The 113,110-nt window shown below is 62.9% G+C and carries 108 protein-coding genes, 2 tRNA genes, 1 pseudogene and 1 riboswitch (1 of these 112 cut by a window edge); of the genes and pseudogenes, 68 read left to right on the top strand and 43 right to left on the bottom strand.

What is annotated here, in order from left to right; all coding sequences use genetic code 11:
• Nucleotides 1–225: the 3' portion of a biotin transporter BioY gene (locus DES43_RS05635; RefSeq protein ID WP_035023149.1), read on the top strand. It extends 369 nt beyond the left edge of the window; only the last 225 of its 594 coding nucleotides appear in the window; its start codon lies beyond the left edge, outside the window; its stop codon occupies nt 223–225.
• Between the two features lie 76 nt (nt 226–301).
• On the opposite strand, the gene DES43_RS05630 is transcribed toward DES43_RS05635, so the two are convergent.
• A complete protein-coding gene (locus tag DES43_RS05630) occupies nt 302–1,597 on the bottom strand; it encodes an O-antigen ligase family protein (RefSeq protein ID WP_133674842.1) in 1,296 nt (431 codons plus the stop codon).
• A gap of 384 nt (nt 1,598–1,981) precedes the next feature.
• Between DES43_RS05630 and cysD the strand changes: the two are divergent.
• The 3 genes and pseudogenes from cysD to cysQ all read left to right on the top strand — a co-directional run bounded on the left by cysD (nt 1,982) and on the right by cysQ (nt 5,619).
• A pseudogene (cysD, locus tag DES43_RS05625) lies at nt 1,982–2,887 on the top strand (sulfate adenylyltransferase subunit CysD).
• Nucleotide 2,888: 1 nt separating this feature from the next.
• Nucleotides 2,889–4,826, top strand: coding sequence for a sulfate adenylyltransferase subunit CysN (gene cysN, locus DES43_RS05620; protein ID WP_035023140.1), 1,938 nt, complete (start codon nt 2,889–2,891; stop codon nt 4,824–4,826).
• Complete coding sequence (gene cysQ / locus DES43_RS05615) at nt 4,789–5,619, top strand: 3'(2'),5'-bisphosphate nucleotidase CysQ (RefSeq protein ID WP_084496382.1); 831 nt, start codon at nt 4,789–4,791, stop codon at nt 5,617–5,619. Before cysN ends, cysQ begins: the two co-directional genes overlap by 38 nt.
• A 120-nt stretch (nt 5,620–5,739) precedes the next feature.
• Here cysQ and DES43_RS05610 read toward each other — a convergent pair whose 3' ends face one another.
• From DES43_RS05610 to DES43_RS05600, 3 genes are all read right to left on the bottom strand, one after another.
• Nucleotides 5,740–6,879, bottom strand: a complete 1,140-nt coding sequence (locus DES43_RS05610) for a DegT/DnrJ/EryC1/StrS family aminotransferase (RefSeq protein ID WP_035023134.1) — start codon at nt 6,877–6,879, stop codon at nt 5,740–5,742.
• Nucleotides 6,880–7,022: 143 nt separating this feature from the next.
• Nucleotides 7,023–7,946, bottom strand: a complete 924-nt coding sequence (locus DES43_RS05605; RefSeq protein ID WP_035023131.1) for a carbohydrate kinase family protein — start codon at nt 7,944–7,946, stop codon at nt 7,023–7,025.
• Nucleotides 7,947–7,982: 36 nt separating this feature from the next.
• Nucleotides 7,983–9,209 carry an ROK family transcriptional regulator gene (locus DES43_RS05600; protein ID WP_035023128.1) on the bottom strand — a complete coding sequence of 409 codons (1,227 nt, stop codon included), beginning with the start codon at nt 9,207–9,209 and terminating at the stop codon, nt 7,983–7,985.
• A gap of 210 nt (nt 9,210–9,419) precedes the next feature.
• Here DES43_RS05600 and DES43_RS05595 point away from each other — a divergent pair, with 210 nt between their 5' ends.
• From DES43_RS05595 to DES43_RS05580, 4 genes are all read left to right on the top strand, one after another.
• The gene (locus DES43_RS05595) at nt 9,420–10,451 is read left to right on the top strand and encodes a sugar ABC transporter substrate-binding protein (protein WP_035023490.1); all 1,032 of its coding nucleotides are present in this window, start codon (nt 9,420–9,422) and stop codon (nt 10,449–10,451) included.
• A gap of 84 nt (nt 10,452–10,535) precedes the next feature.
• Nucleotides 10,536–11,618: an ABC transporter permease gene (locus DES43_RS05590; protein ID WP_035023125.1), complete on the top strand. Its 1,083-nt coding sequence runs from the start codon at nt 10,536–10,538 to the stop codon at nt 11,616–11,618.
• Complete coding sequence (locus DES43_RS05585) at nt 11,618–12,400, top strand: ATP-binding cassette domain-containing protein (protein WP_035023122.1); 783 nt, start codon at nt 11,618–11,620, stop codon at nt 12,398–12,400. Before DES43_RS05590 ends, DES43_RS05585 begins: the two co-directional genes overlap by 1 nt.
• 116 nt (nt 12,401–12,516) lie before the next feature.
• Complete coding sequence (locus DES43_RS05580; protein ID WP_035023119.1) at nt 12,517–14,145, top strand: alpha-D-glucose phosphate-specific phosphoglucomutase; 1,629 nt, start codon at nt 12,517–12,519, stop codon at nt 14,143–14,145.
• Nucleotides 14,146–14,152: 7 nt separating this feature from the next.
• Here DES43_RS05580 and DES43_RS05575 read toward each other — a convergent pair whose 3' ends face one another.
• The 4 genes from DES43_RS05575 to DES43_RS05560 form a co-directional block, all read right to left on the bottom strand.
• Nucleotides 14,153–15,925 (bottom strand): TadG family pilus assembly protein, encoded by a 1,773-nt coding sequence (locus DES43_RS05575; RefSeq protein ID WP_245264629.1) that lies wholly within the window; start codon nt 15,923–15,925, stop codon nt 14,153–14,155.
• Nucleotides 15,925–16,371 carry a TadE/TadG family type IV pilus assembly protein gene (locus DES43_RS05570; RefSeq protein ID WP_084496381.1) on the bottom strand — a complete coding sequence of 149 codons (447 nt, stop codon included), beginning with the start codon at nt 16,369–16,371 and terminating at the stop codon, nt 15,925–15,927. The genes DES43_RS05575 and DES43_RS05570 overlap by 1 nt, the downstream gene beginning before the upstream one ends.
• A 68-nt stretch (nt 16,372–16,439) precedes the next feature.
• A complete protein-coding gene (locus DES43_RS05565; RefSeq protein ID WP_166647709.1) occupies nt 16,440–17,198 on the bottom strand; it encodes a TonB-dependent receptor domain-containing protein in 759 nt (252 codons plus the stop codon).
• Nucleotides 17,199–17,235: 37 nt separating this feature from the next.
• Complete coding sequence (locus DES43_RS05560; RefSeq protein ID WP_035023109.1) at nt 17,236–17,655, bottom strand: TonB-dependent receptor plug domain-containing protein; 420 nt, start codon at nt 17,653–17,655, stop codon at nt 17,236–17,238.
• A gap of 449 nt (nt 17,656–18,104) precedes the next feature.
• Here DES43_RS05560 and slyA point away from each other — a divergent pair, with 449 nt between their 5' ends.
• The 4 genes from slyA (at nt 18,105) to DES43_RS05540 (ending at nt 22,176) form a co-directional block, all read left to right on the top strand.
• Entirely contained in the window at nt 18,105–18,542 is a 438-nt protein-coding gene (slyA, locus tag DES43_RS05555) for a transcriptional regulator SlyA (protein ID WP_035023106.1), read from the top strand.
• Nucleotides 18,535–19,722 (top strand): HlyD family secretion protein, encoded by a 1,188-nt coding sequence (locus DES43_RS05550; protein ID WP_198027460.1) that lies wholly within the window; start codon nt 18,535–18,537, stop codon nt 19,720–19,722. Before slyA ends, DES43_RS05550 begins: the two co-directional genes overlap by 8 nt.
• The gene (locus DES43_RS05545; protein ID WP_035023104.1) at nt 19,709–21,265 is read left to right on the top strand and encodes a DHA2 family efflux MFS transporter permease subunit; all 1,557 of its coding nucleotides are present in this window, start codon (nt 19,709–19,711) and stop codon (nt 21,263–21,265) included. Before DES43_RS05550 ends, DES43_RS05545 begins: the two co-directional genes overlap by 14 nt.
• A 305-nt stretch (nt 21,266–21,570) precedes the next feature.
• A complete protein-coding gene (locus DES43_RS05540; RefSeq protein WP_035023101.1) occupies nt 21,571–22,176 on the top strand; it encodes a L,D-transpeptidase in 606 nt (201 codons plus the stop codon).
• An 8-nt stretch (nt 22,177–22,184) separates the two neighbouring features.
• Here the strand turns inward: DES43_RS05540 and DES43_RS05535 are convergent, their stop codons facing one another.
• On the bottom strand, nt 22,185–22,460 hold the full coding sequence (locus tag DES43_RS05535) for a hypothetical protein (RefSeq protein WP_035023098.1): 276 nt from the start codon (nt 22,458–22,460) through the stop codon (nt 22,185–22,187).
• 157 nt (nt 22,461–22,617) lie between these two features.
• Nucleotides 22,618–22,694 (bottom strand) — tRNA-Pro (locus DES43_RS05530).
• 185 nt (nt 22,695–22,879) lie between these two features.
• Between DES43_RS05530 and DES43_RS05525 the strand changes: the two genes are divergently transcribed.
• Nucleotides 22,880–24,400, top strand: a complete 1,521-nt coding sequence (locus DES43_RS05525) for a phosphomannomutase/phosphoglucomutase (protein WP_035023095.1) — start codon at nt 22,880–22,882, stop codon at nt 24,398–24,400.
• Nucleotides 24,401–24,408: 8 nt separating this feature from the next.
• On the top strand, nt 24,409–26,646 hold the full coding sequence (locus tag DES43_RS05520; protein WP_035023484.1) for a mannose-1-phosphate guanylyltransferase/mannose-6-phosphate isomerase: 2,238 nt from the start codon (nt 24,409–24,411) through the stop codon (nt 26,644–26,646).
• Here the strand turns inward: DES43_RS05520 and betB are convergent.
• The 4 genes from betB to betI are packed head-to-tail and all read right to left on the bottom strand — an operon-like array spanning nt 26,640 to nt 31,920.
• Nucleotides 26,640–28,103: a betaine-aldehyde dehydrogenase gene (gene betB / locus DES43_RS05515; protein WP_035023092.1), complete on the bottom strand. Its 1,464-nt coding sequence runs from the start codon at nt 28,101–28,103 to the stop codon at nt 26,640–26,642. The genes DES43_RS05520 and betB overlap by 7 nt on opposite strands.
• Nucleotides 28,104–28,148: 45 nt before the next feature.
• Nucleotides 28,149–29,801 (bottom strand): choline dehydrogenase, encoded by a 1,653-nt coding sequence (gene betA, locus DES43_RS05510; protein WP_035023089.1) that lies wholly within the window; start codon nt 29,799–29,801, stop codon nt 28,149–28,151.
• A gap of 2 nt (nt 29,802–29,803) precedes the next feature.
• Nucleotides 29,804–31,330 (bottom strand): choline-sulfatase, encoded by a 1,527-nt coding sequence (betC, locus tag DES43_RS05505; RefSeq protein WP_035023086.1) that lies wholly within the window; start codon nt 31,328–31,330, stop codon nt 29,804–29,806.
• Complete coding sequence (betI, locus tag DES43_RS05500) at nt 31,327–31,920, bottom strand: transcriptional regulator BetI (protein WP_035023083.1); 594 nt, start codon at nt 31,918–31,920, stop codon at nt 31,327–31,329. Before betI ends, betC begins: the two co-directional genes overlap by 4 nt.
• A 155-nt stretch (nt 31,921–32,075) precedes the next feature.
• Between betI and DES43_RS05495 the strand changes: the two genes are divergently transcribed.
• Together DES43_RS05495 and greA are read left to right on the top strand one after the other, a co-directional pair.
• Nucleotides 32,076–33,080, top strand: coding sequence for an asparaginase (locus DES43_RS05495; RefSeq protein WP_035023080.1), 1,005 nt, complete (start codon nt 32,076–32,078; stop codon nt 33,078–33,080).
• Between the two features lie 6 nt (nt 33,081–33,086).
• A complete protein-coding gene (greA, locus tag DES43_RS05490; protein WP_035023077.1) occupies nt 33,087–33,563 on the top strand; it encodes a transcription elongation factor GreA in 477 nt (158 codons plus the stop codon).
• Between the two features lie 248 nt (nt 33,564–33,811).
• Here greA and DES43_RS05485 read toward each other — a convergent pair whose 3' ends face one another.
• Nucleotides 33,812–35,119 (bottom strand): methylmalonyl-CoA mutase family protein, encoded by a 1,308-nt coding sequence (locus DES43_RS05485; protein ID WP_051520360.1) that lies wholly within the window; start codon nt 35,117–35,119, stop codon nt 33,812–33,814.
• A gap of 188 nt (nt 35,120–35,307) precedes the next feature.
• On the opposite strand from DES43_RS05485, the gene DES43_RS05480 reads away from it, so the two are divergent.
• Complete coding sequence (locus DES43_RS05480; protein WP_035023074.1) at nt 35,308–36,855, top strand: helicase HerA-like C-terminal domain-containing protein; 1,548 nt, start codon at nt 35,308–35,310, stop codon at nt 36,853–36,855.
• A gap of 71 nt (nt 36,856–36,926) precedes the next feature.
• Here DES43_RS05480 and DES43_RS05475 read toward each other — a convergent pair whose 3' ends face one another.
• Nucleotides 36,927–37,736, bottom strand: coding sequence for a L,D-transpeptidase (locus DES43_RS05475; protein WP_035023071.1), 810 nt, complete (start codon nt 37,734–37,736; stop codon nt 36,927–36,929).
• A gap of 308 nt (nt 37,737–38,044) precedes the next feature.
• Here DES43_RS05475 and DES43_RS05470 point away from each other — a divergent pair, with 308 nt between their 5' ends.
• The 4 genes from DES43_RS05470 to DES43_RS05455 all read left to right on the top strand — a co-directional run bounded on the left by DES43_RS05470 (nt 38,045) and on the right by DES43_RS05455 (nt 41,182).
• A complete protein-coding gene (locus tag DES43_RS05470; RefSeq protein ID WP_035023069.1) occupies nt 38,045–38,923 on the top strand; it encodes a branched-chain amino acid aminotransferase in 879 nt (292 codons plus the stop codon).
• Between the two features lie 105 nt (nt 38,924–39,028).
• Nucleotides 39,029–39,631, top strand: a complete 603-nt coding sequence (locus DES43_RS05465) for a superoxide dismutase (RefSeq protein WP_035023066.1) — start codon at nt 39,029–39,031, stop codon at nt 39,629–39,631.
• Nucleotides 39,632–39,796: 165 nt separating this feature from the next.
• Nucleotides 39,797–40,234 carry a c-type cytochrome gene (locus DES43_RS05460; protein WP_035023061.1) on the top strand — a complete coding sequence of 146 codons (438 nt, stop codon included), beginning with the start codon at nt 39,797–39,799 and terminating at the stop codon, nt 40,232–40,234.
• Nucleotides 40,235–40,243: 9 nt separating this feature from the next.
• Complete coding sequence (locus DES43_RS05455) at nt 40,244–41,182, top strand: cytochrome c (RefSeq protein WP_035023058.1); 939 nt, start codon at nt 40,244–40,246, stop codon at nt 41,180–41,182.
• A gap of 111 nt (nt 41,183–41,293) precedes the next feature.
• On the opposite strand, the gene DES43_RS05450 is transcribed toward DES43_RS05455, so the two are convergent.
• On the bottom strand, nt 41,294–43,414 hold the full coding sequence (locus tag DES43_RS05450) for a S9 family peptidase (protein WP_035023056.1): 2,121 nt from the start codon (nt 43,412–43,414) through the stop codon (nt 41,294–41,296).
• 351 nt (nt 43,415–43,765) lie between these two features.
• Between DES43_RS05450 and DES43_RS05445 the strand changes: the two genes are divergently transcribed.
• The 3 genes from DES43_RS05445 (at nt 43,766) to DES43_RS05435 (ending at nt 46,102) form a co-directional block, all read left to right on the top strand.
• The gene (locus tag DES43_RS05445) at nt 43,766–44,197 is read left to right on the top strand and encodes a Ros/MucR family transcriptional regulator (protein ID WP_035023054.1); all 432 of its coding nucleotides are present in this window, start codon (nt 43,766–43,768) and stop codon (nt 44,195–44,197) included.
• A gap of 648 nt (nt 44,198–44,845) precedes the next feature.
• Nucleotides 44,846–45,265: a helix-turn-helix domain-containing protein gene (locus DES43_RS05440; RefSeq protein ID WP_245264628.1), complete on the top strand. Its 420-nt coding sequence runs from the start codon at nt 44,846–44,848 to the stop codon at nt 45,263–45,265.
• A gap of 69 nt (nt 45,266–45,334) precedes the next feature.
• On the top strand, nt 45,335–46,102 hold the full coding sequence (locus DES43_RS05435; protein WP_245264627.1) for a DUF6456 domain-containing protein: 768 nt from the start codon (nt 45,335–45,337) through the stop codon (nt 46,100–46,102).
• Between the two features lie 10 nt (nt 46,103–46,112).
• Here the strand turns inward: DES43_RS05435 and DES43_RS05430 are convergent, their stop codons facing one another.
• Both DES43_RS05430 and DES43_RS05425 read right to left on the bottom strand, forming a co-directional pair.
• The gene (locus tag DES43_RS05430; RefSeq protein WP_035023047.1) at nt 46,113–46,538 is read right to left on the bottom strand and encodes a SufE family protein; all 426 of its coding nucleotides are present in this window, start codon (nt 46,536–46,538) and stop codon (nt 46,113–46,115) included.
• An 84-nt stretch (nt 46,539–46,622) separates the two neighbouring features.
• Nucleotides 46,623–46,949, bottom strand: a complete 327-nt coding sequence (locus DES43_RS05425; protein WP_035023041.1) for a DUF5330 domain-containing protein — start codon at nt 46,947–46,949, stop codon at nt 46,623–46,625.
• 450 nt (nt 46,950–47,399) lie between these two features.
• Between DES43_RS05425 and DES43_RS05420 the strand changes: the two genes are divergently transcribed.
• The 3 genes from DES43_RS05420 (at nt 47,400) to DES43_RS05410 (ending at nt 50,394) form a co-directional block, all read left to right on the top strand.
• Nucleotides 47,400–49,166 carry a sensor histidine kinase gene (locus DES43_RS05420; protein WP_245264626.1) on the top strand — a complete coding sequence of 589 codons (1,767 nt, stop codon included), beginning with the start codon at nt 47,400–47,402 and terminating at the stop codon, nt 49,164–49,166.
• Nucleotides 49,141–49,902 carry a peptidoglycan-binding domain-containing protein gene (locus DES43_RS05415; RefSeq protein ID WP_035023037.1) on the top strand — a complete coding sequence of 254 codons (762 nt, stop codon included), beginning with the start codon at nt 49,141–49,143 and terminating at the stop codon, nt 49,900–49,902. The genes DES43_RS05420 and DES43_RS05415 overlap by 26 nt, the downstream gene beginning before the upstream one ends.
• Before the next feature lie 147 nt (nt 49,903–50,049).
• The gene (locus DES43_RS05410; RefSeq protein ID WP_035023033.1) at nt 50,050–50,394 is read left to right on the top strand and encodes a DUF1491 family protein; all 345 of its coding nucleotides are present in this window, start codon (nt 50,050–50,052) and stop codon (nt 50,392–50,394) included.
• Nucleotides 50,395–50,397: 3 nt separating this feature from the next.
• On the opposite strand, the gene DES43_RS05405 is transcribed toward DES43_RS05410, so the two are convergent.
• Nucleotides 50,398–51,288 carry a hypothetical protein gene (locus DES43_RS05405; RefSeq protein ID WP_051520380.1) on the bottom strand — a complete coding sequence of 297 codons (891 nt, stop codon included), beginning with the start codon at nt 51,286–51,288 and terminating at the stop codon, nt 50,398–50,400.
• Between the two features lie 174 nt (nt 51,289–51,462).
• Between DES43_RS05405 and DES43_RS05400 the strand changes: the two genes are divergently transcribed.
• Nucleotides 51,463–51,648 carry a hypothetical protein gene (locus tag DES43_RS05400; RefSeq protein WP_133674840.1) on the top strand — a complete coding sequence of 62 codons (186 nt, stop codon included), beginning with the start codon at nt 51,463–51,465 and terminating at the stop codon, nt 51,646–51,648.
• Nucleotides 51,649–51,657: 9 nt separating this feature from the next.
• On the opposite strand, the gene DES43_RS05395 is transcribed toward DES43_RS05400, so the two are convergent.
• The 3 genes from DES43_RS05395 to DES43_RS05385 form a co-directional block, all read right to left on the bottom strand.
• Nucleotides 51,658–52,206, bottom strand: a complete 549-nt coding sequence (locus tag DES43_RS05395; protein ID WP_035023030.1) for a DUF1254 domain-containing protein — start codon at nt 52,204–52,206, stop codon at nt 51,658–51,660.
• Nucleotides 52,199–52,783, bottom strand: coding sequence for a DUF1214 domain-containing protein (locus DES43_RS05390; RefSeq protein ID WP_035023026.1), 585 nt, complete (start codon nt 52,781–52,783; stop codon nt 52,199–52,201). Before DES43_RS05390 ends, DES43_RS05395 begins: the two co-directional genes overlap by 8 nt.
• A 70-nt stretch (nt 52,784–52,853) precedes the next feature.
• Nucleotides 52,854–55,013 carry a transglycosylase domain-containing protein gene (locus tag DES43_RS05385; protein WP_035023021.1) on the bottom strand — a complete coding sequence of 720 codons (2,160 nt, stop codon included), beginning with the start codon at nt 55,011–55,013 and terminating at the stop codon, nt 52,854–52,856.
• A 291-nt stretch (nt 55,014–55,304) separates the two neighbouring features.
• Between DES43_RS05385 and DES43_RS05380 the strand changes: the two genes are divergently transcribed.
• From DES43_RS05380 to DES43_RS05235, 31 genes are all read left to right on the top strand, one after another.
• Nucleotides 55,305–55,796 carry a hypothetical protein gene (locus tag DES43_RS05380; RefSeq protein ID WP_035023015.1) on the top strand — a complete coding sequence of 164 codons (492 nt, stop codon included), beginning with the start codon at nt 55,305–55,307 and terminating at the stop codon, nt 55,794–55,796.
• Nucleotides 55,797–55,803: 7 nt separating this feature from the next.
• Nucleotides 55,804–57,024 (top strand): DNA-packaging protein, encoded by a 1,221-nt coding sequence (locus DES43_RS05375; RefSeq protein ID WP_051520358.1) that lies wholly within the window; start codon nt 55,804–55,806, stop codon nt 57,022–57,024.
• Between the two features lie 15 nt (nt 57,025–57,039).
• A complete protein-coding gene (locus tag DES43_RS05370; protein WP_035023008.1) occupies nt 57,040–58,227 on the top strand; it encodes a phage portal protein in 1,188 nt (395 codons plus the stop codon).
• Entirely contained in the window at nt 58,224–58,577 is a 354-nt protein-coding gene (locus DES43_RS05365; protein ID WP_051520357.1) for a DUF6107 family protein, read from the top strand. The genes DES43_RS05370 and DES43_RS05365 overlap by 4 nt, the downstream gene beginning before the upstream one ends.
• A complete protein-coding gene (locus DES43_RS05360; RefSeq protein WP_051520356.1) occupies nt 58,567–59,154 on the top strand; it encodes an HK97 family phage prohead protease in 588 nt (195 codons plus the stop codon). Before DES43_RS05365 ends, DES43_RS05360 begins: the two co-directional genes overlap by 11 nt.
• On the top strand, nt 59,151–60,407 hold the full coding sequence (locus DES43_RS05355; protein WP_035023005.1) for a phage major capsid protein: 1,257 nt from the start codon (nt 59,151–59,153) through the stop codon (nt 60,405–60,407). The genes DES43_RS05360 and DES43_RS05355 overlap by 4 nt, the downstream gene beginning before the upstream one ends.
• 91 nt (nt 60,408–60,498) lie before the next feature.
• The gene (locus DES43_RS05350) at nt 60,499–61,068 is read left to right on the top strand and encodes a head-tail connector protein (protein ID WP_035023003.1); all 570 of its coding nucleotides are present in this window, start codon (nt 60,499–60,501) and stop codon (nt 61,066–61,068) included.
• Complete coding sequence (locus tag DES43_RS05345; RefSeq protein WP_035023001.1) at nt 61,069–61,404, top strand: phage head closure protein; 336 nt, start codon at nt 61,069–61,071, stop codon at nt 61,402–61,404.
• Entirely contained in the window at nt 61,401–61,553 is a 153-nt protein-coding gene (locus DES43_RS22305; protein WP_156953441.1) for a hypothetical protein, read from the top strand. Before DES43_RS05345 ends, DES43_RS22305 begins: the two co-directional genes overlap by 4 nt.
• Nucleotides 61,534–61,941: a DUF3168 domain-containing protein gene (locus DES43_RS05340; RefSeq protein ID WP_035022998.1), complete on the top strand. Its 408-nt coding sequence runs from the start codon at nt 61,534–61,536 to the stop codon at nt 61,939–61,941. The genes DES43_RS22305 and DES43_RS05340 overlap by 20 nt, the downstream gene beginning before the upstream one ends.
• 33 nt (nt 61,942–61,974) lie before the next feature.
• Entirely contained in the window at nt 61,975–62,391 is a 417-nt protein-coding gene (locus DES43_RS05335) for a phage major tail protein, TP901-1 family (protein ID WP_035023470.1), read from the top strand.
• On the top strand, nt 62,388–62,729 hold the full coding sequence (locus DES43_RS05330) for a gene transfer agent family protein (RefSeq protein WP_035022996.1): 342 nt from the start codon (nt 62,388–62,390) through the stop codon (nt 62,727–62,729). Before DES43_RS05335 ends, DES43_RS05330 begins: the two co-directional genes overlap by 4 nt.
• Nucleotides 62,726–62,932 carry a phage tail assembly chaperone gene (locus DES43_RS05325; protein WP_035022994.1) on the top strand — a complete coding sequence of 69 codons (207 nt, stop codon included), beginning with the start codon at nt 62,726–62,728 and terminating at the stop codon, nt 62,930–62,932. The genes DES43_RS05330 and DES43_RS05325 overlap by 4 nt, the downstream gene beginning before the upstream one ends.
• A gap of 15 nt (nt 62,933–62,947) precedes the next feature.
• Nucleotides 62,948–63,511, top strand: coding sequence for a phage tail tape measure protein (locus tag DES43_RS05320; protein WP_133674839.1), 564 nt, complete (start codon nt 62,948–62,950; stop codon nt 63,509–63,511).
• Between the two features lie 8 nt (nt 63,512–63,519).
• A complete protein-coding gene (locus DES43_RS05315; RefSeq protein ID WP_035022990.1) occupies nt 63,520–64,167 on the top strand; it encodes a DUF2460 domain-containing protein in 648 nt (215 codons plus the stop codon).
• Nucleotides 64,164–65,054: a DUF2163 domain-containing protein gene (locus DES43_RS05310; RefSeq protein WP_035022988.1), complete on the top strand. Its 891-nt coding sequence runs from the start codon at nt 64,164–64,166 to the stop codon at nt 65,052–65,054. Before DES43_RS05315 ends, DES43_RS05310 begins: the two co-directional genes overlap by 4 nt.
• Complete coding sequence (locus DES43_RS05305) at nt 65,051–65,482, top strand: C40 family peptidase (RefSeq protein WP_133674838.1); 432 nt, start codon at nt 65,051–65,053, stop codon at nt 65,480–65,482. The genes DES43_RS05310 and DES43_RS05305 overlap by 4 nt, the downstream gene beginning before the upstream one ends.
• A gap of 17 nt (nt 65,483–65,499) precedes the next feature.
• Nucleotides 65,500–69,393 carry a baseplate multidomain protein megatron gene (locus DES43_RS05300; protein ID WP_035022986.1) on the top strand — a complete coding sequence of 1,298 codons (3,894 nt, stop codon included), beginning with the start codon at nt 65,500–65,502 and terminating at the stop codon, nt 69,391–69,393.
• A gap of 25 nt (nt 69,394–69,418) precedes the next feature.
• On the top strand, nt 69,419–69,625 hold the full coding sequence (locus DES43_RS05295; RefSeq protein WP_035022983.1) for a hypothetical protein: 207 nt from the start codon (nt 69,419–69,421) through the stop codon (nt 69,623–69,625).
• A gap of 121 nt (nt 69,626–69,746) precedes the next feature.
• The gene (locus tag DES43_RS05290; RefSeq protein WP_035022981.1) at nt 69,747–69,998 is read left to right on the top strand and encodes a hypothetical protein; all 252 of its coding nucleotides are present in this window, start codon (nt 69,747–69,749) and stop codon (nt 69,996–69,998) included.
• Nucleotides 69,999–70,085: 87 nt separating this feature from the next.
• Nucleotides 70,086–70,751 (top strand): response regulator transcription factor, encoded by a 666-nt coding sequence (locus DES43_RS05285; protein ID WP_035022979.1) that lies wholly within the window; start codon nt 70,086–70,088, stop codon nt 70,749–70,751.
• Between the two features lie 116 nt (nt 70,752–70,867).
• Complete coding sequence (locus DES43_RS05280; RefSeq protein ID WP_133674859.1) at nt 70,868–72,193, top strand: ATP-binding protein; 1,326 nt, start codon at nt 70,868–70,870, stop codon at nt 72,191–72,193.
• A gap of 141 nt (nt 72,194–72,334) precedes the next feature.
• Nucleotides 72,335–72,757, top strand: a complete 423-nt coding sequence (locus DES43_RS05275) for a hypothetical protein (protein WP_035023466.1) — start codon at nt 72,335–72,337, stop codon at nt 72,755–72,757.
• Between the two features lie 105 nt (nt 72,758–72,862).
• Nucleotides 72,863–73,996, top strand: coding sequence for a c-type cytochrome biogenesis protein CcmI (gene ccmI / locus DES43_RS05270; protein WP_035022973.1), 1,134 nt, complete (start codon nt 72,863–72,865; stop codon nt 73,994–73,996).
• Nucleotides 73,993–74,430 (top strand): cytochrome c maturation protein CcmE, encoded by a 438-nt coding sequence (gene ccmE / locus DES43_RS05265; protein WP_035022970.1) that lies wholly within the window; start codon nt 73,993–73,995, stop codon nt 74,428–74,430. Before ccmI ends, ccmE begins: the two co-directional genes overlap by 4 nt.
• Before the next feature lie 8 nt (nt 74,431–74,438).
• Nucleotides 74,439–76,427 carry a heme lyase CcmF/NrfE family subunit gene (locus DES43_RS05260; RefSeq protein ID WP_035022968.1) on the top strand — a complete coding sequence of 663 codons (1,989 nt, stop codon included), beginning with the start codon at nt 74,439–74,441 and terminating at the stop codon, nt 76,425–76,427.
• Nucleotides 76,424–76,900, top strand: coding sequence for a cytochrome c-type biogenesis protein (locus tag DES43_RS05255; RefSeq protein WP_035022966.1), 477 nt, complete (start codon nt 76,424–76,426; stop codon nt 76,898–76,900). Before DES43_RS05260 ends, DES43_RS05255 begins: the two co-directional genes overlap by 4 nt.
• Nucleotides 76,901–77,000: 100 nt before the next feature.
• Nucleotides 77,001–78,533, top strand: coding sequence for a Do family serine endopeptidase (locus tag DES43_RS05250; protein ID WP_051520355.1), 1,533 nt, complete (start codon nt 77,001–77,003; stop codon nt 78,531–78,533).
• An 89-nt stretch (nt 78,534–78,622) separates the two neighbouring features.
• A complete protein-coding gene (locus DES43_RS05245; RefSeq protein WP_035023462.1) occupies nt 78,623–79,297 on the top strand; it encodes a response regulator transcription factor in 675 nt (224 codons plus the stop codon).
• A 6-nt stretch (nt 79,298–79,303) separates the two neighbouring features.
• Nucleotides 79,304–80,755 (top strand): sensor histidine kinase, encoded by a 1,452-nt coding sequence (locus tag DES43_RS05240; RefSeq protein ID WP_035022965.1) that lies wholly within the window; start codon nt 79,304–79,306, stop codon nt 80,753–80,755.
• A gap of 5 nt (nt 80,756–80,760) precedes the next feature.
• Nucleotides 80,761–83,724: a bifunctional [glutamine synthetase] adenylyltransferase/[glutamine synthetase]-adenylyl-L-tyrosine phosphorylase gene (locus DES43_RS05235; protein ID WP_035022962.1), complete on the top strand. Its 2,964-nt coding sequence runs from the start codon at nt 80,761–80,763 to the stop codon at nt 83,722–83,724.
• On the opposite strand, the gene DES43_RS05230 is transcribed toward DES43_RS05235, so the two are convergent.
• Together DES43_RS05230 and pepN are read right to left on the bottom strand one after the other, a co-directional pair.
• Nucleotides 83,725–86,034 (bottom strand): PAS domain-containing sensor histidine kinase, encoded by a 2,310-nt coding sequence (locus DES43_RS05230; protein ID WP_035022959.1) that lies wholly within the window; start codon nt 86,032–86,034, stop codon nt 83,725–83,727.
• 133 nt (nt 86,035–86,167) lie between these two features.
• Entirely contained in the window at nt 86,168–88,801 is a 2,634-nt protein-coding gene (gene pepN, locus DES43_RS05225) for an aminopeptidase N (RefSeq protein WP_035022956.1), read from the bottom strand.
• 159 nt (nt 88,802–88,960) lie between these two features.
• Here pepN and DES43_RS05220 point away from each other — a divergent pair, with 159 nt between their 5' ends.
• On the top strand, nt 88,961–89,911 hold the full coding sequence (locus tag DES43_RS05220; RefSeq protein ID WP_035022954.1) for a DMT family transporter: 951 nt from the start codon (nt 88,961–88,963) through the stop codon (nt 89,909–89,911).
• Between the two features lie 16 nt (nt 89,912–89,927).
• On the opposite strand, the gene DES43_RS05215 is transcribed toward DES43_RS05220, so the two are convergent.
• Together DES43_RS05215 and DES43_RS05210 are read right to left on the bottom strand one after the other, a co-directional pair.
• Complete coding sequence (locus tag DES43_RS05215) at nt 89,928–90,782, bottom strand: uracil-DNA glycosylase (protein ID WP_035022952.1); 855 nt, start codon at nt 90,780–90,782, stop codon at nt 89,928–89,930.
• A gap of 36 nt (nt 90,783–90,818) precedes the next feature.
• Nucleotides 90,819–91,466 carry a hypothetical protein gene (locus tag DES43_RS05210; RefSeq protein WP_342585375.1) on the bottom strand — a complete coding sequence of 216 codons (648 nt, stop codon included), beginning with the start codon at nt 91,464–91,466 and terminating at the stop codon, nt 90,819–90,821.
• A gap of 253 nt (nt 91,467–91,719) precedes the next feature.
• Between DES43_RS05210 and DES43_RS05205 the strand changes: the two genes are divergently transcribed.
• Nucleotides 91,720–93,399: an electron transfer flavoprotein-ubiquinone oxidoreductase gene (locus DES43_RS05205; protein WP_035022950.1), complete on the top strand. Its 1,680-nt coding sequence runs from the start codon at nt 91,720–91,722 to the stop codon at nt 93,397–93,399.
• Nucleotides 93,400–93,432: 33 nt separating this feature from the next.
• Here the strand turns inward: DES43_RS05205 and DES43_RS05200 are convergent, their stop codons facing one another.
• Nucleotides 93,433–94,449, bottom strand: a complete 1,017-nt coding sequence (locus tag DES43_RS05200) for an endonuclease/exonuclease/phosphatase family protein (RefSeq protein WP_035022948.1) — start codon at nt 94,447–94,449, stop codon at nt 93,433–93,435.
• A gap of 131 nt (nt 94,450–94,580) precedes the next feature.
• Here DES43_RS05200 and DES43_RS05195 point away from each other — a divergent pair, with 131 nt between their 5' ends.
• Nucleotides 94,581–95,150, top strand: a complete 570-nt coding sequence (locus DES43_RS05195; protein WP_245264624.1) for a DUF922 domain-containing Zn-dependent protease — start codon at nt 94,581–94,583, stop codon at nt 95,148–95,150.
• A gap of 174 nt (nt 95,151–95,324) precedes the next feature.
• Here the strand turns inward: DES43_RS05195 and DES43_RS05190 are convergent, their stop codons facing one another.
• From DES43_RS05190 to DES43_RS22300, 3 genes are all read right to left on the bottom strand, one after another.
• Complete coding sequence (locus tag DES43_RS05190) at nt 95,325–96,824, bottom strand: AMP nucleosidase (RefSeq protein ID WP_035023457.1); 1,500 nt, start codon at nt 96,822–96,824, stop codon at nt 95,325–95,327.
• A 74-nt stretch (nt 96,825–96,898) separates the two neighbouring features.
• A complete protein-coding gene (locus tag DES43_RS05185; protein ID WP_035022942.1) occupies nt 96,899–97,093 on the bottom strand; it encodes a hypothetical protein in 195 nt (64 codons plus the stop codon).
• A 22-nt stretch (nt 97,094–97,115) separates the two neighbouring features.
• Nucleotides 97,116–97,274: a hypothetical protein gene (locus DES43_RS22300; protein ID WP_166647708.1), complete on the bottom strand. Its 159-nt coding sequence runs from the start codon at nt 97,272–97,274 to the stop codon at nt 97,116–97,118.
• Between the two features lie 177 nt (nt 97,275–97,451).
• Between DES43_RS22300 and DES43_RS05180 the strand changes: the two genes are divergently transcribed.
• The gene (locus tag DES43_RS05180; protein WP_035022939.1) at nt 97,452–98,156 is read left to right on the top strand and encodes a glutathione S-transferase family protein; all 705 of its coding nucleotides are present in this window, start codon (nt 97,452–97,454) and stop codon (nt 98,154–98,156) included.
• 55 nt (nt 98,157–98,211) lie between these two features.
• Here DES43_RS05180 and DES43_RS05175 read toward each other — a convergent pair whose 3' ends face one another.
• Nucleotides 98,212–98,553 carry a DUF2147 domain-containing protein gene (locus tag DES43_RS05175; RefSeq protein WP_051520354.1) on the bottom strand — a complete coding sequence of 114 codons (342 nt, stop codon included), beginning with the start codon at nt 98,551–98,553 and terminating at the stop codon, nt 98,212–98,214.
• A 401-nt stretch (nt 98,554–98,954) separates the two neighbouring features.
• Here DES43_RS05175 and DES43_RS05170 point away from each other — a divergent pair, with 401 nt between their 5' ends.
• On the top strand, nt 98,955–99,221 hold the full coding sequence (locus DES43_RS05170) for an SEL1-like repeat protein (RefSeq protein ID WP_035022937.1): 267 nt from the start codon (nt 98,955–98,957) through the stop codon (nt 99,219–99,221).
• 252 nt (nt 99,222–99,473) lie between these two features.
• On the opposite strand, the gene DES43_RS05165 is transcribed toward DES43_RS05170, so the two are convergent.
• The 7 genes from DES43_RS05165 to DES43_RS05135 form a co-directional block, all read right to left on the bottom strand.
• The gene (locus DES43_RS05165; protein ID WP_133674837.1) at nt 99,474–101,432 is read right to left on the bottom strand and encodes an acetyl-CoA carboxylase biotin carboxylase subunit; all 1,959 of its coding nucleotides are present in this window, start codon (nt 101,430–101,432) and stop codon (nt 99,474–99,476) included.
• 8 nt (nt 101,433–101,440) lie between these two features.
• On the bottom strand, nt 101,441–103,048 hold the full coding sequence (locus tag DES43_RS05160; RefSeq protein ID WP_035022931.1) for a carboxyl transferase domain-containing protein: 1,608 nt from the start codon (nt 103,046–103,048) through the stop codon (nt 101,441–101,443).
• Nucleotide 103,049: 1 nt separating this feature from the next.
• Complete coding sequence (locus tag DES43_RS05155; RefSeq protein WP_035022929.1) at nt 103,050–104,213, bottom strand: isovaleryl-CoA dehydrogenase; 1,164 nt, start codon at nt 104,211–104,213, stop codon at nt 103,050–103,052.
• Entirely contained in the window at nt 104,182–104,823 is a 642-nt protein-coding gene (locus DES43_RS05150) for a TetR/AcrR family transcriptional regulator (protein ID WP_035022926.1), read from the bottom strand. Before DES43_RS05150 ends, DES43_RS05155 begins: the two co-directional genes overlap by 32 nt.
• Before the next feature lie 96 nt (nt 104,824–104,919).
• Nucleotides 104,920–105,549, bottom strand: a complete 630-nt coding sequence (locus DES43_RS05145) for a hypothetical protein (protein WP_035022923.1) — start codon at nt 105,547–105,549, stop codon at nt 104,920–104,922.
• A gap of 8 nt (nt 105,550–105,557) precedes the next feature.
• Nucleotides 105,558–106,292, bottom strand: a complete 735-nt coding sequence (locus DES43_RS05140; protein ID WP_035022920.1) for a CbtA family protein — start codon at nt 106,290–106,292, stop codon at nt 105,558–105,560.
• Nucleotides 106,293–106,304: 12 nt separating this feature from the next.
• Complete coding sequence (locus DES43_RS05135; protein ID WP_035022918.1) at nt 106,305–106,514, bottom strand: CbtB domain-containing protein; 210 nt, start codon at nt 106,512–106,514, stop codon at nt 106,305–106,307.
• A 44-nt stretch (nt 106,515–106,558) separates the two neighbouring features.
• Nucleotides 106,559–106,649: riboswitch (adenosylcobalamin (AdoCbl) riboswitch) on the bottom strand.
• A gap of 55 nt (nt 106,650–106,704) precedes the next feature.
• Here DES43_RS05135 and DES43_RS05130 point away from each other — a divergent pair.
• The gene (locus DES43_RS05130; protein ID WP_084496377.1) at nt 106,705–107,259 is read left to right on the top strand and encodes a histidine phosphatase family protein; all 555 of its coding nucleotides are present in this window, start codon (nt 106,705–106,707) and stop codon (nt 107,257–107,259) included.
• Here DES43_RS05130 and DES43_RS05125 read toward each other — a convergent pair.
• Nucleotides 107,157–108,287 (bottom strand): pyridoxal phosphate-dependent aminotransferase, encoded by a 1,131-nt coding sequence (locus DES43_RS05125; protein ID WP_051520376.1) that lies wholly within the window; start codon nt 108,285–108,287, stop codon nt 107,157–107,159. The genes DES43_RS05130 and DES43_RS05125 overlap by 103 nt on opposite strands.
• A 110-nt stretch (nt 108,288–108,397) precedes the next feature.
• The gene (locus DES43_RS05120; protein WP_035022914.1) at nt 108,398–108,715 is read right to left on the bottom strand and encodes a hypothetical protein; all 318 of its coding nucleotides are present in this window, start codon (nt 108,713–108,715) and stop codon (nt 108,398–108,400) included.
• A 484-nt stretch (nt 108,716–109,199) separates the two neighbouring features.
• Here DES43_RS05120 and DES43_RS05115 point away from each other — a divergent pair.
• The 3 genes from DES43_RS05115 (at nt 109,200) to DES43_RS05105 (ending at nt 111,706) form a co-directional block, all read left to right on the top strand.
• Nucleotides 109,200–109,290 (top strand) — tRNA-Ser (locus tag DES43_RS05115).
• A gap of 409 nt (nt 109,291–109,699) precedes the next feature.
• The gene (locus DES43_RS05110; RefSeq protein WP_245514531.1) at nt 109,700–110,476 is read left to right on the top strand and encodes a protein NO VEIN domain-containing protein; all 777 of its coding nucleotides are present in this window, start codon (nt 109,700–109,702) and stop codon (nt 110,474–110,476) included.
• Nucleotides 110,477–110,626: 150 nt separating this feature from the next.
• Nucleotides 110,627–111,706, top strand: coding sequence for a tetratricopeptide repeat protein (locus DES43_RS05105; protein ID WP_035029129.1), 1,080 nt, complete (start codon nt 110,627–110,629; stop codon nt 111,704–111,706).
• 89 nt (nt 111,707–111,795) lie between these two features.
• On the opposite strand, the gene DES43_RS05100 is transcribed toward DES43_RS05105, so the two are convergent.
• Nucleotides 111,796–112,179, bottom strand: coding sequence for a hypothetical protein (locus DES43_RS05100; protein ID WP_035029126.1), 384 nt, complete (start codon nt 112,177–112,179; stop codon nt 111,796–111,798).
• Complete coding sequence (locus DES43_RS05095) at nt 112,176–113,009, bottom strand: recombinase family protein (protein WP_208110820.1); 834 nt, start codon at nt 113,007–113,009, stop codon at nt 112,176–112,178. The genes DES43_RS05100 and DES43_RS05095 overlap by 4 nt, the downstream gene beginning before the upstream one ends.
• Between the last annotated feature and the right edge of the window lie 101 nt (nt 113,010–113,110).

Here is a 113,110-nt window from a genome sequence, read left to right as displayed (position 1 = left end):
GCCGATCGTGGCCTCGACCGCAACCCCTTCAGGCTGTTCGGCGCTTTCATGGCTGCCGAGGTCGTCATGATGGCGATGGGTTTCGCATGGCTCGCCCTGCTGATCGGCGCCGACAAGGCGTGGCAGTTCGGTGTGATGCCGTTCATTGTCGGCGATCTGATCAAGGTCGCGCTGGCCGCGAGCCTCGTTCCGGCCGTCTGGTCCATCGTCGCGCGCTTCCGCTGATCGACGCAATCGCGAGAAAATCAAGCGCTCGGCACGTAAAGTGCCGGGCGTTTTTGTTGTCCGGCAAAGGAATTGTTCAGCGGGCTTGCCTCTCATCGTCCGGGATCGACGCAGCGATCAGGATCGAGAAGAATACGAAGAACGAATCCATGATGTCGTGCTTGAACATGATCTGGGTCATGCCGCACAGCGCGTAGGAGCCGCACACGATCAGCGCTGCGAACAGCCGCATCCGGTAGCTGGCATCGCGTGGCGCGCGCCATGCCAGCACGACCGGCATGCACAGGACGCCGATCATGGCGCTGAGCACGAGAACGCCGCCGTCCAGCATGAAGGTCAGAACGCTGTTATGTGCGTGGGTGAAGCCACGGATGGCATTCCCGTCGAGCATGAGGGTCGGAACCAGCGCATCCATCCGGTTCTGGATGCCGTAACCCAGGATGGGGGATTGGCGGATCGCCTCCAGCGCGGCATGCCACAATCTCACGCGTTCGCCGATGGGACCGTCGGTGTTGCCGTTGTGGAGCAGGATACCCAGTTCGCCCACGGTTTCCTGAAAGCGCGCATCCAGCGCATCCTGTATGAAGTACAGGATGACGAATGCGGCTATGAAAGCCGGAATTGTGGCCGGGCGCAGGATTACGGCGCGCAATTTCAGCGGGGCGAAAACAGCGAGCAGCAGCAAGACGGGTATGGCTGAAAGGGCGACACCCCTGGTCAGGGACATCAGGATTGCAGCCAGACCCGCCCCGATGGCGACCAGTCCCAGAAGTATGCCCGCGCGCGTGTCCGACCCGATTTTGAGCCCGCCCAATCCCATCAGGCAGAGCGACATCATGCCGAAGACGGCTTCATTGCCGGCGCCGCTAGCCGGCCGCACGTCGAAGATGGCCAACTGGACGAAGGCGATCAGGCAGGCCGCGATCGCGCCGACGGCCGCGCCGGTAATGTAAGGCGACAGATAGTCGACACCCTCGCTGGCGCGCAATCGCGGGATGATCGCCCAGGGGGCGAGGAAGGTAAGCAACCAGACAAAGGAACGTGGCGCCTGGGAGCTGTTTTCTCCGACAAGCGCCGTGAGCACGATCAGGCCCACGAAAAGAGTGCATGTCCATGCCAGCAGCCGGTCCGAACGGGTCATGCGGAACGCGAAGCGCCCGAAAGCCATGGAAACAAGCGCCCAAACGAAGAATGTAAAGAGCAGCACCGAAATGGCGCTGCCGGCCGCTGGCGGCAAGGCACCCATCAGAAAAGCGGAAATCGCGTTGTTGCGCGCGATCCCATCCTCGGGCAGCGATGCAAATGGCAAGCGAAGCCCGCTATGGGCAAAACCGAGTTTCTGCAATATCTGCACTGGTCCCGTTCCGATCACGGCGAACAACCTGTTCGCCGGCCTCTCCAAAGCGGTCCGGCCCGCCGGGAACGGGCTCCCTCTCAGACCCGGTGCCAGACCGTAGCGCCGTCTTTAGACACCGAAAATGATGCCTATTTGATGGCAGGGGATCAGGCCAGGGCCTGCTGCACGATTCTTCCCTGCATCGTCCTTCCTGTAGAAAAATCATCGCATCCTCAACATGCAATGAGTTTCCGTTACGTTGGTTATGAGCACCATGACCGCTAGAAAACGGGCGCAGACGCAGATTTCCGACGCAGGCAAAACTCAGTCCGTGGGCGGGCTCCCCAGAGCAGGCCACCATGGCGGGCCATGCGGCATCCGGAGGTCGCTTCTGGTCGGTTGAAAGGAAAGCAGGCTGACATGGCGCCGGTGCTCACCCATCTCCAGCGGCTGGAGGCGGAATCCATACACATATTCCGGGAGGTTGCTGCAAGCTTCTCGAAGCCGGTGATGCTTTATTCCGTCGGCAAGGATTCGTCCGTGCTGATGCACCTGGCTTTCAAGGCCTTTTATCCGGCCAGGCCGCCTTTCCCGTTCCTGCATGTCAATACGACATGGAAGTTCCGCGAGATGATCTCGTTCCGCGACGAGATGGCGGCGCGTCTGGGCTTCGACCTGATCGTACACGTCAACGAGGACGGGGTCCGCGATGGCATCAACCCGTTCGACCATGGTTCCAACACGCACACCCATGTCATGAAAACGGTGGCGCTGCGGCAGGCGCTGGACAAATACGGTTTCGACGCGGCCTTCGGCGGCGCGCGACGCGACGAGGAGAAGTCGCGGGCGAAGGAGCGGATATTCTCCTTTCGCAACGCAAGCCACGCCTGGGACCCGAAGAACCAGCGCCCGGAGATGTGGAACATCTACAACACGCGCATTTCGCCCGGCGAATAGATCCGCGTGTTTCCCCTCTCCAACTGGACCGAACTCGATATCTGGCAGTACATATTGCAGGAGAACATCCCAATCGTTCCCCTCTACTTCGCGAAGCGGCGTCCCGTCGTGCAGCGCGACGGCATGCTCATTCTCAAGGATGACGAGCGCATGACGCTTCTGCCCGGCGAGCAGGTGCAGGAGCGCCTGGTGCGCTTCCGTACGCTGGGCTGCTATCCGCTGACCGGTGCCATCGAATCGGGCGCCGATACGCTGGAGGCCATCGTCGGCGAGATGCTGACCGCCCGCACATCCGAGCGTCAGGGGCGGCTGATCGATCGCGACGAATCCGGTTCCATGGAAAAGAAGAAGCGCGAAGGGTATTTCTGAGATGCGGCATGTGACGCCAGACAATCTCGATGCGGTCGAGGGCGTGCGCGCCTACCTCGCCTCGCAGGAGAAGAAATCGCTTCTGCGCTTTCTGACCTGCGGTTCGGTGGACGATGGCAAATCCACGCTGATCGGACGGCTGCTGTCGGACACGCGCCAGATCTTCGAGGACCAGCTCGCGGCGCTCGAACGCGATTCACGCCGTCACGGCACGACCGGAGACGAGGTGGACTTCGCTCTGCTGGTCGACGGACTGGAGGCCGAGCGCGAACAGGGCATTACCATCGACGTTGCCTATCGCTTCTTCGCCACGCCGAAACGCAAGTTCATCGTTGCCGACACGCCCGGCCACGAGCAATACACGCGCAACATGGCGACCGGCGCCTCGACCTGCGATCTTGCCATCGTTTTGGTCGATGCCAGGCAGGGCGTGCTGCGCCAGACACGGCGCCACACGGTCATCGCCTCGCTGCTCGGCATTCGCCACATCGTACTGGCCGTCAACAAGATCGATCTGGTCGGTTTCGACCGGGACGCATTCGACCGCATCGTGGCCGAATACCGTGCTTTTGCCGCCCGGCTCGGTTTCCGCACCATAGAGGCCATTCCGATTTCGGCGCGTTATGGCGACAATGTCAGCCAGCGCTCCGCGCGTCTGGACTGGCATGAGGGACCCACGCTGGTCGAGCATCTGGAAAGGGTTGTGGTGGATGACGAGGCGGTCGAACTGCCGTTTCGACTGCCGGTGCAATATGTCAACCGTCCCGATCTCGACTTCCGTGGGTTTGCCGGCACCATAGCTTCCGGGGCGGTCGCTCCGGGTGACGAGATCGTCGTCGCCAAATCCGGAAAGCCGGCGCGGGTGAAGCGCATCGTCGCGCAAGGGGGAGATCTCGAAAGAGCCGTCGCAGGGCAGGCCGTGACGCTGGTGCTCGACCGGGAGGTCGAGGTGTCGCGCGGCAACGTGCTGGTAACTCCGGGTTCGCGCCCACAGGTTGGCGACCGGTTCTCTGCCTCGGTGGTGTGGTTCGACGAGAAGGCGCTGCGACCGGGTGCTGCCTATGTTCTGCGCACGGCGACGGACCAGGCAAGCGCCACGGTCGATGCCATCAGCCACCGGCTCAACATCAACGACTTCACGGAGGAAGAGGCACGCACGCTCGAGCTCAACGAGGTCGGCGTGGTCACGGTCTCCCTTCGCTCGCCGGTGGCTTTCGATCCGTTTGTCGAAAACCGTGCGACCGGCGCCTTCATCCTCATCGACCGCATAACCAATGCGACTGTCGGAGCGGGCATGATCCGCCACGGCATCAGGCAGGCCGACAACATTCACTGGCAGTCTCTCGATGTCAGCCGCGATGCGCGTGCGGCGATCAAGCACCAGCGCGCGGCGGTGCTGTGGTTCACGGGATTGTCCGGTTCGGGCAAGTCGACCATCGCCAACCTGCTTGAAAAGAAGCTCCACGCCGCCGGGCGGCATACATACGTCCTCGACGGGGACAATGTCCGCCATGGCCTCAACAGGGATCTCGGGTTCACCGGGGAGGATCGGGCGGAGAACATCCGGCGGGTTGCCGAAGTTGCAAGGTTGATGGCAGATGCCGGGCTCATCGTCATCGTTTCCTTCATCTCACCGTTCCGCGCCGAGCGGCAACTGGCGCGCGATCTGACGAAGAAGGGCGAGTTCGTGGAGGTGTTCGTCGACACTCCGTTCGAGGAATGCGTGCGACGCGATCCGAAAGGATTGTATGCGAAAGCGTTGAAAGGCGAGATCGACAACTTTACGGGAGTGGACTCGCCTTACGAATCGCCGGAGAACCCCGAGGTACGCCTGCAAACCCTCGGCCGCACCCCGGAAGAGATGGTTGAGGCGGTGGAACGGTGGTTGACAGAGCGTGACATTGCCCAGGACCAGTACGAAAGCGGCGGCGGAATCTGACGATACGCAAGTCCTTGCCTTGTTCGAGGCGCTCGCGCTCGCAGCAGGGCGCGAGATCATGCGTGTCTTCAAGGCCGGCTGCACAGTAGAGAGCAAGGCCGACAGTTCTCCCGTGACAGAGGCCGACAGGACGAGCGAGCGCATCATCCTGGAAGGGCTGCGCGCCAGCTTTCCCGATATCGCCTGCGTGGCTGAGGAGGAAACCTCCGCAGGCATTCGTCCGGGCGAGATCGGCCGTGAATTCTTTCTGGTCGATCCGCTGGATGGAACCAAGGAATTCGTGAACCGCCGCGCCGACTTCACCGTCAATATCGCGCTGATCCGCGACGGCGTTCCGGAAGTCGGCGTCGTCTTTGCCCCGTGCAGCGGTCGTTTTTTCTCGGGGCGGCCGGGGTTGGCGGAAACGCTGTGGGTCGGTGACAACTATACCATTTGCGCACGCCAGCGTATCGGCGCGCGTGATCCGGTCATGCCGCCCACCGTGGTGGCCAGCCGCTCGCACAATACGCCCGAGACGGAAGACTACATCGCGCGCCTCGGCATGGCCGAGATCGTTTCGGTCGGCTCGTCGCTGAAGTTCTGCCTGCTGGCTGCCGGTGAGGCGGACCTGTATCCCCGTTTCAGCCGCACCATGGAGTGGGACACCGCCGCCGGCGACGCCGTTCTTCGCGCGGCCGGGGGCATGACGCGAACCGTGGACGGCGCCCCGCTCGCCTATGGCAAGCGCAATCGCGACGGCGATGTGGATTTCTCCAATCCGTTCTTTATCGCGCGGGGGAGGGAGCCGGCCTGACGGGCCGGCTTTGCGCAGCTAGAGCGCCGTGCGTCCTTTCGGACGCACAAAGGACGCTCTAACATTTTGTTTGAGCATCGGAATAATCCGAAAACCGAGTACACTTTTCGGTCCGATGCTCTATTCCGCAGCGGCTGCCGAGTTCGAGCCGATATAGTTGCGGATCGTCTCGATGATGCGGTCCTGATCGTCTTCCGACAGATAGGGATGCATTGGCAGGCACAGGATGCGATGCGGCAGGCCCTCCGACACGGCAAGCCCGGTCGGGGTGCGAGGAAAGTTGCGATAGGCGACCTGCGCGTGCAGGGGCTTCACGTAATAGATGACCGAGGGAATGCCCTTTTCCTGCAAATGCGCCTTCAGTCGGTCGCGCTTCGGTGTTTCGATGGCGTATTGCGCCCAGGCGGAGCGGCCCTGATCGGGATTGGCCGCGGCCTTGACGATGTCGCCGAGCCCGTCGGCATAGCGTGCTGCCACCTTGCGGCGGGCGTCCATCTCTTCTTCCAGGATGGCGAGCTTCTCGATCAGGATCGCCGCCTGAAGCGTGTCGAGGCGCGAATTGATGCCGACATGGATATTGTCGTACTGGGTTTCGCCCTTGCCATGGAAGGCGAAGGAGCGCAGGCGCTCGGCAAGGTCGCCGTCGTTGGTGAACATGGCGCCGCCATCCCCGTAGCAGCCGAGGGGCTTGGCCGGGTAGAAGCTGGTTCCGGCGACATGGCCGAACGCGCCGCACATTCCGCCCTCCGCAGACCCGCCGATCGACTGGGCGGCGTCCTCGATCACAAGCAGGTTCTCGCGTTTGGCGATCTGCATGATGGCGTCATAGTCGGCGCAGAGGCCGAACAGGTCGACCGGGATGATCGCCTTCGGTTGCAGGCGCCCCTCCTTCTTGACCATCTCGATTGCCGCCTCAAGGCTGGCGATGTCGATGTTGTAGGTGTCGGGATCGACGTCGACGAAGACGGGCTCGGCCTTGGCGAGCGCTACCACCTCGGCCGTCGCGGCAAAGGTGAAGCTCGGCACGAACACGGCGTCGCCGCGCCCGATGCCGGAGGCATAGAGCGGCAGCAGCAGCGCATCGGTGCCGTTGGCACAGGCAACGACATGTTTCGTGCCCACATAGTCGGCGAGTTTCTGTTCCAGTTCCGCAACCTGCGGCCCCAGAATGTAACGGCCATCGTCAACGACGCGGTCGATGGCGGCTTTGAGCCGGTCGCGGATGCGTTCGCGCTGTGCGTTGAGATCGATGAACTGCATGATTGCTCCAATGCGGATGAGCCGTTAACAGGGCGCAAGTACCAGAGTTGACGTGCCCGGGGAAGGCGCAAGTCCCGGCGATCCATGCGGCCAGAATCACATTTCGCTGCCACAGTGCGGCTGAAATTTGATGACTTTCGAAATCAGCCGAGTTCCTGACGCCAGGGCGGGTTTGCCCCGGCGCGTGAAACGGTGACGGCGGCAGCGCGCGCCGCCATGTCGAGCGCGGTGCGCAGATGTTCGCCGGAGAGCGAGGCGATCGCAGCTTTTGTCAGCAGCTTCTGTTCGCAAAGGGATGCGAGCACCCCGGCGTTGAAAGTGTCGCCGGCACCGACCGTGTCCACCACATCGGCTGGAGGCGGTGTGACAGACACCTTGCCTGCCCGCGTATAGCCGCTCGCCCCCTTGCTGCCATGCGTCAGGATAATCAGGCCGGGGCCACGGGCCAGCCACGACCCGACGAACTCCTCCGGCGAAGCGGTTTGGCCGAACCATGCGAGATCTTCGTCCGACAGCTTGACGATATCGGCCATGGCCATCATCGCCTCGATGCGGGCGAGGTGCTTTGCACGGTCGGGTATGAAATTCGGCCTGATGTTGGGATCGAGCATCATCACCCTGTTTGCGTGCTCGCGCCGCATGAATGCTTCATACGCAGTGCCGGCGGGTTCGGAAATGAGGCTGATGGCTCCGAAAAGCATGGCCTCGACGTCGCTGCCCAAAGCGGGCAGGTCCGCCTCGGTCAGCATGCGGCCGGCTGTATTCTCGTCGTAGAACATATAGCTGGCCTGCCCGTCGTCGAGCTGCACGAAGGCGAGCGTGGTGGGACGCGGGGAAATGTGGAGATAGCGGCAGTCGACGTTGCTGGCCTCAAGCTCCTTACACAGCATCTTGCCGAACATGTCGCTGGAAATGCCGGAAAAGAAGCCGGTGCTCACGCCCAGCCGCCCGAGTGCGATGGCTGTGTTGAACACGGCACCGCCGGCATAGGGCGCGAAAGCGGTCTCGCCAACTGTGGAATGGCGCGGCAGCATGTCGATCAGGGCCTCGCCGCAGCAGAGTATCATGCGTCTTCGCTCCGTGGTGCTTTGGGGCGAGACCGCTCAGGTGCCGCGCGCGGGAATGGTGGGGCCGATCAGGAAACGCTCCGACAGCGGCAGGCTGGCCGCTCCCAGCGCACGGGCATGAACGCCGACCGTTCCCTCCCGGATGCGCGGCAGAAGCAGGCCCTCGGCATCGATTCGCCGGATGGCCTCGCGCACGGCCTCGACCAGCCGCCCCCTGACGGCAGCAGGCATCCAGCCGTCGATGACCGCGGCTTCGAAGTCGATAACGGCGGTTGACGAAGCTATGGCGTAGGCGAGCGCGGCGGCTGCATCTTCAATCCACTCGTCGACGGCAGGCCCCAGATCGCCCCATTCTTCCGGCGTGGTCCAAAGATGCGGGGCCTCGATGCCTCTTGCGTTGAGCCGTTTTTCAAGAACCGCGATGGACGCGATGTCGATGAGCTGGGTCGGCCTGTTGCCGTTGTCGGGCACCAGCATGGAGCCAAGCGCGCCGGCATTGCCGGTCGGGCCGCTGTAGAGACGACCGTCGAGCACGATGCCACCCCCGGCAAAGGCGCCGATGTAGAAATAGACGAAGTCGCGCAGCGCACCCGTCTGGCCGAATACCAGTTCGGCCCCGCAGGCGGAGGTGGCGTCGTTTTGCAGATAGACCGGAAAATCGCACAGGAGCTGGATTTCCGTGCGCATGTCGCGGTGACGCCACTCGTCCATCACTTCGCGCGGTGCGCCAGCCGTATCGGCCCAGCTCCACAGCTCGAACGGCATGGCGATGCCGAGGCCGGCAATGCGCTTGTGCTGCGATGCGGTGAGGCTGCCACGCAGCTTCTGCATGCCCGTCGAAACGAACTCCACCGTGTCGCGCGGAACAGGGTAGCGATAGGAGAGCTGGAGGGAGGCGCGCGGTGTGCCGAGGAAATCGATCAGCACCAGATCGGAACTGCGCCGGCCGATCTTGAGGCCGATGAAGAAGGCGCCGTCCGGATTGAGCGACATGGGAACCGAAGGCTGGCCGATCTTGCCGCGCTGCGGCGCCTGTTTCAGAAGAAGCCCGTCATGCTCCAGCTCCCGCATGATGACCGACACGGTTTGCGCGGAAAGGCCGGTCATGCGCGCAATATCTGACTTTGACAGGCTGCCATGCAGGCGCACGAGCGACAGCACGAGCCGCTCGTTGTGGTCGCGCATTCCACTCTGGTTGGTGCCACGGTGGAAACGGCTTTCCGCCGCCTCGGGCGAGCCATGCTTTGCAGTGCCGGTTTCCACCGTAACAGGTCTCCCGCCAAATCTCCCGTCCTTTGGCAAGAATGTTAAATCGGCGCAATGGTGTCAATAATAAATAAGAGTGATTTAATTATTGACAGCCCTCCGCAACCTGTGTTTGGTTTTGCGCTGAGGGCGCGGCTGGGAGGCAGCGTGAGCGCTCGCATCATGGCCCGGATTTTGTCCGGAGCCATAGTCATCTGGGAGGATGGAATGACGATTTCCGCGTTGAAAACCGCTCTGTTTTGCGCGACCGCTTTTGGCGTCGCCGCGCTTGCCGCGCCAGCCTCGGCTCAGGAGGTGGGCGCCTGCCTGATCACCAAGACCGACACCAATCCCTTCTTCGTCAAGATGAAGGAAGGCGCGACCGCCAAGGCGCAGGAACTGGGCATCAACCTGAAATCCTATGCTGGCAAGATCGACGGCGACAGCGAAAGCCAGGTGGCGGCCATCGAAAGCTGCATCGCCGACGGCGCCAGGGGCATCCTCATCACCGCCTCCGACACGGCCGGCATCGTGCCTTCGATCAAGAAGGCGCGCGACGCGGGCATTCTCGTCATCGCGCTGGATACGCCGCTGGAACCGGCGGATGCCGCCGACGCCACCTTCGCCACCGACAACCTGCTGGCCGGCGAACTGGTCGGCAAATGGGCGGCGGCGACGCTGGGCGAGGGCGCAAAGGATGCGAAGATCGCCTTCCTCAACCTGACGCCTTCCCAGCCCACTGTCGACGTGCTGCGCAACCAGGGCTTCATGAAGGGTTTCGGCATCGACACCAAGGACATCAACCGCATCGGTGACGAAGACGATGCGCGCATCGTCGGACACGATGTCACCAACGGCAACGAGGAAGGCGGCCGCAAGGCCATGGAGAACCTGCTCCAGAAGGACCCCTCGATAAATGTCGTCCATACCATCAACGAACCGGCGGCGGCCGGGGCCTATGAGGCGCTGAAGGCGGTCGGCATGGAAAGCAATGTGCTGATCGTCTCGGTCGACGGCGGCTGCCCCGGCGTCAAGAATGTCGAGGCGGGTGTCATCGGCGCGACCTCCCAGCAATATCCGCTGCTGATGGCTTCGCTCGGCATCGAGGCGATCAAGAAGTTCGCGGAGACCGGTGAGAAGCCGGAGGCCACGGAAGGCAAGAGCTTCGTCGACACGGGCGTGGCGCTGGTCACGGCCAGGCCGGTCGGGGGCGTCGACTCCATCGATGTCCAGAAGGGGCTGGAACTGTGCTGGGGTTGATCTGACCGTGCCTGGGCACACTATCGCGGGGCGCGCGGGAAATCCGTGCGCCTCAGGTGAAAGCGCTCCGGGGAGGAGAGCCGGATGACCGAGGCGTCGGCACGCGGCGGGCAGCCGCAGGAGTTCGAGAAGGTTCTGGCGGGCAGCGACACGGCTGTGGCGCAGTTCGAGAGCCACGACCGGACGGCGGTGGAGCGGCTCCAGCATTTCCTGCATTCGAGCCCGGCGGCGGTGCCGCTGATCGTGCTCATCGCCTCGCTGGCGGTCTTCGCCTTCGTTATCGGCTCGCGTTTCTTTTCGCCATTCTCGATGACGCTCATCCTCCAGCAGGTGGCGATCGTCGGCATCATCGGCGCGGCGCAGACCCTGGTGATCCTGACCGCCGGCATCGACCTCTCGGTCGGCGCCATCATGGTGCTGACCTCGGTGGTGATGGGCCAGTTCACCTTCCGTTACGGCCTGCCGGCGCCGGTCGCCATCCTGTGCGGCTTCGGCGTCGGTGCCGCCTGCGGCTTCCTCAACGGCTGGCTGGTTGCACAGGTCAAGCTGCCGCCCTTCATCGTCACGCTTGGCACCTGGCAGATCATCCTGGCCGCCAACTTCCTGTATTCGGCCAATGAAACCATACGCGCGCAGGACATCGAGGCGCAGGCGCCGCTTCTGCAATGGTTCGGCAACAATATCCGCATCGGCAACGCCGTCTTCACCTATGGCGTCATCGCCATGGTCGTGCTGGTTCTGGTGCTCTGGCACGTGCTCAACCACACGGCATGGGGCCGGCACGTATACGCCGTGGGCGACGACCCGGAGGCGGCGGAACTTTCGGGCGTCAACGTCAACCGCATGCTGTTGTCGGTCTATGTGCTGGCCGGGCTGATCTGCGCGCTGGCGGGCTGGGCGCTGATCGGCCGGCTGGGCTCGGTGTCGCCGACCTCCGGCCAGTTCGCCAATATCGAATCCATCACGGCGGTGGTGATCGGCGGCATATCGCTGTTCGGCGGGCGCGGTTCCATCCTCGGCATGCTGTTCGGCGCGCTGATCGTCGGCGTGTTCTCGCTGGCGCTGCGCCTGATCGGCACGGACCCGCAATGGACCTATCTGCTCATCGGCGTGCTGATCATCGCCGCCGTCACGGTGGACCAGTGGATCAGGAAGGTGGCCGGCTGATGCAAAGCGAACCTCTTCTCACGGCGCGCGGCCTGGTCAAGCGCTATGGCCGGGTGACGGCGCTCGACGCGGCCGACTTCGATCTCTATCCGGGCGAGATCCTGGCGGTGATCGGCGACAATGGCGCCGGCAAGTCCTCGCTGATCAAGGCGATCTCGGGCGCCATCACGCCCGATGAGGGGGAGATCAGGCTGGACGGCAAGCCCGTCGCCTTCCGCTCGCCCATGGAGGCGCGCGACGCCGGCATCGAGACCGTCTACCAGAATCTGGCGCTGTCGCCGGCCTTGTCGATTGCCGACAACATGTTCCTCGGCCGCGAGATCAGGCGGCCCGGCCCGCTCGGCAAATGGCTGCGCATGCTCGACCGCCCGGCAATGGAAAAACGGGCGCGGGCCATGCTTTCCGAACTTGGCCTGATGACCATCCAGAATATCGGGCAGGCGGTGGAAACGCTCTCCGGCGGCCAGCGGCAGGGCGTGGCGGTGGCGCGGGCGGCCGCCTTCGGCTCCAAGGTCGTCATCATGGACGAGCCGACGGCGGCGCTCGGCGTCAAGGAATCGCGGCGCGTGCTGGAACTGATCCTCGACGTGAAGAAGCGCGGCCTGCCCATTGTGCTGATCTCGCACAACATGCCGCATGTGTTCGAGGTGGCGGACCGCATCCACATCCACCGGCTGGGCCGGCGGCTTACCGTCATCGACCCCAGGCAATACACCATGTCGGACGCGGTGGCCTTCATGACCGGCGCCAAGCGGCCACCGGAAACTGCCGTCGCGGCCTGAATTGGGCCATCTTCACCGGCACTGTCGGAAAGCGTATCTGGATTGCGGATCGAAGTGCATGCCTGCGCGTTGATCCGCATCCGCACGCTTGTTTCCCGGAGAGGCAGACCCGACAGATGATCCGCACCGTTGCGACCACCCCGTTCGACGACCAGAAGCCGGGAACTTCCGGGCTGCGCAAGAAGGTGCCGGTGTTCCAGCAGGCGCACTATGCGGAGAATTTCATCCAGTCGATCTTCGACGCGCTCTCGGGTTTCGAGGGCAAGACGCTGGTGGTCGGCGGCGACGGCCGCTACTACAACCGCGAGGTGATCCAGAAGGTTATCGCCATGGCCGCCGCCAACGGCTTCGGCAAGCTGATGATCGGGCAGGGTGGCATCCTGTCGACACCGGCGGCCTCGCATCTCATCCGCAAATACAAGGCCCTCGGCGGCATCATTCTTTCCGCCAGCCACAATCCCGGCGGACCGAAGGAGGATTTCGGTATCAAGTACAACGCCGAAAACGGCGGTCCGGCGCCGGAAAAGATCACCGATGCGATTTATGCGCGCTCGAAGGAAATCCGCGAATACAGGATCGCGGATATCGATGAGGTGGACATCGACACGATCGGCAAGGTCGAGGTCGAAGGCATGACGGTGGAGGTCGTCGACCCGGTTCGGGACTATGCCGACATGATGGAAAGCCTGTTTGATTTCAACGCGCTGCGCAGGCTTTTTGAATCAGGTTTCCGTATGCGCTTCGACGCCATGCATGCGGTAACCGGGCCATACGCGAAGGAGATATTCGAGCGCCGCCTGGGCGCGGCCGAAGGCACCTGCCGCAATTTTCATCCGCTGCCGGATTTCGGCGGTCATCACCCCGATCCCAACCTCGTGCATGCCAGGCATCTTTACGAGGAGATGATGGGGCCGGACGCGCCCGATTTCGGTGCCGCATCGGATGGCGACGGCGACCGTAATCTCATCATTGGCAAGGGGATCTTCGTCACGCCGTCGGACTCGCTGGCGGTGCTGGCGGCCAATGCCCGGGTGGCGCCGGCTTATACGGCAGGACTGGCAGGCATCGCCCGTTCCATGCCGACCAGCGGCGCGGCCGACCGCGTGGCGCAGAAGCTCGGCATCGGCCTCTACGAGACGCCGACCGGATGGAAATTCTTCGGCAATCTGCTCGATGCCGGCATGGCGACGATCTGCGGTGAGGAAAGCGCCGGCACCGGCTCCAGCCATGTGCGCGAGAAGGATGGGCTATGGGCGGTGCTTTTGTGGCTGTCGATCCTTGCCGCGCGCGGCGAAAGCGTGAAAGAAATCGTCGAGAAACACTGGGCCGAGTTCGGCCGCAACTATTATTCGCGCCACGACTATGAAGAGGTCGAAACCGTACATGCCAACGGGCTGATCAAGGAGTTGCGCGATCGGCTGCCGGACCTGCCGGGAACGCAGGTGCGTGGCCTGACGGTGGAGACGGCCGACGACTTCGCCTATCACGATCCGGTCGACGGCTCGATCAGCGAGCATCAGGGTATCCGCATCCTGTTCGAAGGCGGGTCGCGGGTCGTGTTCCGCCTTTCGGGAACCGGCACCAGCGGCGCCACGCTGCGCGTCTATATCGAGCGCTATGAGCCCGAGTCGGCACGGCATGGGCTCGACACGCAGCAGGCGCTGGCTGGTCTGATCGCGGCGGCCGAAGAGATTGCCGGCATCCGACGCCACACCGGCCGCGGCCGGCCGAGCGTGATCACCTGAGTGAAAGTTACTGCACCAGAACGGAACGCCCGCATGTGGCCCCGGTGACGCGCACGTCGGCTTGCCCGAGACTGACGCCCAGAAGGCTGAGCAGATTGTAGAGCAGCTTGTCCACTGCCGGCGTGACAGCGCCAAGGGACAGTTTCACAGGCGTCTTGACCACGCCAAGAAGCCAGCCGATGTCGATCGGCAGTCCAAGCGGCTCGACTGAAAGGCTGAGATCGTCGATCAGGCTGGATGTGAGCGATTGCGTATAATCGCTGGTGGTGGCCGTTTTCGCGGTTTTGCTCAGAATATCGGCATGGGTGAAGGTGAGGGGGACGGGGGTTGTGTTGCCCATCCTGGCATGTGCGTAGCCCTTGATCTTGAGCAGATCGAGCTTGATGACGAACAGGATATTGAGGCTTACGTCGGCCACCGCCACGGGACGGAAAAGCAGTTTGCGGGTGAAGTCGGCGAAGCCGGAGCCATAGGCTTCCGCGATGTATACTTCGGCAATGCCGGGAGTGGCGTCGACCTTTACCTTGAGGCTTTCCGGCCGACCGGTCGGGCATTCGATCGACTTCAGCCGTGCCTCGGCATAGGCGACCTCGACATGCAGCGGCAGGTTGATCGACAGAAGATGGATGCCGCCGCCGAGGTTGGTCGCAAGAGGGCTGACGGTGGCGACGAGGCTTACGCGCGTCTGGGCCGTTCGCACGACCTTTCCCTCTTCGCCTACCGCCAGCCATGGCGAGCGCTGGGGTGGCTCGCCGATTGCGATCTTGAGTTTGAGGCCGCCGAGACCCGGCAGCGTGCCGCCCAGACTGGCGTCGACCATATGTTCGCCATTGGCGATTGCCAGGCTGGCGGTCAGCATGGAAAGCACATTGGCCATTATGTCCAGACCGGCAGGGCGCTGACCGATGCCGAGCTTGCCTACGGAGCCGAGGTCGATCAGCGCGTTGAGCGACACGAACAGACTGGCGCTGGACTGCGCACCCAGCGTTTGCAGCGCAATGCGGCTGACGTTGTCGAGACCGGGAACGTCGGCCATGGCAGACGCGATCTCCCCGACCGTGGCTTTCGCGGCCAACAGATCGGAATAGGTGCCGGCGGTGACCCCCGTGCGTATGGCTAAAGCATCGAGGAACGACAGAACGCTCACATCGGCCGATGCCAGTGCGTTGTAGTCCATGATGCTGAGGTTGACATTGCCGCCAAGCAGCGCCCCGAGCAGGGCATTTGCCAATCCGCGGTCGAGATTGAGCAGACGTGAGCCTACGGAGAAGGCGGCCTCTGTCGTGGTGCTGGCAATGGCGGTGGTGCCGATAACCGGGGCAGGCATGACGCTGCCTCCGAAATAGAGGCTGCCGATCTTGCTCAGTGAAACCTGTACGGCATTGTAAGGCTGCTTGCCGGGTTCGAAGCGACTGGAACGCTCCCTGGACGGGTCGGGCGTGTAACGGCCGCGAACGACATCGGCCACCGGGCGGTTCGGCGAGGGTTCGGTGGTGTTTCCGGGACCGCGAACCAGAACCTGACCGAGCCCGTTGTCGGCGAAAGCCGCCGCTACCGCTGCTTCCGCCTTGCTAATATTGCTCGTGGCTGCGATGGCTGCGATATCGGTTATGGCCTGCGCATGGCGACGTTCGGTATAGAGCGAGCCTTCATCGACGGCGAAGGCGGTGAGCACGATGGCGAAGGGCAGGGTGAGAGCTGTCATCACCGCGAAATTGCCCTTGCTGCTGTTCAGGAACCGCTTTCCGATGCGCTCTTTTGCGGGCTGCCCCTTGTCCATCATAGTCCTCCCAGTCTGATGGTCGATTGCCGCCTGATCGTCTTGCCCGGCATGTGGATGCCTTGGAACAGTCCCCAGATCGGCAGGCTGGATGCGTCGTAGCTGACGGAAACGACGAACTGGCTTCCGTCTGCCATGCTGTCCCGGGCCTCGACTGTCAGCCTGGCGGGATTGATGAAGGCATAGCCTGCGCCATTGCGGGCAATGAAATCCGTAGCAAGGGCATTGCGTTCGCTGGCGGAAAGGCCGCTCATCGCAATTCGTGCCGCGTCGGCGGCAAGTTGCTGCACCGAATGGCTGGCGCCGAAATAGATGCCATAGGCAATCATTCCGAGCAGCAGGATCAGGAAGATCGGTGACAGGATCGCAAACTCGACGGCGGTTGCCGCCTTGTTGCATCGGCGAAATCGACCGAAACGGTCTATATGATGCGAATCGTAGACCATGGGACAACCTATCAGAATTCATCTTTAGGATGTGTGAATCAATATATGCAACCTTAGGATGAAAAGGTTTATGGAGGGTTGCAGTCTGCGGAGCCTTGCCGATCGCCGTTGCCCGATATGTTCAAGCTTATATAACCGTGGCGATGACACCGTTCTCCGGGATGCCCGTGATGCGCTTTTTTCAGGTTTCTGCTCGTTGTCCTTGCTGGCCTGCCACTCCTGCGCGTGCCGGCTGTTACGCATGCCGCCCGCCAGTTTGTCGACGCGACGGGGAGAGCCGTAGAGGTGCGCGACAAGATCGGGCGCGTGCTTGCGGCCGGCCCGCCAGCTTCGTATCTGCTCATCAGCACGGCGTAATTGCCGCCGAGCGAAAGTTCTCCATGCACATCCCATTCGCCGGACAGCTTGAACCCGTAATAGGTCGTTTCCCCGACGTTCCGGAACCGGCTCTGGTTATCCGGATAGTTCAGCGGGACGGATTGGATGGCATCGCCGACATTGCTGTGGAAGACGGCGCCGCCGATACGGACGCGACCATCGAGAATTGTGCCCGAAGCTCCGGTCTCATAGTTCGTGGCGCTCGGGGCCGGGAACGGGGTTGGGAACATCGTTTTTGAAACGCATGCTGTCGCGTTCGAAAAGGTTGGAAACCGCGTCCTTGAGGAAATGCTGGCGTGGAATTCCGCATCGGCCGTGGGGCGCCAGATGGCGGCAGCCTGCCAGTCGAGGGCATGATTGTCGAACAGGGGATATTCCCCGAACTTTCCGCTTTCAAAATATTCAGCCCGCTTTGTGTCGTACCAGTCGTCGTTGACGCCTGCGATCAAACCTGTCGAGTCCGTTGCATGGATCTGTTCTCAGCGGTCATCGATCACGTATCCAGCACCCTGCGCTGCAGAGCGAAATGCCGGGTATCCGGTGGATCCAGCGCCTGTGAACGTCCTTGCGGGAGTGAACCGCGCGCTTCAGCGGTTGGGGGATCAGTTCCGTTCCCGTCTCGATGCCGAAGCCGTAGGCGTAATCGTTACAGTAACTGTTCTCGCCAGCGACCGCCTGCGACGTGAAAGTGCTGTCGTCGTACATGGCCAGCAGGTTGTCGGCAGACAGATAGATGCGGACGCCGTCGATCGACAAGGGCACCTGCCAACGGTCGAAACCGCGCACATAGACCATGCGCTCGTTGTGCTGGCCACAGAAGTTCGATGATTCGACGCCGGGAACGGTGCGCAATGCATCATCCAGCGTGTTGCGGTTCTGGCCGCGCACGTCTTCAGCGGAAATCACGCCTGTGAAACCGCCTGACCGCTGGTTCTTCCAGCCTGCCGATTGCCATGGACGTTGATGCGCCCCAGAACGAAAACGTCCTCATCGGCCTTTCTGGCGTGAGGCTTCTTGTCCTTTTCGTTGGGCTGCACCCCGGAAATTTCTGCGCCGGCTGGCTGCGCCGAAGCGCTCTGAGCGGACAGGATCGTTGCCAGCGCGGTTATCGTTGACCCAATCAGGATATATCATAATCGACTCTTCCCTCAAAAAATTCAAATAGATAATGATAGTTCGATACGAAATTTCATCCTTCAAAATCGAATTGTCATATCCATAAAAGTATATGGATGCCCGTGCGAGGGCAGTCGATTGGACAAGAGGATGCGGTGGATTGTCACCCGCAGGACCATTGCGGATGAATGGGCGTTTCTCTATATCGATAGCATCCTACTAAATAGGAGTGTGTTTAAATGGACGCTGGCGAGCAGTTCGCCGTCGAGCTGGCTCGTGTGAGCCGGCAATGGCGCAAACGCATAGATGAGAGGTTGCGCCATCTCGATCTTACACAGGCGCGCTGGATGGTGCTTTTGCAGCTTTCCCGCATGGGCGCGCCGGTGTCGCAGCGTGAGCTGGCGGACATTGTCGGCGTCGAGGGACCAACATTGGTGCGGGTTCTGGACAATCTCGAACGGCAGGGCCTCGTGGAGAGGCGCGCTTGCAATGCCGACAGGCGCGTCAAGCTGATCGAACTGGCTCAAGGGGCCGGGCCCGTGATCGCCGAGATCGGTCGCATTGCCGCCGGCCTGCGACAGGAATTGCTGGAAGGTGTGCCCGCCGGGGAATTGGAACGGGCGCGCGAGCTTTTGAAAATCATTGCGGATCGTTTGGAGTCTGGACCCCGTGGATAAGGTTGTGGAACTGCGCAAGGACGAAGAATTGGCCGAGGCCGGGGAGCAGGAGACCCCCACCGCTCGCCCTCCTTCCCCCCCGAAGAGAGTGCGCGGGCGCATCGGCGGCGGCAGGGCGAAGCTTGCCCTGCTGATCGTGGCGCTGGCCCTGGCGACACTGACGATATGGCCATGGCTGTCGCATCGCTGGACCCATGTTGCGATCAACGATTCCCGCATCGCCGCCAATCTCGTCACGGTTGGCAGCGAGGTCAGCGGCAGGGTGTCCTCGATCGAGGTCATTGCCGGCGACAAGGTGAAGAAGGGCGATCTTCTGGCTTCGATCGACAGCGAGAACGCAACCCTCGAACTGGCAGCGCTGGATGCGCAGATCGACGGTGTGAGCGCCCAGCAGGCGCAGCTGCGCGCGCAGCAGGATATGGTGCGCACCCAGGTGACGGCCAAGCTGGCCGCCGGGGAAGCGCAACTGACCGCGGCCGAGGCCAACCATCGCGCCAGCGAAGCCGGTCTCGTGAATGCCCGCAGCCGTTTCGAACGTGTGAACCGGCTTGCCAGCAGCAAGGTCACGTCCGAGCAGGTTCTGGAAGAGGCGCAGGCGGCGCTTTCCACCGCCACGGAGCAGGAGAAATCCGCAGCAGCCGCCATTGCCACCGCCCGGGCCAATCTGGACGTGGCAAAGGCCGAGGAAGCCCAGATCGTCGTACTTGAACGCCAGATCGCCGTTCTGGAAAGCCAGAAGGAGGCTCTGGCCGCCCAGCGCGGCCAGAAGGAAGTCGATCTGCGCAAGCGGGAGATCCGCGCCCAGTTCGACGGCGTCATCGACAGCACCTTCATCGAGGCTGGCGAATATGTCGGGCCGGGCACGCGGCTGCTCATCTATCACGACCCGGACGTGATCTGGGTCGATGCCAATGTGAAGGAGACCGATTTCGGCCGCGTGAAGCTTGGCGCGCCGGCAGCCATCACGGTCGATGCCTATCCGCAGCTCAAGGTGGATGGCAAGGTGGCGCGCATCGGGGAGGCGGCGACCAGCCAGTTCGCCCTGCTGCCGAGCCCCAATCCCAGCGGCAATTTCACCAAGATCACCCAGCGCCTGCCGATCCGCATCGAGATCGACCAGCGGGACGGGCTGTTGCGGCCGGGGATGATGGTGGAAGTGAGCATCGATGTCGTCGATTGAAGATCTTTTTGACCGCTATGGGCCGTCCTATCGGTGGCTTGCTACCGGCACGGTGATGATCGCGACAATCGCGGTCGTGCTTTCGACGACCATCGTCAACGTCGCCATCCCCGATGTCATGGGGGCATTCGGTATCAGCCAGGTGCAGGCGCAGTGGCTGTCCACCGGCTTTCTTGCCGCCATGACGGCAACCATGCTGGTTACCGACTGGGCCGACCGCGCCTTCGGCCAGCGCGCCACCATGGTGGGGGCCCTGGCGATCTTCATGGCCGGCTCGGTGCTCGGCGGCGTAGCGCCGAACGAGACCGTGCTGACGATCGCGCGAGTCATTCAGGGAGCGGCGGCAGGCGTCGTCCAGCCGCTTGCCATGATCCTTCTCTTTCAGGTCTTTCCGCCGAACCAGCGCGGCGCGGCCATGGGCATTTTCGGCATCGGCGTGGTGCTTGCACCGGCCCTCGGACCGTGGATCGGCGGTCTGCTTATCGACGCGTTCAGCTGGCGCTATGTGTTCTATCTCGGCATTCCGTTCGCCGTTGTGGGCATCTTGCTGGCCAACCTTTTTCTCCCGGCCAGGAAAGATACCGGCGCCCGTCCGGGGTTCGACTGGGGCGGCATGATGCTGCTGTGCATATTCCTCGGGACGTTGCTCAACGCCCTGACCAATGCCCAGCGCCTTGGCTGGTCTTCCGACCCGATCCTGATCCAGTTCGCCGTTGCCGTGGCGGCGCTTGCAGGCTTCATCTGGTGGGAAATGACCACCGGAAAGCCGATGCTGGATCTTCGCCTGTTCGCCAATGTGCCCTTTTCCTCGGCCTCGCTGGTCGCTTTCATCATGGGTGCCGGCCTTTTCGGCTCTACCTATCTGGTGCCGCTTTTCGTGCAGACCATTCAGGGCCTGACTCCCACGCAGGCCGGCCTGCTGCTGATGCCTTCGGGCTTCGTGCTGGTGTTGATCTTTCCGATCGCGGGCCGGCTGTCCGACAAGGTTCCCGCCGGCTTTCTCATCGGGGCGGGCATGCTGATCTTCGCATGGTCCTCCTGGCTGACCGTGTCGGTGAGCGTGGACACCGCTTTCTGGACACTTGCATGGTGGGTGGTCATTTCGCGGATCGGGCTTGGGCTGCTCTTTCCCTCGCTAACCGCAGGATCGCTCAAGGTGCTGCCCCGCGAACTCGTTGCTCAGGGGTCTGGCGCGATCAACTTCATCCGGCAGCTCGGCGGGGCTTTCGGCGTCAATCTTCTGGCCGTCTTTCTGGAAAGGCGCACCGTCTACCATTCAGACGCATTGACGGCCACGCAGACGAGCCACAACCCCGCCACCATGGATTTGCTCCAGACTGTCGCGGGGATGGCGAAGGCCGGCGGGCTGCCGGACCATCAGCAGCTTCCCGCTGCGATCCAGTTCCTCGGGCAGGTGATCTCGATTCAGGCCAACACGCTGGCCTTCCATGATGGCTTCCTGATCGTCACACTGGTGTTCCTGGTTGCGCTGATCCCGACATGGATGCTGCATCGCGCGCAACGCAAGCCGCACGGTATCTGAGCTTCATCGCTTCCGGCGGGAATCGGAATGACCCGATCTGAGGCGGGATGTTTGGCTGAAAGCCCGTTGGACAAGTGATTCCGTTTCAATTCAGCACAATATCCATGGCATGAGATATGCATGTCCTGTCATGCCGGCCTTGCCGGCGGCCTGACGCAGAGCGGGCCGGCTGTCGGGGTGGCTGGGCTTGGACACCCCGGCAGTCACACATTGACAAACGGAAGCTGCAAGCGCCTTGCGGCAATCATTTGTTAACCATAGCGACCTAACCAATTCAAACAGATAAACTGAGTTGGGACGGGTCGATGTCAATTTCACGCAGAGGTTTCATTGTTGGCCTGCCATTGTTGATGGCCGGATGCGCGACGTCCCAATATGCCAGCTACGGACCCATTCAGGGCGAACGTTTCCCGGTAGCTGCGATACCTGCATCCGAGATCAGGCCGGAACTGCGGCGCAGCGAAGTTGCCTTCGGCGGCGACTATCCTGCCGGTACCATCGTGGTGAACACGCCCGAGCGCCGACTCTATTATGTTCTGGGGAACGGGCGGGCAATCCGCTACGGCATCGGCGTGGGCCGTGAGGGCCTCGCGCTGCGGGGCAATGCCACGGTCGGACGAAAGGCCGAATGGCCGAGCTGGACGCCGACGGCGAACATGATGCGCCGCGACCCCCGCAACCGGCGATATGCCGGCGGTGTCCCGGGCGGACCGAACAATCCGCTGGGCGCGCGGGCGCTCTATCTCTACCGCGATGGCCGCGATACGATGTTCCGCATCCACGGCACCAACCAGCCGAGCACCATCGGCAAGGCGGTGTCCAGCGGTTGCATCCGAATGCTCAATCACGATGTGATTGACCTCTACGCACGTGTCGCGCCGGGCACGAGAGTGGTCGTCATCCAGGCCTGAACGGCCGTCTATTTCATCTGGCCGACCATTCGCGTCAGTGCAGAAAAGGCCGGCAGTTCCGTTTCCGGCTGGCACCGATTGGCGAGCTGCAACAACCTTATGGGAAATGCGATCGCCTCCCTGTGGGAAGGCGGCAACTCGTTCGACCGGTTTTCGCTGGCTTCGGCGGCCTGAAGGGCAGCGTCCAGCTCCTCGATGGTCAGGACGCCTTTCTGAACAAGCAGATGATTGATGGCGGCAATCGCCATCAACAGCCCTTCAAGTTGCAGGTTGGCTACATTCATGGCCGTTGCTCCCTTTGGGGAAACATACAACGGAATGCTGCGCCTGCCGATTCCTGCGCTGCATGACGCAAAAGCCAGCCTGAGACGCGGCCAGATCAACGATAGTGGGAATGCCTTCGGGAAGGCTTGAACGAAGGTTTCTAACCCTCTGATTCTCTGGTCGGAGTGGCAGGATTTGAACCTGCGACCCCATCGTCCCGAACGATGTGCGCTACCAGGCTGCGCTACACTCCGTGACCAGTGGCCGGGCTTATAGCGCTGCGATTTCAATCCTGCAAGCGTCAATGACACGACAGTTCGCCGGTTTGTGACGATTGTTTGTGCAAGAGCCGGGAAGGTGAGAGGATAACCCCCTTTAAAGGCTTTGCTGCTAGGCAAGCTGACGCAATTGCATGTGAAAGGTGCGGGGAGCCTCTCAAGTGAAGCTGACCATTGTGGAACAGGCGCGGCCGAATACCTTCGAGTTCGAGACCGCGGCTTTGATAAAGCCGACTGGCTTTCGCGAATATGACGCGCGCTGGTGGTTCGGCCGTCCCGGCGCGGAAAAGGAGCCGGAACTGAACCTCATCGGCGTGCAGGCGCTGGGCATGGGACTGGCCACGCTGATCCGGCGCATGGGCATCGCCCCCGAGATCGTCACGGGGCATGACTTCCGTGAATATTCGCTGGGGATCAAGCTGGCGCTGGTGTCGGGCCTGATGGCGGCCGGCGCGAAAGTGAAGGACATCGGGCTTGCGCTTTCGCCCATGGCCTATTTCGCCCAGTTTGCGCTCGATACGCCTTCGGTGGCCATGGTGACCGCCTCGCACAACGAGAACGGCTGGACCGGCGTGAAAATGGGCGCGCAGCGGCCCCTGACCTTCGGCCCGGACGAGATGACGGCACTGAAGAACATCGTGCTGGGCGGCGATTTCGATCTCGTCGGCGGCGGTTCCTATGAGATGATACGCGGTTTTCGCGAAACCTATCTCGACGACCTCGTCTCGGGAAAGCGAATCGGCCGCAAGCTCAGGGTCGTGGCCGCCTGCGGCAACGGCACGGCCGGCGCTTTCGCCCCCGAAGCGCTGGAGCGGATCGGTTGCGAGGTCATCCCCCTCGACGTGGAACTCGACCACAGCTTCCCGCGCTACAATCCGAACCCGGAGGACATGCAGATGCTGCATGCGATCCGCGACAAGGTGCTGGAAACGGGCGCCGATGTCGGCCTCGGCTTCGACGGCGATGGCGACCGCTGCGGCGTGGTCGACAACGAGGGCAACGAGATCTTCGCCGACAAGGTGGGCGTGATGCTGGCACGCGATATTTCGCGGCTTCATCCGGGCTCGACCTTCGTCGTGGACGTGAAGTCGACCGGCCTGTTCAGGACCGACCCGCAATTGCAGGCGCAAGGGGCGACGACGGATTACTGGAAGACCGGCCATTCCTACATCAAGCGACGGGTGGCCGAGCTTGGGGCCATCGCCGGCTTCGAGAAATCCGGCCACTTCTTCTTCAATCCGCCCATCGGGCGCGGCTATGACGACGGGCTGGTGACGGCGATTGCCGTGTGCGGCATGCTCGACCGCAATCCGGCCAAGTCCATGGCCGACCTCTATCGCGACCTGCCTGTCACCTACGGCACGCCGACCATGTCGCCGCATTGCGACGACGAGTTGAAATATGGTGTGGTCGAGCGCGTGCTCTCCGATTTCGAACGCATGAAGGCGGCCGGAGAGCGCTTCGCCGGGCAGGCCATCTCCGACCTGGTGACGGTGAACGGCGTGCGCGTCGTGGCCGAAGACGGCACATGGGGGCTGGTGCGGGCCTCGTCGAACAAGCCGGAACTCGTCGTGGTGGTAGAAAGCCCGGTCTCGGCGGAAAGGCGGCGTGAGATGTTCGAGGCGCTGGATGCCGTGCTGCGGCGCAGTCCGGAAGTCGGCCCCTACAACCAGACTTTCTGAGTGACATGATGAGCGAACGCATTGCCTGTTTCGTGATGAGCGGTGGCGTGGGTTCGCGCCTGTGGCCACTCTCGCGCGAGGATAATCCCAAGCAGTTCCATGATCTGTCGGGCGATGGCTCGATGCTTGCCAAGACGTTGCGCCGCATGACCGGGCGCACTGCCGGTGCTGCCCCGGTATTCCTGATCGCATCCGAACGCCATGCCGGGCGTGTGCACGGCGACATAAACGGCATCGATCTTGCCGGGGGCGGGGTGCTTTTCGAGCCGGTGGGGCGCAACACCGCCGCGGCCGTGGCGCTGGCGACATTGCGCACGCTGGCGGATTTTGGCGACAGCCTCATTCTGGTGGTGCCCTCCGATCACGAGATTTCCACCACCGCGCAGTTCTGGCAGACGGTGGAGCAGGGCGTGCCGGCGGCAGGCGAGGGGCGGCTGGTGGTGTTCGGCATTCGCCCCGACCAGCCCGAGACCGGCTATGGCTATATCGAGGTTGGCGCGGAAAATAGCGGCGTCTTCGATGTTTCGCGCTTCGTGGAGAAGCCGGATCTCGAAACGGCGCAGAAATATGTCGCAGCAGGCAACTACTACTGGAATGCCGGCATTTTCCTGTTCCGGGCGAGCGTCATGCGCGACGCCTTCCTGCGCTTCCAGCCGGAAATCTGGAAGGCCACGGAAAAGGCTTCCGAGGCGGCGACCAGCGACCTGTCCGGTCTCTACATGCCGGAAGAGCTCTATGCGGCAATCCCTTCCGATTCCATCGACTATGCGGTGATGGAGCGTGCCGAGGGCATCGCCATGGTGCCGGCAGGTTTCCGATGGAACGACCTCGGCTCATGGCAATCCCTGCTCGATGTCGGACCTTCGGATGAAAACGGCAATGTCATTATCGGCGATGTCGTCGCCATCGATTGCCAGAATTCCTATATCCGCAGCCACGGGCGGCTTCTGTCGGCGGTGGGGCTGAAGGACACGGCGGTGGTCGCAACCGCGGACGCGACCTTCGTGGCTCCGGTGTCGCACAGCCAGAATGTGCGCAAGGTGGTGCAGCAGCTCGAAAAGAGCGGCCGGCTGGAAACGCGGTTCACGCCCTCGCACGACCGGGTGGTGGAAAGCGGCGCATGGCGCGGGCGGGTGCGGCACTGGCTGTTCGAGGAGGCGCTGCCGCTATGGTCCACCATTGGCGTGGACGAGCGCCATGGCGGCTTTCATGAGGCGCTGGGTCTCGACGCGGTGCCGCTGGCCAGGCCGAAGCGCATGCGCACCATGGCGCGGCAGGTCTATGGGTTTGCCGTGGCCAAGGCTCGCGGCTGGGGCGGTCCCGCAGACCTGCTGATCGCCCATGGGCTGGACTTCATGTCGCGCGGCCGAACGGATCGGGGCGGCTGGGCTCGAACCTTCAACGTGGATGGTTCGGTAAGCGACGCGACGGAAGACGCCTACGACCATTCCTGCGTGCTTCTGGCGCTGGCCCACGCCCATATGTGCGGCAATCCGGATGCGTTGCAGCTTGGCCGCGAGACGTTCGCCTTCCTTGACGAGCATCTCGAAGACAGCAGCCTTGCCGGTTTCCTCGAGGCGCCGGAGGGAGGCAGCCTGCGCCGCTCCAATCCGCACATGCATTTGCTGGAGGCGTTTCTCGCCTGGCATGAGGCGACAGGCGACCGAACCTATCTGCGTCGCGCGGCCCGCATCGTCGACCTGTTCCGCAGCTACTTCTTCGATGCGGACAGCTGGACCGTGGGCGAATATTTCGGGGATGGCTGGGCTCCCGCGCCGGACGGCAAAGGCGACTGGACGGAACCGGGCCATCATTTCGAATGGGCCTCGCTGCTGATAGACTTCTCCAATCGCAGCGGTCAGACCAGCCTGACGACCTATGCCCGCAAGCTCTATGCCTCGGCGGTGGCCAATGGCCTGAACCGGGCGACGGGGCTTGCCTACGGCGCGGTATCGAAGCAGGGCATGCCGCTCGACCTTGTGTCGCGAAGCTGGCCGCAGACGGAAGCGATCAAGGCTTCCATCGCGCTTGACAGGGCCGATGGGCCTGACCTGAAGCCGGAGATCGAAGCGCGCGTGGGCCGCCTGTTCCGCTGGCACATCGATCCGGCCCCGGTCGGGCTGTGGATCGACCGTATCGACGAGCGCGGCCGCTCGGTGGCGGCCGAGGTGCCGGCCTCGATCTTCTACCACCTCGTCTATGCCCTGATGCAGTATCTGGATGCGACGGCGGAGAACGGTCAGTAGGGGCTGTCGACGTCGCCGGTTTCCACATAGACCGACTTGATCTGCGAATAATGCTGGAGCGCGGCCAGAGAGTTTTCGCGCCCGATACCAGACTGCTTGTAGCCGCCGAACGGCATCTCTACCGGGGTGAGATTGTAGGCGTTGATCCAGCAAGTGCCCGCCTGCAATTCGCCGATGACGCGGTGGGCGCGCGCCATGTCGCCGGTGAAGACACCGGCGGCGAGGCCGAACTCCGTGCCATTGGCGCGGTTTATCACCTCGTCCTCGTCCGCGAAGGAAAGCACGCTCATCACCGGCCCGAAGATTTCCTCGCGCGCGATGCGCATGTCGTCTGTCACGCCGGTGAAGACGGTCGGTTCCACGAAGAAGCCGCCGTCGAAACCTTGCAGAACAGGCACGTTGCCGCCGCAGGCGAGCGCAGCACCTTCCTGTTTGCCGGCCTCGATATAGGACAGAACGCGCTCGTGCTGGGCCTTGCTGACCAGCGGCCCCATCTGGGTTTCGGGGTCGAGCGGGTCGCCAATGCGGATTTTCTTTGTGCGCTCGACAAGGCGCTCGACGAAGTGGTCGTGCAAGCCTTTCTGGACGAAGACGCGGGTGCCGTTGGAGCAGACCTGACCGGTGGAATAGAAATTGCCGAGCATCGCCCCGCCAATGGCGTTTTCGAGGTCCGCATCGTCGAAGACGATGAGCGGCGACTTGCCGCCAAGCTCCATGGTGGCGTGCTTCATCTCGGCACCCGCCTGCGCCAGGACGCGCTTGCCGGTGGCGACCGAGCCCGTGACCGACACCTTGGCGACGGAAGGATGACCGACCAGCGAAGCGCCCACTTCGCCATAGCCCTGCACTACGTTGAACAGACCATCGGGCAATCCTGCCTCGGAATAGATTTCGGCGAGCGCCAGTGCGGAGAGCGGCGTGTTCTCGGACGGTTTGAAGACCATGGCGTTGCCCATGGCGAGCGCCGGAGCCGATTTCCAGCCGGCGATCTGGATCGGATAGTTCCAGGCGCCGATGCCGACGCAGACGCCGAGCGGTTCGCGGCGCGTATAGGCGAAGGGGCCGCCTAGGTCGATGAACTCGCCGTTGAAGCTGGCGACGGCGCCTGCGAAATATTCGAGGCAATCGGCTGCGGAAGGGGCGTCGGCGACCAGTGTTTCCTGAATGGCCTTGCCTGTGTCGAGCGTTTCGAGCCGCGCCAGCGCCTCGTTGCGGTCGCGCAACATGTCGGCGGCGCGGCGCAGGATGCGGCCGCGCTCGACCGGCTTGATGCGCGCCCATTCGGCTTGCGTGGCGCGTGCCGATTCTATCGCCAGTTCGATGATGTTGGGCGTAGCCGCATGCAGCGTGGCGATGCGCTCGCCCGTGGCCGGATAGATGACGGCGATTTCCGCGCCGCGATCGTCGTCGATATAGCGTCCGTTGACATAGTGGGAGGCGGTCGGCTGGGCGCGCATGGCAGGCTCCGGTGGTTGCATCGGATCGGTTGAAGGGACTTTGGCTTATCTGTCCGACTGTTGCCAGCGCGGATTGATCCAAGGTTCCTGATTGGAGGGCGGCAGCGGCGCGCGGCCAAGAATGTGGTCGGCGGCTTTCTCGCCGGTCATGATCGACGGTCCGTTGAGATTGCCGTTGGTGATGCGCGGAAAGATGGAGGAATCCGCCAACCGCAGGCCCTCCACGCCGATGACCCTGCATTCGGGGTCCACAACGCTCATCGGATCGTCGGCTCGGCCCATGCGACAGGTGCCGCAGGGGTGCAGCGCGCTCTCGGCGTGGTCGCGAATGAAGGCGTCGAGCTCCGCGTCGGTCTGCACATGACTGCCCGGCGAAATCTCCTTGCCGCGATAGGGATCGAAGGCGGCCTGCGAAAAGATCTCGCGGGTGAGGCGGATGCAGCGGCGGAACTCCGTCCAGTCGTCCGGATGGGACATGTAGTTGAAGCGGATGACCGGCTTGTCCCATGCATCGGGCGAACGCAGCGTGACCGAGCCGCGCGATTTGGAACGCATCGGGCCGACATGGGCCTGGAAGCCGTGCGTGTTGGCCACCGCCTTGCCGTCGTAGCGCACGGCGGCGGGGATGAAATGATACTGGATGTCGGGATAGTCGATGCCGGCGGCCGAACGCAGGAAGGCGGCCGCCTCGAAATGATTGGTGGCGCCGAGCCCGCTCTTGAACAGCAGCCAGCGCGCGCCGATGAGCGCCTTGGAGAAAGGATTCAGGACGGAATTCAGCGTGATCGGCTGGGTCGATTCCTGCTGGATGTAGAGTTCGAGATGGTCCTGAAGATTGGCGCCAACGCCGGGCCGGTCGGCAACCACGGCGATGCCGTTATCCTGAAGATGTTGTGCTGGTCCGATGCCCGACAGCATGAGGATTTTCGGCGAGTTGATCGAAGAGGCGGCGACGATCACCTCACACCGCGCTTTAACGACCTGAATCTGTCCGCGAGCTTCGATCTCGACACCGGTGGCGCGTTGATTCTCGATGACGACTTTTCGCGCGAAGCCGCTGACCAGGCTGACGTTTTTCCGTTTCAGGGCAGGGCGCAGATAGGCATTGGCAGTGGACCAGCGGCGGCCGCGATGGATGGTCTGCTCCATCGGTCCGAAACCTTCCTGCTTGGAACCGTTGTAGTCACGGGTGAGTTCGAAGCCTGCCTGCCTGCCTGCCTCGATGAAGGCGGCATAGAGCGGGTTCTCGCGCTTGCCGCGCTGGACGTGCAGGGGCCCGTCGGTGCCGCGCCAGCCTTCCTCGCCGCCATGCGAATGTTCCATGCGCTTGAAGTAGGGCAGCACGTCCGCATAGCTCCAGCCGGCAGCCCCTTCCTCGGCCCAGTGGTCGAAATCGCGGGCATGGCCGCGTACATAGACCATGCCGTTGATGGAAGAGGAGCCACCCAGGACCTTGCCGCGCGGCGTGGCGAGAACGCGTCCGCCCAGGTGTGGCTCCGGCTCGCTGGCGAAGCCCCAGTCGTAGAGCGGCATGTTGAGCGGGATCGACAGGGCGGACGGCATCTGGATCAGCGGCCCGATGTCGGTGCCGCCATATTCGATGACGATGACCGAATGCCTGCCGTCCTCGGACAGCCGGTAGGCCATGGCCGAACCGGCCGAGCCGGAACCGATGATGACGAAATCAGCTTCGAGCATAGCTATTCACCTCGCGGGAAGCGTTTCTGTTCCTCCAGAACATTGAGATCCATGTGATTGCGCATGTAGCGCTCCGAGGCTTTTTGCAGGGGCTGGAAATCCCATGGAAAGTAGGCGCCGTTGCGCAGCGCCGGATAGACCACCCAGCGCCGCGCCTGGCTCTCGCGCACGGCCGCGTCGAAGGCGGCCATGTCCCAGCGGGCGCGGACCTTTTCCATGAAGGCGGCGACCAGACCGGCATGCTGCGGGTCGGCCGCGAGATTGGTCAGTTCGAGCGGATCGGATTCCAGATCAAACAGTTGCGGCGGGTCGATCTCGCAATGCACGAACTTGTACTTGCCTTCGCGGATGGCGACCAGCGGGGCATAGGAGCCTTCGGCCGCATATTCCATCAGCACGGGTTCGCCGCGCTCGCTGCCTTGCATGAGCGGCTTGAGCGATTGCCCGTCCGTCCACGGCATGATGCCGGAAATGTCGATGCCGGCGAGGTCGCAGAGCGTCGGGCAGATGTCGAGATTGGAGACCGGAGCATCGATGCGGGCAGGTCCGACGCCCTTGCCGGCAATCATCAACGGGACGCGGCAGGAGCCTTCGAAAAAGCTCATCTTGAACCACAGGCCGCGCTCGCCCAGCATATCGCCATGATCCGAGCAGAACAGGATGACGGTGTCGTCCAGCATGCGCGTGCGTTCGAGCACATCCAGCAGTTCGCCGACCTTGTCGTCGATATAGGAGATGTTGGCGAAATAGCCGCGGCGTGAGCGGCGCACCTGCTCCGGCGTGATGTCGAAGCTCGCATAGTCGCTGGCGAGATAAAGCCGCTGCGAATGCGGGTCCTGCTCGTCATGCGGGATGAAGCCGACTTCGGGTTCCAGTTGCGGGCAGCCCTCGTAGAGGTCCCAATACTGGCGGCGCGCGACATAGGGGTCGTGCGGGTGGGTGAAGGAGACGGTCAGGCACCAGGGGCGGCGGCCGGTATCTTCGGACTGGCGCGACAGGTCGTAGAGCTTCTGGCCGGCGAGGAAGGCGACCTCGTCGTCATATTCCATCTGGTTGGTGATCTCGGCGACGCCCGCCCCGGTGACGGAGCCGAGGTTGTGATACCACCAGTCGATGCGCTCGCCGGGTTTGCGGTAGTCCGGCGTCCAGCCGAAATCTGCCGGGTAGATGTCGGTGGTCAGCCGCTCCTCGAAGCCGTGCAACTGGTCCGGCCCGACGAAATGCATCTTGCCTGACAGGCAGGTGTAATAGCCGGCGGCGCGCAGGTGATGGGCGAAGGTCGGGATCGACGAGACGAATTCGGCCGCGTTGTCGTAGACGCCGGTACGCGACGGGAGCTGGCCGCTCATGAAGGAGGCGCGCGCTGGCGCGCAAAGCGGCGAGGCGGTGTAATTGTTGCGGAAGCGGGCCGAGCGCGCCGCTAGCGCCTTCAAATGCGGCGCATGCAGGAAATCGGCCGGGCCGTCCGGAAACAGGGTTCCGGCAAGCTGGTCGACCATGAGGATGAGGATGTTCGGACGAGCGGTCATGGGGTGTTGGCCTGCTGCCTGAGCTTCGCGTCGACATAGTCCTCGACAAGTGCGGTGGCGCTTGCCGGATTGGGCAGGCCGTCGCGCAAGGCGCGGCGGATGTAGAGCCCGTCGATCATGGCGGCGATGGCCTCTGCCGCGCGCTCGGCTTCCGGGCGCGGGACGAGGGGAGCGAGCCCACTCATCAGGTTGGAATGCAGGCGCCTTGCATAGACGCGCAGCAGGCGGCGCAGCGTCGGCGAGTTCTGCGCCTCCACATAGAAGGCCAGCCACGCATGCACGGTTTCCTCGCGGAACTGGCCGGCATTGAAGTTGACGGAGATGACCGCCGACACCCGTTCGCGCGGCGTGGCCGCACTGCGCAGGGCCGAAACGGCATCGCGGCCGAGATCGGCCAGCAATTGTCGCATCGTGGCCTGCAAAAGCTCTTCCTTCGGGCCGAAATAGTGATGCGCCAGTGCGGACGACACGCCCGCCCGCCCGGCTATCTCGGCCACGGTGACGTTGAGTGTGCCGCGTTCGCCTATGGTTGAGATGGTGGCGTCGATCAGCGCCTTTCGGCGCACCGGTTCCATTCCGATTTTGGGCATGTCGTGTTCTCCCTGAGGTAGATATTATTTTTAATTGACTGATCAATCAACAAAAATTGCAACCCGGTGGCGGGATTGCCGGGCGGCTTGAGCGGCACCGGCATTGACGGCTATGTCTCTTCCACTGGTTTGCCGATTGCTGAGGACGCAAAAACATGACGAATCCGGTTCTGGTCGAGGTGCTGCGCGGCTCCATCGTGGAGAGTGCGCATCGCGGTGCAATTGCCGTTTACGATGCTGCGGGCAGGACGGTCTGGGAGATTGGCGATACCGCAAAGCCTGTCTTTCCGCGCTCGGCCGTGAAGGCGATACAGGCGCTGCCGCTGGTGGAAAGCGGCGCGGCCGACGCCTACGGCTTCGGCAATCGCGAGCTGGCGCTGGCCTGTGCCTCGCATTCTGGCGAGCCGGAGCATGTCGAAACGGCGCGATCCATGCTCGCAAAGGCCGGGCTGGATGAAGTGGCGCTGGAATGCGGCAGCCACTGGCCGGGCAATCATGGCGCGACCGTGGCGCTGGCGCGCAGCGGCGGCGCACCCAATGCGCTGCACAACAACTGTTCCGGCAAGCATTCGGGGTTTCTGTGTACATGCTGTCATTCCGGGATTGCTCATCGCGGCTATGTGGCCGCCGGGCATAAATTGCAGGATATGGTGCGCGATGCGATGGAGGCGGTGACGGGCGCGGCGCATGGCGTGGACCATTGCGGCACCGACGGTTGCTCGATCCCCACCTATGCCGTGCCGCTGCGCAGTTTCGCCACCGGCTTTGCCAGAATGGCGACGGGGGAGCGGCTGGGAGCGGAACGGGCGAAGGCAGCGCAACGCCTGCTCTGGGCCTGTATGGCCGAGCCATTCATGATGTCCGGCACTGGCTGCGCCGATGAGCGGCTGATGAAAGCCGCACCCGGCCGCATCTTCGTCAAGATGGGGGCGGAAGGTGTCTACTGTGCCGCTATCCCGGAACTCGGCCTCGGAATCGCGCTGAAGTGCGACGATGGCGCGATACGCGCTGCCGAAATCATGATCGCGGGCGTGCTGGCAAAACTGCTGGCGAAAGACGGCGAACTGGCGGCTGAGTTGCGCCGACAAGCGGTGCAGCCGATACTGAGCCGCAACGGCGTCAAGGTCGGCGAACTGAGACCGGCCGACGCGTTGGGTTGATCCGATATGAGCAGGGCGTTCACGAAAGAGGAAGACAACGAGAATGCGGCGGCCGTGCTAGGCGAACGGCCGGTCAGCCCGCACCGCAATCTCGTGACTGCAAACGGGCTGGCCATGATCGAGGCCGAACTCGTGAGGCTGCGCGAGGAAATGGCGGGCGCGGAGACGGAAGACGACCGTGAGCGCCTGGCACTGATGGCGCGTGACTTGCGCTACTGGACCGCGAGGCGCGAGAGCGCCGAATTGTCCGTGCCCGAAGCGGGCTCGGATGTCGTGCGCTTCGGCATGACGGTCGCCCTGGAGGATGGCGACGGCAAGACGGCGCGCTGGCGGATCGTGGGCGAGGACGAGGCCGATCCCGCGAAAGGCTCGATCTCGCATGTGTCTCCGATGGCGCAGGCTCTGTTTGGCCGGAAAGCCGGTGATCTGGTGAACGTCAACGGTCGCGAATGGGAGATCGTTGGCCTGTCGGCGGATGCCTGAGGGCCCCTGTCCATCTGCCCTGGTTCTTTACCCGGAACCGTGTTGTCGCGGAAAAAGGCTGCGCTGGCTGTTCGGCATGTAGTGCGCCCGGTCATCAATGACTCGCACCCAGCCTCCGGTACGCAGATGCTCCTGCGGCGTGAGAACGCCTCGGACTTACCGATCATGTGGATGGTGGTGCCGACAGGTGCATTCCCTGCTGCGACATCGTACAACGGTGTTGCAGCAAGAGCCACGACGATTGGATTTCAGGGCCAGGCTGCCCTGTGGTCCGGACGCAGCGGGTACAGGGCTTCGCAGAAGACGACACCGTCGGTCGGGGCGGGGTGACGCTCCGCCGGCAGGGTGGGCACCGCAATCGCGGCACCCGGAGCAGTCGCGCGGTCTTCGGCGTGGCCCTGCAAGCGCTTTTCGGCATAGGCTTTGACACGAGCCTGAATATGCCCGGCCTTGAGGCTTGGCAGAATGCCGCCTTCCTGTTCGATGCGCTGAAATTCCGCCCAGCCTTGTTCGGCGAGGCTGTTGGTGAGCGCATTGATCTCTCCCGGCGCGGCGGTGTCTTCCTGCATCAACAGCAATTGCACATCGCGCGCCACCCGCCGCGCGGAGCCTTCCGGCAAGCCATGCCCGATCGTATGCGGAAGAACCGATATCGAATCCGCGCCGCCGGCAATCGCTCCGGAGCAGGCGGCCGCGTTGCGGGCGACATTTGCGGTGAGGTCGTCTTGCCCGACGATGCGCATCGACGTTTCGGCATGAATCGTAGCGGCCGCAGGCGGTATCATGAAGTTATCCTGCAAGCGGGTCCACAGCACGCGCAATGCCTTGATCTTGGCGGCTGAACGCGCAACGTCGTCATCCACCCCCACTGCAAAACCGATATGCGGCGCGGCATAGACCAATGCCTGTCGCGCTTCCTGAAAAAGCCGCAGGTGCCCGGCAGCCGATGCCAGCATGGCGCCAAGTTCCTGCGCTTCGCTGGCGCCCGCGTTATGCAATATGCGCCCGTCGGCTTCCAGCAGGACGCCCGGAACGTCCATGGCGAAGAAGTGGGCCAGCGACTGGGGCATGGATGCCTGCAATGCCTCGATGCTCATGCGCAGGCGCCCCGTGCCGGCGAACGTAGCTGCCGGATCGATGCCGAAAGAAAGATTGAGACGCCTGGGGTTGATCTTGCCGCGGTTGAGGAGGGTCACGAGCCAGTCCGCCATGGCGCGGCTGGCGGGATGCACGTCTATCCTGAGATAGATTCTGTCCAGTGGAACGCCTTCCAGAACCTGCTCGAGAGCCTCGGCGGTGCCGGGCAGGCCATAGCCAAAGGCGTTGGGCGCACCGTCGAATACAAGCGCCAGCCCCGTTGCGCCATTGGCGAGGTCGTCGGCTATCTGGGCGCGGGCGCGTTCGATGTCCGGATCGTCGATGCGCTGGCAGACGATCCATCGCGACGAACCGGCGGTCCCGTCAGTTTGAGTTTTGCTTCCGGCCCCAAGCACTCCTTCGGCGAAGGCCCGCCACCGCGTCTCCTGGCCGTGGCGATCTGCTGCTGTATCGGTCAAGAATCGATTCCTCTGCTGCACCCCAGGTCCGCCGCATCGGCCGGGACGGCAGTGTACGGTTCCTGCTCCTCTACCGCAATGCAGCAGATGGAGGTGGGGAAGTTGCATCTTTGATTTTCACGGCTGCCTTACTATACCAGAAGATGGCCAGGAAGCCCTGAGCCGTTCGGGATTGCGGAGAACTGACGATGGCGGGTGACGACAGCATTTTCCTCGGTGCAAGCCGCAAGCCTGACGACAGCTATCAGGAGGCGGAAAACCTTCTGCTGCGCTACGGCAACCGCCATGGGCTCGTCACCGGGGCGACCGGTACGGGCAAGACGGTGACCTTGCAGATATTGGCCGAAGGATTTTCGAATGCCGGCGTTCCGGTGTTCTGCGCCGATATCAAGGGCGACCTTTCAGGCATCTCCATGATAGGCGAGGCCAAGGACTTCCTTCTGAAAAGGGCCGAGGAAATCCATCTCGACCCGTATGAGTTTCAGGAGTTCCCGGTGATCTTCTGGGACCTGTTCGGAGAACAGGGCCACCCGATTCGGGCAACCATTTCGGAGATGGGACCGCTGTTGCTGTCGCGGCTGATGAACCTGACCGAGGCGCAGGAAGGTGTCATGAACATCGCCTTCCGCATCGCCGATGAAGAGGGGCTGCTTCTCCTCGACATGAAGGATTTGCAGGCGCTGCTGGCCAATCTTGCCGAGCGGTCCGCCGAGATTGGCGCGCGCTACGGCAATGTCACCAGGCAGTCTGTGGGCGCGATCCAGCGCTCGCTGCTGGTTCTGGAGCAGCAGGGCGGCAACAACTTCTTCGGCGAACCGGCGCTGCGCATCGCCGACCTGATGCGCACCACGCGCGACGGGCGGGGAGCCATCAACGTGCTGGCTGCGGACAAGCTGATGATGAATCCGCGCCTCTATGCCACCTTCCTGCTGTGGCTCATGTCGGAACTGTTCGAGGTGCTGCCTGAGGTTGGCGATCCCGACAAGCCGAAGCTGGTGTTCTTCTTCGATGAAGCCCATCTCCTGTTCGACGATGCGCCCAAGGCGCTGGTCGACCGTGTCGAGCAGGTCGTTCGGCTGATCCGCTCCAAGGGCGTCGGGGTCTACTTCGTGACGCAGAACCCGCTCGACGTGCCGGAAACCGTACTTGCCCAGCTTGGCAATCGCATCCAGCACGCCCTGCGCGCCTATACGCCGCGCGAGCAGAAGGCGGTGAAGACGGCGGCCGACACCTTCCGGCCGAACCCCGATTTCGATTGCGCAACAGCGATCACGCAGCTCGGTACAGGCGAGGCGCTTGTCTCGACGCTGGAGAACAAGGGCGTTCCTTCGATTGTCCAGCGTACGCTCATCCGCCCGCCGTCGTCGCGGCTCGGGCCGGTGACGCCACAGGAGCGACAGAAGATCGTGGCAATGAGCCCGGTAGCCGGTCAATACGACCAGCCGGTCGACCGTGAATCCGCCTTTGAGATTCTCCAGAAGCGCGCATCGGAGGCGCAGGCCGCGCCGCAGCAGGCGCAACCGCAGACACCGGGCGGCACCGGAGGCGGCTGGACCTTGCCCGATTTCGGCAATGCGCCGGCCCCGACCACACGCACGCGCCGGACCGCTGCGCCGCGAACGTCGAACCGACAGACCGTGACGGAAGCGGCGATCAAGTCGGTGGTGCGTTCGGTCGGATCCTCTGTCGGGCGCGCGCTGGTGCGCGGTATTCTCGGCAGTCTGACCCGAAAGTAACGGCTTGCCGCATGGTGCAAGAAAGGCGGCGCATGGGCGCCGCCTTTCCTGTTGAAGCCGTCAGCCTGACGTCAAAGCCACGAGCGGCTGACGCGACCGAGAAGGGTGGAGCCCTCGGGCACGCCCGCATCGACAGCGACGCCGCCCGGATCATGGCCGGCGATGCGCGCGCCTAGCCCGTTCGTGACGAGAATGGGCGTCTTGCCGGGAACGCGGCTATGGAGGTCGATGATGTCCTGGTTCATCAGGCGCACGCAGCCGGACGAGATCGACTTGCCGATCGAGTGCCACTCAGGCGAGCCGTGGATACGGTAAAGCGTATCCTCGTTGTTCTGGAATATGTAGAGCGCGCGCGCACCCAGCGGGTTCATCAACCCCGGAGGCATGCCGCCGTTGCGCGAGCTGTATTTCTCCAGTTCCGGCTGGCGGGCGATCATCTCGTCCGGAGGGGTCCACTTCGGCCATTCGCGCTTGTACTGGACGACCGCGCGGCCCGCCCACTCGAAACCGGCGCGGCCCAGACCGACACCATAGCGTATGGCCTGCCCGTCTTCGCGGACGAGATAGAGGAAGTGCTGCGAGGTGTCGACGACAATGGTGCCGGGACGTTCGCCGGTCGGATCTGGCACGATCTGGCGCAGGAATTTCGAATCGATCTTGCGATACGGGACCGCAGGAATCTCGTAGCCTCCGTCGAACACCGGGCCATACATGATGTCGTAACTGCCGAGTTCCGGCTGGGCTTGCGGCTCTGGAGGGCCAAGGGGGACGGAGGGGGATGTGGTGGTGCAGGCCGATACGGTGGCCGCTGCCGCGCCCATCGCCGCCATATTGAGGAAACGACGCCTTGTCAGCAGGGCGGGAGGTGAATCTGTTGCCATAAGCTGCAGTCTCGATCTTTCTTACTGTTCACATGGGCACGCCATGGGCGTCGCCTCTCCCGACCGGGCCGATAGGTAGTGCCGAATCTGGCCGCAGGGAGGATAAATAAAGGCGAACATGTGACTAAGGTTCCACTGTTGCCAATCGGCAACGGGTTGCCCGACCTTAGATGGTGCTGCTGAAAGGAAGGTAAACAGATTATGTGGCCGGTTCTGGATTAATGATTATGACGTCTTCGTGATTGACGGGCGGGCGGCAAGAGACGACCAATGGTGACATTGGTTAAAACCGACGGACTGGAAACGACATGACATTGGCGGAAAAAGCGCGCACGACGACCTGGAGCTATGTGGATGGCGACTGGCATGAGGGCAATGTCGCGCTGATCGGGCCGATGAGCCATGCCATGTGGCTGGGCTCGACCGTATTCGACGGCGCGCGCTGGTTCGAAGGCGTGGCGCCCGATCTCGATCTTCATGCGGCGCGCGTCAACGCCTCCGCAATTGCGCTGGGTCTGAAACCGACCATGAGCCCTGACCGGATCGTGGAACTGACATGGGACGGCCTGAAGCGATTCGATGGCAAGACCGCCGTTTACATCCGGCCGATGTACTGGGCCGAGCATGGCGGTTATATGGGGGTGCCGGCGGACCCTGCATCGACCCGTTTCTGCCTTTGCCTCTACGAATCGCCAATGCTGGCGCCGGAAGGATTTTCGGTCACGGTCTCGCCGTTCCGCAGGCCGACCATCGAAACCATGCCCACCAATGCCAAGGCCGGGTGCCTGTACCCCAACAATGCGCGCGCCATCCTGGAGGCGCGGATGCGCGGCTTCGACAATGCGCTGGTGCTCGACATGCTGGGCAATGTGGCCGAGACCGGTTCGACCAATATTTTCATGGTGAAGGACGGCCATGTGTTCACCCCATCCGCGAACGGCACGTTCCTCGCCGGAATCACGCGCGCCCGCACGATCCGGCTGTTGGCGGACTATGGTTTCCAGACCACCGAAAAGACGCTGACCGTGCGCGATTTCCGCGAGGCCGACGAGATATTTTCCACCGGAAATCATTCCAAGGTCGTGCCCGTCGTCCGCTTCGAGGACAGGCAATTGCCAGCCGGGCCTGTAGCCAGGAAGGCGCGGGAGCTTTATTGGGAATGGGCGCATTCGACTTCCGCTTCGTGAGCAAATAAAAGGTGTCCGGTGCTTCGCGGCGGGAGTTGTTCCCGTGGCATGCGTACCTATGTTAGTCCGGTAACCCAGCCGGATTTTTTTTGAGGAGTAAGACCAATGGCTTTCGAACTTCCCGATCTCCCGTACGACTACGAGGCTCTCCAGCCCTACATGTCGAAGGAGACGCTTGAGTATCACCATGACAAGCACCACAAGGCCTATGTCGACAATGGCAACAAGCTTGCGGCAGAAGCCGGCATGGGTGATCTCTCCGTCGAGGAAGTGGTCAGGCAGTCGTTCGGCAAGAACCAGGGCCTCTTCAACAACGCCGCCCAGCACTACAACCACATCCATTTCTGGAAATGGATGAAAAAGGGCGGCGGCGGCAACAAGCTTCCGGCCGCGCTTCAGAAGGCGATCGACAGCGATCTCGGCGGTTATGACAAATTCCGTGCCGATTTCATCAATGCCGGCACCACGCAGTTCGGCTCGGGCTGGGCCTGGGTTTCCGTCAAGGACGGCAAGCTGGAAATCACCAAGACCCCGAATGGCGAGAACCCGCTGGTTCATGGCGCTTCGCCGATCCTCGGTGTCGACGTTTGGGAGCACTCCTACTACATCGACTATCGCAACGCCCGCCCGAAATACCTCGAAGCCTTCGTGGACAGCCTCATCAACTGGGACCATGTGCTCGAATTGTACGAGAAGGCCGGCGCCTGATCCATCCAGCGCAAAGCCCCGGCCGGTCCGGGGCTTTTCTTTTCGGGCTTCACGATCGTCTCACGCAAGCGTGAGGCGAAATCTTTCACGTTTCGGGGCAGCTTAGAGCCCATCCTCCGATTCCCTCGGAATAGCCACGTTTCTTCAACAGATACGGAGCCACGCATGAGAAAGCTTCTACTCGCCATCTCCATCCTCGCCCTTGCCGGTACCGCGGCATCTGCCGACCCGCTTGCCGACCGGAAAGCGCTGATGAAGGAGCGGGGCAAGCTGACCGGCGATCTTTCCAAGGTGGTGAAGGGGCAGGAGCCTTTCGACGCCGCGTCGGTGCTCAGGACGCTGGAAGCGATGAAGGACAATGCCGGAAAATTCGATATCGGGGCACTTTACCCCGAAGGTTCGAATACAGGTGACACGAGCGCTGCCCCCGCGATCTGGGACAATCCGGACGGCTTCAGGGACGCGGAAAAGAAATTCGAGGATGCGGTCGGCGCAGCACTGGCGGATGCCCCGGCAGACCTCGATGCGCTCAAGGCGAAGTTTGGCGCGATCGGTGCGAGCTGTGGCGCCTGCCACGAAAACTTCCGCATCCACAAGGGCTGATTGCCGCCCATGTCCAGAGTTGGCAAGGTCGGCGCCATTTTCGGCTTGGTGATTGCAGCGGGCTCGGCGGCAGGCTGGTTCCTCTCCGCGCCGCAACGGCCCGATCAGCGGATCATGACGACGGCGGAGCCGGGAAATGCAGAGCGCGGGCTGCGCATTTTCCACGCCGGCGGCTGCGCCTCCTGCCATGCTGCCAAGGGGGCTGAGGGCGAGGCCCGCTTTCAGCTTGCAGGTGGCGTGGAGCTGAGGACGCCGTTCGGAACCTTCGTTGCGCCCAACATTTCGCAGGACGCCAGCGATGGCATCGGCAACTGGACGCTCGACGATTTCGCCGCAGCGATGCTGAAGGGCGTTTCACCGGACGGCCGGCACTACTATCCCGCTTTTCCCTACACCTCCTATGCGCGCATGAAGCCGCAGGACATCGCCGATCTGTTTGCCTTCATGCAGACGCTGCCGGCTGTCGCGGGGCAGACAGCCGGGCATGACCTGGCGTTTCCGTTCAATGTCCGCCGGGGCATCGGCCTCTGGAAATTGCTCTATATGAGCGACAGGCCCGTGGTGGAAATCGCCGATGCATCCGACAAGGTGCTGGCAGGGCGGTATCTGGTGGAAGGGCCGGGCCATTGCGGCGAATGCCATACGCCGCGCGATTTTGCCGGCGGGCCTGATACCGGCAGGTGGCTGGCGGGCGCGGTCGCGGCGGAGGGCGACGGTGTGGTGCCCAATATCACTGCCGGCGAGGGCGGTATCGCCGACTGGTCCGAGGCGGACATCGCCGGCTATCTCGAAACCGGCTTCACGCCCGATTTCGATTCCGTCGGCGGTTCGATGGCCGAGGTGCAGAGGAACATGGCCGAACTGACCTCTGAAGACCGCGAAGCGATCGCAGCCTATCTCAAGGCCATACCGGCGCATCCGAATGGCTATCCGGCACGCCGTCCCTGACGATGGCGCATTCTAAAGCGTGTTGCCCGAAACCGGGAAGCAGCTTCGGGCGACATGCGTAAAACAGGTGCTTAAAGCGTAAGGAGCGAATCTGGAAGATCGCGACGCACTTTAAGAAACCAGTGTGACCCCGGCCTTGCCGGTGACCTTCAGTGCAAAGGCATAGGTATAGGCAATCTCCTCCAGCCGGGAAAAGCGGCCGGAGGCTCCGGCGTGGCCCGAATCCATGTTGATCTTGAACAGGACCGGATTGCCGCCGCTCTTCCTTTCGCGCAGCCGCGCGACCCATTTGGCAGGCTCCCAGTAGGTGACACGCGGATCGGTGAGACCGGCGAGCGCAAGGATCGGAGGGTAGTTCAGCGCGCCCACATTGTCATAGGGCGAATAGGCGGCAATCGTCCTGTAGTCCTCTTCCGAGGCGATGGGATTGCCCCATTCCGGCCATTCGGGCGGGGTGAGGGGCAAGGATGCGTCCAGCATCGTGTTGAGCACATCGACGAAGGGCACCTCGGCGATGATAGCGCCGAAAGCGTCGGGAGCCATGTTGGCGATGGCGCCCATCAGCATGCCGCCGGCAGAGCCGCCTTGTGCAACGATGCGGTCGTGCGACGTGTAACCTTCGCTGACAAGGTGTTTCGCGACTGCGATGAAATCCTTGAAGCTATTCTGCTTTTGCGCCCGCTTGCCGTCTTCGTACCAGGAGTAGCCCTTGTCCTTGCCGCCCCGCACATGCGCGATGGCGTAGACGAAGCCACGATCCACCAGCGACAGGCAGTTCGTGTTGAAGGAGGCGGGTATGGTGATTCCATAGGAACCGTACCCGTAGAGCAGACAGGGGGCCGATCCGTCGAGTGGCGTGTCGTGGCGGTAGACCAGCGAGACGGGTACCGTCTCGCCATCCTGCGCCGTCGCCATCAGGCGTCGGGTAACATAGGCATCCGGATCATGGCCGGAAGGCACTTCCTGCGTCTTGAGCAGGGTGCGCTCGCGCGTGCCCATATCATAGTCGAACACCTGCGCCGGAGTGGTCATGGACGAATAGGAAAAGCGCAGCACATCCGTATCGTATTCGTAGGAACCTGCCATGCCGAGCGAATAGGCTTCCTCATCGAAAGCGATGGCATGTTCTTCGCCGGTAGCGCGCTCCCGAACTATGATGCGCGGCAACCCCTCGAAGCGTTCGAGGCGCACGAGATAATCCCTGAAACCCATGACCGACAGGATGAGCCGTCCGGGTTGATGCGGGACCAGTTCCTTCCAGTTTTCGCGCCGGGGATCGGTTGCCGGTGCGGTCATGATCCTGAAGTCTTTCGCGCCGCCTTCATTGGTCAGGATGAAGAATATGTCGCCGCCTTCCTCCAGCTCGTATTGCAGGCCGGTCTCTCGTGGCGCAACGAGCCTCGGCCCGGCGAAGGGATCGTCAGCAGGCAGGATGAGATATTCCGACGTCTCATGGTCGCTGATGCTGATCATGATCCAGTCGTTGCGGCGGGTGCCGCCAACGCTCATGAAAAAGCCGGGATCGGTTTCCTCGTAAATCAGGCGGTCATTCGCAACATCGTCTCCGAGGTTGTGGAACATCACTTTCGATGGACGGTGGTTGTCATCCAGCAGCGTGTAGAAGAAACCGCGATTGTCGCTGGTCCATGTGCCGCTGCCTCCGGTGCTCTCGACCCGGTCCGGCAGTTCTGTTCCGGTGGCGATGTCCCGGACACGCAGGGTGTAAAATTCGGAACCTTTGTCGTCGTACGCCCACAACAGGCGCCTGTGATCGGACGAATGATCGAGGCCGCCGAGCTGGAAATAAGCCTTGCCTTCCGCTTCACGGTCGCCGTCGAGCAGGATTTCCTCGTCGGTACTGCCTTCCAGCGCCTTGCGGAAATAGCGGGGATGCTGGCCGCCGAGCCTGTACGAGGAACCGTAGGCATAAGGCCCGTCCCTCATGGGTACGGAGGAGTCGTCTTCCCTGATTCGTCCTTTCATCTCGGAGAACAGGATTTTCCGCAGCTCGGCCGTGTCGGCCATGAGCCTTTCCTGATAGGAGTTCTCTGCTTCCAGATGCGCCCTTATGGCCGGGTCGAGCGTGGACGGGTCGCGGAACACTTCCTGCCAGTTCTCGGCCCGCATCCATGCGTATTCGTCGGTGCGGGTGACGCCGTGCCGCGTGTCGGATCGGGGGTGCCGTTGCGCGTGCGGAGGCTGTACCAGTTCAAAAGGCATAGTCGTCGTCATCTTGTGATTTCCGTTTCTTTCACAAGTGAATGACCACGACATGCATCCGGGTTCAAGTCCCGTCCGGTCCGTGATCGCAAATAGTATAGTTCTCTTGTTGGAAAGGCAGTTGAGGCGGCAACTCGGTCAACGGGAGTTTGAAGTTGTGTATTAATAATTGAGTACTTCAGATGTAAAAAACATTGATGATTACCGGAATGACGGAAAGAGACGATTGACTTGACAGTGATCTGGGATCATGAAGTTCGCGCAGGCCGAATCGCAGTCGAGGTCTGCGACCTCAGAATCCGCAGATGCCCGTGAAATTACCATTGGCATCGTCATCACGTCTCTCGTTGGGATTTCACTGTTATGGACACTGCCGAAACGCCTCCGAAAAATATCGACACGCTGATCGAACTTACAGCCGATGTCGTGGCAGCCTATGTGAGCAACAATCCGGTGCCGGCTTCCGAATTGCCGAACCTGATTGCAGACATCCATGCCGCACTCGGCCGGGTTGGGGGCAGTGTCTCCCCTGAACCGCAGCCGGTCGACAAGCAGAAGCCTGCGGTTAGTCCAAAGAAATCCGTGCATGACGACTACATCGTCTGTCTTGAGGACGGCAAAAAGTTCAAGTCGCTCAAGCGCCATCTCATGACCCATTACGGGCTGACGCCCGAGCAGTATCGTGAAAAATGGGGCCTTGACGCCAACTACCCCATGGTTGCGCCGAGCTATGCCGCCGCCCGTTCCCAGTTGGCAAAGAAAATGGGTCTGGGCCGTAAGCGCAAGGGCCGCTGAACGGAGTTCCGGATCGGTCGCAAGAAGACAGAACGGCACCTCGGGGTGCCGTTTTTCGTTCGTCGAAATCAGGAGCAACCGGCATTCTGCTGATGCCGTTTCGCTGCCTCACCTGTCGGGCTTGGCAGCATCTGCGCGATGCCGGACGCCCTGTCTGGCCCGCAAAACCCTATCCGTTCATTTCCCGCAGCCTGTCGCGGGCTTGCTTGAGCGCGATATGGCGGTTCAGAGCTCCAGTGTCTTCGGAGCCCCTTGAGGCGCTCACGTTCGAGCAGGCGTCCGACACGCTCGATAAGCCTCAGTTTTTCCTGCTTCCCGGCAGTCATTACATCTTCGAGATCGAGCCCGCACAGCAGACTCAAAGCCACGCGCTGGCCCGCTTCGGCTGCCTTCTCCTGCCTATATCTTGCAAATCTGCCGGCATCCCGCTGAAGCGATCGCATGTGTCGTCTCCCTGAAACAAGGCGTCTACTTTCGACCTGTGAGCGGGGACGGGGAGTAAAATGTCTGAATTTTTATATTTGAAAGATAAAAATCATTAAATATCAACGTGTTGGTAGAATTTAACGGGGTAAGCTGTTCGTTGTTTGTTCACATTCTGCCCGGGGTCCCTTATAAGGAAGATATTCCTATCCTGGAGGAAGTTTCGTGCAGGCAAATCTCTCTCTTATCCCCGACGATCCCGTACATCTGGCCATGGAGACGGGAGCAGACGACTGTTCCACCCATGTGCTTCCCAAACGCAAGGATGAGATCGCGCTGGAGGTGTGCGAATGCCTGATCGACATTGCCTCCGCTCTGTTTGCACTCTCGTCCAGGGAATTGCGAAAGGCGGGCCGTACATCCCAGCCCGTATCGCGTGTGCGCCAGATCGCCATGTATGTCGCTCATGTGACCCTGCGCCTGACCATGAGCGACGTGGGCCGCGGCTTCGGGCGTGACCGCACAACGGTGGTGCATGCCTGCCAGACCATCGAGGACCTGCGCGACGATCCGGAGTTCGACCGGGTCGTGCATATGTTCGAGCAGATCGCCTCCGCCGCATTCCGTAACCGCCTGGGGTTTTGAAAGATGCCGGGGCCTTTTCGCGAATTGCCTGTTCGCCTCCTTGCCTTTCTGGTCAAAGGACCGGGGCGCATGGGGCAGGCCGCCCGGAGCGGGAAACTGCTGATCGAGGCAGACGACAGAGGTGCCGTTTCGGTCGAAAACGAGATGCTTCAATGGCTCGTTTCCGAAGGGACGGTGACGATTTGCGGTGATGAGATTTCCCTGTCGCGGACGGGGTTTGAGGTCGCGCGCGATCTTGCCGCCGCCCGGTCCTCCAAAAATGGGGGGCGTGAAATCGGTGTGATCTCCCCCGGCACCGGCACCGGCACCGGCACTGGCACTGGCGGGGAGGCCCGGCCAATTCTGGTGAACCTGTCGGAGTCGCCGCTCGCGCAACTGGCAAGATTGCGCACAAAGACTGGACAATCATTCCTTGCCGCGCGTGAGTTCGAGGCAGGGGAACGGCTGCGCGCAGACTACACGCGCGGCCAGATCATGCCGCGTCTCGGTGCCAACTGGATAGCCAGCGTTGCATCCGGAAAGCGCTCCGGTGCCGGCGGCACGGCAGAATTGACGGAGGCGGCGCTTGCCGCGCGGTTGCGGGTTGAAAAGGCAATAGCGGCTGTGGGTCCCGAGCTTTCGGGTGTGCTGATCGATGTGTGCTGCTTTCTGAAAGGCATGGAGACGGTCGAGATGGAGCGCGCGTGGCCCGTCAGGTCAGGCAAGGTCGTGCTCAAGACCGGGCTGTCCGCGTTGGCCCGTCACTACTGGCCGAATGCAGCATCGGACGAAAACAAGCCGGCACGCATGCTGCATTGGGGTGTGCAGGATTACAGGCCAAGCATGCACGGGTCGTAGGCAATGGAACTCAAACGGCCTGACGCGCCCTGTCCGCATCCGTGCGGATGCGCCCGACCATCGAGCGTAACCCGTTGGAACGTTGCGGGGTGAGGTGTTCGTCCAGACCGAGCTTTCGCAACGTGCCCTCAGCGTCGATGTCGAGGATTTCGCTTGCCCTTCGGCCTGAGTACAATGCCAGCAGGATAGCAACGAGTCCACGCACGATATGCGCATCGGAGTCGCCGCAGAACGTGATGACGGGATCGGAGCCGTCGTCATAGCTTGTGGTCAGCCATACCTGACTGACGCAACCCGGCACCTTGTTTCCCGGCGTGCGTTCGCTTTCCGGGAATTCGGGAAGCGCTTCCCCGAGCTCGATGACATAGCGATACCGCTCTTCCCAGTCGTCCAGCAGGGAGAAGTCCTCGATTATGCTTTGAATAGTCGTCGCCATACGGCTGGATATAGTGCCGGGGAAGGGCCGCGTCACGGGAAAAAAACCGGAAGGGTTCGTGGCGTTCCATACCCGTCAGAATGTTCAGTCTTTTGGTTGAATGCTGCCGGTCGTGACCGGCTCTTCCTGGGACGGCGCGGTTCTGGCCGGCGCATCCTCGATCATGGTCACGGCCATACGCGCCGCAATCTTCGCACGTTCAGTCACGGTGTGGAGGGCGGAAGCACCGGTTTCGCAGACATCCGGCTGACGCTCGCACATGCCCGCTATGTCGCCCACAGCGTCACGCGCCGCCAGAAGCGCCTGAATGGGATTGACGCTTTCACGGCCATTTCCGTCAGGCCCGACATCGAAGGGCAGCGCCAACAGCACCAATGAGAACCAGAACGCAAACCTGATCAGGAAACCCATATCCGTCTTCTTTCCAGAGTCGCTTGCTCCACGACGCCATCCTTACCCGGATCCCACCAAGGGCCGATTTCCACCAAGACAGGAATTTTATTAAAATTTTAAACACTTGCTGTCCGCTCTTCTTTGGCATTCGAGAGCTGAACGAAGGCTGAATTCCGGGCCGGTTGCCCGCCTATCCATTTGATTCGTCGTTAAAAGGTCTGCTTGCATCCGGTTGCGGACATCGCCTTCAGATTGTGCTTTCGACTAACCCGACATTTACCATGGGCTGAATTGACACCCGCGATAAGCGGCTTTGCGGAAAAAACGACACCGAAAGGGCTCGTGCGCGCCCTGCTTTATCCATTCCTTAAAGGCTGGGTGCGACTTTCAGGCTCAATCAGAAACGATCTGCGAGGCAGGTCTGTACGAGGCGTTGAGTTGAGTTCGATTGCGGCAAGATACGTTGGATTGCCTGACGCGATTGCGACGGGCTGCGAGCGTCTCGTGCATGGCCGCGTGACCGGAAAAGAAGCACGCGCCCGGCATGCCCGCTTCATCGGTGTCATGCTCGCCGTGCCGTTCCTTGCTGCCGGAAGCGCCGTCATGCTCGTGACTGCCAGCCTTGGCGCATCGGCGACGCTGGCGACCATTCTTGCCATCTTCGGAATCTGCTGGCTGGCTACCCTTCTGGTTTCGGCCACCGGTCGCGATGTGGGAGCCGGCGCGGCAGCTCTTGCCATCTCGGGACTGGCCATCGGTGCTCTTGTGGCGTTTTCAGGTGGGCTTGCATCGCCCGTCGCGTTGCTCCTGGTCGCACCTGCCGTGGAAGCGTTCTGGGTCAGCCGGTCGCGGCGCTGGGCGCTGGCAGGAGCCGTGGCGGCGATTGCCGGCGCTGCCATGCAATTCCTGCCCGTAGGGATAGCCTTGCCCGCCTATGTGGAGCCGGCACCCTGGCATTGGCTTCTGCCGCTGGCATGGGGCGCTACGCTCGTTCCTCGCTGGACCAAGCTCCGGTATGGCGATACCGCAAACACCGAAAGGCCGGTGGATCTCGATGTCGAGGGGCTGACGAACGCTGTCATGCTGCGCCTGAACCGGCAGGGCGAGGTGCTTGACGCAGGCGAACGCACACAGGCTGTGCTGGGTCTTCCGGCTCATCTTCTGCTCGGCAACGCTCTCTTCGACCGTATCCACATCGCCGACCGCATCGGCTATCTCAATGCGCTTGCCGACATGCGCGACGGCGCGGTTTGCGCTCATGTGGAAATGCGCGTCCGGCTGCCGAAGGCGGCAGGCGCAACCTCAAGCAGCCACAAGCAATGCATGCTCGAACTGGCCCGAGGCGACGAGGAGGGCAAAGCGTTCTTCGCCCTGCTGCGCGACAATTCGGAGATCGCCGGGCTGCGGCAGGCGCTTTGCGAGGCGCAGGAGAGCGCTGCGAGTGCGGAGGTGACGAAGAGCCGCTTCCTTGCGGCCGTAAGCCATGAGTTGCGCACGCCGCTCAATGCCATCATCGGCTTTTCCGACATGCTGCTGCATGAGATGTTCGGGCCGTTCAACGATCCGCGCCAAAAGGAATATGTCGCTCTTGTGCGCGAATCTGGCCAGCACCTGCTTGAGGTCGTGACGTCGATCCTCGACGTGTCTCGCATCGAGGCGGGTGCATACCGCACCAATCCGGAACCGTTCCGCTTCGTGGAGGCTGCCGAGATGTGCCGTTCCATGATGCAGTTGCAGGCTGAAACCAAAAAGATCAGGCTGGAACTGCGGGTGGCTGCCGATACGGGTGAAGTGAATGCCGACCGCCGCGCCATCCAGCAGATTCTGATCAACCTTGCTTCCAATGCCATCAAGTTCACGCCTGAAGGCGGCGAGGTGGCGATCGGTGCGCAACGGGTGGGTTCGCGACTGCATTTCTGGGTGAGCGATACGGGGATCGGCATTGCCGAAGACGATCTTGCGCAGATCGGCCAGCCATTCGTGCAGGTTCAGAACGATTACACCCGCGGATTCGAGGGGGCAGGGCTTGGCCTGTCGCTGGTCAAGGGGCTGGTGAGCCTGCACGAAGGCACCATGTCCATCGACAGCATGCCGGGTGAAGGCACGACGGTCTCGGTGAGCATTCCGGTCGATGGACCGAAGGCAGACAAGGACAGGCTGGTGGTGCTGGCGGATGCGACGCCGGCAGGCAGGAAGAATGGGGAAGTGCATGGCCCGCTCCGCAAAACGGCCTAAGGCCAGGAAGCAGACGAGCCGGCCGGGCGCGATGCAGCGGGGAGCGGCTGCGGTCGGCGAGGTGGTCTCCCGCAATCCGGTCCTCGTCGGCGGCTCGACGGCATTCCTCGTGACGCTGTTCTATGTGTCGGCGAACGCGCTCTGGTATCAGCCATATCCGCATTCAGGCGCTTTCTTCGCCACCAGAAGCATGCAGGATTTCCCCGTATCCGAACCGGTCGAACCGGAGACCACGATCAACATCGTTCGCCCCGACCCGGCGGTGCGGCCGGAAGCGCCCAAAGGCGACCCGGTGGTGCGGCAGGTGCAGTCGATCCTGCGCGATCTTGGTTTCTATACGGCCGAGCCCGACGGTCTGACGGGACCGAATACCCGCGACGCGATCGCCGCCTATCAGCGCAAGGTCGGGCTGGCGCCGACCGGTTCGGTCGACGATGCGCTGCTCGATCATCTGGGTGCTGCGCCCGTAACGGCGGTGCCCGTGCCTGCCTATCGCACCGACATGACCGGATCCGTGAAGCCGGGCGCGGAGCCGGCTTCCGCAGCCAACCAGATCGTGAAGATACAGGCCGGCCTCAGAGCCTTTGGAAACGCCGACATTCAGCTGGACGGCATAGCGGGCGCGCGAACCAGGGCTGCGATCCGGGAGTTCCAGTCGATTTTCGGTCTGGCGGTGACCGGAGAGCCGGACGCCGCCGTCTACATCAAGATGCGCGAAGTTGGCCTGACCGACTAGAGTCGTTCTCCTTTTCTCCAGATCGCAAACGCTGTCACCTGTTATCGCGACGCAGTTCCGAACGCATAGACGCTCCGGCATCTCGCCAAGCCGGTGGCCGGCTGATATGCAGCGGCATGGCTGACCAACCCGTATTTGCGATCTGATATGCGCGTCACCACCGATTTGTGGGCTTCCGCGCTGGTGCGCCGTGTGTTCGCTTCCGGCGGGTTCGCCGCGATTCTCAAACGCGGTTCCGGCGAGGCAGGGGCCGCTTTCGTTCTCGTCCGGGACAGGTTTGGCGATGTGGCGCTGTACGGGCCGGCACCGCAGACAAGCTATGAGACTGCCCGGCCGGATGAGCGCCTGTTCGTACGGATCGGGGATGGGGAAACCGCCGAGAATCTGGAGGCCCGGATCGAACGGGAGAAGCGATTCGACCCCGATATATGGGTGGTGGAGATCGAGACCGGCTCGCTGCCTGTCGAAGATCTGGTGACGGTGAAAGGCTGAAATTCAGCCTGCCTTGAGCGTCTGTGCGGCAGCAGGAGACGTGACGGCGCCTTTTGCCCACGATGCGACTTTCGCGGCGGCGGTTTTCGGATTGAGGCTGCGATATCGCACGATGAACAGCCGTACGCTGCCGATGTCCGGGAACGAGCCCGGCAGCGCGGCGCTGACAATCAGGAACGCTTCGGCTTCTTTCAGATCGAGCGCCCGCAACGCAGTAAGGAGCGGAACATGGTCGTTTGATGAAGCGATGCTGCGCGCAGCGTCGAACCCGATATTGAGGGCATCGGCAAGGGCGGTATGGAAAAAGGCGGCGTTGGTGTCGAGCGCAGCATTGAGCAGCCTGCCGAAGCCTTGTGGCGTCGCCGGTGCAATGGAGAAGGACAGGTGAGGACCATCGGCCATCATCGACCTGAGCTGGTCGCGTGTCCTTTCAGCGGCCTTGCCTTGCGACGAAGCCGCTTCTTTCTTCGGTAAAGAATCGGGACGGTCAAGCGCACGCACAAGGCTGACGATCGTGGGATGCAGGCTCTTGCGGCGGGCAATGGCGCGCGCATGCGGCAATCCATGACGCCCGATGAGCGCGATAAGCTCTACATCGGAGAGCGCGCGCGAGCGGATCAGCAGCGGAGCCGCGATTTCGACGGGCTCATCTGCGAGGCGTTTCAAAAGGCCGGGCGGCACGCTTTCGGACTCAGAAAGCGCTGCGGCTGCAAAACGCCGGGCTTCCGGTGAAACCTCATCGAACAAGGGCAGGGTGAGGTCGTCCAGCTGTGTAATTTCCCGGCGCGACGGGCGGGTCAGCGCGCAATAGGCGGATATGGCGGCGCGGAACAGTCGCTCGGCCTTGCCGGCTCCAGCCCTGATCGCGATTTGCCGGAAATCCGAGGATGACACCAAGATACGCCTTGAACGACTCGCGATGAAGCACGCAGGCCAACAGCGGCATGCGCAACAGAACAACATTCAAATTAGCCGCGATCCGTTAGCGCTCCGTTAACCCTCAAGGCGCCTTATTCATAAATGGAGGCGTTGCGTTGTGCTCCGGTTGAACCGAGAGGAATGCGCGAAATGGGTATAGTCCTGTCTTTCACGCCGCAAAGCGCGGCCACGAAGAAACCTTCGAGAACTGGTGGAACCTCGGCGGTGGTGATCTTCCCCGGCGTTCGTTACGAACGGGCGGAAGCCGGCGGCGTTGCGCCGCAGGTAAAGGCCCCCCGGCTGCAGGTGGAACTTCCGCCATTGCCGAAGCACTGACGCGCGCAGCTACAGTTCCTTCAGCTCGCAGGTGCTTTGCCGGAGAAATTGCGAAACCTCGGGGCGCCAGCTTTCGTCGGGAACGAAGGCGCGCAGCACGACGATGCCTTCCCCGATCGGCGTTTCAACGAAGACTGAGCCGTCGAGATCGTCCGGCAGTTGCCGCCGCACCTCGAGCATCTGGGCAGGGGTAAGGGCCACGGCATCCAGCGTTGCGTTGGTCGCGCTGTGATCGTTGAAGCTGTAGATGTTGTGGCCGTTGCGGTCGTAGATCGAGACCGACCAGAATGGAACCTTTCCCGGAGCCTTCACCTGGACCATGCCTTCGCCGAGGTCGAAACGGCAGGCAACCGCCAAAAACAGCGGATCGACGGATTTCACCACAGGCTGGCCACCTGTTTCAGGTTCCAGCGGCGTCATGCGATACAGGTCCGAGGCCATCGAAAGCCGCGACCATGCATCGCGTTCCGACAGTTCCGGCACCATCATCAGCACCAGAATATGGACGATACCCGCACCCACGAGCCCGACCAGAACAGCATAAAGGAGACTACGCATCGCAGCCGCTCCTGACGATGCGCGGCAACTCCATGCCGGACAGGCCGGTGCTGCTGGCGATGGGCGTATCGTAGAAGGTAAGCACGAAATACATGGGCCCGCTGCCTGCCGTAAGCAACCAGTTGCCTGGAGCGGGGCGGCTGGATGCCATGATGCGTACCGAATTGTCCGCCTCTCTCAATACCTGATGCGACTGGAGGGCGGCAGGGCGGGATTTGCCTGTCGCGATGACGTCGAGCGACTGGTCCGCCGCATAGAGCGTCCAGAACCGGGCGATGGGAAGCTGGCCTTCGAGGCGGTAGACGCATTCCCTTGCCAGCGGCTTTCCCCCGGAATCGTGTTCGGCGACGAAGGCAAGCCCTTCGGCGCGCCCGAGCGCCAGTACGCCTTCGCGTGCGACGCGGGCGTTTGTATAGGGGTCCGCTTCCGGGGTGCCGATATCGGGGAAGGCGGTCCATGTGCCGATGGTGATTGCACCGGCTCCCTTCTGGATGTGCAGCGCATACCACACGCTTGCAGCACCGCCGCCAATGGCGATGGCGAGCGCGATCAGCGTCAGCACTGCTCTTTTCAGCATCGATGGCCCCGACGAATCTTCGAGGGCCAGTTATCGCGCGAGGCACAGGCATGACAAGCTGGCGGAAAGATCACAGTGAAGACACCGTCTCCGGTTCTGCATCCGGCCGGAGCGCAGGGGCCGACAGGAACTGCCTGTTCATCTGGCGCAAAAGCTGTGTGCTGCGGCTGGACAGGACAGGTGGGCGCTCTGCTGCGGCGCGGTCGGCTTCCGCCTGTGCGGCCGCTTTTGCCGCTTCCTCGGCCTTGGCTGCAACGGTCGCATCGACAAAGGGGTTGGCAATGCCGGGGATCGGCTTCAGGTCAATGTTCTGGTGGGCGTAGGCCATCAGTCGCTGCCAGACCATGGCCGGCAGCGACCCGCCGGTCATGTTGCGCGTCGGGCTGTAGTCGTCATTTCCGATCCATACGGCCGCCGTGTAGTTGCCGGTGAAGCCGACATACCACGCATCCCGGTAGGACTGGCTGGTGCCGGTCTTGCCGCCCGAGACGACGCCGGGCAGTGCGGCGCGGCGGGCGGTGCCGATAACCGGCACCTGAACCAGCATCGTGTTCATGTAGGACACGGCCTGTTCCGAAAGAACGCGGCGAGGCGGCGGTGCGTCCTTGGCGAAATCGTAGATGACGTCGCCCGTATGGGTGACGAGCTGGGTGATGCCATGGCGAGTGCCAACCATTCCGTCCTGTGGAAAGACGCTGTAGCCGGTGGCCTGATCCATGACAGTCATGCCGGAGGTGCCGAGCACCATGGTCTTGTGCGACTCCAGCGTTGATTCGACGCCCATGGCTTCGGCCAGCTCCTTGATCGGCTTGATGCCGAGATTGTCCTTGGCGAGGCGGACCGGAACGGTGTTGATCGATTTGACGAAGGCCGTGGTCAGCGTCATGCGGCCGGCGGAAGCGCCGTTGTAGTTGCCGGGATGCCAGCTGCCCCAGCTGACGGGTGCGCCCGAAACGATGGTGTCCGGCGTGAAGCCGTGCTCCACGGCAGCGGCATAGACATATGCCTTGAAGGAGGAGCCGGGCTGGCGCAGCGCTTTTGTGGCCCGGTTGAACTGGCTGGCGCCGTAGTCGCGTCCGCCCACGATGGCGCGCACCGCGCCGTTGGTTTCGATGACCACGATGGCGCCCTGCGAGGCATTATAGTCCTTGCCGTGTTGACGCAGGTGGAATTCCAGGGATTCCTCGGCTGCCTGCTGGATATTGGGATCGAAGGCGGTGTGGGCGACCAGAGAATGCTGGCGCGATCTGGCGGCCAGCCTGCGCACCTCCTCGAAAGCCCAGTCGAGATAGTAGTCGGGGCTCTTGCGGTCGCCGCGATCGACCACATCGGCCGGATGCCGGCGCGCCTGCAACACCTGGCCCTCGGTCATGAACCCGCTGTCAACGAGATTCGACAGCACCACATTGGCGCGCGCGCGCGCTGCCGGCAGGTTGACGTGCGGGGCGTATTTGCTGGGAGCCTTGAACAGGCCGGCCATCATGGCTGCTTCCGCAAGGGTGAGGTCGCGCACACTCTTGCCGAAATAGAAATCGGCCGCTGCTTCGATGCCGAATGTGCCGCCGCCCATATAGGAGCGGTCGAGATAAAGCTGCAGTATCTCCTTCTTGGACAGGTTCGCTTCCAGCCACAGCGCGAGGAAGGCTTCCTTCACCTTGCGTTCCAGCGTGCGCTCGTTGGACAGGAACAGGTTCTTGGCGAGCTGCTGGGTGAGGCTGGAACCTCCCTGAACCACAGAATTGGCGCGGACATTTTCGGTCATGGCGCGTATGAGGCCGAGAATATCGATGCCGTAGTGGTCGAAGAAGCGGCGATCCTCCGTTGCAAGAACCGCCTTGATGACGTGATCGGGCATCTGGTCCACCGGCACCGAATCGCGCTGGATGAGGCCGCGCTGCCCGATCTCGTTGCCGTAGCGGTCGAGGAAGGTGACAGCGAAATCGTCCTGGGCGCGCCAGTCTCCGGCCGTTTCCTCGAAGGCCGGCATGGCCAGCGCCAGCATGACCACCGCACCGCCTGCACCCAGCGTGAAGCCTTCGCTCAACAGCTCAACGGCACCGCGCCGCCAGCCTTTGACACGGAAACGGCGAAAGAAGATGGTCGCCGCTTCCCAGAACTCACGGAATTTGAAACCGGCCTCATAAAGAGTCGAATCGAGCCAGGCGTCGATTGCCAGCAGGAAAGCGGCGACACGACCACGTTTCTTCTTCGGCTCCAGGGAACTGACCATCTACAAGCTGCCCGGCTGCAATAAGGGCGATGGACCGCCCCGCTCACGTCTTTTCCTCCATACCGTGAAGGCCGGCAAGGGGAAACGTTCAATCGCGGTGCGTAACGGTATCGTAAGTAAAAAATCCTAGGAATTAATTCTTGACACCGTGACGCTGTCCTGATAGTGTCCGGCTATCGTCAAGAAAGTGTGACTGGCGCAGGCGAGTTTACACGAAGCGGTCGGGAGAGACCGCTCGGCGATCCATTCAATCGCAATTCTTCTTTCTCACGATTCGATGAGGCGAGGACCATGCCGGAAGTAGCGGCAGGGCAGAGTGCCCGTTTGCATGCATTGCGCATACTGGCCGAGGGTGGGCATGCGACGATCGAGCGGCTGGCGATGGCCAGCGGCAGGTCGGTTGCAGCCTTGCAGCGGCTGGCGCGAAACGAAGGCTGGAAGCTGGTCGAGGCCGGTCCGCTGGACGTATCGGCGCGGATCCGCAAGGCGGCCGGCATGGTCCTCGGCAAGGTGGAGGAACTGGGAGAGGCTGCCGAAAACGGCGGCAGCATCGACAAGGGCGCCATCGATGGACTGATCGCGATGATCCGCGGTCTGGAGAAGATCGGCGAAATCATGCGGCCGGAAGAAGCCGCCAGGGAAAACCAGATCAGGGATAATGAGGACCTTGCCGATACGCTGCAACGGATCGAGGAACGTATCGTCGAGCTTGCGGGCGAGCTCGCAACTCGAATGGCTGAAGAACAACTTGCAGCCACAGCAAGCACAGAAGGCGGCGTGTGAATGGCTGATGCGGGGGCGCGCGAACCAGCTTCAGATCGGGTGCGACCCTGTCGGCTGGCTGGTGATGGGCGGGCGCGGCTCGGGCAAGACCCGGCTCGGGGCCGAATGGGTGATCGCGCTGGCGCGGGGATTGCCGCCTTTCGCCCGCCCGGGCAACCGGCATGGACTGATCGCTCTGGTGGGCGAGACGCTGGGCGATGTGCGCGAGGTGATGATCGACGGCGCTTCGGGAATAGCCAGTGTGGCACGCGACGACCGGCCCCGCTACGAGGTGTCGCGGCGGCGGCTTCTATGGCCGAGCGGGGCGGTGGCGCAGGCATTTTCCTCCGAGGACCCCGAAAGCCTGCGCGGACCGCAGTTTGCCGCTGCGTGGTGCGATGAGCTGGCCAAGTGGAAGAATGCCGAGGCGACCTACGACATGCTTCAGTTCGGCCTTCGGCTGGGAGAACGACCGCGCCAGCTCATCACCACCACGCCGCGTCCGACGCCATTGATGAAGCGGCTGCTGGCCGATCCGTCCGTCATGCTGACGAAGCTCGGTACTCATGAGAACCGGGCAAATCTTGCACCGGGTTTCATCGAGGCGATCGAGCGGCGTTATGCGGGCACGCGGCTGGGCCGGCAGGAACTCGGCGGCGAGCTGATCGAGGACCGCGAGGACGCGCTGTGGTCGCGCTCCATGCTGGAGCAGGCCATGGCGAGTGCGAATGGCATGGAGCTGCAGCGCATCGTGGTGGCGGTCGATCCGCCGGCGAGCTCGCGCCGCACCTCGGATGCGTGCGGCATCGTCGCGGCGGGGCTGGATGCGCAGGGCTTTGCGATTGTGCTGGCCGACGAGACGGTAAGGGCGGCAAAGCCGCAGCAATGGGCTGCGAAAGCGATTGCCCTGTTTCACCGGCTTCAGGCCGATTGCCTTGTGGTGGAGGTCAATCAGGGTGGCGAGATGGCGACTGCCGTGTTGCACACTGTCGACCCCTCCGTGCCGGTGAAACCGGTGCGGGCGAGCCGTGGAAAATGGCTGCGGGCCGAACCGGTGGCGGCACTTTACCAGCAGGGCAGGGTGCGCCATGCGGCGCGCTTTTCCGAGCTGGAAGATGAAATGTGCGATTTCGGCCCGGACGGCTTGCCCGGAGGCCGCTCGCCCGACCGCATGGATGCGCTGGTGTGGGCGATCACCGAACTGACATCGGGCAGGGGGTCTGCCCCGCGCATCCGCGATCTTCTTTAACCGACAGGATTTGCAATGGCTTGGAAATGGCCCTGGCCCCGAAATGCGGGGAATGGCGGTGCGCGTCTCGAAACCAAGGACTCTGCGGGCTCTGGCTTCATCGCCTTTCATGCCCAGGGCGAGGCGAGCTGGACGCGCCGCGACTATGCGACGCTTGCCCGCGAGGGTTTCATGCGCAACCCGATCGTGCACCGGGCAGTGCGGCTGATCGCCGAATCGGCGGCGAGCATCCCCTGGCTGCTCTATGAAGGAAACAGTGAGATCGAGGCGCATCCGCTGCTCGATCTGTTGGAGCGGCCGAACCAGCGGCAGGCCGGCGCGACATTTCTGGAGGCGCTCTACGGACACTTGCTGCTGGCCGGAAACGCCTATGTCGAGTTGATCGAGGCCGGTGTGGAGGCGCGCGAACTGCATCTGCTGCGCCCCGACCGTGTGACCGTTGTAACGGACTCTGCCGGCTGGCCGGCTGCTCTGGATCATCGTGAAGGAAGCGCAAGACGGCGGGTCGCGCTCCACGCCGGCGGAGCTGTGCATCTGACGCTGTTTCATCCGCTGGAGGACCATTACGGTTTTCCGCCGCTGGAGGCGGCGCTCATGGCGCTCGACACGCACAACGCCGCAGGGCGCTGGAACAAGGCGCTGCTCGACAATTCCGCCCGGCCATCCGGGGCGCTGGTCTATGCGCCGAAAGAGGGTGGCAACCTGACCGACGAACAGTTCGACCGGCTGAAGGCCGAACTGGAGCAGGGCTATTCGGGTGCCACCCGCGCCGGGAGGCCGCTTCTGCTGGAAGGCGGGCTCGACTGGAAAGCGATGGGGTTGACGCCGCGCGATATGGACTTTGTCGAGGCCAAGCATTCTGCCAGTCGCGATATCGCGCTGGCCTTTGGTGTGCCGCCCATGCTGCTCGGCATTCCGGGCGACAACACTTACGCGAATTATCAGGAAGCGAACCGGGCCTTCTACCGGCTGACGGTGCTGCCGCTGGTGGCGCGTACCGCCAGAGACCTGTCGGCCTGGCTAAGGCCGGTTTTCGGCGAGAACCTGCGGCTTTGGTACGATGCGGATCGCGTCGACGGGTTGACCAGCGACCGCGATGCGCTGTGGGCGCGGCTCGAAGCGGCCTCCTTCCTGACAGATGACGAGAAACGCGAGGCGGTGGGCTATCAGCCACGCCGCGCAGGCGAAGGAGACCTGTCATGACCGACATGTCGCAGGGAAGCTGGTTGTGGGCTGCCAAGGGTGTTGGCGCCATCGCGGGATCGGCGGCATCGCTTGTTTACATCCTGCCGCAGGGCCGGCGTGAGGCGGCATCGCGCTTCGTCGTGGGCGTGATGTGCGGCGTCGTTTTCGGCGGGACGGCTGGCCTGAAGGTCGCGACTGACCTCGGCATCGAGGAGCGGATTGGCTCTTCCGAGATGGTGCTGATGGGCTCGGCGCTGGCCAGCCTGTGCGCCTGGTGGGCGCTGGGCTTCGTGCTGAAGTTTCTTGGACAGTGTCGGCCCGACCGCCCGCGCGCAGGCAGTGACGAGGGGAACGGCAATGAAAGCTGAGCCTGTGTTACCCGGTTTCGAACGGAAGTTCGCAGATCTTGTGGTCGACGAGGTGGAAGCAAGCGGTGCTTTCGCCGGTTATGCCAGCGTGTTTGGCGTCGTTGATCTTGGCAAGGATGTGGTGGAGCCGGGCGCATTCGCGAAATCGCTGCGCCGCCGAAAGGCTTCCGGCATTCGCATGCTCTACCAGCATGACGCGGCGCAGCCGATCGGCGTGTGGACCGAAATCCGGGAGGACAGGCGTGGCCTGTTCGTGCGGGGCCGGCTCACGCTCGGCGTGCAGCGCGCCGCCGAGGTGCTGGCGCTGCTGCGCAGCGGCGCGCTCGACGGCCTCTCCATCGGCTTCAAGGCAGTGCGCACACGACGCGACACGGCCGGCGGCATCCGCCACATCGTCGAGGCCGACCTGTGGGAAATCTCGGTGGTGACCTTTCCCATGCAACCGTCGGCGCGCGTTGAAACCGTCAAGGCAAGACGCCGCAAGCAGTCAGCCGACGATGAAACAGGTGTGCGTCAGCTCACCAGGGCGATCCGCCACGCAATCAGCATCATCAACCCGAAAGGACGTTCTCTATGAATGCATCGCAGCCTGCCCAGCCGCTTGAGACCAAGTCGATGAGCGGCGACCATCTGGACCTGAAGGACGCCTTCGGCGAGTTCATGTCCACCTTCGAGGCTTTCAGGGAAAGCAACGACGAGAAGCTTGCCGAAATGGAGCGTCGGATGGGCGCCGACGTGCTGACCACCGAGAAGGTGGACCGCATCTCTCGCGCGCTCGATGAGCAGAAGCGGGCCATCGACCAGCTGACCCTGAAGCGGGCGCGCCCGATTCTGGATCGTGAACAGGCGGTGCTGCCTTCCGAGCACAAGCAAGCCTTCGACGCCTATATGCGCAGCGGCGACGACCGCCACCTGCGCGCGCTCGACACCAAGGCCATGTCCTATGGGTCGGGGCAGGATGGCGGCTATCTGGTGCCGCCCGAAACGGAAGCGGAGATCGGCAAGCGCCTCGCCGCGATGTCGCCGATCCGCTCTATCGCCTCGGTTCGGCAGGTGTCTTCCGCCGTGCTGAAGAAGCCGTTCGCGGTGAACGGCCCGGCTGTCGGCTGGGTGGCCGAGACGGCGGCGCGCCCGCAGACCAATACGGCGACGCTGGCAGAGCTGCAGTTCCCGACCATGGAGCTTTACGCCATGCCTGCGGCGACCGCGACGCTGCTGGAGGACTCCATCGTCGATCTCGACCAGTGGATATCCGCCGAGGTGGAGGCCGCCTTTGCCGAGCAGGAAGGGGCGGCCTTCGTGTCCGGCGATGGCATCAACAAGCCCAAGGGCTTTCTCGACTACACCAAGGTTGCCGAGACCTCCTGGGCGTGGGGCTCCATCGGCTATACGCTGACCGGCGTGGCCGGGGCTTTCGCGGCCAACGACGAATCCGACATCCTGATCGATACCGTCTATGCGCTCAAGGCGGGCTATCGCCAGAACGCGCACTGGGTGATGAACCGCAAGACGCAGGCGGCGATCCGCAAGCTGAAGGACGGCGACGGCAACTACATCTGGCAGCCGCCGGCCGGCCCCGGCCAGAACGCCATGCTGATGGGATTCCCGCTGGTGGAAGCCGAGGACATGCCTGACATCGGCTCCGGCACCACGCCGATCGCGTTCGGCGATTTCGGGCGCGGCTATCTCGTGGTCGACCGGGCGGGTGTGCGCGTGCTGCGCGATCCCTATTCCGCCAAGCCCTATGTGCTGTTCTACACGACCAAGCGCGTGGGCGGCGGGGTGCAGGACTTCGACGCCATCAAGCTGATCAAGTTCGGCACGGCCTGATCGCGGTCTTCGCTGCGCAAGCCTGCCACTGCGGTCCCGGTTTCCTCCCCCCGGGGCCGCTTTCTTTTTGTCTCCATCACAGGGCGATTGCATGACGCTGATCAGAACCGTGGAGCCTTCCGCCGAGCCGGTGACGCTGGCGGAGGCGAAGGCGCATCTGCGCATCGACCATTCCAGCGAGGACGACCTGCTTGCGGGCCTTATCCGCGCCGCGCGCGCGGAGGTGGAGCGGGCGACCGGCCTTGCTCTCATCGAGCAGAGCTGGCGGCTTCTACTGGATGCATGGCCGCGCAATGGGGCGGTGACAATCGCGCTGCACCCTGTGCGAACGATCCTTTCCGTTACCGCTTACGGACCGGATGGCGAGGCTTCGCTGGTCAATCCGGCCAGCTATCAGGCCGATACCGTATCGCGGCCGTCGCGCATCCGGTTTGGCGATGCACCGCCGGCTTTGCGCACGATGAACGGCATCGAGATCGATTTTACCGCGGGCTTCGGCGAGGCGGGAACCGACGTGCCCGACCTTTTGCGCCGGGCGATGCTGCTTCTCGTGGCGCATTGGTACGAATTCCGCACGGCGTTCGGGCCGCGAGACCAGCCGGTGGGCTATCCGGCCGGATACGACCGGCTGATCGCACCCTTCCGGACGAGGAGGCTTTGAATGCTGGCCTCCTTCCTCAATCCCGGTGCGCTGCGCACCGAACTGGCGCTCGAAAAGGCCGAGGCCGTGCCGGACGGCATGGGCGGATTTTCCGAACAATGGCATGAAGTCGCGACCGTTTTCGCGCGCATCGAACCGCTGGCCGCGCAAAGCCGCTTCGGGGCCGACACCATGCTGGAAACGGTGACGCACCGCATCGCCTTGCGCAAGCGCGCCGGCATCGAAGGCGGCATGCGTTTCCGGCGTGGCGGGCGCCTATTCGAGATCGTGACGGTGCACGATCCGGACGAGAGCGGCCGATATCTGGTGTGCCGGGTTCAGGAGGGCGGCAAATGAAAGTGAGCATTGCCCTGACGCTTGACGGGCTGGTGCGCGCGCTGCGCTGGAAAGCCCATGAACTGGCCGAGCAGGTCGAGCTTCGACGGTCCGAGCCGCGCCATGCCGAACAGGCGAGGGAGGAACGCGATGACCGCAGCCTCCGCTGATCTGCAGAAAGCGATGTTCGAAGCGCTGGAGGGCGATGCGCCGCTTGCCGCTCTGCTGGGCGGCGCGCGCATCTTCGACCGCGTGCCGACAGACGCGGCATTTCCCTATGTCACCTTCGGCCGGGTGAGTGTGTTCGACTGGAGCACGTCGACCGAGAGCGGGCTCGAACATCTTGTCACGCTGCATGTCTGGTCGAAGGCGAAGGGCAAGAAGGAAGCATTCGCCATTCTCGACGCGGTGCGCAGGGTGCTGGAGGCGCCGCTGGCGCTCGACAGCCAGCATCTGGTCAATTTTCGCTTCGAGTTCGCTGAGGTGAGCTTCGATGACGACATTTCCGTTCATCACGGCCTGCTGCGGCTGCGCGCCGTGACCGAAAGTGCGGACTGACCTTTCCATTCCATGGCAATGAGGGAGACCGATATGGTCGCACAGAAGGGCAAGGACCTTCTTCTCAAGATCGATTCCGACGGACAGGGGACGTTTGTCACCGTAGCCGGGCTGCGCACCAAGCGCATCGCGTTCAACAGCGAGACGGTGGACGTGACCGACGCGGACTCGACCGGCCGCTGGCGCGAGCTTCTGGCCGGCAGCGGCGTGCAGCGCGCGGCCGTCAGCGGATCCGGCATCTTCAAGGATGCGCAGTCCGACGCGCTGATGCGCCAGCATTTCTTTGCCGGCGACATCGTCGGCTGGCAGCTTGCCGTACCGGATTTCGGCGTTGTTTCCGGGCCGTTCCAGATCACCTCTCTCGAATATACGGGCGCGCATGACGGCGAGGTCACGTTCGAGATGGCGCTGGAATCGGCAGGGCCGATCAGCTTCGCGGTGACGCCATGAACGCCAATCGCAGGCGCGGCGAGATCGCCGCCGAACTGGACGGCAGGCCATTCCGGCTTTGTCTGACGCTGGGCGCGCTGGCCGAACTGGAAGCCGCGTTCGCCGCCGACGACCTTGGCAAGCTGGTGGAGCGGTTTTCAAGCGGCAAGCTTTCGGCGCTCGACATGATGCGCATCATCGGTGCGGGCCTGCGAGGGGCCGGCGAAGCGATGAGCGACGAAGATGTCGGGCGTATGAGCGTTGAAGGCGGCGTTGCGGGTTTTGCGGCCATCGTCAGCGACCTGCTGACGACGACGTTCGGCGGCGCTGCGGGCGGAGATACAGCGCCGCGCCCTTGAGGGCCGCAGCGGGCACCCCGGCTTTTCCCTGGGACGAGGTGATGGCGACAGGGTTCGGCCTGCTGCGGCTTTCCCCCAAAAATTTCTGGGCGATGACGCCGATCGAGTTCGAGCGCGCGGCGCGGCCGTTTTCGCGGCGCCGGCAGACCGCACCGGCACGAGCCGAACTGACGGAACTGATGCGTGCATTTCCCGATCGATAGAAAAGGAGGCTGACCATGGCTGAAGACATGACCGTGGCCATCAAGGCGGACGTCGCGCCGTTCCAGACGGCGCTGGCCAGTCTGGAAAAACTGTCCGACGGCTTCGGCGCCAATCTGGCCGGAGCCATGAAGCAGGCCGTGGTGGGCGGCAAGGAACTTGACGACGTACTGCGCAAGCTGGCCCTGAACCTTGCGGGCATGGCGCTCTCGCAGGGGCTGAAGCCGCTGCAATCGCTGGCCGGGTCCCTGTTTTCGGGCCTGCTGGGTGGGTTGGGGGGAGCGCTTCCTTTCGCCAAGGGCGGCGTGGTGCCCTTCGCGTCTGGCGGCGTGGTGTCGTCGCCGACCTATTTCCCGATGGGCGGGCAGATCGGCCTTATGGGGGAGGCGGGCAGCGAGGCGATCCTGCCGCTGCGGCGCGGAGCAGACGGCAGCCTCGGCGTTGCCGCCAGCGGGGCAAGCGCGCCGGTCAATGTCGTCTTCAATGTGAGCGCGCAGGACGCAGCATCGTTCCGCAAATCCGAAGCGCAGATCACCGGCATGCTGGCGCGTGCGGTATCGCGCGGAACACGAACCTTATGAGGTGATGCGTGTCCGAACTTGCGAGTTTTCATGATGTGCTGTTTCCGCTCGCGGTCTCCTTCGGGGCGACGGGCGGCCCGGAGCGGCGCAACGAAATCGTGGCGCTGACTTCCGGTCGCGAAAAACGCAACACTCGCTTTGCCCACTCGCGCCGCCATTACGATGCCGGTACGGGGCTGCGCTCGCTGGAAGACCTGCACGAGGTGCTGGCCTTCTTCGAGGCGCGGCGCGGTTCGCTGCATGGATTCCGCTTCCGCGATCCCTTCGACATGAAATCCTGTGCGCCGGGTGCGTCTCCCACGGCTCTCGACCAGGCGCTTGGGACAGGTGACGGTACGGCGCGCCGTTTCGCGCTGGCCAAGACTTATGGGGCAGGGCCGGACGCCTATCGGCGGCCGGTTGAGAAACCGGTGGCGGGCACATTGCGGATCGCAGTCGCCGGGGTGGAGAGAGCGGCAGCGGATTTCAGCTTCGACGAGGCCACTGGCGAAGTGGTGTTCGCTTCGGGCAGCGCGCCGGGGAACGGGCAGGCGGTGACGGCGGGCTATGAGTTCGACGTGCCGGTGCGTTTCGACACGGACCGCCTGTCGGTAAGTCTGCGGGCCTTCAAGGCCGGGCAAATTCCTTCCATTCCCCTGATCGAGGTGCAGCCATGACCGCTTACTCACCCGAATTGCGCGATCATTTCGGGCAGGACGTGACCAGCGTTTGCCATTGCTGGCGGCTGACGCGCAGGGACGGGACCGCGTTCGGCTTCACCGATCACGACCGGCGGCTGAGCGTGGACGGAATGGTGTTCGAGCCGGAAACGGGATTGAGCGCCAGCGAGGCCCGGCAGTCTCTGGGCCTTTCGGTCGATACGGTGGATGTCGAGGGTGCGTTGTCGTCAGACCGTATTCGGGACGGGGATATAGAAGCGGGTCTCTATGACGGGGCGGTGGTCGAGACATTTTTGGTCAACTGGCGCAAGCCCGCGAACTTTACGCGGATCAGAAAGGCAACGGTCGGCAGAATCACACGCTCGGATGGCCGCTTTCTGGCTGAGCTGGAAAGTCTCCTGCATCAGCTGGACAAGCCAAACGGACGCTATGTAACGCGCAAATGCGATGCGGAACTCGGCGATGCGCGTTGCGGCGTCGATCTCGGCCAGCCCGCGTTCAAAGGCGTTGGCCTCGTCGAAGCTATCGAGGGACCGGACGTGGTTCGCGTTTCGGGAATCGGAGGCATAGATACGGGCTGGTTCTCATTCGGAACGCTGACCTGGACAGGCGGGTTGCGGCAGGGGCGATCGGAGAGGGTTCTGGATCATCGCAGCGACGGTGCATTTTCTGTACTGACGCTGCAAGCCGGCTCCGGACCGCAGATCGGACCGGGAGACGGTTTCACCGTCCTGGCCGGATGCGACCATTCCTTCGCGACCTGCAAGGCGAAATTCGCAAATGCGCTGAATTTCCGTGGCTTTCCGCATCTGCCGGGCAATGACGTGGCCTATGCCTACGTTACCGACGGCGGCGTCTTCGATGGCGGACCGGTGGTTCCATGACCGATGTGAACGATGTTGCGGCGGAAACGCTGTCATGGGTCGGCACGCCCTACCTGCATCAGGCGAGCGCGAAAGGTGTCGGGTGCGACTGCCTTGGGCTGGTGCGGGGCGTGTGGCGCGCCCTCTATCGGTGGGACCTTCCGGCACCTCGGGATTACGCTGCCGACTGGAGTTGTGGCGATGCAGGGGAAGCGTTGCTTGCCGGAGCGTACCGTCATTTCGAGCCCTGCGGGGCGAATGCCTGTCTGCGCGGACGGTTGCTCATCTTCCGCTGGAGGCCGCATCTGCCGGCGCGACACGCTGGCATCGCGGTCACGCAGGATCACTTCGTGCATGCATATGACGGCGGTGGCGGAGTGGTCCGTTCGTTCCTTGTTCCGCAATGGCGCCGGCGTATCGCCGGCGTTTTCGCTTTTCCCGACAACTGACCACGCCGGAGCGTTTCATGGCGACCATTCTGCTGCAGGCAGCCGGAGCCTATCTTGGCGGCTTCCTCGGAACATTCGGCGGTGCGATCGGGACCGCCGTCGGCGCGGTGGCGGGCTATGCGATCGACCGCGCGCTGATCAACGGCACGCAGCGCATGGAAGGGCCGAGACTGGCGAATGCCAGACCGTTCAGCGCAGAGGAAGGCGCGTCCATACCGCGTCTGTACGGCACGGCGCGGCTGGGCGGTACACTGATATGGGCGACGCGTTTCGAGGAGCGTCGCTCTACCCGGCGGCAGGGCAAGACGGGGCCGAAGGTTACAGAATACTCCTACTTCGCCAACGCGGCCTTCCTGCTGTGCGAGGGCGAGATTGCGGGCATCAGGCGCATCTGGGCGGATGGCCGGGAGATCGATCGCGAGACGCTGGAACTGCGTGTCCATCCCGGCAGCGAGGACCAGCAGCCGGACCCTCTGATCGAGGCAAGGCAACGATCCGGCAATGCTCCCGCCTACAGGGGCGCGGCCTATGTGGTCATCGAGCGGATGGATCTGGGTCCTTTCGGCAACCGTATCCCGCAACTGCAATTCGAGGTGATCCGGCCGGTCGGCAGGGTGCATCGGGGTGTGAGGGCGGTCGCGCTGATCCCCGGCGCAACGGAATACGGGCTTTCCACCACACCCGTGACAAGCCGCAAACGGCCCGGCGACCAGACCTATGTGAACCGCAGCGTGGTGTTCGGCGCTACAGATATTCAGGCTTCGCTGGATGAATTGCAGCAGACCTGCCCCAATCTGAAACATGTTGCTCTGGTGGTGGCCTGGTTCGGCAACGATCTGAGGGCCGGCCATTGCCGGATCAGGCCCATGACGACCACCGGTCTGGATGGCGGCTTTTCGGCTGAGTGGCGGGTGTCGGGACTTTCGCGGCAGACCGCCCCGGTCGTTTCGAAGCATGACGGCGGGCCAGCATATGGCGGAACGCCCTCCGACCGGAGCGTCATGGAGGCTATTGCGGAAATAAAGGCGCGGGGCCTCAAGGTTACGCTCAATCCCTTCATCATGATGGACGTTCCTGCCGGCAACGGGCTTCCGGATCCGTATGGCGGAGCGGGCCAGGCCGCTTATCCGTGGCGCGGCCGCATCACGTGTCATCCTGCCCCGTTGCAACCTGAAACGGCCGACTGCTCGATCCAGTCGAGAATGCAGGTGGCGGCATTCTGCGGTTCCGCGCAGAAGAACCAGTTTTCCTATTCCGGAAATACGATTTCCTTCAGTGGCGGGGCAGACTGGGGCTACAGGCGCTTCATCCTCCACTATGCGCATCTTGCGGCAAGGGCAGGCGGGGTCGATGCATTCCTGCTGGGCAGTGAATTGCGCGGCCTCACGACATTGCGTGATGAGCTTGACGCCTTCCCCTTCGTGGAACAGCTTGGCGCGCTCGCAGCCGACATACGCACGCTGGTCGGTTCGTCGACGCGGATCAGCTACGGGGCGGACTGGAGCGAATATTTCGGCCACCACCCGATGGACGGTTCGGGCGACGTCTTCTTCCATCTTGACGCGTTGTGGGCCCATCCGGCCATCGATGCTGTAGGAATAGATAACTACATGCCGCTGGCGGACTGGCGGGATGCCGATTATGCAGGCGGCAACCCCGACGGCTTTGATGGTCCTTACGACTTGCAGGGACTGCGCGCCGGCATCACAGGCGGCGAAGGCTTCGACTGGTATTACCCCGATACGGACGCAAGAGAGGCGCGTGCGCGAGAGCCGATCGCCGACGGCGCGCATGGCAAGCCATGGGTGTTTCGCTACAAGGACATCCTGTCCTGGTGGTCCAGTCCGCATTACGACCGCGTGGGCGGGGTCGAAAAGCCGCTGCCGACTGCCTGGACGCCCAAAAGCAAGCCGATCTGGTTTACGGAACTCGGCTGTCCCGCTGTCGACAAGGGGCCAAACCAGCCCAATGCGTTCCCGGATCCGAAGTCTGCTGAAAGCTCCACGCCCTGGTTCTCGAACAAGGGACGCTCCGATCTGGCGCAGAGCCGGTTTCTGGAGGCTCACATGTCTCACTGGGACCCGTCGTTCGGGGACTTTGACGAAACGGGAAATCCGACATCGCCCGTCTATGGCGGGCGGATGGTCGACCATGAGAGAAGCTATCTTTGGGCTTGGGACGCGCGTCCGTTCCCCGCTTTTCCGCAACGGACTGACCTTTGGTCGGATGGCGAGCACTGGAGCCGGGGTCATTGGCTGAACGGGCGATTGAGCAATCCCGACGTTGCCGCCCTGGTAGCCGCGATCCTGCACGACCACGGCTATCATGACGCGATTGTCGGCGAGGTCGACGGTTGCGTGAACGGCTATGTCATCGCCGACCCGACGACAGCGCGTGCGGCGCTTGAACCGCTGGCCGACCTGTTCGATCTGAGTGCACATGAAGCCGGCGGAAAGCTGACCATCGAGCGGGCAGGTGCCGGGAGAAGCCCGGCACTTTCAATCGATGAGCTTGTCGTCGACGATCGCATGGCGACGCTAGAGGCGGTTCGCAATCCCGACCACGAATTGCCCGCCGAAGCATTGCTCAGTTTTGTCGATCCTGCGAACGACTATCAGGCGGCTACAGTCAGGCGTTCGCGAAGCGGTGTACCCGGCAGCAGGCAGCAGACGATCTATTTTCCCGGTGTATTGGAGGCGGGACAGGCGGGAGCGTTGCTGGATGATTGGCTCAAGCGCGTCTGGTACCAGCGCGAAACCGTGTCTTTTGCGGTTCCACAGCCGAATGCCGATGTCGTACCGGGCGCGGTCGTGCGATTGCCATCGTCCGGTTCCGCATCGGACTATCTCGTAACCGGCATTGAGGATGGCATTGTCCGCAGGGTGGAAGCGCGCCAGATTTTCGCCACCGTGCCTTCCCCCTGGCGGGAAGCGGTGTTGCCTGTTGCACAGCAGGTATCCATTGTCGCGGGCCAGCCCCACGTGCTGTTTCTCGATCTGCCCGCGGGGGTTGGTGGAACTGGTGGAACGGAACAGTTTCGCGTCGCCGTCTGGCAAAAGCCCTGGCGCAGCCAGACAGTATTCGCCTCGCCCGAAGGTGAAGGCTTCGCCTACCGGCAACTTGTCCCAAGGTCCGCTTCACTCGGACGCCTGCTTGAACCCCTGCCACCAGGACTTGAAGGCCGGCTCGTGCACGGCAACTCTGTCATGGTCGAATTGTTCGACGCCGATGTGCAAAGCGCAAGTCTGCTTCAGGTGCTCAATGGAGCCAACCTGGCAGCTGTCAGGTCGGCTTCCGGTATCTGGGAGGTCCTGCAATTCAGGCAGGCGGAGCAGGTAGCTTCTCAAACCTGGCGCCTGTCCTCGCTGCTTCGGGGCCAGTTGGGAACCGGCGACGCCATGGCAATCGGCGCGCCGGCCGAATCCGATTTCGTGATTCTCGATGAGGCAGTGGTTCCGGCTGGCCTTCAGGCAGGTGAAACCGGCCTTGAGCTCAACTGGCAGGTCGGCCCCACTGCGATGGATATCTCCGATCTCCACTTCATCACGGAGCGGCATGTCGGTGGATTGCGATCCCAGCTTCCGCTTTCCCCCGTGCATCTGAAAGCGAGGCGCGCGGGAGGCGGTGTACTGCTGTCATGGATTCGCCGTGGCCGCCTGGATGCGGACAGCTGGGAGGTCCCCGATATTCCGTTGGGTGAGGAGCGTGAGGAATACCGGATCGAGATTGCCGATCTGACCGGAAATCTGGTGCGTACCGAAACGGTAGCCGAACAAGGCTGGCTGTATCCGCAGGCTCTCATCGCCTCGGACTTCGGAACGCTGCCTGCAACCATCGAGCTGACGGTGCGCCAGCTGGGCGGGCCGACCGGTTGGGGGCTGCCCCGCACATCGCGGCTGACCCTCATTTGAATCAGATACATGAAAGGAACACGCAATGACGGCAACCAAACCCTGGTATTTTTCCAGAACCATCTGGGCTTCGATCATAACGGTCGCAACCGGGGCGGCCGGCGTGACGGGCCTTCCTATCGATGCGGCTGACGGTGCGCTGATCACCGATACGCTGTTGCAGAGTGTCAGTGCCATATCTGGCCTGATTGCCATTCTTGGCAGGTTGTCTGCAAAGGACAGGATAGGCTAGGATTGCCGGGTGATGCCTCCGGCGAGGCTTGGTTCTTGTGTGCAAATGCCTGTTGGGGGGATATGCGCGATGCATTCAGCATTCATTTCACGTTCAGCCATGGCAGGTTAGAACGGCGAACATGGAAAAGCTTCGAAACACCATCCGGTCGACAATGCTGGCGCTTTGCGCCTGTGCGCTGCTTGCGCCGCCCGCCGCCGCTGCCGATTGCTACTCGATCGGGCAACAGGTTGCCGCGCAGAACGGTGGAACGCTTGCCAAGGCCTCCGAAGCCAACAGGGGGGGGCAGGCGGTTTGCGTCATCGTCGTTCTGGTTCCCGGCAGGGATGGCGAGCGGCCGCGCCGAACCGAGATCGTGGTGCCGAAGGGCTGATTCGCGTCTCGTTTCAATGGCATCGGAATCGCTCTATATCTGACAGTAACCGGGCCGACTGGCCGCTACACCGGCAGGATCGTTTTCATGCGTGTGCTCGTCGTCGAGGATGACAAGGATCTCAACAGGCAGATTTCCGATGCCCTGGTCGATGCCGGATATGTGGTCGACAAGGCCTATGACGGCGAGGAAGGCCATTTCCTTGGCGATACCGAACCTTACGACGCCGTGGTTCTGGACATCGGCCTGCCGCAGATGGACGGCATCAGCGTGGTCGAACGCTGGCGGCGCGACGGACGCAAGATGCCCGTGCTTATGCTGACCGCCCGCGATCGCTGGAGCGACAAGGTGGCCGGCATAGATGCCGGCGCCGATGACTATGTCGCCAAACCGTTCCACATCGAGGAGGTTCTGGCACGGCTGCGCGCGCTCATCCGTCGCGCGGCGGGGCACGCCTCGTCGGAACTCGTTTGCGGCCCGCTTCGCCTCGATACGAAATCTTCCAAGGCGGATGTCGAGGGGGTGCCGCTCAAGCTTACGTCGCTTGAGTTCCGGCTTCTTGCCTATCTCATGCATCACATGGGCGAGGTCGTCTCGCGCACCGAACTTGTGGAGCATCTCTACGATCAGGATTTCGACCGCGATTCCAACACGATCGAGGTGTTCGTGGGACGTCTGCGCAAGAAGCTCGGGATCGACCTGATCGAAACCGTGCGCGGCATGGGTTATCGCATTCGTGAGCCGGAGGCTTGAACTCGCAGAAGCTTTCCGCACTTCCTGCATCCCGACCCGCCAGAAAGCCTGGCAGGATCGGCAGGGTGCGGCTATGGCCCCGGTCGCTGACATTTCGCGTCATCGCCTTCTCGACCATGTGGGCCATATTGGCGCAGGTCGTCGTCTTCACCCTGATCACCACCCTTTACAGGCAGGCGAGCGAACGCGGCTTCGACAGCCTGCTTTCGGCACATCTGTTCAACCTCATCGGCTCGGTCGGCGTTTCCGAGGACGGCAGGCTTACGGGTGCGCCCGATCTCGGCGATCTGCGCTTTTCCGAACCGCGATCCGGCTGGTACTGGTCGGTGGAGCCTGCCTCTGCGGGGGTGACGGGGGGATTGCGCTCTTCCTCCATGACAGGAGCGATTCCGTCACCGAGCATCACCGCCGTGCCCTTCAACACCGAATTCCAGCGCAGCTACGTTGCCGACGGCCTTGCCGGGGAACATCTTGCGGTCTTCGAAAGCGAATTCGTGCTCGATACCGGAAACCAGATCGCCCGCTTCCGCGTGATGGGTAACGAGAGCGAGCTGGAAGAGGAAATCGCGGCATTCCAGCGTAGCCTGCTCATTTATCTCTCGCTGTTCGGCTTCGGCATGATCGCCATCAACGCCATCGCCATTCTGTACGGACTCCAGCCGTTGCGGCGTGTGCGAGACGCGCTCGCCATGGTGCGCGAAGGAACGGCGCAGCGGCTGGACGGACGTTTTCCCGCCGAAATCGAGCCGCTTGCGAACGAAACCAACGCGCTCATTGAAAACAACCGCCGCATTGTCGAGCGCTCGCGCACGCAGGTTGGAAATCTTGCCCATTCGCTCAAGACGCCGCTTGCCGTCCTGCTCAATGAAGGACGCGCTCTGGGCGGAGCGAAGGGAAAGCTGATCGCCGAGCAGGCGGCTTCCATGCAGCAGCAGGTCGAACACTATCTTCAGCGCGCGCGCGTGGCGGCACAGCGCGACAGCGTGGTTTATCGCACGCCCGTCAAACCGCTGGTCGAGCGGCTGGCGAGGGTGATCGGCAAACTGAATCCGAACACAAAACTGTCGGTTGATCTGCCTGAGGATGACATCGTATTCGCCGGCGAGCGCGAGGACCTTGAGGAAATGCTCGGCAACCTGCTCGAGAACGCGATGAAATGGGCTCGCAGCAAAGTATCCATATCTGTAGCGCCTGTACCTGGAGCCGAGGGGGAGCCGGACAGCTTCGAGATATGGATCGAGGACGATGGCCCCGGTATTCCCGAGGACAAGGCACGCGATGCCTTGAAACGCGGACGACGGCTGGACGAAAGCAAGCCGGGGACGGGCCTTGGGCTGGCAATAGTCACCGATCTGGTCAATGAATATGGGGGAAAGCTGCGTCTGGAGCGAGGCGGGCTTGGCGGCCTGAAAGCGATTGTCCAGTTGCGGAGGATCGAATGACAGGCGCGGGGGCAAACGACCTGAATTTGGCCAAACTGAACATGTTAGCGGCGGCTATATGCGAAAATTTCGGCAAGACGGCTTTTTGTGTGGGCGCCGGATTTCATTGTGGGTTCGATGCTCTGGCGTGCAGGTGATGAAATGAACGTTCGTCTGGTTCTGGTGGCTGGGTCTCTGATGCTGGCGGGCTGCGGCACGACCGGTATGGGCAGGGGCGCGACGGGCGGCGGTGGGCAATCGGGCCCGGTGTCTTCAACGGTTATATCCGCCATGGGCGGGGGCCTCGTCAGCGGCTCCATCGGTTCCGGCCTCTCCGGCAGCGAACGACGCAGCGGGCTGGAAGCTGAATACAAGGCGCTGGAATACACACCGAGCGGGCAGCCGGTGGTTTGGCGTGGCAGCCAATCCGGTCGATACGGCGAAGTTGTCGCAGCGCAGCCTTATCGCGTCGGCTCTCAGGACTGCCGTCAGTATACGCATACCGTCTACGCCGGAGGCGCCGGCGTGAGCGCCCGTGGAACGGCCTGCCGGAATGCGGATGGGAGCTGGACTCCGCTCACCTGACGCGCATTTTGCGTCCCTTTCCTCAACGCTTCTTCACGAAGAATCGTCAAAGGGTCGCAGGTCCGCCATGTTGGCAGCGCATGGCCCCGAGGCTATTTAGACAGCATGTTGTTCTGGGTGATTGCCGCTGTCTTGACATTGGGCGCGAGTCTGGCGGTTCTGCTGCCTCTCGCGGCGCGACCCAAATCCGAATCTTCGGATACGGCGCACGATCTTGAGGTCTATCGCGATCAGCTGTCCGAGCTCGATCGCGATCTCGACCGCGGACTGATCCAGCCCTCCGAAGCCGAGCAGGCCCGCGCCGAGATCGGGAGGCGGATTCTGCGCCTTTCCGCTGCGCGCCAGGAGCAGGCGGGCGGCGAACGGTCCTTCGGCCTGCGTCTCATCCCGGTGATCGCGGTCCTTGCCGTGCCGCTCGTCAGCTGGGCTGTGTATGCCCGCCTCGGCTCTCCCGACATTCCATCGCAACCGCTCAGCGAACGGCTTGCCAGGAACCCGGCGGACAGCACAGTCGACGAACTAGTCGCCCGCGCCGAATCGCATCTTGCCGCCAACCCGTCCGACGGCAGGGGCTGGGAAGTTCTGGCGCCTATCTATATGCGCATGCAGCGTTTTTCGGATTCGGCGCGAGCCTATGACAATGCCATCAGGCTGCTTGGCTCGAATGCGGACCGGCAGTCCGGCCTCGGCGAGGCGCTGGTCAATGCCGCGGGCGGTCGAATCGCAGGGGATGCACGAGCGGCTTTTCTGGCGGCTCTGGAACATGATCCCTCCGATGCAAGGTCGCAATTCTTCCTCGCCATGGCATCCGCCCAGGACGGGCGAATGGAAGATGCGGTTGCAAGCTGGAAGCGCATGCGCGACTCTCTCCCGGAAGGTTCGCCATGGCGCGGCGCGGCCGGGCAGGCGCTGGCGCAGGCCGGGCTGGAGATGGCTGAACGCGGCCCCGGACCCGGACAGGAAGAGGTCGAGGCGGCCACTGCGATGTCGGAGCAGGATCGCGCCGAAATGATCGCCGGCATGGTCGAGCGGCTGGACGAGCGCCTTCGCGAAAATCCGCAAGACGGTGAGGGCTGGAAGCAGCTCATCCGCTCGCATCTGGTTCTGGGCGATGCAAACAAGGCCCGCGATGTGCTTGCCCGGGCAGTCGAGGCTCTCGGGGCGGACACCGAGCAGGCCAAGGCAGTCATCGCTTTCGCTGCATCGAATGGCCTCAAAATGACGGAACAGGTTCAATGACCCGCAAGCAGAAACGGCTAGCTGTCATTTTCGGAGGATTGGCCTTTCTGGGAGCAGCGACAGGGTTGACCTTCGTCGCGCTGGGCCAGAAGGCGTCCTACTTCTACATGCCCGGAGATCTTGTCTCTGCCGATGTGCAACCCGGCCAGCGCATCCGTCTCGGCGGTATCGTGGAAAAGGGCTCCATTCTTCGCGGGCAGGACGCGACCGTCACTTTCGCGGTGACAGATACGGCCGAAACCGTGAAGGTTACCTACAAAGGCATCCTGCCGGATCTGTTTCGCGAGGAGCAGGGCGTTATCACCGAAGGCTCTTTCGGCCCGGACGGCGGCTTTGTCGCAGACAGCGTACTGGCCAAACACGACGAGAACTACATGCCCCGGGAGGTTGCGGACAGCCTGAAGGAAAAGGGTCTCTGGCAACACAATGAATAGGCATCGCCATGGTTGAGATCGGTCACTTCGCTCTCGTTCTGGCCCTGGCCCTGGGGCTGGTGCAGATGACGGTTCCGCTGATCGGCGCGCGTCTTCGCGACGAGCGCATGATGGCTGTGGCCGGACCTGTCACACTGGCCGGTTTCGTCTTCACGGCATTGTCCTTTGCCATATTGACCATGGCCTACGCCCGCTCGGACTTTTCGCTTCAGAATGTGTGGGAGAATTCCCACTCTCTGAAACCGATGCTCTACAAGATCACCGGCGTATGGGGAAACCACGAAGGCTCCATGCTTTTATGGGTTTTCATCCTGACGTTCTTCGGGGCGCTTGTGGCCATCTTCGGCAGAAATCTGCCGACAACGCTGAGGGCGACCGTTCTGGCCGTGCAAGGTTCGGTCGGTGTGGCCTTCTTCCTCTTCATCCTGATCACCTCGAATCCGTTCACGCGCCTTTCTCCCGCGCCGGTCGAGGGCAGGGACCTCAACCCGATCCTTCAGGATATCGGACTCGCCATCCACCCGCCGCTGCTTTACCTCGGCTATGTCGGCTTTTCGGTTTCTTTTGCCTTTTCCGTCGCCGCGCTGATCGAGGGCCGCATCGATGCGGCATGGGCGCGCTGGGTGCGGCCATGGACGCTGGTTGCGTGGGTGTTCCTGACTGGCGGCATCGCCATGGGATCGTACTGGGCCTATTATGAACTGGGCTGGGGCGGCTTCTGGTTCTGGGATCCGGTGGAAAACGCCTCCTTCATGCCCTGGCTGGCGGGCACCGCGTTGCTGCATTCGGCCATTGTCATGGAAAAGCGGTCGGCGCTGAAAATATGGACGCTGCTTCTGGCGATCCTCACCTTCTCGCTGTCGCTGCTCGGCACCTTCCTCGTACGCTCGGGGGTTCTCACCTCCGTTCACGCCTTCGCCGCCGACCCGTCGCGCGGCGTCTTCATCCTGTGCATTCTCATGCTGTTCATCGGCGGCTCGCTGGCGCTGTTTGCGTTGCGTGCCTCATCGTTGACGCAGGGCGGCCTGTTCCAGCCGATCTCGCGCGAAGGCGCGCTGGTGTTGAACAACCTGTTCCTGACGACCGCAACCGCGACGGTTTTTATCGGTACGCTCTATCCTCTGCTCGTCGAGGCGCTTTCCGGCGACAAGATTTCGGTCGGGCCTCCCTTCTTCAATCTCACCTTCATTCCGCTGATGGTGCCGCTGCTCGTCCTCGTGCCTTTCGGACCGCTGCTGGCATGGAAGCGCGGCGATGCGCTGGCCGCCGCCCAGCGGCTGATGTTCGCCTTCGCCGCCGCGCTTGCGGCTGTGCTGGTGACGGCCTTCCTGATCGACGGGTCGTCTGCAATCGCCGCCCTCGGGGTTGGGCTCGCCATCTGGCTGATGATCGGCGCGCTGACGGACCTTGCGGTCAAGGCGGGCCTCGGCAATGTGGAGCCATCCGTCGCCTGGCGGCGCTTCATCGGCCTGCCGCGCTCGGTTTTCGGTACGGCGCTTGCACATCTCGGTCTCGGCCTGACCGTTCTGGGTCTGGTAGGCGCAATCTGCTTCGGCACCGAAAGCGTGCTGACGATGAAGCCGGAGCAGATCACCGAACTTTCCGGCAAGCGGGTGCGTTTCGATAATGTGGTGCCCGTTCAGGGGCCGAACTACAACGACGAGCGCGCGCATTTCTCATTGCTCGGTCCTGCCGGCGAGGTCAGGCGCGAAATCTGGTCCTCGCGCCGCTTCTACCCCGTGCGCCAGATGAACACCACCGAAGCGGGCATCGCCACGCTGGGCTTCAGCCAGCTTTACATCTCCATCGGCGAGACGACGGAGAGCGGGCTTGTCGTGCGCCTGTGGTGGAAGCCGTTCGTGACACTGATCTGGGGAGGCGGTCTGGTGATGATGGCGGGCGGCACCCTTTCATTGCTCGACCGGCGGTTGAGAGTCGGTGCGCCGGCGCGCCGTTCTAGGAAGGGCGCGGTGAAACCTGCCGTGGAGGCCGCATGATTCGCCGCCTTGCCCTCGCGTTGCTGTGCATCGGTTTGTTTGCCGCGCCGGCTGCGCGTGCGGTAACGCCCGATGAAGTGCTGGACGACCCGGCGCTGGAACAGCGCGCGCGCGGCATCTCTGCCGGTCTGCGCTGCCTCGTGTGCCAGAACCAGTCCATAGACGATTCCGACGCCGATCTGGCCCGAGACCTGCGCGTGCTTGTGCGCGAGCGCATCGAAGCCGGCGACACCGACCAGCAGGTCATCGACTTCGTCGTTTCCCGCTACGGTGAGTTCGTACTGCTGAAGCCGCGTCTCAATGCGCGGACCGTGTTGCTGTGGAGCGCGCCTTTTGTGTTGCTTCTGGCCGGAGGGGCCTTCGTTTTCCTTGCATCGAGGCGCAAACGTCCGGCCGAGGTCGCGAAGCTGACGGACGAAGAGCGTGCTGCTCTCGACGAGCTGTTGAAACGCGACCAGACTTCTCAACATTAACAAAGTTTCATCAACCGGAAATGGCGCAGTAAGGTCCGGCGTCCTATCTCTGCCTGCGATGATGTTCATGAGACATTCCGTGCAAGAAGGATCGAGATCGATGACCAGCACCTCCAGAATCGTTTCCCGCCGGAGCAGGGGGCTTGCCGCTGCCGCCGCCTCGCTCGCCATTGCCGGCGCCGTCGGTTTCACGGGAATAACCGCAGGCACCGTGCCGGTGCTGGCCGAGGCCGTTCGCGTCGAAGCCCCGCAGGTTCCCAGTTTCGCCGATGTGGTGTCCAATGTGACGCCGGCAGTCGTCAGCGTTCGCGTCAAGGCCAGGGTTGACCAGACGGCGGACGGCGCCCCTGGCTTCGGCTTTCCCGACGAAGGCTTCGGCAATCTTCCCCCCGATCACCCCATGCGCCGCTTCTTCCGCGAATTCCGTGGCTTCGAAGACCGCAATGGCGGTCCGCGCGCCGAGCGCCGTGGCCCAGCCAGGCCGCGTCCCGTGGCGCAGGGGTCCGGCTTCTTCATCTCCGAGGACGGCTATGTGGTGACCAACAACCACGTTGTCGATAATGGCACGGAGTTCACCATCGTCACCAATGACGGCAAGGAACTGGACGCCAGGCTTGTCGGCAAGGACGAGCGCACCGATCTCGCGGTGCTGAAAGTCGATAGCGGCACCAAATTCACCTATGTGGATTTCGCCGATGACGCGAAGGTGCGCGTCGGTGACTGGGTGGTCGCCGTCGGCAATCCGTTCGGCCTCGGCGGTACGGTTACCGCCGGCATCGTTTCGGCACGCGGCCGCGACATCGGTGCCGGTCCCTATGACGACTTCATCCAGATCGATGCCGCCGTCAATCGCGGCAATTCCGGTGGCCCGGCATTCGACCTCAACGGTCAGGTCGTGGGCATCAATACCGCCATCTTCTCCCCCTCCGGCGGCAATGTCGGCATCGCCTTCGCCATTCCCGCTTCCACGGCCAAGCAGGTGGTCGAGGGGCTTATCCGGGATGGCTCGGTCGCTCGTGGCTGGCTCGGCGTTGAAATCCAGCCGGTGACGAAGGAAATCGCCGAATCGCTCGGCCTGAAGGCGGACAAGGGCGCCATCGTCGCCAATACGCAGGACGAGAGCCCGGCCAAAAAGGCGGGCATCGTATCCGGCGACGTGATCATGCAGGTGGATGGCAAGGACATTTCGTCTTCCCGCGATCTGGCGCGTGTCATCGCAGGCTATGCTCCGGGTACTACGGTGGATATGACCGTGTGGCGGGGTGGAAAGTCCGAGAGCGTCAAGGTCGAACTCGGCAAGCTGCCCGGCAGCAGCACGCAGGCATCTGCCGCCCCCGGCGATTCCGCGCCTTCGTCCACCGATACGCTGACCGATCTGGGATTGACCGTCACCACGGCGGATGATGGCAAGGGCCTCGTGGTCACGGGTGTCGATCCCGATAGCGATGCCGCCGATCGCGGCATCCAGACGGGCGATGTCATCACGGCCGTGAACTCCGAGGAGGTGGCCAGCGTCAAGGACGTTACCGACGCCATGGACAAGGCCGCCAAGGCCGGCCGCAAGTCGGTTCTGGTCCAGATCAGCCGTGACTCCGCGAACCGCTTCGTGGCCCTGCCTATAAATCAGGGTTGATGGAACAAGCCGGCCGCCGCTCTGTGAAGGCGGCCGGCTTCATTCTTTTACATTCAGGCGCGGTTGCCGGAATCACCTATAGTGATGCGATGAAGATTCTTGTCATTGAAGATGACCGCGAGGCTGCGGACTATCTGGAAAAAGCCTTTTCCGAGGCCGGCCACACTGCCCATGTAGCCGGCGACGGCGAAACCGGCTTCGCGCTTGCCGATGCGGGCGACTACGATGTCATGGTGGTGGACCGCATGTTGCCGCGCCGTGACGGTCTTTCGGTCATTGCCAGCCTGCGTTCGCGTGGCAATACGACGCCCGTCCTTATCCTTTCGGCTTTGGGCGAGGTTGACGACCGTGTGACCGGCCTGCGCGCCGGCGGCGACGATTATCTCACCAAACCCTATGCCTTCTCGGAGCTTCTGGCTCGCATCGAGGTGCTGAACCGGCGTGCCGGCAGCCGCGAAAGCGAGACCGTCTACCGTGTCGGCGATCTCGAGCTTGATCGTTTGTCCCATTCGGTGAAACGCGCCGGCCAGGAAATCACCTTGCAGCCGCGCGAGTTTCGCCTGCTCGAATATCTCATGCGGCACGCCGGGCAGGTGGTCACCCGCACCATGCTGCTTGAAAATGTCTGGGATTATCATTTCGATCCGCAGACCAATGTCATCGACGTGCATGTCTCGCGTCTGCGCGGCAAGATCGAGAAGGGTTTCGACAAGGCGATCCTGCACACGGTGCGCGGGGCCGGCTACATGCTCAGGCACGGCTGAGTGCCGATGGCGCTTTCCCTGCCACCGATCATGAAGACGACGGCGGCGCGGCTGTCTGCGCTCTTTATGCTCTTGTTTGCATTGTGCGCCATCCTTCTGGTCTTCTACATGACCTCGCTTTCCCTGCGCATGCTGGCGACGCAGACACAGGAAACGATCAACGATGAGGTTCTCAGCCTTGGGCGCGCCTACCAGCGTGGCGGGCTGCCCACGCTGGTGCGCGTGGTCGAGCAGCGCTCCCGCCAGCCGGGAGCCAATCTCTACCTGCTTGCAGATATCAATGGCCAGATTCTTACAGGAAATGTGGAAAGCCTCGAACCTGGCGTGCTGGAGACAGAGGGCTGGACGACGCGACCCTTCTACTATCGCCGCTATGGCGAGAGCGAGGCCGAGCGTCAGCGGAGCGAGGGCGCGCAGAACGAGACGCAGCGCACGCAACTGCGCAGGCATGACGCGCTGGCGCTGGTCCTGCGTCTTCCAAATCAGATGATCCTGCTGGTGGGGCGCGATATGGGCGAGCCGCAGCGGTTACGCGAGGTGGTCAACCGTTCGCTGATGCTGGCGCTGGGCATGATGGGGCTGGGCGGCATTGTCATCTGGTTCTTCGTCGGTCGGGCCGCGCTGAAGCGCATAGACGCCATTTCCGCGGCCAGCCGCCGCATCATGGGGGGCGATCTGTCCGGCCGCCTGCCAACGACCGGTGCTGGCGACGAGTTCGATCGTCTTTCGGAAAACCTCAACGCCATGCTGGCGCGCATCGACACGCTGAACGAGGGGCTCAAGCAGGTTTCCGACAACATTGCCCACGACCTCAAGACGCCGCTGACGCGCATCCGCAACCGCGCCGAGGCGACGCTGGCCGGAAAGCATAAAACCGCCGACTACCGTGCCGCGCTCGAAGCCACCATTGCCGAATCGGATCAGCTCATCAAAACCTTCAACGCGATTTTGATGATTTCCCGGCTGGAGGCGGGCTACTCGGCCGAGAGCATGGCCGGGGTCGATCTTGCGGAGGCCGTCCGCGACGTTGTCGAACTGTACGAACCTCTGGCAGAAGACAGCGGCGTCGTGCTGGAGGCGGAACCCTCGCAATCGGTGATCATCGACGGCAATCGCGAACTCATCGGACAGGCGCTGTCCAACATCGTCGACAACGCCATCAAATATTCGGCGGATGCGACCGGTGAGCCGCGCGTGCGTGTCCGGCTGGAGCGGGAGGGTGCGGAAATCCGCCTGTCCGTGACCGATAACGGCCACGGCATTCCCGACGAGCAGGATCGCGCCCGCGCCACCGAGCGTTTCGTGCGGCTGGAAAAGAGCCGTTCGCAACCGGGTTCGGGGCTTGGTCTCAGCCTCGCCGGCGCGGTGATGAAATTTCACGGCGGCAGGCTTGATCTTTTGCCCGCCGATCCCGGATTATCCGTGGTCATGGTGTTTCCCGACAAGGACAGGTCCTGACCCCTATGGCTTCAAGCATCGCGGCGGAACGCGCCGTAACCGGGTGGCTGCTGCGGCCCGCATTTCAACTCCGGCCGCTCGATGCGGGCCATGCGGATTCCGTGCTTGCCGACATCGCCGACAGTGCATCGGAGCGGGAGTTGCCGCGGGTGGCGAAACTGCTTGCCAAGGACAGCGATGCCCGCCGCTTCCTTGCCGCAGTCTTCGATCTGTCGCCCTTCCTGCGCGATCTGGCGCGCCGCCGTCCGCAAATGCTCGATGCGCTCTTCGACGGGACCGTCGCGGAACGGCTCGATGCGATTGGTTCCGAAATCGATGTCAGCTGGAAAGGTGACGGCGTTTCCGAAGCCGAACTGATGAAGCGGCTGCGGCTGCTCAAGACGGAAGCGCATTTCCTCATCGCTCTCGCCGATCTGGCGGGCGAGGCGGATACGCAGGCGACCGTCCGGCGCCTGAGCCTGTTGGCCGAAGCCTGCGTTCGTGCCGCCACCGCTTTCCTGCTGGCCGACCTCGCGCGGCAGGGCAAGCTCAATCTGCCGCATCCCGGAGATCCAGCCCGTGACAGCGGGTTGATCGTGCTTGGCATGGGAAAGCTCGGTGCGTACGAGCTCAATTTCTCGTCGGACATCGATCTCATTCTCTTCTTCGATCCCAGGGCCGTGTCGGGCGATCCGATGGAGGCGACGGACGTCTTTTCGCGCCTTGCCCGCCGGCTGGTACGCATCATGCAGGACCGCACCGAGCATGGTTATGTATTCCGCACCGATTTGCGCCTGCGTCCGGACCCCGGCTCGACCCCGCTGGCTATCCCCGTAGGGGCGGCCCTGAACTACTATGAGGCACGCGGCCAGAACTGGGAGCGTGCCGCCATGATCAAGGCCCGGCCGCTGGCGGGCGACATCGAGGCGGGTGATGCCTTCCTGAAGGAACTGCGTCCTTATGTCTGGCGCAAATATATGGACTATGCGGCCATTGCCGACGTCCATTCCATCAAGCGCCAGATCCATGCCCACAAGGGGCATGGCGAGATCGCGGTAAAGGGGCACAACGTCAAGCTTGGCCGGGGCGGCATCCGCGAGATCGAGTTCTTCGTCCAGACCCAGCAGCTCATCGCCGGTGGCCGCTTCCCCGAGCTTCGCGGCCGCGAGACGGTGGAAATGCTTGGCCAGCTTGCCGGAAATGGCTGGATCACGGCCGAGGCACGCGACGCGCTCATCCGCCAGTACTGGTTCCTGCGCCGTGTCGAACATGCCGTGCAGATGGTCGCCGACGAGCAGACCCACATTCTGCCGGAAGACGACGAAGGGCTGGAACGCATCGCGCATCTGCTCGGCTTCGCCGATGCGGATGCTTTTTCAAAAGCCATCCGCGAATCGCTGGTGGAGGTGGAAGGCCACTATGCGGCCCTGTTCGAGGCGGCGCCCGAGCTTTCGGCCGGCATGGGCAATCTGGTCTTCACCGGCGATGTCGATGACCCCGACACTTTGCAGACGCTGCACAATCTCGGTTTCCAGCGCCCGAGCGACATCTGCCGGGTCATCCGCGCCTGGCATTTCGGCCGCTATCGGGCGACGCGTTCGGCAGAAGCGCGCGAGCGGCTTACGGAACTGACCCCGGCGCTGCTCGAAGCCTTCGGCAAGACCCGCCGCGCCGACGAGGCGCTGATGCGCTTCGACGAATTCCTGTCGGGCCTGCCTGCTGGCGTCCAGCTCTTTTCCCTGCTGCAATCCAATACCGCATTGCTGCGCCTGATGGCGACCATCATGGGGGCGGCCCCCCGGCTGGCCGCCGTCATCACGCGCCGTCCGCACGTCTTCGACGGGCTGCTCGACCCTGCCTTGCTCAGCGAATTGCCGGATCGGGCCTATCTGGAGGCCCGGCTTTCGGCCTTCCTCGAAGGCGACCGGCCCTATGAGGAGGTTCTGGACCGGCTGCGCATCTTCGCGGCCGAGCAGAAATTCCTCATCGGCGTGCGCCTGCTGGCCGGCTCCATCGATGCGCGCAAGGCGGGCAGGGCCTTCTCGCATCTTGCCGACCTTACCATAGGTGCGGCGCTCGATGCCGTGACGGCCGGGTTCGCAATCCGGCATGGCCGCATTCCCGGCGCGCGCGTGGCCCTGCTCGGCATGGGCAAGCTGGGCAGCCAGGAATTGACCGCCGGCTCGGATGTCGACCTCATCCTGCTCTACGACCACGATCCGGACGCGGATGAATCGGACGGCGAAAAGCCTCTGGCGCCCGCCCACTACTACAGCCGCCTGACCCAGCGCCTGATCGCGGCGGTGTCGGCTCCCACGGCCGAGGGCGTGCTTTACGAACTGGACCTGCGCCTGCGCCCCTCCGGCAACAAGGGGCCGGTCGCGACCCACATGGATGCCTTTCGCAAATATCAGCGGCAGGATGCGTGGGTGTGGGAACAGATGGCGCTGACGCGCGCGCGCCCCGTCGCGGGCGACCGGGAACTTTGTACCGAAATCGCCGGCGAGATCGCCGCCATCCTCGCCCAGCCGCGCGATGCGGCCAGGGTGCGCCGCGAGGCTTCCGACATGCGCAAGCTGATCGAGGAGGAGAAGCCGCCGCGCGACCTGTGGGACATCAAGCTCGCTCCGGGCGGGCTGATCGACCTCGAGTTCATCGCGCAGGTCGCGGTCCTGACCGGCAGCTTCAACGGCAAGCCCGGCACCACCGCGACAGCCGATGTTCTGGCGGGACTTGCGCCGGATTATGCGGATGCAGGCATGCGCGAGGAGCTGGTTCGGGCTTATTCGCTCTATGCTGCCATCACCCAGATCACGCGGCTTTGCCTGACGGGATCGTTCGACAGGGACGATGTGCCGCCCGGTCTGTCCGACCTTCTTCTGGCCGTGACCGATATGCCCGATTTTTCGGTGCTGGAGGCTGCGCTGATCGATACGGAAGCCGGGGTGCGCCGCTGCTTCGGTCGCATCTTGCGTGGAAAGGCGAAATAGTCAGGCGGCGACCTTGATCGGCTGGCTCAGCGGCCTCTTCTTTATGGATGAGGGAATCCGGATCGACACGATGGTGCCGGTGCCCTCGGTCGAGCGGATCTTGAGTGCCCCCCCGTGCAATTCCGCCAGAGAACGCGAAATGGCCAGGCCGAGCCCAGAGCCGGTGTGGTTCTTGGAGAACTGGTTCTGCACCTGTTCGAAGGGCCGGCCGAGCTTCTTCAGCGCATGTTTGGGAATGCCGCAGCCATTGTCCTCGAACGACAGGATCATCGCGCCGGAAGCGTTGCGGGCGCGCACCGAGATGCGTCCGCCCTTGCCGGTGAACTTCACCGCGTTGGACAGGAGGTTGAGCACGATCTGCTTGATCGCCCTGCGGTCGGCGTAGAGCTTCAGCGTTTCGGCGATGTTGGTCTCGACCGTGATGTTCTTTTCGGCCGCCTGCAACGAAACCACACGCACTGTCTCGCGGATCAGCGGGCAGAGATCGATCTCCTCGCGCTCCATCGAGAATTGGCCGGCCTCGATCTTCGACATGTCGAGAATGTCGTTGATGACGCCGAGGAGATAGGTGCCGCTGGAATTGATATCGTTGGCATATTCCTCGTAGCGTTCGCTGCCCAGCGGCCCGAACAGCTTCTGCGACATCAGTTCGGAAAAGCCGATGATGGCGTTGAGCGGCGTGCGCAGCTCGTGCGACATGTTGGCCAGGAATTCGGATTTGGCCTGGTTGGCGGCCTCGGCGCGTTCCTTCTCCTTCATGTATTTGCGGTTGAGTTCGGCCAGCTCCTGCGCCTTCTGTTCGTCGGCGCGGCGGGCGAGGCTGAGGTCGTGGATGGTTGCCATCAGCCGCCGTTCGCTGTCGAGCAGCTTGTCCTGATGCTGCCGGATCTGGGTGATGTCGGAACCGACAGCCACCGTGCCTCCGTCACGGGTCTTGAGTTCGTTGACCTGAAGCCAGCGCCCGTCCGCCAGCTGACGCTCATAGGTGACGCCTCCACGGGGACCGTTGGCGTTGGCCAGCCGGCGCTCGGAGGCGAAAGCCTGCATGCGGTCTTCCAGAACGGCGCGCGGTGCGCCCGGCACCACGTCGTCGTCGGACAGGCCGTTGTCCTGCTGGAACTTGGAGTTGCACATCACCAGCCGGTCCGAGGCGTCCCACAGCACGAAGGACTCGGTAATGTTCTCGATCGCCGTGCGCAGCCTCAGGTCCGCCGCTTCCGAGCGCAGGGCAAGGTGGCGCTGCTCCGTCACGTCCATCGAGATGCCGATAAGCTGTATCTCGGCGGCATCGGGATCGACCACCTGCGCGCGCACGCGCATCCATACCCACAGGCCGCTGGCATGACGCATGCGGAACACCCGGTCGATCTGGTCGATCTCGCGGGCCATCACCCGGTTGGCGATCTCGAACAGATTGCCGTCGTCGGGGTGGATGATGCGGTCCACCTCGCCGAAGGAGAGCATGGCGTCGCAGGGCTCGTAGCCGAGCATGTCGTACATGGACGGAGACCAGTACATCTTGCCGCGCACCATGTCCCAGTCCCACAGGCCGCAGCGGCCGCGCACCAGCGCCATGTCGATGCGCTGCTGGCCTTCGAGATAGACGCGGTCCGCCGCCTGCGCGCGCGCCGCCTGGCTGAAATAGGCGTAGAGGATGACGATCAGGACGCTGGCCGTCAGCACGAACAGGGAGACGTTGAGCGAAACGGTCCTGCGCCACTGGGCGTAGACCGCATCCTGCGGGATCAGCGCCGCAGCGGCGCGGCCGGTCTCGCGATCGGTGGCGATTGCGGCATACCAGTCGTCCGCGCCGATCCTGACCGGGATCACGCCGGCCTTCTCGCCGAACAGGAACAGGGGCTGGCCGCCCGAGACGATCTCGTCCAGCGCCCGGCCGTACCAGCGGGTGGAGCGCGGCGTGACGGCCGAAACGACGAATTTCTCGTTGGTGAAGGCAAGCACATGGCCTCTGGAAAGGGCAGCGGTGCGGCTCACCTGCTCCAGAAGTTCCTGCGGGCTGCTGGCTGCCACGTCGGCCTCGATGAGCTGGCCGGCAGCCAGCGCCAGCGCCGATCTGGCATTGCGCTCGACATCGTCGCGCCAGTTCATGAGCGAGATGAAGTGCAGACCGGCGACGACCAGCAGGAAGATGACGATCAGAACCGGGATCAGGCGGCGCAGGAAGGGCTCGGCTGCCACCAGCTTCTGGTAGGCAGGCTGGGCGATGAGCTTCGCGTTGCCGGCAAGGCCGCTCGGGCGCCGGTCAACAGAAATCCCACCGGGCGCGCTGAACGCGTCCGCCTTCGCCATGAAATGGCACTCCCCACTATGTCCCGTTTGAAGATCCGGCTACGCCACACATCCGAATCGTCCCTAAAGAATCAAACGTGATTCGCCTTGTCCAGTGGCGCGGCGAAAAAAGATGTCCGGACGGCGATTTTTGTCAGGCCAGGGAGCGCTCCACGATGTCACGCAGATCGACGGAAACGCTGTTTGCACCGGCAATCGAAACCAGGGCCTGCCGTGCTTTTTCCTGCCGTGCCGGCTCCAGCGAGCGCCATGAGCGGAAGGCCGTGGCGAGCCGGGCCGAAAGTTGCGGATTGCCGCCATCGATCTCCAGGAGAGCGTCGGCAAAGAAAGCATAGGCAGTTCCGTCCGCCCGATGGAAGCCGGTCTGGTTGCCGGTGGAAAAGGTGCCGAGCAACGCCCGGACCCGGTTGGGATTGTCGATGTGGAACGCCGGATGCCGCATCAGGGCGCGCACCGTCTCCAGTGCCTTCGTGCCGGGGGTGGTCGACTGGATCTGGAACCATTTGTCCATCGCAAGCGGCATCGTTGCGTGGCGGGCCGCGAAGTCGGCAAGCGCTGCATCGGTCCGGGGCGATCCGGCGTGTTCGTGCGCCAGCGTTCCCAGACCGGCGATCAGGTCCGTCATATTGGTGGCGGTGCGGTAGTGCCGTTCCGCGATGTCGGCGCCGCCTTCGAGGCGGGCAAGGTAGCCGAGCACCACGTTGCGCAAGGCACGACGCCCCGCGCTGGCGGCATCGGGGCGGAAAGGCCCCCGATCCTCCAGCTCCTCGTAAAGCTTCCCGAACGGCTCGCGATTGGCTGCGGCAATGAACGCGGACAGCGTGCTGCGGGCAGCGAGCACGGCGTCGGGGTCGATATCCCTGCCGATGTCGCGGGCGATGTCGGCTTCCGAAGGCAGCGTCAGCGCGAGCGCGCGATAGGCCGGCTCAAGGGTTGCGTCTGTTGCGATCCTGCCTGCGAGTTTCGCGATATCCTTCTGATAGTTTGCCTCTTTTCCACCCAGCAGAAGGCGATACCCGGCAATCAGGGCATCGGTCAGCAGCGTGTTGAAGGCCTGCCAGCGTCCGAACGGATCGCTGTCATGGCCGACCAGGAAGGCAAGGTCCTCGGGACGCTGCTCGATGGCAAGGGTGACCGGAGCGGAAAAGCCGCGGTTGAGCGACAGCACCGGACGTTCGGGCACACCGTGAAAGCGCAGCTTGTGGCTGCGCTTGCGCACATGGATGACACCGTTTTCGACCGTTGCGCCTTCGGCCGCGGTGAATCCGGTTTCCTTGCCGTCGCTGCCGATCAGACCGAAAGCCAGCGGAATGTGCATGGCGCGTTTGCGGCTTTCCGACGGTGTCGGCGGCACGGACTGTTCTATGTCGAGGGTAAGAGTGCCGGCCTCATAGCTCGCTTTGATGGTCAGGTTCGGCGTTCCGGACTGGTTATACCAGAGGCCGAACTGCGAAAGATCGCGTCCCGACGCATCCTCGAACACTTTCAGGAAGTCCTCGATGGTACAGGCTTGCCCGTCGTGACGCTCGAAGTAGAGTTCCATGCCGGAGCGGAAGGTCTCTGCCCCCAGGATTGTGCGCAGCATGCGCACCACTTCCGAACCCTTTTCGTAGACGGTCGCCGTGTAGAAATTATTGATCTCGCGATAGCGGCGCGGACGCACCGGATGGGCGAGGGGTCCCTGATCCTCCGGGAACTGAAGCGCGCGCAGCGTGCGCACCTCCGCGATGCGCTTCACTCCGCGCGAGCGCTGGTCCGCCGAAAACTCGTGGTCGCGGAAAACGGTCAGTCCTTCCTTGAGGCAGAGCTGGAACCAGTCACGGCAAGTGATTCTATTGCCTGTCCAATTATGGAAATACTCATGCGCGATGATCGCCTCGATATTGGCGAAATCGGTGTCCGTCGCGGTCGCTTCGTCGGCCAGCACATATTTGTCGTTGAAGATGTTGAGGCCCTTGTTCTCCATCGCGCCCATGTTGAAATCGGAGACGGCAACGATGTTGAACACGTCTAGGTCGTATTCGCGTCCGAACGCGTCCTCGTCCCATTTCATCGAGCGCTTCAGCGCATCCATGGCGTAGGCCGCGAGCTTCTCCTTGCCGTGCTCGACATGGATGGCGAGTTCCACGGTTCGTCCGCTCATGGTGGTGAAGCTGTCGCGCAGGCAGCCGAGATCGCCGGCCACCAGCGCAAACAGATAGGAAGGCTTGGGGTGGGGATCGTGCCATTCGGCGAAGTGCCAGCCATCCCCAAGCTCCCCGCCCGCCACCGGATTGCCGTTGGACAGCAGAAGAGGAGCCTCCGCCTTCGCGGCTTCGATGCGCACATGGTAGACTGACAGGATGTCCGGCCTGTCGAGGAAATAGGTGATGCGGCGAAAGCCTTCCGGCTCGCACTGGGTGCAGTAGACGCCGTTTGAGCGGTAAAGCCCCATCAGTGCCTTGTTGCGATCCGGATCCAGTTCGGTCTCGATGAGCAGCCGAAAGCTGCGTGCTTCCGGCAGGTTCGTCAGGACGAGTTTCCCGGATGTCGCCTCATGGGCGGGATTGCCATATCCGTCGAGCTCGATGCGTTTCAGCTTCAGCCCGTCTCCGTCCAGCACCAGCGGCGCGCACGCCTCCGTTCCGGCCCGGCGTTCGACGGTCAGGTCTGCAACGACGGTCGTCGTGTCGCGTGCCAGCCGGAACGTGAGATGAATTTGCGGGATGAGATAGTCGCTTGGCCGGTAGTCTTCGAGCCTGAACAGCTGGCCGGTATCTGTACGCATATGCTTTCCATTCCTTCCGCCACCGGATTCTCATGGGCAGACGGAGCCGTCACTTTGGCGCAAGACAATCCGGTAAGGGTTCTTTACATGATAGGCGCCTGCGTCGGGAAGCCCACGACAGGGGATCAGACTCTCACATCGCCTGAGGACGCAGGGCAATTGAATACGCCAACGCTTGAGCATTCCAGCAGACCCCTTACGGCAATCAGCCTGAAGATTACTTCCGTGGTGATCTTCGTGGCCATGTCGTCCCTGATCAAATCGGCCGGAGCGCTTCCGGCGGGGCAGGTGGTCTTCTTCCGCTCATTCTTTGCGATGCTGCCCATCCTGCTTTTCCTCGGCTGGAAGGGAGAGTTGCGCACGGCTTTCACCACCCGCAGGCCATTGGGTCATCTGGCGCGGGGTTTCGTCGGCGTCTGTTCGATGGGGCTCACCTTTTTTGCTCTGGCGCGGCTGCCGTTGGCCGATGCGATCACGCTGAACTATGCGCAGCCGCTTATGGTTGTGGTGTTCAGCTCCCTGTTTCTGGGGGAGCCCATCCGCATCTACAGATGGGGCGCCGTCGCCGTAGGGCTGATCGGAGTCGTCATCATTTCCTGGCCTGAGCTTACCCTGCTGCGCTCAGGGGCGGCCATGGACGACCAGCAGGTTCTTGGGGTGATGGCTGCGCTGACTGGCGCTGCGACCTCCGCGGTGGCAGCCATTCTGGTCCGCAATCTGGTCGACAGCGAGCGCACCGCCACCATCGTGCTGTGGTTCTCGCTCATGGCAAGCATCATCTCCCTCGGCACCTTGCCGTTCGGCTGGGAGGCGCTCGACCTTCATCAGGCGATATTGTTGATCGCCAGCGGAATTTTCGGCGGCATTGCCCAGCTTTTCATGACTGCTGCCTATCGTCATGCCGAGATTTCGGTGGTCGCTCCCTTCGAATACACCTCGATCATCCTCGCCATCGTCATCGGCTATCTGGTCTTCAGCGACCTGCCGGGCATCCACATGCTTGCCGGCGGTGTGGTCGTCGTGGCGGCCGGGCTGTTCATCATATTCCGGGAGCGCCAGCTCGGGCTGGAGCGGGCAAGGGCGCGCAAGGTCACGCCCCCTCAGGGATGAGGCAAGCCCGCCCGCATCAGGAAAGCGCGCGCAGCTTCATTTTCACTTCGAGGAAGTCTCGCCAGGCAAGCCGTTTGTGCGCCGGCGTGCGCAGCAGATAGGCCGGATGCAGCGTTGGCATGGCCGGGATTTCGACACCGGACGGACCGGTGTAGACACGCCAGTTGCCGCGCAGCCGCAGGATGCCTTCCGTGGTGTTGAGCAGCGTCTTGGCGGAAGCTCCGCCCAGATGAACGAGCACCTTCGGGCCGGCCAGCTCGATCTGCCGCTCGATGAAGGGGCGGCAGATCTCGGTTTCCTGCGGGGTTGGCGCACGGTTGCCCGGCGGCCGCCATGGAATCACATTGGCGATGTAGACCTTGCTGCGGTCCAGATCGATGGCGTCCAGAATTCGGTCGAGCAACTGGCCGGAGCGGCCGACGAAGGGCTTGCCTTCGAGATCCTCGTCGCGTCCCGGCGCTTCGCCAATTAACATGACAGCGGCTTCCGGATTGCCGTCGGAAAACACCAGATTCTTGGCGGTGGCCTTGAGATTGCAACCGTCGAAGCCGGCCATGCATTCGCGCAATTCGTCCAGCGTGGCAGCGTTCGCGGCAAGCTCGCGGGCAAACGCTATCTGCTGCCCGTCCGGTACCGCCGCCGGCTGCGCAGCCGGGCGGGCGACGGGCGGTGGTGCGGCCGGTTGCGATGGAGCGTTTCGCTGTGCCTGGGGCCGCGCCTCATGCTGATGGGAAGGCTGGGCCGGCTGCGGGGCGCGTTCCTCGAAGCGGTTTATGGGGGCATCGTCCAGTGCTTCATCCACCCCGGCCTCGGCATAGAAGGCGAGGAGGGCATGGATGTCGGGGATGGTATCGGGGGCGGCTGCGCTCATGCCGGCACAATCGGCATATCGATGGCCTTTTTCAAGTCAGGATGAGGGAATGCGCGGGTCTTGCACCAGATAGAATGTCCAGCGCGGCGTGAAATCGGTGATCGCGAACTGGAAGGACACCGTATGCAGGGGGTCTACCTGCCCGCCGGAGAAAAGCAGCCTGTCATATGGCTCGAATGAGCGATCGAAGCGGGTGAATGCGCTGGAGGAGATTGTCTCGGGCGAACGGTTGCGCTGGTCGAAGGAAAGGCCATCGCCAAAGACGCTTGGCCGCCCCGGTATCTCCTGAAGCTCGAATTCGAACTCGATCCACGGATGGCCGCTGTTGTTGAGAATATCGAGGCGCAGATGCAGCACCATGAGCTGGCCATCACCGGGAAGGCGTGGCATGCGACGCATCGCGGTGCGGATGGTCAGTGTCGCCGGCGTGGCCGACACGAACTCCTCGATCAGAACGATCGGATCGTCGCGGGTTCCCGTGCCGCCGGCGGCGGTGATCGTGAAGTGGCCGGGCTCGTCCGAAAACATGTAGGGTCCGGCAGGCCACATATCGCCTTCCTCGGCAAAGCCCGGAGCGGCGGCGAGCAACGCCGCAACGAATGCCGAAACCACGAATTTCCAGCCCCTGCCGGGCGGCTTCGGCAGGCGAACGGGCGGCAGGCAGGACAATTCCCGGGTGCGCATGCGTCAAGTATCGCCGATCCGTGCCCCGGCGCATATTCAATTGTGCGCCAGCAAAGGTTGGCGAGGGCGGGACGCGACGTACGGAGCGCCCGGTCAGCGACAATTTTGACGTTTACGTTTACGTAAATTTCTGCGACCTTACGCGGCAAGGGAAAATGCCGGAGGCGGTGTTCTGCCGGTTTCCCGTCGCAGACTGATGCGCTATGGAGCGCGGGAGCCAGCTAGGTATCGGCAAGCCAATGCGGAGGGATTGATGAGCGATATGGAACGCGAGAGCATGGAGTTCGACGTGGTGATCGTCGGAGCCGGACCGGCAGGTCTGGCGGCGGCGATTCGCCTCAAACAGGTCAATCCCGAGCTTTCCGTCGTCGTTCTGGAGAAGGGCGGCGAGGTTGGCGCGCATATTCTGTCGGGCGCGGTTGTCGATCCGATCGGCATCGACCGATTGCTGCCGGGCTGGCGTGACGAGGTGGATCATCCCTTCAAAACGCCGGTGACCGACGATCATTTCCTTCTTCTGGGCCCCGCCGGCTCGGTCCGCCTGCCGAATTTCCTCATGCCGCCCCTGATGAGCAATCACGGCAACTACATCGTTTCTCTTGGCAATGTCTGCCGCTGGCTGGCCGGCAAGGCGGAGGAGCTTGGCGTCGAGATCTATCCGGGCTTCGCGGTCGCGGGTCTCATCTACAACGATGAGGGCGCGGTAACCGGCGTCTATACCGGCGACATGGGCGTGGAGCGGGACGGGACGCACGGTCCCAACTTCGCCCCCGGCATGGCGCTGATGGGCAAATATGTGCTGATCGGTGAGGGAGTGCGCGGCTCGCTCGCCAAACAGCTCATCGAGAAGTACGATCTTGCCGCCGGCCGCGAGCCCGGCAAATTCGGTATCGGCCTCAAGGAACTCTGGCAGGTCGAGCCCGAAAACCACAAGCAGGGCCTGGTGCAGCACTCTTTCGGCTGGCCCCTCGACATGAAGACCGGTGGCGGTTCCTTCCTCTACCATCTGGAAGACAATCTGGTCGCGGTCGGCTTCGTCGTCCATCTGAACTACAAGAATCCGTACCTGTCGCCGTTCGAGGAATTCCAGCGCTTCAAGACGCATCCGGCCATTCGCGGCACTTTCGAAGGGGCCAGGCGTATCGGTTACGGCGCGCGTGCCATCACCGAGGGCGGCTGGCAGTCGGTGCCGAAGATGTCGTTCCCCGGCGGTGTGCTGATGGGCTGCTCGGCCGGCCTCGTCAATGTGCCGCGCATCAAGGGATCCCACAACGCGGTGCTGTCGGGTATCATGGCGGCCGAGCATGTGGTGGAGGCCATCGCTGCCGGCCGCGCCAATGACAATCTGGTCAGCTATGAGCAGGCCTGGCGCGGTTCCGACATCGGCAAGGACCTGAAGCGGGTGCGCAACGTCAAGCCGCTGTGGTCCAGGTTCGGCACGCTGGTCGGTGTCGGCCTCGGCGGGTTCGACATGTGGCTGAACACGCTGTTCGGCGTTTCGCCCTTCGGCACGCTGAAGCACGGCAAGACCGATGCCGCCTCGCTGGAGCCGGCATCGAAGCACCGCAGGATCGATTATCCCAAGCCGGACGGTGTTCTGACCTTCGACCGCCTGTCTTCGGTTTTCCTGTCCAACACCAACCACGAGGAGGACCAGCCGGTTCACCTTCAGGTCAGGGACATGGGCCTGCAGGAGCGGTCCGAGCATGATGTCTTTGCCGGTCCGTCGACCCGCTACTGTCCGGCTGGCGTCTATGAATGGGTGGATGCCGATGGCAACGCCGCGTCCGATCCGAACGCCAGGGATGTACGCTACGTCATCAACGCGCAGAACTGCGTCCACTGCAAGACCTGCGACATCAAGGACCCGAACCAGAACATTAACTGGGTGCCGCCGCAAGGCGGCGAGGGCCCGGTCTACGCCAACATGTAAGGAATTGCGGGGTTTCGGCCCCGCTTTTCATTTTCAGCCGCGCCGCCGCTCGAGCGAAACGGTAGCGCTTTCCTGTTCGCCGTCAGGCTTTTCGGACTCGGGCTGTACCGAGAACTCGACGAGTATCGGAACATGGTCCGAACCGACGGCCTCCAGCCGTTCGATGGAATGCACCACCACATTGCCTCTGACGAACACATTGTCGATGGGCAGGCCGGCAAACAGGAAGGCCATTGGCAATCGCCGGTCGATCCATGTCGGCCCGGGCGAGGCCACGAGGTTCAGTCCCCCCGCCGCGGCCAGCCGGGATGCCGCCGCGCTCCATGGCGCGGCGTTCAGGTCGCCGGCGAGGATCGCATTGTCTGCGAGAGTGGAAAGTGGCCCGCTCATCTGCGAAATCTGCCGGAATTGGGGGAGTGGCCACGGCCAGCCAAGATGCAGGGCGGCTATGTCGACCGTCGATCCGCTGAAATCCACGGATGCCATGGTGAGCGAAACGAGCGGATGGCAAGCCGGCTTGCCGCCTTCGACAAAGGGGCGACGCGACAGGACCGCAACCCCGTAGCGCGTGTCCGCATAGGTGCAGAAGCTGCTGTAAGGGTAGGCGCCGTCGAGAAGTTTCAGTTTTTCTTTCCACGACGGGCTGACCTCGGAAAGACTCAGCACATCCGGTTGCACGCGGCCGATCAGCGACAGCACCTTCTCAGGCGTCGCATTGTCGTGCCGCAGGTTGAGTTCAAGCAGGCGGTAGACGGCGCGGTCCCCGGGTCTGGCCGGAAAGGCTTTTGCGTTGATTGCGAAGGGAAGGTGCATGACGCCTGTTACGGAAGACAGCGCGCTTAACGCGAACACCAGCGCCGACAGGGACAGCAGCCGGTTTGGCGTAAAGAGCAGCGCAATGGCCAGAACTACGGTGAGAAAGGCCAGATGCACACGAAAATGGGCAAAGGAATCGAAGGCAGGATGGAAGTCGCCAAAAAATCCCAGCAGCAATGCCAGCGACGCGCCGATCATGCCGGGCAGAAGAAGGGAGCGGAGTTTGCTTGTCATGGGCGATGCTTGTGGACGCAATTACGGCTCATTGATGGTGTCATGAAGCTCGCATAGGATGCGCGCTCGAATTGCATGTCAGATACCGGGAAAAGCGTTTGAAGGCGACCGTTTCAGCAATCCTAGTCCTCGTGGTCGTTTTCGCAATCATCCCCGGCACGGAGGCTGTGGCTGGCGGCGAGATCATCGAGCGGGTCGAAACATACCCCGTATCGGGACGCACGGGCATAGAACTCTATCGATCGATCGGGGAGCGGGGACCGAAAAGCGGCGTCGGACGCGCCATTGCGCACACGACCTTCAAACTGACATGGCGCAGGGATTACCGGCCGCAGGGCACCTCATGCACGCTCGTTTCCGCTGTCCCGCGGCTCATCATCACCTACACGCTTCCGAAACCTTCCAACCCTCTCCCGCCGGAAACGAGGAAGCGCTGGGACACCTTCATCGATGGCATTAGGCGACATGAGCAGGTCCATGGCGTTCACATGAAGGAGATGGTGGCCGAGATCGAGGCGAACACCATCGGTGCCACGGCTGAGAACGATCCGGGCTGCAAGAAGATCAGGCAGGACATCCAGGCCCCGCTGGGCGCGGCGTCGTTGCGCCAGCGGCAGCGCAGCAGCGATTTCGACCGGATCGAGATGGCCGAGGGCGCAAACATGCACCGCCTCATACTCGGGCTAGTCAATGGGGATTAGAGCAATTCCAGCAAAAGTGCGAAGCGGTTTTGCGTTCGGAATTTCGTGAAAACAAAGGGTTAGATCATGTCGCCCGAAAGCAGGGACCGGTTTCGGGACGCCGACATGCGTGAAAACAGGAACTTGAAGCGCAAGCAACGAATCTGAAAGATCGCGACACGCCTTACCGGGGCCTTACTGGAACGCCGTTTCCGTGAAGCTGCGAAGCTTGCGTGAGTGCAGGCGCTCCATCGGCATTTCGGCGAGCTTTTCCATGGCCCTGATGCCTATGGTGAGATGCTGGGCCACCTGCCGCTTGTAGAACTCGCTGGCCATGCCCGGCAGCTTCAGCTCGCCATGCAGCGGCTTGTCGGAAACGCACAGCAGCGTTCCGTAGGGAACACGGAAGCGGAAGCCGTTGGCTGCGATGGTCGCCGATTCCATGTCGAGCGCGATGGCGCGCGATTGCGAGAGCCGCTGCACCGGGCCGCGCTGGTCGCGCAGTTCCCAGTTGCGGTTGTCGATGGTGGCGACCGTGCCGGTGCGCATGATGCGCTTGAGATCGTAGCCGGAAAGGCCGGTCACTTCCGCGACCGCTTCCTGCAAGGCGACCTGAATTTCGGCCAGCGCCGGCAGGGGTATCCATACAGGCAGGTCGTCGTCCAGGACATGATCCTCGCGGACATAGGCATGCGCCAGCACATAGTCGCCAAGCGCCTGCGTGTTGCGCAGCCCGGCGCAATGGCCAAGCATCACCCAGGCATGAGGCCGCAGAACGGCGATATGGTCGGTGATTGTTTTGGCGTTGGAGGGACCGACGCCGATATTGACCATCGTTATGCCGCCATGCCCGGGCTTCTTGAGATGATAGGCCGGCATCTGCGGCAGCCGCGTCAGTCCGGCTTCCGGGTTGCGGTCTTCCCCGGCGGCCGTGATGAAATTGCCCGGTTCCACGAACTCCGAATAGCCGCCGCCTCCCTCCGCCATCAGCTGGCGGGCGCGGGCGACGAACTCGTCGATGTAGAACTGGTAGTTGGTGAACAGCACATAGTTCTGGAAATGCTCCGGGCTGGTCGCCGTATAGTGCGGAAGCCGGTGCAGCGAGTAGTCGACGCGCTGGGCGGTGAACGGCGCGAGCGGCCGCGCTTCGCCCAGCCCCACCTCGAAGGTGCCGTTGGCGATATGGTCGTCGGTGCCGTCGAGGTCCGGCACGTCGAACAGGTCGCGGATCGGCCGGCGCAGGCGCTCGGCCACCGAACTATCGACATAGGTGCCTTCGAGGAAGGCGAAATGCAGTGGGATCGGCGTGGTCGATTCCTGCACGACCACCGGCACGCCGTGGTTGCGGATGATGAGCCGAAGCTGCTCGGTCAGATAGGTTTCGAACAGATGGGGCCGCGTAACGGTCGTAGAGAAATGTCCGGGCAGGGGCATGTGACCGTAAGCTTGGCGCGAGTCCACCTGGGTGAAGGATGCCGTGGTCACGCCGACTTCCGGATAGAAGGCCCGGTAGCGCTTGTGCGTATCGCCGCCGGAAGCCAGAGCGGCAAAGGAATCCCGCAGGAACTGCGTGTTGCGATCATAAATGCGGCGCAGCGCAGCGACTGCCTCGGCCGGATCGTCGAAGCTTTGCGGTTGCACCGGCTCCGGCGTGACGACCGTTTCGATGGGCTGCGGGTAGATTCGGTTTTCCATGACCCAATATAGGGCCATGGCTCGAGAGTGGGGAAGGGGGCTGCTGAAGCTTGCTGTTGATGTTCTTGCGCCGGTCAGGCCCGCTTCAGGCTGACCAGCAGAACGAAGCCGACGCCCTTCTTCTTCAGGGACGGGGCCTCGATGGTCTGGCCAATGTCGCCCCGCACCATGGGAACGGCCAGAACCGGAGCGGCCAGCAACGTCAGGATCAGCGCCGCGCGGGGGAGGATGCGCAGGAAGGTCAGGCTGTTTTCGAAGATGGTGTTCATTGTCCTGTTCCCTGTCCTTGCCTCAGCGGCCCGTTGTTCCGGTGCAGCCCAGCAGGCATTTGCCTGCGCGTACCTCATCCCAGTGGCGGGGCTGGCGGCCGGCTTCCGCGACGATCATGGCGAAACCGATGCCGAAGAGCGTGGCCAGCAGGCAGACGATGGTGAAGCGGCGAGCGAGCATGTCCGGTTTCCCTGATGTTGAAACCAGGATCGCACCGGCAGCCTGAACCCTCTCTGAGAGGGCCGTTCATCTGAGGTTCAAAATTATTGACGCTGCTTAACCACGTCAGGTTATTGCGCGGATGCCGGAAGTGCCTATGTGCCTCCGACAGATCATGAAACTGCCGGAGAAGGACAAATGACGAGCCAGACCGCCCCCATCGAGCTGCACTACTGGCCGACCCCCAATGGCCACAAGATCACGATCTTCCTGGAGGAAGCGGGCATTCCCTACGAGGTCCATTATGTGAATATCGGACGCGGCGAGCAGTTCGAGCCTTCATTCCTGCAAATCGCTCCCAACAATCGCATGCCTGCGATCGTCGATCCGGAAGGTCCGGGCGGAGAGCCGATATCTGTCTTCGAGTCCGGCGCCATCCTGCAATATCTCGGGCGCAAGTTCGGCAGGTTCTATCCCGCGGACGAGCGCCAGCGTACGGACGTGGACCAGTGGCTGTTCTGGCAGATGGGCGGTCTTGGGCCAATGGCGGGGCAGGCCCACCATTTCCGCCAGTACGCGCCGGAGAAAATCCAGTATGGCATCGACCGCTACACCAATGAGGTGAACCGGCTCTACGGCGTGATGAACAAGCGTCTCGCCGACCGCGAATATCTGGCCGGGGACTATTCGATTGCCGATATGGCTGCGTTCCCGTGGGTTCGCCCGTACCGCAATCAGGGACAGGATCTGGAGGATTTTCCGAACCTCAGGCGCTGGTTCGAGGCCATTGCCGCGCGCCCGGCTGTCCAGAAGGCGGTTGAAGTCGGACAGGATCACCGCAACAATCTTGCCGAGGACAAGGAAGCGCAGAAAATCCTGTTCGGCCAGAAGGCGCGCGCCTGACTGCCGCCCGTTTAGGAAGGGAGGGCCGCCGGATGACCGGCGGCCATTGCCTTTCCTACTGGCGGGTAAGCTTTTCGCTCTTGCATATCAGCCCGCCCAGCACGCAGCCGGAAAGCGAAAGGGTGTTGCCCGATATGCTGGCCTTGCCGTTGTAGGTCTTGCCCTCATCCAGCTTGTTGACCGAGCCTTTGTAGGCGCCGTTGCCGCCTTCCATGCAGCCGATCGATTTGCCCTTGTATTCGCCGGTCATCACCGTGCCGCAATATTTCGAGCCGCTGCCGGCATAGGAGATCAGCGTGCCGTTGGGCCGCTTCCACGTGCCTTCGATCGGATCGGCAAGAGCCGTGCCGGCCGTCATGAGAATGGCGAATGCCGCCACGCTGGTAATGCGAAACATGTCTCCTCCCTGAGCGCTGCGTTCCTCTTACGCAAACGTAAGCTAATCCAGCCCCGTGCCGGGCGAAAGCCGTGCCGCTGGGGAAGATCGACGATATTTTTTCAAGCGCAACGGGGCTGTATCAAAACGAAATCGCGAAACCGATGCGTTGTCTTGGTTAGCGAAGGGTTGAATTCAGCTTATGAAATTTCGGTAAAATTCGAGCCGAAAGCCAGCTGTTTCCGGCTTTTCCATCGTTAACGAAGTGTGACGTTTACCTATTGTTTTTAGCTTTGTTTTCTTCAAATTAAGCACGTCTTTTTACGGCGAATTCAAGCCCCTGGGGCATTCTCGGAAGCATCGAAGGGCAGCCTCCCACACACCAAGAACGAGGCGCTCTCGCAACGGGACAGGGGTTTGAAATGGCACGTTTTGAAATGCACGAAGCCGGTTTCGGCACCATGGGCACGATGGCTCAGGCCGATATGTTCGTCGAACTGGGCATGATGTACGCCACGGGGCGCGACTGTGAGGTCGACCAGATCGCCGCACACAAGTGGTTCAACATCGCCGCCATCAAGGGTTCGGCCCGCGCTGCGGAACTGCGCTCGGAAATCTCGGCCAGCATGTCGAAGACGGATCTGGCGAGGGCGCTGCGCGAAGCGCGTGAATGGATGACGATGCACTGACCGGAAATTGAAAAGCCGCGCGCAGAACGCGGCGACGACCAGGCGGTGGTTGCTCCAACAACCGGCCGTGACGACAGGGAAGGCGTGGAAACAACAACGGCGCGGGGGCGCTTATACCAACATCACGCACAGCCGGGCCGCGACCGATCGGAACAAGATCGGCGCGGCTTCGGCTTTTAGAGCATTATTTCGACGCAATTCCGGACGCAAAACCGCTTCGCACTTTTGCTGGAATTGCGTTTCGGCTGCGTGTTACTCGCCGCCCTGCTCGGCGAAGCGCACCAGCACGGCGCCGTCGGTGACCTGACTGCCTTCGGTCGCGATTTCCGCAATCACTCCGTCATGCGGCGCGGCTATCGCGTGCTCCATCTTCATCGCTTCCAGAACCAGAAGCGGCTGGCCTTTCGCCACCGTGTCGCCAACGGCGGCGCGCACGAGTTTGACGAGACCCGGCATCGGCGCGCGCAGGCTGTCCGCCCCGCCGCCAGCCTCTTGCGCCCGATCCAGCGGGTCGGGGACAGTGAACGAATAGCTCATCGCCCCGTCGAACACGCTGATATGTCCGGGCCAGCGCGCCAGATTCACCATCGCGGGCTGAAGGCGATGCGCCCTGCCGTCGTCTCCCCCGAGTTCGACGAATGCCTTGCCGGCCTCGATCCCTACGCGGGCCTTTATCTCGCGCTCGCCATATCTGAGCGCGATCCGCTTCGGCGTCGTGTGGAAATGCGCATAGCCGGCGAGCGCCGACCATGGATCGTCGGGCGTTCCGGTATCGGACAGGCCCGAAACCGCCAGAGCCGCCGCCGCGAGCAGTTCCTTCGAAGGTTCCGGAATCGCCGTCAGCGCATCCTGCTTGGCGAGGATCAGCCCGGTGTCGACATCGCCGGAAGCGAAATCCGGGTCAGCGGCAAGGGCGGCGAGGAAAGCGGTGTTGACCGTGGAACCGGCGATTTCGGTCTCCGCCAGCATGTCGCCGAGCGCGTCGAGCGCCGTTTCGCGGTCGGGGCCGTGAACCACCAGCTTGGCGATCATCGGATCGTAGAAAGGGGAGATCGCATCGCCTTCGCGCACCCCTGTTTCCACCCGCAGCGACGTGCCCGCCGCAGGCTCATCCGGAAACCACAGATGATGCAGCGTGCCGGTGGCCGGCAAAAACCCTTTGGCGGCATCCTCCGCGTAAAGGCGTGCCTCGAAGGCGTGGCCGTCCAGCATGATCTCGTCCTGACGCATGGGCAGCGCCTCGCCACAGGCGACGCGCAACTGCCATTCGACCAGATCGACGCCGGTGATCATCTCGGTGACGGGGTGCTCGACCTGGAGGCGGGTGTTCATCTCCATGAACCAGAAGCGGTCGGGACGCAGGCCCTGCGAGGCATCGACGATGAACTCGATGGTGCCTGCGCCGGAATAGGAAATGGCCTTGGCCGCCGTGACGGCAGCTTCCGTCATTGCCGCCCGCATCTCTTCGGTCATGCCGGGGGCGGGGGCTTCCTCGATCACCTTCTGGTGGCGGCGCTGCGCCGAGCAGTCGCGCTCGAACAGATGGACGACATTGCCGTAATTGTCGCCGAACACCTGGACCTCGATGTGGCGCGGCTTCTCGACATATTTTTCGACGAGCACCCGGTCGTCACCGAAGGCAGCCTTCGCCTCACGGCGGGCCGAGGACAGCGCTTCCGCGAAGTCGTCGGCATGCTCGACACGTCGCATGCCGCGCCCGCCGCCGCCGGCACGGGCCTTGATCAGCACCGGAAAGCCGATCTCGGTGGCCTTGGAGGCAAGCAGAACGATGTCCTGTGCCTCGCCGTGATAGCCGGGCACCACCGGCACGCCGGCCTTTTCCATCAGGCGCTTGGCGGCATCCTTGAGGCCCATGGCGCGGATCGAGGTGGCGGATGGGCCGATGAAGATCAGCCCGGCATTCACCACCCGGTCGACGAAATCCGGGTTTTCTGACAGGAAGCCATAGCCGGGATGGATCGCTTCCGCGCCGGTCATCAATGCAGCCGCGACAATGCGCTCGCCGTCGAGATAGCTCTCGGCCACCGGCGGCGGCCCGATGCGCACGGCCTCGTCGGCCATGGCGACATGCATGGCACCGGCGTCTGCGTCGGAATAGACGGCGACGGTCGCCACGCCCATGCGCCTTGCGGTGCGGATGATGCGGCAGGCGATCTCGCCGCGATTGGCGATGAGGATTTTCTTGAACATGGCCGCCCTCACATCCTGAACAGGCCGAATTTAGTGTCCGGCACCGGCGCGTTGAGCGCCGCCGAAAGCGACAGCGCCAGCACTTCGCGGCTGCGGGCCGGGTCGATGATGCCGTCGTCCCACAGGCGCGCCGAGGAATAGAGCGGATGGCCCTCGCGCTCGTATTTCTCCAGCGTCGGGCGCTTGAACTCGGCTTCCTCCTCGGCGCTCCAGGTGCCGCCCTTGCGCTCGATGCCCTCGCGCCTGACCAGCGCCAGCACCATGGCGGCCTGCTCGCCGCCCATCACCGAGATGCGGGCGTTCGGCCACATCCACAGGAAGCGGGGCGAATAGGCGCGCCCGCACATGCCGTAATTGCCGGCGCCGAACGACCCGCCGATGATCATCGTCACCTTCGGTACGCTGGCCGTCGCCACCGCCGTCACCAGCTTGGCGCCGTCCTTGGCGATGCCGCCCGCCTCGTATTTCTTGCCGACCATGAAGCCGGTGATGTTCTGCAAAAACACCAGCGGGATGCCGCGCTGGCAGCACAGTTCGATGAAATGCGCACCCTTCTGCGCGCTTTCGGAGAACAGCACGCCGTTGTTGCCGATAATGCCGACTGGCATGCCATGGATATGCGCGAAGCCGGTCACCAGCGTCGTGCCGTAGTTCTGCTTGAACTCGTCGAAGTCGGAGCCGTCGACGATGCGGGCGATCACCTCGCGCACGTCATAGGGCTGGCGCAGGTCGGTCGGCACGATGCCATAGAGTTCGCGCGGATCGTGAAGGGGCGGAATCGGTTCACGAAGATCGAGCCCGATCTCCTTCTTTCGATTCAGGTTCCTGACGATGCGCCGCGTGATCGCCAGCGCATGCTCGTCGTCCATGGCGAGATGATCGGCGACGCCGGATTCGCGCGTGTGCAGGTCGGCGCCGCCCAGCTCCTCGGCGCTCACGTCCTCGCCGGTGGCGGCCTTCACCAGCGGCGGCCCGCCGAGGAAGATGGTCGCCTGCTTGCGCACCATGATCGATTCGTCGGCCATCGCCGGCACATAGGCACCGCCCGCCGTGCACGAGCCCATCACGCAGGCGATCTGAGGGATGCCGGCAGCCGACAGGGTGGCCTGATTGTAGAAGATGCGGCCGAAATGCTCGCGGTCCGGGAACACCTCATCCTGATTGGGCAGGTTCGCGCCGCCGGAATCGACCAGATAGACGCAAGGCAGGTTGTTTTCCCTGGCGATTTCCTGCGCCCGCAGATGCTTCTTCACGGTGATCGGATAATAGGTGCCGCCCTTCACCGTGGCGTCATTCACCACGATCATCACCTCGCGTCCCTCGACGCGGCCGATGCCGGCAATCATCCCGGCCGAGGCGATGTCGCCGCCATACATGTTCCAGGCAGCGAACTGGCCGATTTCGAGAAAGGGCGAGCCGGCATCGAGCAATTGCGCCAGCCGCTCGCGCGGCAGCAGTTTTCCACGCGAGACATGGCGCTGGCGGGCCTCGTCCGAGCCGCCCTGCTGCACCCTTGCGGCCTTTGCGGCAATGTCCTCCACCAGCGCGCGCATGCGCTCGTCATTGGCGCGGAATGTGTCGGAGGAGGGGGAGACTTGGGAGCGAAGCACCGCCATCTCAGATGTCCTCGCTCATGATCTCGCGGCCGATCAGCCAGCGGCGGATTTCGGAGGTGCCCGCTCCGATTTCATAGAGCTTCGCGTCGCGCAGCAGGCGGCCGGTCGGATAGTCGTTGATATAGCCGTTGCCGCCGAGAAGCTGGATGGCGTCGAGCGCCGTCTGCGTCGCCTTCTCCGCCGCATAGAGAATGCAGCCGGCAGCATCCTTGCGCGTGGTCTGGCCGCGGTCGCAGGCCGAGGCCACGGCATAGACATAGGCGCGGCAGGCGTTCAGCGTCGTGTACATGTCGGCGAGCTTGCCCTGCACGAGCTGGAAGTCGCCGATGGGCCGGTCGAACTGCCTGCGCTCGCGCACATAAGGCACAGCCACGTCGAGGCAGGCGGCCATGATGCCGAGCGGCCCGCCGGCGAGCACGGTGCGCTCATAGTCGAGCCCCGACATCAGCACCTCGACGCCCTTGCCTTCCTCGCCCAGCACGTTCTCGAACGGCACCTCGACGTTGTCGAACACCAGCTCGCCGGTGTTGGAGCCGCGCATGCCGAGCTTGTCGAGCTTCTGCGCCACCGAGAAACCGGCAAAGCCCTTTTCGATCAGGAAGGCGGTGATGCCGCGCGACTTCCGCTCCGGATCGGTCTTGGCATAGACGACCAGCGTGTCGGCATCCGGCCCGTTGGTGATCCACATCTTGGTGCCGTTGAGCACGAAACGGTCGTTCTTCTTCTCGGCCCTGAGCCGCATCGACACCACGTCGGACCCCGCGCCGGGCTCCGACATGGCGAGCGCGCCGACCGCCTTGCCCGAGCACAGCGCCGGCAGGTATTTTTCCTTCTGCGCCGGCGTTCCCCAGCGATTGATCTGGTTGACGCACAGGTTGGAGTGCGCGCCATAGGAGAGGGCGACCGAGGCGGAAGCGCGGGAAATCTCCTCCATCGCCACCACATGGGCGAGGTAGCCCATGCTGCTGCCGCCGAAGGCCGCATCGGCGGTCATGCCGAGCAGGCCGAGCGCACCCATTTCCTCCCACAGATGCGCCGGAAATTCGTTGCTGCGGTCGATCTCGGCGGCCAGCGGCGCGATCTTCTCCTGCGCGAAGCGGTGTACGAGGTCGCGAAGTGCCGCAACGTCTTCGTCAAGCCCGAAGTCGAGTGCCTGCGTGTACATGATGGGTCTCCCGGTTCGTTGACGCCCCGACGAGGCGCATTGTCATGGAAAGATAGGTCCGCGTCACGCCCTCGACGGAAAGCCGCTCGTCCGGCCGGAACCAGACGATGACGCCGGTGATCATCTGGATGATCGCCATGGCGGTGAGCCCGATGTCGTCCAGGTCGAAGGCGCCGCTTTCCGCGCCCTCGCGCAGGATGGCGCGCAGCTCCTTTTCATAGGCGCTGCGCAGCTTGAGGATGACGGTCAGCCGTTCCGGCGACAGGCTGCGCAGTTCCATGTTGGAGATATGGGTTTGCGCGCGCCGTTCGATGTGGAAGGCGATGTGGTTTTCCACAAACGCAGCCAGCCGCTCCTCAGCATCGCCGCAAGAGGGGCGCACATTGCTCCGTGCATCGAGCAGCGCTTCCATGTGTTCGCGCATCAGGATGAAAAGCAGGTCTTCCTTGGTCGGGAAATAGCGGTAGAGAGCGGCCGACTGCACGCCCACCCGGGCGGCGAGCTGGCGCATGGTCACAGCCTCGTAGCCATGGCGTGCGATCAGGTCGACAGCCGCTTCGCGGATCGCCGCCTCAGTTCGTTCGCCGTCCGAGCCTGCCGTGCGCGCCATGTGGTTCCTCCGGTTAGAATTAATAAAACGTACGCTCAATTAATTCAAGAGGGTGCCTTGAACGTGGACGATGGCATTGTGGTTATGGACGGTTGATCAGGTCTTGTCCTGTCCGGTGTTCGGACGACCCTTGCCAAGCACCATGCCGATGCCGATCAGCGCAAGCCCGAGGCCGGAAAAGGTGGCAAGGCTGGGCAGGTGTCCTGGTATGCCGCGCCAGAGCGGCCGCACGACGCTTGCCGTATCGAAGCTATCGCCGCTGTACTGGCACAGCACGAAGGACGACTGCTTGCGCACCATGTCCGAATCGATGCGCGATATCAGATCTTCCACGGCAGCCTTGTTGGCCGAGGTCTCGCGCATATGGGAAAGCAGTTCGCGCGCAGCCGACAGATAGGCATGGGCGCACTCGTTGAACGGGCTTTCCTCATCGCCCAGCGTGCCGGGAACGAGCCCCCACAGGCAGTAGGTGTACTGGATGTTGCCATAGTTCAGCAGCCGCACGAACGTATCGTCCACCTGCCGCTCCTGCGCTGCAAGCTTCATGATCTCGCTGCGATAGTCGGCGATCACGGCCATCTGGCCGTGCGACAGGCTGGCCATCGGTATGCCCTGGATTTCGCCGGGGTTGATGCGCCGGTGTGCTTCGGAAGGTGAAGCAAGGCAGGCCGCGGAAATCGCAACAAGAAGCGCGGCACGCACCGGAAGGGGAGCGCGCCGCTTCATGGCATTCCTCAGGCCGCCCGGGCGCGCGCGCCGGCGGGCAGGGCACGTTCGGCGACCGCACCGAACGCAAGGCCGATCACCGCCCACAGCACGGCATGCATGCCGAGCGAGGACGTGCGGAAGCGCCAGAGCAGATCGGCCGAATAGCCATCCGGAATCTCGTTCACCGTCGGCAGCGCATATTGGGCGATGGCGATGATGACGATGAAAGCGAGAGCCCCGGCGATCCCGGCGTTCCAGCCGCCGAGCTGGCTCCACAGCCGCCGCGCCAGCGCCACGGCGACGACAGCCGCGATGACGGACACCACCAGCATGACGAAGAACAGTTCCGTGCGTTCGCCGATCGTTTCGGGATTGCCGACGGCCGGCGGTGTGGCGGGATATTTCAGAGCTGGAACCAGCACCACGGCGATGAAGGCGGCAACCGCCAGCAGTCCGGCGGTGGCGCGGGGGCCGAACGAGGTCACGCGGCCATAGACATAGGCGAAGACGAGCGAGAACAGGCCGCCGATGGCGGCGCCGTAGACGACGGAGCCGGTCAGCAGGCCGGCGCCGGCCTGCGTCTCGCGGCTAACCAGCTCTTCCTCCTCTTCGGCGGCTTCGCCGGAGGCTTCGGCCATCGCTTCTTCATAGGCGATGGCGCTGTCGATATGAGGTTCGCCGAACACGCGGGCGAATCCGAATGCAAAAAGTCCGGCGAGGATGCCGACCAGCATCCCGCGAATGAGAAGATTTCCAACCATGGCGCTATGCTTTCAGTGGCAGGGGAAGCCGAGGAGATGGCGCGCGTCATGAACGAATTCATGCGTGCTCAGGCTTGAGAACAGGGTTGTCGCCCCTTCCTCCGCGCCGACGAAGTAGATGCCCAGTATCATGAGCAGGCCACCGAAAATCGCCCACGGCAGTATTTCCCGCACCGGAATCGGGACCGGACGGATTTCTGGTGCAAAAGTGATGTCAGACATGGTGCTTCTCCCCGGGATCCTGCGTCCCGCTATTGCAAGCTGTGGGGCACGGACCAAGGCCTGACTTCCGGCGATAACCGCGGGTCACAGTGGCGCGACCGTGCTGGATTTTCACCAGCTTCCAGATCCGTAACCTTTGCCGACACTAGTCGCCGTGATGTATGGCTGTCAATGAAAGGAAGGAGCATAGATGACAGGCCGGTTGACGTTGATCTGCTGCGGTTCGACGAATGCAAACCGGCGCGGTGCCTTTCCCCGTGACGAACCGCTCGAGCCCGCGGCCTTTGCGCAGGCGCAAAAGCTGGCGGGTAAATTGCCGCGTGCCGATCGTATATGGCACGGCCCCGGCCTGCGCGCCGCCCAGACGGCCGCTGCCCTTGGCCTGAAGGGGACGGCGGCGGCCTCTCTTCGCGATCAGGATTTCGGCAGCTGGGCTGGTCGCAGGCTGGCCGAACTCGATCCGGCGGAGCTGGCCGCATGGGTGTCCGACCCGGCAGCCGCGCCACATGGCGGCGAATCTCCCGACGATCTCAGGCGCCGCGTGTCCGGTTTTCTGGAAGAAAACCTCGATCTTTCGGGACATACGCTGGCAATCACCCACGCGTCCGTCATCCGCGCCGCTGTCTGCGAAGTGCTCGGGGCTCAGACGAGCGCTTTCTGGCGCGTCGATGTCGAGCCGCTCAGCCTCACGCGCCTGACCAGTGACGGACGCCGCTGGGCCTTGCGCATTGCGGTAAGTCTCTGAATGCAGCGATCCAGCCCCGCCGCCATGGGCTTGCGGATGAACACGCCGCGCGCCAGCAGCCCCTGCATCAGCTTCAGCGCAAACGCCCCGTCGCTGCCGCAGTCCACGGCCACAAAATTGGTGGCGGAGGGCAGGGCCTGCAAGCCGTTTTCCGCTGCAATGGCGGCAATGCGGTGCCGGCCCGCCTCCACCTTGCGCACCACCTCGGCCAGATAGTCCTGGTCCTCCAGCGCCGCCTCGCCGGCGATCTGCGCCATGCGGCTGACGCCGTAATGGTTGCGGATCTTCTCGAAGGCGGCAATCACCGTTTCCTCGCCGATGGCATAGCCGCAGCGGATGCCGGCGAGCCCGTAGGCTTTGGAGAAGGTGCGCATGCGCACGACATTGGGCCTCTCCACATCGATTGCCGGCAGGGCAGATGCGGGCCCGAGTTCGCAATAAGCCTCGTCCAGAATGAACATCGTCGTTTCCGGCAGAGTTTCGATGAGGCGGTTCACATCGTGCGCCTCCCACCAGCTTCCCATCGGATTGTCGGGATTGGACAGATAAACCAGCCGGGCCTTTTCACGGCGCACGGCTTCGAGCAGCCCGTCGAGATTTTCGCGGTCGTTTTCATAGGGAACGGACACAAGCCTGCCCCCGACGCTGGCAACATGGAAATTGAAGGTGGGATACGCCCCCAGCGACGTCACCACCGGCTCTCCGGGCGAGGCATACATGCGCGTCAGCAGGCCGAGCAGCCCGTCGATACCTTCGCCCACGACGATGTTCTGCGGCCTGACGCCATGATGTGCGGCTGCCGCAACCTTGAGGTCATGATTGTCCGGATCGCAATACATCCACATGTCGGGCGCGGCTTCGATCATGCGTTCGATGACGCGGGGCGAGGGGCCGAAGCTGCTTTCATTGGCTCCGATCCGGGCACGGAATTTCCTGCCGCTGTCACGCTGCTGAGCTTCCGGGCCGACAAAGGGGACGGTAGAGGGCAGGGCAGCGATGACGGGCGTGAACGGCGGATAAACGGGCATGGCGATCCTGTTGTCGAAACGGCCCGCAGGTAAGCCCGGCAACAGGAAAAGTGCAAGAGCTTTCGAGAGTTAAGGCAGCGTGGCGTTCAACGCGCAAATGGTTTCGAAAATCAGCAGCGGCGGGCCCTCTCGGCCGTCATGGCGGTTCCCTGTTGCTGCAGCCTGTCAATCTTTGCGGTTTGCCTGTTCTTGACCGCTTCCGCCCCGCGTCTGGCGCCGGCCAGCCAGAACGGCGGCTCCCAACTGTCCACCTTGCCGCGGCGAACGGCGGTTGCACTGATCTCCCTGGAATTCATGCCGATCGAGGTGTCGAGATCGACGCATGACGCGCTCTGATATGCTGCCGGATCGACGCGGTGCGATGAGCACCCGGCCATGGCCGTCGTGGCGAGCGCCGTGATAATCAGGACCGCGCAGGACCGTCTCATGGAGTTTGCCTTTCCGTATCCGGCTGACGCCGTCTCAAGCCGCGACATTATATGTGCAGCCCAATCTGGTCGATATATGGTCGCCGTGGTCTGCGCTGTCGCGGTAAGCTATGGATCGGGCTACAACCGTGTCCAGCGGTTGTCTGAAAGTTCCCTCCGCTCATGCACGGCAGCGCATTTTTGTCGGGAGTCCGCTGCCACCCCCGCAAACAGGGAGCCGCGCAGGCGGCAGGCATGCGTGGTGGTGGCTAAATGAAGAGAATCCATTGGCTGGCCAATTCCCGCAGCCGGATGGTCGTCCCCGCGCAGGACAGTAGCGCTCCCATCAGCCAGGGGGCCGCCGGAGGACTGGAAGGCAGGCTGCAATGCCGGGTGTCTTCTTGCAGGCGGCGGAACCATTCCTTCAGTTCCCCTGTGAGTTCCTGCATTTATCTACAAGATAGAGCCTTGCCAAATCAGTGGAAAGCCTTAGAAAGCGCCGTGTGGAGAGGTGGCCGAGTGGTCGAAGGCGCTCCCCTGCTAAGGGAGTAGAGGTCAAAAGCTTCTCGTGGGTTCGAATCCCATCCTCTCCGCCACTTGCTCAGTGCAAACTCGAAAACAGGTCCCTCGCGGGGCCTTTTTCTTTATGTGCCAAAGGGGTTTGCGGGGACCATCCGCCCTTCGGAGACTGGCCGACTGCGCGAGATCGGTCTCCGAACGCCCACCGTCTCTTTCCACCCGCCCCTCGCTCTCAGCGAGACGGGTTCAAAACCCCCATAGATTTCAACGAACTGACCGGAGCGCGTTGCGCCCGTGTTTCGCTGGTTCCGGCTTGTCTCAAAGCCGACGGAGACGCGACACGGGCGGCGTGGTGGTTGGTATGTCTTGGGAGTTTTGCGCGAAGTCTCTGATGACAAACGCAGTTTCCGCCCCTAGCCTGGCGCGATGTCAAACGGGGCCTGGACAGATCAAGAAAACGACCTGATCGTCGCGGATTACTTCGCGATGCTGGCCGACGACATCTCCGGGCGACCCTACAACAAAGCCGAGCACCGCCGCGCACTCCTCCCGCTGCTGAACGACCGGTCCGAGGGGGCCGTCGAGTTCAAGCACCAGAACATCAGCGCGGTGCTGAAGGGGCTCGGCGAGGACTGGATCCCCGGCTACAAGCCCGCGTTCAACTTCCAGATGACACTGGTGGATGCCGTGGCGCGTTGGCTGGCGCTGAACCCGGCCTGGCTTGATCGCCATTCGGGTATACGAGCGCCGACAGGCCTCGCGGAGGCACGGCCCATCTGGATCGGGCCGCCGCCCACGCTGTCGAACCAGCCGCCGCCGCAGGAGCTGGAGCAGATGCTGCACATCGCCCGCAAATTCGATGTCGCGGCGAGAGACGAACGAAACCGGGCCCTCGGCCGTGCCGGTGAGGAGCGCGTCCTGGCGCACGAACATGCAGCCCTCAAATCAGCGGGCCGCGACGATCTTGCGCGCAAGGTCCGGTGGGTTTCGGAGGAGGATGGCGATGGTGCCGGCTACGATATCGCGAGCTTTGCACCCGACGGCCGTCCGCGCCTGATCGAGGTGAAGACGACGAATGGCTGGGAACGCACCCCTTTCCACATCAGCCGCAACGAGCTGGCTGTGGCCGAGGAGCGGCGCTCGGAATGGTCCCTGTTCCGGCTCTGGAACTTCGCGCGCGAACCGAAGGCGTTCGAGCTGCACCCGCCGCTGGAGGCGCATGTCTCGCTGACCGCGACTGCCTTTCAGGCGAGTTTTCGATAATTAAGTTGATCGCGCGCGCGGTAAGCAAATTGTCTGCAACAGGCGCAGCCGTTGGGTGTGTAGGCCGAATGGCGCGTTGTCGTAACGTTGGCGCACAGGCATATCCCTCTGACTTCTAGGGGCTTTTGCGTTGCATTTCCGCCTGCAAGCATGCTTGTCTCCAGCAGTATTATAATTGCGCAGGTTTTTTTGATGGCGGGGTCAGCCCAAACTGGTTTGGCGGAAAAATATCTTGTCGATGACTTGCCGGGCGCGGCCCTCGTCGGCGCGCGGTTGAATGGAATTCTGCAGAAGATCGAGGCGGGCGAGAAGCTGACCACCTTGGCGGAAGCGTTTCTGACTTCCGGCGGTCTGAATTCCCTCTTGGCTTTGTCGACCGGACAGATCGATCGCCCCACTTTCGAGGAGACCGCGGAGCGCGAGCGGTCAGAGCGTATCCAACGGGCGAAGGAACACGCTGACAGGGCGGCAGCCGAACAAGCCCAAAAGGCCGAGGCGATGAATGCGGCAATCAAGGCACGTTTTGCTGCCATGGAGAATGACCCCGTGCTTCGACGGAAGCGTGAAGCACGCGAGTTGCGGGATCGGTTCGATATCGGCTTCATTGAGACCGAGCAATATCCGCGTGTAATGAGGTTGCTGAAACAGGTCGCGAGCGGAATCCGCCCGACGCCCGAGGACATTGCCTGGTTGGCAACTGAGGCGGACGACTGTTGGACCGACGCGTTGCAGAAAGCATGGCATCGGCTGGAAGCCGAAGCGCTAACGAAAGCATGGGCCGAAACCGGCGATCTCTGGGATGCGGTGAATGCCAGTGCGCATTGGCGAAAGGCTGGCGAAGCCTCTCAGGCGTTGGAGGTAACAGGCGCAGCGCTCGACAAGGCAGGTCGAAATCCGAAACCCCAATCTGCGCTGCTGACGACGCGCGGAGGCGCGATGCGCGATGCCGGCCGCCTCAACGAGGCACGAGCACTCGGGCTGGAAGCGCACGAGATGACCCCGACCGATTTCCGGCCCTGCACGCTGCTTGGCGCCGTCTCAATGGAGCTTGGAGACCTCGCCGCCGGTCACGAATGGTATGCGAAGGCTGAGGCATTGGGTGCCGAACGTCGGGCTATCGACCAAGAACTAAAGGCGCTGCTCATCCGCTTGGAACCCAATGAGCGCAATCGAATCCGCGCCTATCTGCTTGAGCAGGATCCTGAGCGTTTCGCTTGGCTTCGAAAGTGAAACCGCAAGATCGGTTCGCCGCAATCTCGATAATCGATGAGAAGTAAGGCTATCGCTCGACAGCCGATCAAGCGCTCAATGCCGCTCGATCAGCGAAACGTGCGCTCTGCCTGCTCCTGCCATGTCTCCCCGGCCAGAAAACATAGGTCGTACAAACTGACCGCCGATGCTTCGCGGCCGCAGGTCAGGCGCTTCAGCACCTCTGGCGCCAGATAGGCGAGGCGCAGCTGGCGGCTGACATGACGTTCGGCCAGACCGACGGCCTCGCCCAGTTCCTGGATCGTGGAGAACTCACCTGCCTCCATGCGCCGCCGCCAGCCCCATGCCCGGCCGATGGCGCGCAGGATGTGGGGGTCCTGCGTCTGATCCTCGCTCGGGCTGTAATCGGCGGGCGGCATGATCTTGGGCCGCCCGTTCTTCTTCCGCAGCTTCAGGGGGATCAGCACGCGGATCGTGTCATTGCTTCGGGTCATTCGGCGGCCTCCATGTCGGGCGGGGCGATCATTTCGCGAATGACGCCCGCGACGCCTTCGCGGCGGATGTCGACCTCGAGCCCGGCGGCGGTGACGGTGACGCGCCGGACCAATAGCTGGATGATCCGCGCCTGTTCGAGCGGAAACAGCTGCGCCCAGAGGGTGTTGAAATCATGCAGCGCCGCGATTGCCTCGGCCTCGGATACCTGATCGCGCTTCAGCGCCGCAAGAACCTGCGTGACCACCTCGGGCGTCTGCAGAATGCGCCGGACTTCGGTGACGATGGCGTCCTCGACCATGCCCGCAGGCAGGCGGACCGGTGCTTGATCGCCGCCGCTGTCGTCCTCCGTGGTGCGGTTCTTGATCACGTCCATCGAGACGTAATAGCGGTAGAGCTTTCCGCGCTTCTTGGTCGCGGTCGGGGTCATGGCCGCGCCGGTATCGGTGAAGATCAGCCCCTTCAGCGGCGCGGGCGTCTGCATGCGGCTGTTGCTGGACCGGGCGTGGCGGTTGCCCTGCAGGATCGCATCGACCTGATCCCAAACCTTGTCGGTGACGATAGCGTCGTGCTCGCCAGGATAGGCCTTGCCCTTGTGGACGGCCTCGCCGCGATAGACGCGATTGCGGAGCACCCGATAGAGGTAGCCCTTGTCAATCAGCGTGCCCTGCTTGCTGCGAAACCCCTCCCGCCGCAGCTCTTTCGCCAGCATCGTGGCCGAGCCAAGTTCGGCGAACCGCTCGTAAATCCGGCGCACCGAGGCGGCCTCAGCCTCGTTGATCACCAACTTGCGTTCCTGCACATCGTAGCCAAGCGGCACATAGCCCCCCATCCAGATTGTCAATGACCGTGGAATCGGGACCCCGTATTTTCGCGCAAAAGGAACCCCGGTTTTGGGTTGATGGAGGGCACGACGGTGAGCGCCCGATCAGG

This window comes from Aquamicrobium defluvii (genome assembly GCF_004363725.1).
GTDB classification, from domain to species: domain Bacteria; phylum Pseudomonadota; class Alphaproteobacteria; order Rhizobiales; family Rhizobiaceae; genus Mesorhizobium; species Mesorhizobium defluvii.
The sequence above is the reverse complement of the archived record's forward strand: the minus strand, read 5'-3'. Positions and strand labels throughout refer to the sequence as shown.

Excerpts from the sequence above, each read along its gene's own strand:
- DES43_RS05415 (WP_035023037.1), top strand. The coding sequence starts at position 49,141 with ATGGCCCGCTCCGCAAAACGGCCTAAGGCCAGGAAGCAGACGAGCCGG.
- DES43_RS05365 (WP_051520357.1), top strand. The coding sequence starts at position 58,224 with ATGACCGACATGTCGCAGGGAAGCTGGTTGTGGGCTGCCAAGGGTGTT.
- DES43_RS05295 (WP_035022983.1), top strand. The coding sequence starts at position 69,419 with ATGACGGCAACCAAACCCTGGTATTTTTCCAGAACCATCTGGGCTTCG.
- DES43_RS05340 (WP_035022998.1), top strand. The coding sequence starts at position 61,534 with ATGACCGCAGCCTCCGCTGATCTGCAGAAAGCGATGTTCGAAGCGCTG.
- DES43_RS05125 (WP_051520376.1), bottom strand. The coding sequence starts at position 108,287 with ATGCCCGTTTATCCGCCGTTCACGCCCGTCATCGCTGCCCTGCCCTCT.
- DES43_RS05385 (WP_035023021.1), bottom strand. The coding sequence starts at position 55,013 with ATGGTCAGTTCCCTGGAGCCGAAGAAGAAACGTGGTCGTGTCGCCGCT.
- DES43_RS05375 (WP_051520358.1), top strand. The coding sequence starts at position 55,804 with ATGCGGGGGCGCGCGAACCAGCTTCAGATCGGGTGCGACCCTGTCGGC.
- DES43_RS05205 (WP_035022950.1), top strand. The coding sequence starts at position 91,720 with ATGAGCGATATGGAACGCGAGAGCATGGAGTTCGACGTGGTGATCGTC.
- DES43_RS05575 (WP_245264629.1), bottom strand. The coding sequence starts at position 15,925 with ATGGACAAGGGGCAGCCCGCAAAAGAGCGCATCGGAAAGCGGTTCCTG.
- DES43_RS05240 (WP_035022965.1), top strand. The coding sequence starts at position 79,304 with ATGGCGCTTTCCCTGCCACCGATCATGAAGACGACGGCGGCGCGGCTG.
- DES43_RS05445 (WP_035023054.1), top strand. The coding sequence starts at position 43,766 with ATGGACACTGCCGAAACGCCTCCGAAAAATATCGACACGCTGATCGAA.
- DES43_RS05300 (WP_035022986.1), top strand. The coding sequence starts at position 65,500 with ATGGCGACCATTCTGCTGCAGGCAGCCGGAGCCTATCTTGGCGGCTTC.
- slyA (WP_035023106.1), top strand. The coding sequence starts at position 18,105 with ATGGACGCTGGCGAGCAGTTCGCCGTCGAGCTGGCTCGTGTGAGCCGG.
- DES43_RS05395 (WP_035023030.1), bottom strand. The coding sequence starts at position 52,206 with ATGCGTAGTCTCCTTTATGCTGTTCTGGTCGGGCTCGTGGGTGCGGGT.
- DES43_RS05185 (WP_035022942.1), bottom strand. The coding sequence starts at position 97,093 with ATGAACACCATCTTCGAAAACAGCCTGACCTTCCTGCGCATCCTCCCC.
- DES43_RS05430 (WP_035023047.1), bottom strand. The coding sequence starts at position 46,538 with ATGGCGACGACTATTCAAAGCATAATCGAGGACTTCTCCCTGCTGGAC.
- DES43_RS05245 (WP_035023462.1), top strand. The coding sequence starts at position 78,623 with ATGAAGATTCTTGTCATTGAAGATGACCGCGAGGCTGCGGACTATCTG.
- cysN (WP_035023140.1), top strand. The coding sequence starts at position 2,889 with ATGCGGCATGTGACGCCAGACAATCTCGATGCGGTCGAGGGCGTGCGC.
- DES43_RS05455 (WP_035023058.1), top strand. The coding sequence starts at position 40,244 with ATGTCCAGAGTTGGCAAGGTCGGCGCCATTTTCGGCTTGGTGATTGCA.
- DES43_RS05585 (WP_035023122.1), top strand. The coding sequence starts at position 11,618 with ATGCAAAGCGAACCTCTTCTCACGGCGCGCGGCCTGGTCAAGCGCTAT.
- DES43_RS05180 (WP_035022939.1), top strand. The coding sequence starts at position 97,452 with ATGACGAGCCAGACCGCCCCCATCGAGCTGCACTACTGGCCGACCCCC.
- DES43_RS05495 (WP_035023080.1), top strand. The coding sequence starts at position 32,076 with ATGACGAATCCGGTTCTGGTCGAGGTGCTGCGCGGCTCCATCGTGGAG.
- DES43_RS05480 (WP_035023074.1), top strand. The coding sequence starts at position 35,308 with ATGGCGGGTGACGACAGCATTTTCCTCGGTGCAAGCCGCAAGCCTGAC.
- DES43_RS05380 (WP_035023015.1), top strand. The coding sequence starts at position 55,305 with ATGCCGGAAGTAGCGGCAGGGCAGAGTGCCCGTTTGCATGCATTGCGC.
- DES43_RS05105 (WP_035029129.1), top strand. The coding sequence starts at position 110,627 with ATGCTTGTCTCCAGCAGTATTATAATTGCGCAGGTTTTTTTGATGGCG.
- DES43_RS05465 (WP_035023066.1), top strand. The coding sequence starts at position 39,029 with ATGGCTTTCGAACTTCCCGATCTCCCGTACGACTACGAGGCTCTCCAG.
- DES43_RS05320 (WP_133674839.1), top strand. The coding sequence starts at position 62,948 with ATGGCTGAAGACATGACCGTGGCCATCAAGGCGGACGTCGCGCCGTTC.
- greA (WP_035023077.1), top strand. The coding sequence starts at position 33,087 with ATGAGCAGGGCGTTCACGAAAGAGGAAGACAACGAGAATGCGGCGGCC.
- DES43_RS05255 (WP_035022966.1), top strand. The coding sequence starts at position 76,424 with ATGATTCGCCGCCTTGCCCTCGCGTTGCTGTGCATCGGTTTGTTTGCC.
- DES43_RS05350 (WP_035023003.1), top strand. The coding sequence starts at position 60,499 with ATGACGCTGATCAGAACCGTGGAGCCTTCCGCCGAGCCGGTGACGCTG.
- DES43_RS05235 (WP_035022962.1), top strand. The coding sequence starts at position 80,761 with ATGGCTTCAAGCATCGCGGCGGAACGCGCCGTAACCGGGTGGCTGCTG.
- DES43_RS05130 (WP_084496377.1), top strand. The coding sequence starts at position 106,705 with ATGACAGGCCGGTTGACGTTGATCTGCTGCGGTTCGACGAATGCAAAC.
- DES43_RS05160 (WP_035022931.1), bottom strand. The coding sequence starts at position 103,048 with ATGGCGGTGCTTCGCTCCCAAGTCTCCCCCTCCTCCGACACATTCCGC.
- DES43_RS05110 (WP_245514531.1), top strand. The coding sequence starts at position 109,700 with ATGCTGGCCGACGACATCTCCGGGCGACCCTACAACAAAGCCGAGCAC.
- DES43_RS05120 (WP_035022914.1), bottom strand. The coding sequence starts at position 108,715 with ATGAGACGGTCCTGCGCGGTCCTGATTATCACGGCGCTCGCCACGACG.
- DES43_RS05470 (WP_035023069.1), top strand. The coding sequence starts at position 38,045 with ATGACATTGGCGGAAAAAGCGCGCACGACGACCTGGAGCTATGTGGAT.
- DES43_RS05215 (WP_035022952.1), bottom strand. The coding sequence starts at position 90,782 with ATGAGCGCAGCCGCCCCCGATACCATCCCCGACATCCATGCCCTCCTC.
- betA (WP_035023089.1), bottom strand. The coding sequence starts at position 29,801 with ATGCTCGAAGCTGATTTCGTCATCATCGGTTCCGGCTCGGCCGGTTCG.
- betB (WP_035023092.1), bottom strand. The coding sequence starts at position 28,103 with ATGCGCGCCCAGCCGACCGCCTCCCACTATGTCAACGGACGCTATATC.
- DES43_RS05520 (WP_035023484.1), top strand. The coding sequence starts at position 24,409 with ATGAGCGAACGCATTGCCTGTTTCGTGATGAGCGGTGGCGTGGGTTCG.
- DES43_RS05250 (WP_051520355.1), top strand. The coding sequence starts at position 77,001 with ATGACCAGCACCTCCAGAATCGTTTCCCGCCGGAGCAGGGGGCTTGCC.
- DES43_RS05310 (WP_035022988.1), top strand. The coding sequence starts at position 64,164 with ATGACCGCTTACTCACCCGAATTGCGCGATCATTTCGGGCAGGACGTG.
- DES43_RS05345 (WP_035023001.1), top strand. The coding sequence starts at position 61,069 with ATGCTGGCCTCCTTCCTCAATCCCGGTGCGCTGCGCACCGAACTGGCG.
- DES43_RS05210 (WP_342585375.1), bottom strand. The coding sequence starts at position 91,466 with ATGCGCACCCGGGAATTGTCCTGCCTGCCGCCCGTTCGCCTGCCGAAG.
- DES43_RS05280 (WP_133674859.1), top strand. The coding sequence starts at position 70,868 with ATGTGGGCCATATTGGCGCAGGTCGTCGTCTTCACCCTGATCACCACC.
- DES43_RS05400 (WP_133674840.1), top strand. The coding sequence starts at position 51,463 with ATGGGTATAGTCCTGTCTTTCACGCCGCAAAGCGCGGCCACGAAGAAA.
- DES43_RS05190 (WP_035023457.1), bottom strand. The coding sequence starts at position 96,824 with ATGGAAAACCGAATCTACCCGCAGCCCATCGAAACGGTCGTCACGCCG.
- DES43_RS05435 (WP_245264627.1), top strand. The coding sequence starts at position 45,335 with ATGGGGCAGGCCGCCCGGAGCGGGAAACTGCTGATCGAGGCAGACGAC.
- DES43_RS05165 (WP_133674837.1), bottom strand. The coding sequence starts at position 101,432 with ATGTTCAAGAAAATCCTCATCGCCAATCGCGGCGAGATCGCCTGCCGC.
- DES43_RS05425 (WP_035023041.1), bottom strand. The coding sequence starts at position 46,949 with ATGGGTTTCCTGATCAGGTTTGCGTTCTGGTTCTCATTGGTGCTGTTG.
- DES43_RS05335 (WP_035023470.1), top strand. The coding sequence starts at position 61,975 with ATGGTCGCACAGAAGGGCAAGGACCTTCTTCTCAAGATCGATTCCGAC.
- DES43_RS05260 (WP_035022968.1), top strand. The coding sequence starts at position 74,439 with ATGGTTGAGATCGGTCACTTCGCTCTCGTTCTGGCCCTGGCCCTGGGG.
- DES43_RS05570 (WP_084496381.1), bottom strand. The coding sequence starts at position 16,371 with ATGGTCTACGATTCGCATCATATAGACCGTTTCGGTCGATTTCGCCGA.
- DES43_RS05230 (WP_035022959.1), bottom strand. The coding sequence starts at position 86,034 with ATGGCGAAGGCGGACGCGTTCAGCGCGCCCGGTGGGATTTCTGTTGAC.
- DES43_RS05390 (WP_035023026.1), bottom strand. The coding sequence starts at position 52,783 with ATGCTGAAAAGAGCAGTGCTGACGCTGATCGCGCTCGCCATCGCCATT.
- DES43_RS05145 (WP_035022923.1), bottom strand. The coding sequence starts at position 105,549 with ATGAAGCGGCGCGCTCCCCTTCCGGTGCGTGCCGCGCTTCTTGTTGCG.
- DES43_RS05155 (WP_035022929.1), bottom strand. The coding sequence starts at position 104,213 with ATGTACACGCAGGCACTCGACTTCGGGCTTGACGAAGACGTTGCGGCA.
- DES43_RS05610 (WP_035023134.1), bottom strand. The coding sequence starts at position 6,879 with ATGCAGTTCATCGATCTCAACGCACAGCGCGAACGCATCCGCGACCGG.
- DES43_RS05275 (WP_035023466.1), top strand. The coding sequence starts at position 72,335 with ATGAACGTTCGTCTGGTTCTGGTGGCTGGGTCTCTGATGCTGGCGGGC.
- DES43_RS05175 (WP_051520354.1), bottom strand. The coding sequence starts at position 98,553 with ATGTTTCGCATTACCAGCGTGGCGGCATTCGCCATTCTCATGACGGCC.
- DES43_RS05460 (WP_035023061.1), top strand. The coding sequence starts at position 39,797 with ATGAGAAAGCTTCTACTCGCCATCTCCATCCTCGCCCTTGCCGGTACC.
- ccmE (WP_035022970.1), top strand. The coding sequence starts at position 73,993 with ATGACCCGCAAGCAGAAACGGCTAGCTGTCATTTTCGGAGGATTGGCC.
- DES43_RS05150 (WP_035022926.1), bottom strand. The coding sequence starts at position 104,823 with ATGGCGCGCACGGCAGGCTCGGACGGCGAACGAACTGAGGCGGCGATC.
- DES43_RS22300 (WP_166647708.1), bottom strand. The coding sequence starts at position 97,274 with ATGCTCGCTCGCCGCTTCACCATCGTCTGCCTGCTGGCCACGCTCTTC.
- DES43_RS05475 (WP_035023071.1), bottom strand. The coding sequence starts at position 37,736 with ATGGCAACAGATTCACCTCCCGCCCTGCTGACAAGGCGTCGTTTCCTC.
- DES43_RS05595 (WP_035023490.1), top strand. The coding sequence starts at position 9,420 with ATGACGATTTCCGCGTTGAAAACCGCTCTGTTTTGCGCGACCGCTTTT.
- DES43_RS05095 (WP_208110820.1), bottom strand. The coding sequence starts at position 113,009 with ATGGGGGGCTATGTGCCGCTTGGCTACGATGTGCAGGAACGCAAGTTG.
- DES43_RS05370 (WP_035023008.1), top strand. The coding sequence starts at position 57,040 with ATGGCTTGGAAATGGCCCTGGCCCCGAAATGCGGGGAATGGCGGTGCG.
- DES43_RS05290 (WP_035022981.1), top strand. The coding sequence starts at position 69,747 with ATGGAAAAGCTTCGAAACACCATCCGGTCGACAATGCTGGCGCTTTGC.
- DES43_RS05140 (WP_035022920.1), bottom strand. The coding sequence starts at position 106,292 with ATGGTTGGAAATCTTCTCATTCGCGGGATGCTGGTCGGCATCCTCGCC.
- DES43_RS05540 (WP_035023101.1), top strand. The coding sequence starts at position 21,571 with ATGTCAATTTCACGCAGAGGTTTCATTGTTGGCCTGCCATTGTTGATG.
- DES43_RS05410 (WP_035023033.1), top strand. The coding sequence starts at position 50,050 with ATGCGCGTCACCACCGATTTGTGGGCTTCCGCGCTGGTGCGCCGTGTG.
- DES43_RS05170 (WP_035022937.1), top strand. The coding sequence starts at position 98,955 with ATGGCACGTTTTGAAATGCACGAAGCCGGTTTCGGCACCATGGGCACG.
- DES43_RS05545 (WP_035023104.1), top strand. The coding sequence starts at position 19,709 with ATGTCGTCGATTGAAGATCTTTTTGACCGCTATGGGCCGTCCTATCGG.
- betI (WP_035023083.1), bottom strand. The coding sequence starts at position 31,920 with ATGCCCAAAATCGGAATGGAACCGGTGCGCCGAAAGGCGCTGATCGAC.
- DES43_RS05360 (WP_051520356.1), top strand. The coding sequence starts at position 58,567 with ATGAAAGCTGAGCCTGTGTTACCCGGTTTCGAACGGAAGTTCGCAGAT.
- DES43_RS05535 (WP_035023098.1), bottom strand. The coding sequence starts at position 22,460 with ATGAATGTAGCCAACCTGCAACTTGAAGGGCTGTTGATGGCGATTGCC.
- DES43_RS05135 (WP_035022918.1), bottom strand. The coding sequence starts at position 106,514 with ATGTCTGACATCACTTTTGCACCAGAAATCCGTCCGGTCCCGATTCCG.
- DES43_RS05285 (WP_035022979.1), top strand. The coding sequence starts at position 70,086 with ATGCGTGTGCTCGTCGTCGAGGATGACAAGGATCTCAACAGGCAGATT.
- DES43_RS05605 (WP_035023131.1), bottom strand. The coding sequence starts at position 7,946 with ATGATACTCTGCTGCGGCGAGGCCCTGATCGACATGCTGCCGCGCCAT.
- DES43_RS05590 (WP_035023125.1), top strand. The coding sequence starts at position 10,536 with ATGACCGAGGCGTCGGCACGCGGCGGGCAGCCGCAGGAGTTCGAGAAG.
- DES43_RS05305 (WP_133674838.1), top strand. The coding sequence starts at position 65,051 with ATGACCGATGTGAACGATGTTGCGGCGGAAACGCTGTCATGGGTCGGC.
- DES43_RS05330 (WP_035022996.1), top strand. The coding sequence starts at position 62,388 with ATGAACGCCAATCGCAGGCGCGGCGAGATCGCCGCCGAACTGGACGGC.
- pepN (WP_035022956.1), bottom strand. The coding sequence starts at position 88,801 with ATGCGTACAGATACCGGCCAGCTGTTCAGGCTCGAAGACTACCGGCCA.
- ccmI (WP_035022973.1), top strand. The coding sequence starts at position 72,863 with ATGTTGTTCTGGGTGATTGCCGCTGTCTTGACATTGGGCGCGAGTCTG.
- DES43_RS05200 (WP_035022948.1), bottom strand. The coding sequence starts at position 94,449 with ATGACAAGCAAACTCCGCTCCCTTCTTCTGCCCGGCATGATCGGCGCG.
- DES43_RS05450 (WP_035023056.1), bottom strand. The coding sequence starts at position 43,414 with ATGACGACGACTATGCCTTTTGAACTGGTACAGCCTCCGCACGCGCAA.
- DES43_RS05355 (WP_035023005.1), top strand. The coding sequence starts at position 59,151 with ATGAATGCATCGCAGCCTGCCCAGCCGCTTGAGACCAAGTCGATGAGC.
- betC (WP_035023086.1), bottom strand. The coding sequence starts at position 31,330 with ATGACCGCTCGTCCGAACATCCTCATCCTCATGGTCGACCAGCTTGCC.
- DES43_RS22305 (WP_156953441.1), top strand. The coding sequence starts at position 61,401 with ATGAAAGTGAGCATTGCCCTGACGCTTGACGGGCTGGTGCGCGCGCTG.
- DES43_RS05580 (WP_035023119.1), top strand. The coding sequence starts at position 12,517 with ATGATCCGCACCGTTGCGACCACCCCGTTCGACGACCAGAAGCCGGGA.
- DES43_RS05100 (WP_035029126.1), bottom strand. The coding sequence starts at position 112,179 with ATGACCCGAAGCAATGACACGATCCGCGTGCTGATCCCCCTGAAGCTG.